The 110,709-nt window shown below is 63.9% G+C and carries 116 protein-coding genes and 2 riboswitches (1 of these 118 only partly in view); of the genes, 69 read left to right on the top strand and 47 right to left on the bottom strand.

Features of this window, described 5'->3' with window-relative positions; translation table 11 throughout:
* The 4 genes from ACP15R_RS21075 to ACP15R_RS21060 all read right to left on the bottom strand — a co-directional run.
* On the bottom strand, nt 1-681 hold the 5' portion of the coding sequence (locus ACP15R_RS21075; protein WP_424988043.1) for an FAS1-like dehydratase domain-containing protein. It extends 132 nt beyond the left edge of the window; the window shows 681 of its 813 coding nt (coding positions 1-681); the start codon lies at nt 679-681; its stop codon lies beyond the left edge, outside the window.
* Nucleotides 682-728: 47 nt separating this feature from the next.
* A complete protein-coding gene (locus ACP15R_RS21070) occupies nt 729-1,271 on the bottom strand; it encodes an NADPH-dependent FMN reductase (RefSeq protein ID WP_424988042.1) in 543 nt (180 codons plus the stop codon).
* Nucleotides 1,272-1,413: 142 nt separating this feature from the next.
* The gene (locus tag ACP15R_RS21065) at nt 1,414-2,073 is read right to left on the bottom strand and encodes an OmpA family protein (protein ID WP_424988040.1); all 660 of its coding nucleotides are present in this window, start codon (nt 2,071-2,073) and stop codon (nt 1,414-1,416) included.
* 126 nt (nt 2,074-2,199) lie between these two features.
* Nucleotides 2,200-3,048, bottom strand: coding sequence for a methylated-DNA--[protein]-cysteine S-methyltransferase (locus tag ACP15R_RS21060; RefSeq protein WP_424988038.1), 849 nt, complete (start codon nt 3,046-3,048; stop codon nt 2,200-2,202).
* A 200-nt stretch (nt 3,049-3,248) separates the two neighbouring features.
* Between ACP15R_RS21060 and panB the strand changes: the two genes are divergently transcribed.
* Both panB and panC read left to right on the top strand, forming a co-directional pair.
* Entirely contained in the window at nt 3,249-4,076 is an 828-nt protein-coding gene (panB, locus tag ACP15R_RS21055) for a 3-methyl-2-oxobutanoate hydroxymethyltransferase (protein WP_424988037.1), read from the top strand.
* Nucleotides 4,073-4,912 (top strand): pantoate--beta-alanine ligase, encoded by an 840-nt coding sequence (gene panC / locus ACP15R_RS21050; protein ID WP_424988036.1) that lies wholly within the window; start codon nt 4,073-4,075, stop codon nt 4,910-4,912. Before panB ends, panC begins: the two co-directional genes overlap by 4 nt.
* 43 nt (nt 4,913-4,955) lie before the next feature.
* Here the strand turns inward: panC and yghU are convergent, their stop codons facing one another.
* From yghU to ACP15R_RS21000, 10 genes are all read right to left on the bottom strand, one after another.
* A complete protein-coding gene (gene yghU / locus ACP15R_RS21045) occupies nt 4,956-5,834 on the bottom strand; it encodes a glutathione-dependent disulfide-bond oxidoreductase (RefSeq protein ID WP_424988035.1) in 879 nt (292 codons plus the stop codon).
* Between the two features lie 105 nt (nt 5,835-5,939).
* Nucleotides 5,940-6,686, bottom strand: a complete 747-nt coding sequence (gene pssA / locus ACP15R_RS21040) for a CDP-diacylglycerol--serine O-phosphatidyltransferase (RefSeq protein WP_424988034.1) — start codon at nt 6,684-6,686, stop codon at nt 5,940-5,942.
* A gap of 2 nt (nt 6,687-6,688) precedes the next feature.
* Nucleotides 6,689-7,381, bottom strand: coding sequence for a phosphatidylserine decarboxylase (locus ACP15R_RS21035; protein WP_424988033.1), 693 nt, complete (start codon nt 7,379-7,381; stop codon nt 6,689-6,691).
* A gap of 81 nt (nt 7,382-7,462) precedes the next feature.
* Nucleotides 7,463-8,239: an ABC transporter ATP-binding protein gene (locus tag ACP15R_RS21030; RefSeq protein ID WP_424988032.1), complete on the bottom strand. Its 777-nt coding sequence runs from the start codon at nt 8,237-8,239 to the stop codon at nt 7,463-7,465.
* A complete protein-coding gene (locus ACP15R_RS21025) occupies nt 8,236-9,318 on the bottom strand; it encodes a FecCD family ABC transporter permease (protein WP_424988031.1) in 1,083 nt (360 codons plus the stop codon). Before ACP15R_RS21025 ends, ACP15R_RS21030 begins: the two co-directional genes overlap by 4 nt.
* Nucleotides 9,315-10,436, bottom strand: coding sequence for an ABC transporter substrate-binding protein (locus ACP15R_RS21020; protein WP_424988030.1), 1,122 nt, complete (start codon nt 10,434-10,436; stop codon nt 9,315-9,317). The genes ACP15R_RS21025 and ACP15R_RS21020 overlap by 4 nt, the downstream gene beginning before the upstream one ends.
* 77 nt (nt 10,437-10,513) lie before the next feature.
* Nucleotides 10,514-10,897, bottom strand: a complete 384-nt coding sequence (locus tag ACP15R_RS21015) for a hypothetical protein (RefSeq protein WP_424988029.1) — start codon at nt 10,895-10,897, stop codon at nt 10,514-10,516.
* 115 nt (nt 10,898-11,012) lie between these two features.
* Nucleotides 11,013-13,409 carry a phenylalanine--tRNA ligase subunit beta gene (gene pheT / locus ACP15R_RS21010; protein WP_424988028.1) on the bottom strand — a complete coding sequence of 799 codons (2,397 nt, stop codon included), beginning with the start codon at nt 13,407-13,409 and terminating at the stop codon, nt 11,013-11,015.
* Nucleotides 13,410-13,575: 166 nt separating this feature from the next.
* Nucleotides 13,576-14,082, bottom strand: coding sequence for a hypothetical protein (locus ACP15R_RS21005; protein WP_424988027.1), 507 nt, complete (start codon nt 14,080-14,082; stop codon nt 13,576-13,578).
* 103 nt (nt 14,083-14,185) lie between these two features.
* The gene (locus ACP15R_RS21000; protein ID WP_424988026.1) at nt 14,186-16,126 is read right to left on the bottom strand and encodes an ATP-binding protein; all 1,941 of its coding nucleotides are present in this window, start codon (nt 16,124-16,126) and stop codon (nt 14,186-14,188) included.
* Between the two features lie 662 nt (nt 16,127-16,788).
* Between ACP15R_RS21000 and ribA the strand changes: the two genes are divergently transcribed.
* A complete protein-coding gene (gene ribA / locus ACP15R_RS20995) occupies nt 16,789-17,388 on the top strand; it encodes a GTP cyclohydrolase II (protein WP_424988066.1) in 600 nt (199 codons plus the stop codon).
* The gene (locus ACP15R_RS20990) at nt 17,385-17,882 is read left to right on the top strand and encodes a L,D-transpeptidase family protein (protein WP_424988025.1); all 498 of its coding nucleotides are present in this window, start codon (nt 17,385-17,387) and stop codon (nt 17,880-17,882) included. Before ribA ends, ACP15R_RS20990 begins: the two co-directional genes overlap by 4 nt.
* Here ACP15R_RS20990 and ACP15R_RS20985 read toward each other — a convergent pair.
* Both ACP15R_RS20985 and ACP15R_RS20980 read right to left on the bottom strand, forming a co-directional pair.
* Nucleotides 17,879-18,538: a YggS family pyridoxal phosphate-dependent enzyme gene (locus ACP15R_RS20985; protein WP_424988023.1), complete on the bottom strand. Its 660-nt coding sequence runs from the start codon at nt 18,536-18,538 to the stop codon at nt 17,879-17,881. The genes ACP15R_RS20990 and ACP15R_RS20985 overlap by 4 nt on opposite strands.
* Before the next feature lie 105 nt (nt 18,539-18,643).
* Nucleotides 18,644-19,759: a porin gene (locus tag ACP15R_RS20980; protein WP_424988021.1), complete on the bottom strand. Its 1,116-nt coding sequence runs from the start codon at nt 19,757-19,759 to the stop codon at nt 18,644-18,646.
* 334 nt (nt 19,760-20,093) lie between these two features.
* Between ACP15R_RS20980 and ACP15R_RS20975 the strand changes: the two genes are divergently transcribed.
* From ACP15R_RS20975 to ACP15R_RS20955, 5 genes are all read left to right on the top strand, one after another.
* Nucleotides 20,094-20,603: a DUF3576 domain-containing protein gene (locus tag ACP15R_RS20975; protein ID WP_424988019.1), complete on the top strand. Its 510-nt coding sequence runs from the start codon at nt 20,094-20,096 to the stop codon at nt 20,601-20,603.
* A 69-nt stretch (nt 20,604-20,672) separates the two neighbouring features.
* Nucleotides 20,673-23,207, top strand: coding sequence for a leucine--tRNA ligase (gene leuS, locus ACP15R_RS20970; RefSeq protein WP_424988018.1), 2,535 nt, complete (start codon nt 20,673-20,675; stop codon nt 23,205-23,207).
* Nucleotides 23,194-23,679 carry an LPS assembly lipoprotein LptE gene (lptE, locus tag ACP15R_RS20965; RefSeq protein ID WP_424988017.1) on the top strand — a complete coding sequence of 162 codons (486 nt, stop codon included), beginning with the start codon at nt 23,194-23,196 and terminating at the stop codon, nt 23,677-23,679. Before leuS ends, lptE begins: the two co-directional genes overlap by 14 nt.
* A complete protein-coding gene (gene holA / locus ACP15R_RS20960; RefSeq protein WP_424988016.1) occupies nt 23,676-24,704 on the top strand; it encodes a DNA polymerase III subunit delta in 1,029 nt (342 codons plus the stop codon). The genes lptE and holA overlap by 4 nt, the downstream gene beginning before the upstream one ends.
* 63 nt (nt 24,705-24,767) lie before the next feature.
* The gene (locus ACP15R_RS20955) at nt 24,768-25,361 is read left to right on the top strand and encodes a glutathione S-transferase family protein (protein ID WP_424988015.1); all 594 of its coding nucleotides are present in this window, start codon (nt 24,768-24,770) and stop codon (nt 25,359-25,361) included.
* On the opposite strand, the gene ACP15R_RS20950 is transcribed toward ACP15R_RS20955, so the two are convergent.
* Together ACP15R_RS20950 and ACP15R_RS20945 are read right to left on the bottom strand one after the other, a co-directional pair.
* Complete coding sequence (locus ACP15R_RS20950) at nt 25,358-26,566, bottom strand: TIGR03862 family flavoprotein (RefSeq protein ID WP_424988014.1); 1,209 nt, start codon at nt 26,564-26,566, stop codon at nt 25,358-25,360. The two genes, ACP15R_RS20955 and ACP15R_RS20950, sit on opposite strands and share 4 nt — an antisense overlap.
* Nucleotides 26,563-27,897: a mechanosensitive ion channel family protein gene (locus ACP15R_RS20945; protein WP_424988013.1), complete on the bottom strand. Its 1,335-nt coding sequence runs from the start codon at nt 27,895-27,897 to the stop codon at nt 26,563-26,565. Before ACP15R_RS20945 ends, ACP15R_RS20950 begins: the two co-directional genes overlap by 4 nt.
* 72 nt (nt 27,898-27,969) lie before the next feature.
* On the opposite strand from ACP15R_RS20945, the gene ACP15R_RS20940 reads away from it, so the two are divergent.
* Nucleotides 27,970-28,275 (top strand): hypothetical protein, encoded by a 306-nt coding sequence (locus ACP15R_RS20940; RefSeq protein WP_424988012.1) that lies wholly within the window; start codon nt 27,970-27,972, stop codon nt 28,273-28,275.
* Here ACP15R_RS20940 and ACP15R_RS20935 read toward each other — a convergent pair.
* Together ACP15R_RS20935 and ACP15R_RS20930 are read right to left on the bottom strand one after the other, a co-directional pair.
* On the bottom strand, nt 28,272-28,892 hold the full coding sequence (locus ACP15R_RS20935) for an enoyl-CoA hydratase/isomerase family protein (protein WP_424988011.1): 621 nt from the start codon (nt 28,890-28,892) through the stop codon (nt 28,272-28,274). The genes ACP15R_RS20940 and ACP15R_RS20935 overlap by 4 nt on opposite strands.
* Nucleotides 28,889-29,638 carry an SDR family oxidoreductase gene (locus tag ACP15R_RS20930; RefSeq protein WP_424988010.1) on the bottom strand — a complete coding sequence of 250 codons (750 nt, stop codon included), beginning with the start codon at nt 29,636-29,638 and terminating at the stop codon, nt 28,889-28,891. The genes ACP15R_RS20935 and ACP15R_RS20930 overlap by 4 nt, the downstream gene beginning before the upstream one ends.
* 125 nt (nt 29,639-29,763) lie before the next feature.
* On the opposite strand from ACP15R_RS20930, the gene ACP15R_RS20925 reads away from it, so the two are divergent.
* The 8 genes from ACP15R_RS20925 to ACP15R_RS20890 all read left to right on the top strand — a co-directional run bounded on the left by ACP15R_RS20925 (nt 29,764) and on the right by ACP15R_RS20890 (nt 39,162).
* Nucleotides 29,764-31,290: a DUF2125 domain-containing protein gene (locus ACP15R_RS20925; RefSeq protein WP_424988009.1), complete on the top strand. Its 1,527-nt coding sequence runs from the start codon at nt 29,764-29,766 to the stop codon at nt 31,288-31,290.
* A 111-nt stretch (nt 31,291-31,401) separates the two neighbouring features.
* Nucleotides 31,402-32,748: a TldD/PmbA family protein gene (locus ACP15R_RS20920; RefSeq protein ID WP_424988008.1), complete on the top strand. Its 1,347-nt coding sequence runs from the start codon at nt 31,402-31,404 to the stop codon at nt 32,746-32,748.
* Nucleotides 32,735-33,517 (top strand): inositol monophosphatase family protein, encoded by a 783-nt coding sequence (locus tag ACP15R_RS20915; protein ID WP_424988007.1) that lies wholly within the window; start codon nt 32,735-32,737, stop codon nt 33,515-33,517. Before ACP15R_RS20920 ends, ACP15R_RS20915 begins: the two co-directional genes overlap by 14 nt.
* Before the next feature lie 136 nt (nt 33,518-33,653).
* Nucleotides 33,654-34,889 carry a 3-deoxy-D-manno-octulosonic acid transferase gene (locus ACP15R_RS20910; protein ID WP_424988006.1) on the top strand — a complete coding sequence of 412 codons (1,236 nt, stop codon included), beginning with the start codon at nt 33,654-33,656 and terminating at the stop codon, nt 34,887-34,889.
* Complete coding sequence (gene lpxK, locus ACP15R_RS20905; RefSeq protein WP_424988005.1) at nt 34,876-35,874, top strand: tetraacyldisaccharide 4'-kinase; 999 nt, start codon at nt 34,876-34,878, stop codon at nt 35,872-35,874. The genes ACP15R_RS20910 and lpxK overlap by 14 nt, the downstream gene beginning before the upstream one ends.
* A 104-nt stretch (nt 35,875-35,978) precedes the next feature.
* Nucleotides 35,979-37,163 (top strand): glycine C-acetyltransferase, encoded by a 1,185-nt coding sequence (locus tag ACP15R_RS20900; RefSeq protein ID WP_424988004.1) that lies wholly within the window; start codon nt 35,979-35,981, stop codon nt 37,161-37,163.
* Nucleotides 37,164-37,174: 11 nt separating this feature from the next.
* Entirely contained in the window at nt 37,175-38,200 is a 1,026-nt protein-coding gene (gene tdh, locus ACP15R_RS20895; RefSeq protein WP_424988065.1) for an L-threonine 3-dehydrogenase, read from the top strand.
* Nucleotides 38,197-39,162 carry a PLP-dependent cysteine synthase family protein gene (locus tag ACP15R_RS20890; RefSeq protein ID WP_424988003.1) on the top strand — a complete coding sequence of 322 codons (966 nt, stop codon included), beginning with the start codon at nt 38,197-38,199 and terminating at the stop codon, nt 39,160-39,162. Before tdh ends, ACP15R_RS20890 begins: the two co-directional genes overlap by 4 nt.
* On the opposite strand, the gene ACP15R_RS20885 is transcribed toward ACP15R_RS20890, so the two are convergent.
* The 3 genes from ACP15R_RS20885 to ACP15R_RS20875 form a co-directional block, all read right to left on the bottom strand.
* Nucleotides 39,159-39,887 carry a metallophosphoesterase family protein gene (locus ACP15R_RS20885; RefSeq protein ID WP_424988002.1) on the bottom strand — a complete coding sequence of 243 codons (729 nt, stop codon included), beginning with the start codon at nt 39,885-39,887 and terminating at the stop codon, nt 39,159-39,161. The two genes, ACP15R_RS20890 and ACP15R_RS20885, sit on opposite strands and share 4 nt — an antisense overlap.
* A gap of 127 nt (nt 39,888-40,014) precedes the next feature.
* Nucleotides 40,015-41,613, bottom strand: a complete 1,599-nt coding sequence (gene serA, locus ACP15R_RS20880) for a phosphoglycerate dehydrogenase (protein WP_424988001.1) — start codon at nt 41,611-41,613, stop codon at nt 40,015-40,017.
* A gap of 92 nt (nt 41,614-41,705) precedes the next feature.
* Nucleotides 41,706-42,860, bottom strand: a complete 1,155-nt coding sequence (locus tag ACP15R_RS20875) for a phosphoserine transaminase (protein WP_424988000.1) — start codon at nt 42,858-42,860, stop codon at nt 41,706-41,708.
* A gap of 41 nt (nt 42,861-42,901) precedes the next feature.
* On the opposite strand from ACP15R_RS20875, the gene ACP15R_RS20870 reads away from it, so the two are divergent.
* The 10 genes from ACP15R_RS20870 (at nt 42,902) to ACP15R_RS20825 (ending at nt 50,135) form a co-directional block, all read left to right on the top strand.
* Complete coding sequence (locus ACP15R_RS20870; protein WP_424987999.1) at nt 42,902-43,534, top strand: hypothetical protein; 633 nt, start codon at nt 42,902-42,904, stop codon at nt 43,532-43,534.
* Nucleotides 43,531-43,725: a hypothetical protein gene (locus ACP15R_RS20865; RefSeq protein WP_424987998.1), complete on the top strand. Its 195-nt coding sequence runs from the start codon at nt 43,531-43,533 to the stop codon at nt 43,723-43,725. Before ACP15R_RS20870 ends, ACP15R_RS20865 begins: the two co-directional genes overlap by 4 nt.
* On the top strand, nt 43,722-43,970 hold the full coding sequence (locus ACP15R_RS20860) for a hypothetical protein (protein ID WP_424987997.1): 249 nt from the start codon (nt 43,722-43,724) through the stop codon (nt 43,968-43,970). The genes ACP15R_RS20865 and ACP15R_RS20860 overlap by 4 nt, the downstream gene beginning before the upstream one ends.
* 466 nt (nt 43,971-44,436) lie before the next feature.
* Nucleotides 44,437-44,991, top strand: a complete 555-nt coding sequence (locus tag ACP15R_RS20855) for a head-tail connector protein (protein WP_424987996.1) — start codon at nt 44,437-44,439, stop codon at nt 44,989-44,991.
* Nucleotides 44,992-45,085: 94 nt separating this feature from the next.
* Nucleotides 45,086-46,612, top strand: coding sequence for a terminase large subunit domain-containing protein (locus ACP15R_RS20850; protein WP_424987995.1), 1,527 nt, complete (start codon nt 45,086-45,088; stop codon nt 46,610-46,612).
* Nucleotides 46,613-46,656: 44 nt separating this feature from the next.
* A complete protein-coding gene (locus ACP15R_RS20845) occupies nt 46,657-46,944 on the top strand; it encodes a head-tail adaptor protein (protein WP_424987994.1) in 288 nt (95 codons plus the stop codon).
* Complete coding sequence (locus tag ACP15R_RS20840; RefSeq protein ID WP_424987993.1) at nt 46,941-47,285, top strand: HNH endonuclease; 345 nt, start codon at nt 46,941-46,943, stop codon at nt 47,283-47,285. Before ACP15R_RS20845 ends, ACP15R_RS20840 begins: the two co-directional genes overlap by 4 nt.
* On the top strand, nt 47,270-48,529 hold the full coding sequence (locus tag ACP15R_RS20835) for a phage major capsid protein (protein ID WP_424987992.1): 1,260 nt from the start codon (nt 47,270-47,272) through the stop codon (nt 48,527-48,529). The genes ACP15R_RS20840 and ACP15R_RS20835 overlap by 16 nt, the downstream gene beginning before the upstream one ends.
* Nucleotides 48,529-49,077: an HK97 family phage prohead protease gene (locus tag ACP15R_RS20830; RefSeq protein WP_424987991.1), complete on the top strand. Its 549-nt coding sequence runs from the start codon at nt 48,529-48,531 to the stop codon at nt 49,075-49,077. Before ACP15R_RS20835 ends, ACP15R_RS20830 begins: the two co-directional genes overlap by 1 nt.
* An 11-nt stretch (nt 49,078-49,088) precedes the next feature.
* A complete protein-coding gene (locus ACP15R_RS20825) occupies nt 49,089-50,135 on the top strand; it encodes a phage portal protein (RefSeq protein ID WP_424987990.1) in 1,047 nt (348 codons plus the stop codon).
* Nucleotides 50,136-50,352: 217 nt separating this feature from the next.
* Here ACP15R_RS20825 and ACP15R_RS20820 read toward each other — a convergent pair whose 3' ends face one another.
* On the bottom strand, nt 50,353-50,706 hold the full coding sequence (locus ACP15R_RS20820; RefSeq protein WP_424987989.1) for a hypothetical protein: 354 nt from the start codon (nt 50,704-50,706) through the stop codon (nt 50,353-50,355).
* A gap of 185 nt (nt 50,707-50,891) precedes the next feature.
* Here ACP15R_RS20820 and ACP15R_RS20815 point away from each other — a divergent pair, with 185 nt between their 5' ends.
* From ACP15R_RS20815 to ACP15R_RS20785, 7 genes are all read left to right on the top strand, one after another.
* Entirely contained in the window at nt 50,892-51,461 is a 570-nt protein-coding gene (locus ACP15R_RS20815; RefSeq protein ID WP_424987988.1) for a hypothetical protein, read from the top strand.
* Nucleotides 51,458-51,811: a hypothetical protein gene (locus ACP15R_RS20810; RefSeq protein ID WP_424987987.1), complete on the top strand. Its 354-nt coding sequence runs from the start codon at nt 51,458-51,460 to the stop codon at nt 51,809-51,811. Before ACP15R_RS20815 ends, ACP15R_RS20810 begins: the two co-directional genes overlap by 4 nt.
* 2 nt (nt 51,812-51,813) lie before the next feature.
* Complete coding sequence (locus ACP15R_RS20805; protein ID WP_424987986.1) at nt 51,814-52,665, top strand: tyrosine-type recombinase/integrase; 852 nt, start codon at nt 51,814-51,816, stop codon at nt 52,663-52,665.
* 138 nt (nt 52,666-52,803) lie between these two features.
* Complete coding sequence (gene serB / locus ACP15R_RS20800; protein ID WP_424987985.1) at nt 52,804-53,682, top strand: phosphoserine phosphatase SerB; 879 nt, start codon at nt 52,804-52,806, stop codon at nt 53,680-53,682.
* Between the two features lie 54 nt (nt 53,683-53,736).
* Nucleotides 53,737-54,072: an ArsR/SmtB family transcription factor gene (locus ACP15R_RS20795; protein ID WP_424987984.1), complete on the top strand. Its 336-nt coding sequence runs from the start codon at nt 53,737-53,739 to the stop codon at nt 54,070-54,072.
* Nucleotides 54,069-54,524 carry an SRPBCC family protein gene (locus ACP15R_RS20790; protein ID WP_424987983.1) on the top strand — a complete coding sequence of 152 codons (456 nt, stop codon included), beginning with the start codon at nt 54,069-54,071 and terminating at the stop codon, nt 54,522-54,524. The genes ACP15R_RS20795 and ACP15R_RS20790 overlap by 4 nt, the downstream gene beginning before the upstream one ends.
* A gap of 42 nt (nt 54,525-54,566) precedes the next feature.
* Nucleotides 54,567-54,881, top strand: a complete 315-nt coding sequence (locus tag ACP15R_RS20785; RefSeq protein WP_424987982.1) for a hypothetical protein — start codon at nt 54,567-54,569, stop codon at nt 54,879-54,881.
* 17 nt (nt 54,882-54,898) lie between these two features.
* Here ACP15R_RS20785 and ACP15R_RS20780 read toward each other — a convergent pair whose 3' ends face one another.
* Nucleotides 54,899-55,876, bottom strand: coding sequence for an asparaginase (locus ACP15R_RS20780; protein ID WP_424987981.1), 978 nt, complete (start codon nt 55,874-55,876; stop codon nt 54,899-54,901).
* Nucleotides 55,877-56,065: 189 nt separating this feature from the next.
* Between ACP15R_RS20780 and ACP15R_RS20775 the strand changes: the two genes are divergently transcribed.
* The 3 genes from ACP15R_RS20775 (at nt 56,066) to ACP15R_RS20765 (ending at nt 58,676) form a co-directional block, all read left to right on the top strand.
* The gene (locus ACP15R_RS20775; RefSeq protein WP_424987980.1) at nt 56,066-56,596 is read left to right on the top strand and encodes an invasion associated locus B family protein; all 531 of its coding nucleotides are present in this window, start codon (nt 56,066-56,068) and stop codon (nt 56,594-56,596) included.
* 124 nt (nt 56,597-56,720) lie between these two features.
* Complete coding sequence (rlmN, locus tag ACP15R_RS20770; protein ID WP_424987979.1) at nt 56,721-57,902, top strand: 23S rRNA (adenine(2503)-C(2))-methyltransferase RlmN; 1,182 nt, start codon at nt 56,721-56,723, stop codon at nt 57,900-57,902.
* A 3-nt stretch (nt 57,903-57,905) separates the two neighbouring features.
* A complete protein-coding gene (locus ACP15R_RS20765; RefSeq protein WP_424987978.1) occupies nt 57,906-58,676 on the top strand; it encodes a DsbA family protein in 771 nt (256 codons plus the stop codon).
* Here the strand turns inward: ACP15R_RS20765 and ACP15R_RS20760 are convergent.
* Nucleotides 58,673-59,515 carry a TIGR00730 family Rossman fold protein gene (locus ACP15R_RS20760; RefSeq protein WP_424987977.1) on the bottom strand — a complete coding sequence of 281 codons (843 nt, stop codon included), beginning with the start codon at nt 59,513-59,515 and terminating at the stop codon, nt 58,673-58,675. The two genes, ACP15R_RS20765 and ACP15R_RS20760, sit on opposite strands and share 4 nt — an antisense overlap.
* Before the next feature lie 76 nt (nt 59,516-59,591).
* On the opposite strand from ACP15R_RS20760, the gene ACP15R_RS20755 reads away from it, so the two are divergent.
* The 4 genes from ACP15R_RS20755 to ACP15R_RS20740 all read left to right on the top strand — a co-directional run bounded on the left by ACP15R_RS20755 (nt 59,592) and on the right by ACP15R_RS20740 (nt 63,077).
* The gene (locus tag ACP15R_RS20755; protein WP_424987976.1) at nt 59,592-60,515 is read left to right on the top strand and encodes a threonine/serine dehydratase; all 924 of its coding nucleotides are present in this window, start codon (nt 59,592-59,594) and stop codon (nt 60,513-60,515) included.
* 87 nt (nt 60,516-60,602) lie between these two features.
* Nucleotides 60,603-61,430: a 2,3,4,5-tetrahydropyridine-2,6-dicarboxylate N-succinyltransferase gene (gene dapD, locus ACP15R_RS20750; protein WP_424987975.1), complete on the top strand. Its 828-nt coding sequence runs from the start codon at nt 60,603-60,605 to the stop codon at nt 61,428-61,430.
* Complete coding sequence (locus ACP15R_RS20745) at nt 61,423-61,767, top strand: hypothetical protein (protein WP_424987974.1); 345 nt, start codon at nt 61,423-61,425, stop codon at nt 61,765-61,767. The genes dapD and ACP15R_RS20745 overlap by 8 nt, the downstream gene beginning before the upstream one ends.
* Nucleotides 61,768-61,853: 86 nt before the next feature.
* Nucleotides 61,854-63,077: a CynX/NimT family MFS transporter gene (locus ACP15R_RS20740; RefSeq protein ID WP_424987973.1), complete on the top strand. Its 1,224-nt coding sequence runs from the start codon at nt 61,854-61,856 to the stop codon at nt 63,075-63,077.
* Nucleotides 63,078-63,088: 11 nt separating this feature from the next.
* Here the strand turns inward: ACP15R_RS20740 and ACP15R_RS20735 are convergent, their stop codons facing one another.
* On the bottom strand, nt 63,089-64,003 hold the full coding sequence (locus tag ACP15R_RS20735) for a rhodanese-related sulfurtransferase (protein ID WP_424987971.1): 915 nt from the start codon (nt 64,001-64,003) through the stop codon (nt 63,089-63,091).
* Between the two features lie 99 nt (nt 64,004-64,102).
* On the opposite strand from ACP15R_RS20735, the gene pncA reads away from it, so the two are divergent.
* Nucleotides 64,103-64,699, top strand: coding sequence for a bifunctional nicotinamidase/pyrazinamidase (pncA, locus tag ACP15R_RS20730; protein WP_424987970.1), 597 nt, complete (start codon nt 64,103-64,105; stop codon nt 64,697-64,699).
* A 5-nt stretch (nt 64,700-64,704) separates the two neighbouring features.
* On the opposite strand, the gene ACP15R_RS20725 is transcribed toward pncA, so the two are convergent.
* The 5 genes from ACP15R_RS20725 to ade all read right to left on the bottom strand — a co-directional run bounded on the left by ACP15R_RS20725 (nt 64,705) and on the right by ade (nt 69,728).
* The gene (locus ACP15R_RS20725; protein WP_424987969.1) at nt 64,705-65,592 is read right to left on the bottom strand and encodes a DMT family transporter; all 888 of its coding nucleotides are present in this window, start codon (nt 65,590-65,592) and stop codon (nt 64,705-64,707) included.
* Nucleotides 65,589-65,954 carry a VOC family protein gene (locus tag ACP15R_RS20720; protein WP_424987968.1) on the bottom strand — a complete coding sequence of 122 codons (366 nt, stop codon included), beginning with the start codon at nt 65,952-65,954 and terminating at the stop codon, nt 65,589-65,591. The genes ACP15R_RS20725 and ACP15R_RS20720 overlap by 4 nt, the downstream gene beginning before the upstream one ends.
* A gap of 80 nt (nt 65,955-66,034) precedes the next feature.
* A complete protein-coding gene (locus ACP15R_RS20715) occupies nt 66,035-66,322 on the bottom strand; it encodes an HU family DNA-binding protein (RefSeq protein WP_424987967.1) in 288 nt (95 codons plus the stop codon).
* 143 nt (nt 66,323-66,465) lie between these two features.
* The gene (locus ACP15R_RS20710; protein WP_424987966.1) at nt 66,466-67,929 is read right to left on the bottom strand and encodes an AMP nucleosidase; all 1,464 of its coding nucleotides are present in this window, start codon (nt 67,927-67,929) and stop codon (nt 66,466-66,468) included.
* Complete coding sequence (gene ade / locus ACP15R_RS20705) at nt 67,926-69,728, bottom strand: adenine deaminase (RefSeq protein WP_424987965.1); 1,803 nt, start codon at nt 69,726-69,728, stop codon at nt 67,926-67,928. Before ade ends, ACP15R_RS20710 begins: the two co-directional genes overlap by 4 nt.
* 103 nt (nt 69,729-69,831) lie before the next feature.
* Here ade and ACP15R_RS20700 point away from each other — a divergent pair, with 103 nt between their 5' ends.
* Entirely contained in the window at nt 69,832-70,251 is a 420-nt protein-coding gene (locus ACP15R_RS20700; protein WP_424987964.1) for a hypothetical protein, read from the top strand.
* On the opposite strand, the gene ACP15R_RS20695 is transcribed toward ACP15R_RS20700, so the two are convergent.
* Entirely contained in the window at nt 70,221-71,114 is an 894-nt protein-coding gene (locus tag ACP15R_RS20695; protein WP_424987963.1) for a LysR substrate-binding domain-containing protein, read from the bottom strand. The genes ACP15R_RS20700 and ACP15R_RS20695 overlap by 31 nt on opposite strands.
* A gap of 105 nt (nt 71,115-71,219) precedes the next feature.
* Between ACP15R_RS20695 and ACP15R_RS20690 the strand changes: the two genes are divergently transcribed.
* The 4 genes from ACP15R_RS20690 (at nt 71,220) to ACP15R_RS20675 (ending at nt 76,278) form a co-directional block, all read left to right on the top strand.
* Nucleotides 71,220-71,975, top strand: coding sequence for a class II aldolase and adducin N-terminal domain-containing protein (locus tag ACP15R_RS20690; protein ID WP_424987962.1), 756 nt, complete (start codon nt 71,220-71,222; stop codon nt 71,973-71,975).
* Between the two features lie 98 nt (nt 71,976-72,073).
* Nucleotides 72,074-73,234 carry an acyl-CoA dehydrogenase family protein gene (locus ACP15R_RS20685; RefSeq protein ID WP_424987961.1) on the top strand — a complete coding sequence of 387 codons (1,161 nt, stop codon included), beginning with the start codon at nt 72,074-72,076 and terminating at the stop codon, nt 73,232-73,234.
* 240 nt (nt 73,235-73,474) lie between these two features.
* Nucleotides 73,475-75,496 carry an acetate--CoA ligase family protein gene (locus ACP15R_RS20680; protein WP_424987960.1) on the top strand — a complete coding sequence of 674 codons (2,022 nt, stop codon included), beginning with the start codon at nt 73,475-73,477 and terminating at the stop codon, nt 75,494-75,496.
* On the top strand, nt 75,493-76,278 hold the full coding sequence (locus ACP15R_RS20675) for a carnitinyl-CoA dehydratase (RefSeq protein WP_424987959.1): 786 nt from the start codon (nt 75,493-75,495) through the stop codon (nt 76,276-76,278). The genes ACP15R_RS20680 and ACP15R_RS20675 overlap by 4 nt, the downstream gene beginning before the upstream one ends.
* 5 nt (nt 76,279-76,283) lie before the next feature.
* Here the strand turns inward: ACP15R_RS20675 and ACP15R_RS20670 are convergent, their stop codons facing one another.
* Entirely contained in the window at nt 76,284-76,916 is a 633-nt protein-coding gene (locus ACP15R_RS20670; protein ID WP_424987958.1) for a class I SAM-dependent DNA methyltransferase, read from the bottom strand.
* Nucleotides 76,917-77,003: 87 nt separating this feature from the next.
* Here ACP15R_RS20670 and ACP15R_RS20665 point away from each other — a divergent pair, with 87 nt between their 5' ends.
* The gene (locus ACP15R_RS20665; RefSeq protein WP_424987957.1) at nt 77,004-77,846 is read left to right on the top strand and encodes an SDR family oxidoreductase; all 843 of its coding nucleotides are present in this window, start codon (nt 77,004-77,006) and stop codon (nt 77,844-77,846) included.
* Here the strand turns inward: ACP15R_RS20665 and dxs are convergent, their stop codons facing one another.
* From dxs to ACP15R_RS20635, 6 genes are read right to left on the bottom strand one after another with little or no spacing between them, the layout of a single operon-like run.
* The gene (dxs, locus tag ACP15R_RS20660; protein WP_424987956.1) at nt 77,847-79,775 is read right to left on the bottom strand and encodes a 1-deoxy-D-xylulose-5-phosphate synthase; all 1,929 of its coding nucleotides are present in this window, start codon (nt 79,773-79,775) and stop codon (nt 77,847-77,849) included.
* 24 nt (nt 79,776-79,799) lie between these two features.
* A complete protein-coding gene (locus ACP15R_RS20655; RefSeq protein ID WP_424987955.1) occupies nt 79,800-80,666 on the bottom strand; it encodes a polyprenyl synthetase family protein in 867 nt (288 codons plus the stop codon).
* Nucleotides 80,667-80,909 carry an exodeoxyribonuclease VII small subunit gene (locus ACP15R_RS20650; protein WP_424987954.1) on the bottom strand — a complete coding sequence of 81 codons (243 nt, stop codon included), beginning with the start codon at nt 80,907-80,909 and terminating at the stop codon, nt 80,667-80,669. It lies immediately after the preceding gene.
* Entirely contained in the window at nt 80,906-81,832 is a 927-nt protein-coding gene (locus ACP15R_RS20645; RefSeq protein WP_424987953.1) for a histone deacetylase family protein, read from the bottom strand. The genes ACP15R_RS20650 and ACP15R_RS20645 overlap by 4 nt, the downstream gene beginning before the upstream one ends.
* A gap of 45 nt (nt 81,833-81,877) precedes the next feature.
* Entirely contained in the window at nt 81,878-82,579 is a 702-nt protein-coding gene (locus ACP15R_RS20640) for a response regulator (RefSeq protein WP_424987952.1), read from the bottom strand.
* A complete protein-coding gene (locus tag ACP15R_RS20635; RefSeq protein ID WP_424987951.1) occupies nt 82,579-83,088 on the bottom strand; it encodes a MarR family winged helix-turn-helix transcriptional regulator in 510 nt (169 codons plus the stop codon). The genes ACP15R_RS20640 and ACP15R_RS20635 overlap by 1 nt, the downstream gene beginning before the upstream one ends.
* A gap of 157 nt (nt 83,089-83,245) precedes the next feature.
* Here ACP15R_RS20635 and ACP15R_RS20630 point away from each other — a divergent pair, with 157 nt between their 5' ends.
* Nucleotides 83,246-84,112: a branched-chain amino acid aminotransferase gene (locus ACP15R_RS20630; protein WP_424987950.1), complete on the top strand. Its 867-nt coding sequence runs from the start codon at nt 83,246-83,248 to the stop codon at nt 84,110-84,112.
* A gap of 112 nt (nt 84,113-84,224) precedes the next feature.
* Nucleotides 84,225-85,784 (top strand): alkaline phosphatase D family protein, encoded by a 1,560-nt coding sequence (locus tag ACP15R_RS20625; RefSeq protein ID WP_424987949.1) that lies wholly within the window; start codon nt 84,225-84,227, stop codon nt 85,782-85,784.
* A 123-nt stretch (nt 85,785-85,907) separates the two neighbouring features.
* Here the strand turns inward: ACP15R_RS20625 and ACP15R_RS20620 are convergent, their stop codons facing one another.
* The gene (locus tag ACP15R_RS20620) at nt 85,908-86,846 is read right to left on the bottom strand and encodes a DMT family transporter (RefSeq protein WP_424987948.1); all 939 of its coding nucleotides are present in this window, start codon (nt 86,844-86,846) and stop codon (nt 85,908-85,910) included.
* 65 nt (nt 86,847-86,911) lie between these two features.
* Entirely contained in the window at nt 86,912-88,012 is a 1,101-nt protein-coding gene (aroC, locus tag ACP15R_RS20615) for a chorismate synthase (protein WP_424987947.1), read from the bottom strand.
* A gap of 168 nt (nt 88,013-88,180) precedes the next feature.
* A riboswitch (TPP riboswitch) is annotated at nt 88,181-88,280 on the top strand.
* Between the two features lie 33 nt (nt 88,281-88,313).
* Between aroC and thiB the strand changes: the two genes are divergently transcribed.
* From thiB to ACP15R_RS20600, 3 genes are read left to right on the top strand one after another with little or no spacing between them, the layout of a single operon-like run.
* Nucleotides 88,314-89,291, top strand: coding sequence for a thiamine ABC transporter substrate binding subunit (gene thiB, locus ACP15R_RS20610; RefSeq protein WP_424987946.1), 978 nt, complete (start codon nt 88,314-88,316; stop codon nt 89,289-89,291).
* Nucleotides 89,267-90,823, top strand: a complete 1,557-nt coding sequence (locus ACP15R_RS20605; protein ID WP_424987945.1) for a thiamine/thiamine pyrophosphate ABC transporter permease ThiP — start codon at nt 89,267-89,269, stop codon at nt 90,821-90,823. Before thiB ends, ACP15R_RS20605 begins: the two co-directional genes overlap by 25 nt.
* Nucleotides 90,810-91,502, top strand: coding sequence for an ATP-binding cassette domain-containing protein (locus ACP15R_RS20600; RefSeq protein ID WP_424987944.1), 693 nt, complete (start codon nt 90,810-90,812; stop codon nt 91,500-91,502). The genes ACP15R_RS20605 and ACP15R_RS20600 overlap by 14 nt, the downstream gene beginning before the upstream one ends.
* Nucleotides 91,503-91,517: 15 nt before the next feature.
* Here ACP15R_RS20600 and ACP15R_RS20595 read toward each other — a convergent pair whose 3' ends face one another.
* The gene (locus ACP15R_RS20595; RefSeq protein ID WP_424987943.1) at nt 91,518-91,952 is read right to left on the bottom strand and encodes a 6,7-dimethyl-8-ribityllumazine synthase; all 435 of its coding nucleotides are present in this window, start codon (nt 91,950-91,952) and stop codon (nt 91,518-91,520) included.
* 74 nt (nt 91,953-92,026) lie between these two features.
* Nucleotides 92,027-92,173, bottom strand: a riboswitch (FMN riboswitch).
* Nucleotides 92,174-92,232: 59 nt separating this feature from the next.
* Here ACP15R_RS20595 and ACP15R_RS20590 point away from each other — a divergent pair.
* The 7 genes from ACP15R_RS20590 (at nt 92,233) to tal (ending at nt 98,527) form a co-directional block, all read left to right on the top strand.
* Nucleotides 92,233-92,862, top strand: coding sequence for an FMN-binding negative transcriptional regulator (locus tag ACP15R_RS20590; RefSeq protein ID WP_424987941.1), 630 nt, complete (start codon nt 92,233-92,235; stop codon nt 92,860-92,862).
* A gap of 36 nt (nt 92,863-92,898) precedes the next feature.
* A complete protein-coding gene (locus ACP15R_RS20585) occupies nt 92,899-93,516 on the top strand; it encodes a glutathione S-transferase (protein WP_424987940.1) in 618 nt (205 codons plus the stop codon).
* A 207-nt stretch (nt 93,517-93,723) separates the two neighbouring features.
* A complete protein-coding gene (petA, locus tag ACP15R_RS20580) occupies nt 93,724-94,308 on the top strand; it encodes a ubiquinol-cytochrome c reductase iron-sulfur subunit (RefSeq protein ID WP_424987939.1) in 585 nt (194 codons plus the stop codon).
* 11 nt (nt 94,309-94,319) lie between these two features.
* Nucleotides 94,320-95,666, top strand: coding sequence for a cytochrome b (gene petB, locus ACP15R_RS20575; RefSeq protein ID WP_424987938.1), 1,347 nt, complete (start codon nt 94,320-94,322; stop codon nt 95,664-95,666).
* Nucleotides 95,667-95,682: 16 nt separating this feature from the next.
* Entirely contained in the window at nt 95,683-96,471 is a 789-nt protein-coding gene (locus tag ACP15R_RS20570) for a cytochrome c1 (protein WP_424987937.1), read from the top strand.
* 183 nt (nt 96,472-96,654) lie between these two features.
* Nucleotides 96,655-97,401 (top strand): triose-phosphate isomerase, encoded by a 747-nt coding sequence (gene tpiA, locus ACP15R_RS20565; RefSeq protein ID WP_424987936.1) that lies wholly within the window; start codon nt 96,655-96,657, stop codon nt 97,399-97,401.
* A gap of 181 nt (nt 97,402-97,582) precedes the next feature.
* Complete coding sequence (tal, locus tag ACP15R_RS20560) at nt 97,583-98,527, top strand: transaldolase (protein ID WP_424987935.1); 945 nt, start codon at nt 97,583-97,585, stop codon at nt 98,525-98,527.
* 13 nt (nt 98,528-98,540) lie between these two features.
* On the opposite strand, the gene ACP15R_RS20555 is transcribed toward tal, so the two are convergent.
* Together ACP15R_RS20555 and ACP15R_RS20550 are read right to left on the bottom strand one after the other, a co-directional pair.
* Nucleotides 98,541-99,530: an NADPH:quinone reductase gene (locus tag ACP15R_RS20555; RefSeq protein ID WP_424987934.1), complete on the bottom strand. Its 990-nt coding sequence runs from the start codon at nt 99,528-99,530 to the stop codon at nt 98,541-98,543.
* A 103-nt stretch (nt 99,531-99,633) separates the two neighbouring features.
* Nucleotides 99,634-100,155, bottom strand: coding sequence for an SH3 domain-containing protein (locus ACP15R_RS20550; protein ID WP_424987933.1), 522 nt, complete (start codon nt 100,153-100,155; stop codon nt 99,634-99,636).
* Nucleotides 100,156-100,279: 124 nt separating this feature from the next.
* On the opposite strand from ACP15R_RS20550, the gene ACP15R_RS20545 reads away from it, so the two are divergent.
* From ACP15R_RS20545 to ACP15R_RS20530, 4 genes are all read left to right on the top strand, one after another.
* Nucleotides 100,280-101,266, top strand: coding sequence for a 2-hydroxyacid dehydrogenase (locus ACP15R_RS20545; RefSeq protein ID WP_424987932.1), 987 nt, complete (start codon nt 100,280-100,282; stop codon nt 101,264-101,266).
* A 3-nt stretch (nt 101,267-101,269) separates the two neighbouring features.
* Entirely contained in the window at nt 101,270-101,806 is a 537-nt protein-coding gene (gene thpR / locus ACP15R_RS20540; protein ID WP_424987931.1) for an RNA 2',3'-cyclic phosphodiesterase, read from the top strand.
* 52 nt (nt 101,807-101,858) lie between these two features.
* Nucleotides 101,859-103,649 (top strand): gamma-glutamyltransferase, encoded by a 1,791-nt coding sequence (gene ggt / locus ACP15R_RS20535; protein WP_424987930.1) that lies wholly within the window; start codon nt 101,859-101,861, stop codon nt 103,647-103,649.
* A gap of 64 nt (nt 103,650-103,713) precedes the next feature.
* Nucleotides 103,714-105,117 (top strand): FAD-binding oxidoreductase, encoded by a 1,404-nt coding sequence (locus ACP15R_RS20530; RefSeq protein ID WP_424987929.1) that lies wholly within the window; start codon nt 103,714-103,716, stop codon nt 105,115-105,117.
* Here ACP15R_RS20530 and ACP15R_RS20525 read toward each other — a convergent pair whose 3' ends face one another.
* Together ACP15R_RS20525 and ACP15R_RS20520 are read right to left on the bottom strand one after the other, a co-directional pair.
* Nucleotides 105,118-106,749, bottom strand: coding sequence for an FAD-dependent oxidoreductase (locus ACP15R_RS20525; RefSeq protein WP_424987928.1), 1,632 nt, complete (start codon nt 106,747-106,749; stop codon nt 105,118-105,120). It lies immediately after the preceding gene.
* Nucleotides 106,750-106,866: 117 nt separating this feature from the next.
* Nucleotides 106,867-107,853, bottom strand: coding sequence for a zinc-dependent alcohol dehydrogenase family protein (locus tag ACP15R_RS20520; protein ID WP_424987927.1), 987 nt, complete (start codon nt 107,851-107,853; stop codon nt 106,867-106,869).
* 299 nt (nt 107,854-108,152) lie between these two features.
* Between ACP15R_RS20520 and ACP15R_RS20515 the strand changes: the two genes are divergently transcribed.
* The 4 genes from ACP15R_RS20515 to ACP15R_RS20500 form a co-directional block, all read left to right on the top strand.
* Nucleotides 108,153-109,142, top strand: coding sequence for a thiamine pyrophosphate-dependent dehydrogenase E1 component subunit alpha (locus tag ACP15R_RS20515; RefSeq protein ID WP_424987926.1), 990 nt, complete (start codon nt 108,153-108,155; stop codon nt 109,140-109,142).
* 20 nt (nt 109,143-109,162) lie between these two features.
* Nucleotides 109,163-110,182: an alpha-ketoacid dehydrogenase subunit beta gene (locus tag ACP15R_RS20510; protein ID WP_424987925.1), complete on the top strand. Its 1,020-nt coding sequence runs from the start codon at nt 109,163-109,165 to the stop codon at nt 110,180-110,182.
* A gap of 76 nt (nt 110,183-110,258) precedes the next feature.
* On the top strand, nt 110,259-110,492 hold the full coding sequence (locus tag ACP15R_RS20505; protein WP_424987924.1) for a biotin/lipoyl-containing protein: 234 nt from the start codon (nt 110,259-110,261) through the stop codon (nt 110,490-110,492).
* Nucleotides 110,489-110,709, top strand: a 221-nt coding sequence (locus tag ACP15R_RS20500) for a 2-oxo acid dehydrogenase subunit E2 (RefSeq protein WP_424987923.1), incomplete at its 3' end; no start/stop codon positions are given. The genes ACP15R_RS20505 and ACP15R_RS20500, both read left to right, overlap by 4 nt.

Raw genomic sequence — 110,709 nt, 5'->3', positions numbered from 1 at the left:
CTGCGCCAGCGGCCCGATCAGGTCGCGCGCCATCAGCATCAGATGCTGCGCCAATAGCGGCCCATGCACCACCAGCCCGCCATAGCCTTCGACATCCCGCGCATAGTCGCGGTCATAGTGGATGCGGTGCCCGTTGAAGGTGAGCGCCGAATACCGGAACAGCTGGATGGCATCAAAGCCGACCTCGCGCAGATCGCTCTCATCCGTGCGGGCGACAGGTGCAACCGGGCGCGGTGCGTCGTGGCCCGGATCCTGCCGATAGACGAGATCCTGCCATTCGCTCAGACAGACCCGATCCCGTTGCCGGTATTCGTGGCGCAGGGTCACAAAGGCCAGCGGCCCGGTGCGCCCGTGCTTGTGCCCGGCGGATTCAACGGTGCTGTGCCGTTCCGACGGTTCACCGGCAATCAGCGCATGGGCAAATCCCAGCCGCCCGCCGGCCCACATGCGACGCGGCAGACCCAGATCAGGGATCAGCCCGGAGCCCAGACGCGGGTGGCCATCGCGCCCCAGCCCAGAGGCCGCTTGCGGAGCCCAGAAATACAACTGCTGAAAAAACGGCGGCAGCGGGCTGCCGGCGTCGATATCGGGGGCATGGCCAAGCGCGACCTGAAAGGCCCGCGCCCGCGCCGGGTCAAGCTGGTCACCTTGGATTTCCGAGGCCGGAGACGCGTGTTTCATATGCCGAGCCTACACCATCCGGGGCCAACGCCAAATGGCGCAATGCCCTATCGGTCGATCTCGGCCCGCAGCTTGTCCATCAGGGCCTGCAATGTCTTGAGGTAGAGTTCGCTCGTGAGCTGGCCAGTCTCGTCAAACTGGTTGCGGGTGTCGGCAAGATGGAATTCGGGGCCTTGCAGGATGCGCGGCTGAAACGCCACCATCATCGCCCGCAGGATGGTCTGCGAACGTTCGCCCCCCGCGCGCCCGGCGGCGGCGGACATTACGGCGACGGGTTTGTCCTGCCAGGGCCGACCGCTGGTACGGCTGACCCAGTCCAGCGCGTTCTTGAGTACGCCCGACGGGGCCTTGTTGTATTCCGGGGTCGAGATCACCACGGCATCTGCCGCCGCAATCTGGTCGGCAAGCGCCTGAACCTCGCGCGGAATGCCCGGCCCGTCCTCGATATCGCCATCATAGAGCGGCAGGTGCAGATCGGCCTGGACAAAGGTGCAGGGGCCAAACAGCCGCGCGGCTTCGTGGATCAGCTTGGTGTTGGTCGACCCTGCCCGCAAGGCACCGGAAAGGCCGAGAAGTGTTGGTTGTGTCATGGTTGGTGGTCCTGTCCTGTCTGCAAGGTCACGCCGCCTGCGCGGTTCCCGTGCCAGACATCGCATATCGCCCGCCGGGTGGAAACGTCTGTTTCACGGCGCCGGCGGGCGCACAGGCTGCACGCCCCGCCGGAGACCGGTGTCAGGAGTTGCGCGGGATCACGACGATTTCGACACGCCGGTTCTGCGCCCGGCCCTCTGGCGTCAGGTTCGAGGCAAGCGGTTTTTCCTCGCCCTCGCCAAAGGTGTTGATCCGCGCACCGCTGACCCCGCCATTTTGCAGGATGCTGGCCACCGAATTCGCCCGGCGCAGCGACAGGCCCAGGTTATAGGTGGCGTCGCCGGTGCTGTCGGTATGGCCGATCACCTGCACGGTGCTGTCGGGATAGCGCAACAGGTGCTGCGCAACACGGCCGATATCGGCACGCAGCGACGGGGTGACATCGGCGCTGTCGGTGGCAAAGGTGATGTCCTGCGGCAGGGTCACGATCAGACGGTCGCCCGCGTTGGTGATGGTGATGCCGTCATTGGCCAGCTGCGCCCGCAGCTCGGCGGCCTGTTTGTCCAGCTCGTTGCCGACGATCCCGCCCGCGGCGGCCCCCGCCGCCGCACCGAGCAACAGGTTGCCGCCCTCGCCACCGGTCAGCGCCGAGACTCCGACACCCACCGCCGCACCCAAAAGCGCACCCTGCTTGGCCTTGGCATGCGGGTCGGGTTCACCGCCCAGCGTGGCCGGATCGTTACAAGCGCTCAGGGCAAGGGAAGCGGCCAGCGCCGCACCGATCATCGACTTGGAGAACATTTCATGTACCTTCTGCTCGCGCCCTGCTCTGCCAGGGCTGGTTGCGCGCAATATAGCATGATCCGCCCATCACGCCTCAAGGCACATTATCGAGAGTTCCGGCAGAATGTCGCCGGTTGCGGCTCCTCACGCCTCGGCGCGGGCGGATTCATAGGCCAGCAATGCACGCTTGACGGGAAGCCCCCAGTGATACCCGCCCAGACCCCCGGATTTGCGCAGGGCGCGGTGACAGGGGATCAGCCAGCTGACCGGGTTACGGCCAACCGCCGTGCCGACCGCGCGCACCGCCTTGGGATGGCCGATTGACTCGGCGATCTCGGAATAGGTGGTGACATGGCCCGACGGGATCGCCAGCAAGGCTTCCCAGACCTTGATCTGAAACGGCGCGCCGATCAGGTACAGCGGCGCCTTCTGGTCGGTGGGCTGTACCCCGAAGGCGGCTCGCACCCAGGGGCGCAGGGCCTCGGGATCCTCGACATAATCGGCGAGCGGCCAGCGCCCGGTGAGGTCCTCCATCGCCGCCGTCTCGCCGGTTTCCGATGCAAAGCCCAGCCCGCAAATGCCCTTTTTCGTACCCATCACCAGCGCCGGACCGAACGGGCTGTCGAACCAGCCCCAACAAATCGTCAGGCCGGCCCCCTTGGCCGCGAATTCGCCGGGGCTCATCGCCTCCCATCGCAGGAACAGGTCATGCAGGCGTCCCGACCCCGACAGGCCGATGCTGTGACTGGCATCCAGCGTAGTGAACCGCTCGCGCAACAGGGTCTTGGCATGGCCCAGGGTCAGATATTGCTGATACCGCTTGGGCGACACGCCGACCCAGCGGGAAAACAGCCGCTGAAAATGCGCCGGGCTCATGTCCATCCGCGCCGCCAGCTGATCGAGGGTCTGGGCCTCGCCGCCATTGTCGATCAATTCGATCGCCCGCCGCATGACGTTGAAATGATAACCGTCTTCCTGGGTTTGCACGTTCATGGCCTGTCATCCTGTCTGTGTCGTCCCAAGCTAGGCCATGGCCAACCGCGAAGCGACCCGGAACTTGCGGTTTTGCCCGGCGGGGTATCGCGAGGGAAACGCTTGCCGCGCGGTCGACCTGCCCCCTATGGTGGGGCTTCTGTTGCAACCGCACGCCGCGCGACGTATCAAGTTGACGCTAGGTAAGATGGAGGCGGAAAATGAGCCACACACCACCGGTCAAGGCCCTGGGGGCCAGCGACATTCGCGCAAGAAAGGGTGGCGAGCCGCTGGTCTGCCTGACCGCCTATACGACACCCATTGCCCAGATCGCGGACACCGAATGCGATCTTGTCCTGGTCGGAGACAGTGTCGGGATGGTGCTGCATGGGCTGCCATCGACCCTGTCGGTGACCATGGAAATGATGATCCTGCATGGCCAGGCGGTGGCGCGCGGTCTGAAACGGGCGCTGATGGTGGTGGACATGCCCTTTGGCAGCTATGAGGAAAGCCCCGAACAGGCGCTGCGCAACGCGGTGCGGCTGATGGCGGAAACCGGGGCCGGCGCGGTCAAGCTCGAAGGGGGCCGGCACATGGCGGGCACGATCCGTTTTCTTGTCGACCGGGGCATTCCGGTCATGGCGCATATCGGCCTGACCCCGCAATCGGTCAACGCGCTCGGCGGATACACGGTACAGGGCAAGGGCGACGACCGGCAGCGGGTGCTTGACGACGCGGCGGCAATTGCCGGGGCGGGGGCGTTCTCGGTGGTGCTCGAAAAAGTGCCCGCCGCGCTGGCCGACGAGATCACCGCCGCCATCGACATTCCCACGGTCGGCATCGGCGCATCGGCGGGCTGTGACGGCCAGATCCTGGTGATCGACGACATGCTCGGGCTGTTTGACGCCTTCAAGCCGAAATTCGTCAAGCGTTATGCCCACCTTGCCGCCGACGCCACCCAGGCGGTGCAACACTATGCCAGCGAGGTTCGCGCGCGCAGCTTTCCCGCACCGGAACATGTCTTTGTCGACAAGGGCAAGGACGCATGAAGATCATCCGCAGCAAGTCTGAACTGCGCGAGCTGACCCGTGGCTGGCGGGTCTCGGGCGAGAGCATCGGGGTGGTGCCGACAATGGGGGCCTTGCATGACGGACATCTGAGCCTTGTCTCTGCCGCCTGCGCGCGCTGCGACCGGGTGATCGTCACGCTGTTCGTGAACCCCAAGCAGTTCAACAACCCCGAGGATCTTGAAAAATACCCGCGCACCGAAGACTCGGACGCCGTCAAACTCGCGCCCTACGATGTCGATGTGCTCTATGTTCCCGATGGTGCCCAGATGTACCCGGACGGCTTTGCCACCACGATCTCGGTCGATGGTGTCAGCGACGGCTTGTGCGGCGCAACGCGGCCGGGGCATTTCGATGGCGTGGCGACCGTGGTGGCCAAGCTGCTGCGCCAGAGCGACGCGGATTTCGCGTTTTTCGGTGAAAAGGACTATCAGCAAGTGCAGGTGGTGCGGCGGGTGTCCGAAGATCTCGACCTGAATTGTGAAATCGTGCCCTGCCCCACGGTACGCGAAGACTCCGGCCTCGCGCTGTCCTCGCGCAACCTGCGCCTTGACGACGCGGCGCGGCAACGGGCCAGCATCATCCATGCCACGCTAAGCGAGACCGCCCGCGCCATCGCCAGCGGGCAGGAGGCGGGCAGCGCGCTTGACAAGGCCCGGGGCAGCCTGCTGGCGCACGGGCTGGGCCCCATCGACTATCTCGAGATGCGACGCGAGCGCGACCTGGCCGTTGTTCAGGACAACACTGCCCCTGCGCGGCTGTTCGTGGCGGTGTGGCTGGACGGTGTGCGGCTGATCGACAATCTCGCCATCGGGTGAGCGATGCGCCGGGCGACCCGTACGGGCAACCCGGCACCCCGCGTCATTCGGCAGCTTCGCCGATCTTGTCCTGGGTGCGGGTTTCGAAATCTGACGCGTCGTGGCGTTCATGCAGTTGCGTCTCGGGCTCGCCAAAGGCGCGGTTGACCATGCGGCCACGCTGTACTGCGGGGCGGGCATCGATGGCCTTGGCCCATCGCTGGACATTGGCATAGCTTTCCACGTCGAGGAACTCGGCCGCATCATAGAGACGCCCCAGGACCAGCTGCCCGTACCACGCCCAGTTGGCGATATCGGCAATCGTGTAGGCCTCACCCGCGAGATAGGGGCTCTCGGCCAGGCGCCGGTCCAGAACATCGAGCTGACGCTTGGTTTCCATCGCAAAACGGTTGATCGGGTATTCCATCTTGGTCGGCGCATAGGCGTAGAAATGCCCAAAACCGCCACCCAGATAGGGTGCGCTGCCCATCTGCCAGAACAGCCACGACAACATCTCGGGGCGATGGGCCGGATCGGCGGGCAGGAAGGCTCCGAACTTCTCGGCCAGATGCAGCAGGATCGAACCGCTCTCGAACACGCGGGTCGGCGGGGTCGTCGTATGATCCATCAGCGCCGGGATCTTTGAGTTCGGGTTGACCGAAACAAAGCCGCTGCCAAACTGGTCGCCCTCGCCGATATTGATCAGCCATGCGTCATATTCGGCATCCGCGTGCCCGGCGGCCAGCAGTTCCTCGAACATCACCGTCACCTTGACACCGTTCGGCGTGGCCAGCGAGTAGAGCTGGAACGGGTGTTTGCCAACCTGTAGCTCCTTGTCATGGGTCGGGCCGGCGATGGGCCGGTTGATGCTGGCGAACCGGCCGCCGCTTTCCGCATCCCAGGTCCAGACGCGGGGGGGTGTGTATTCGCTGCTGTCGGTCATGTGAAACATGTCTCCTGAGTGGTGTTTGCCAAGCAATGTGTGAACGATCCCCGCAATGTCCACCTGCACACATGCACAATCGCTGCGCGGTGCTGTGCGCGGTCGCTAGTCCGGCTGGCCATTGTCCGGGCTGTACCATGACCAGACGATGCTGACCGCATAGGCCAGCTCAAGCGCGATCAGCGTCAGCCATGTCTGCGTCAGCAGCGCGGCGGCCAGGAAAACAAAGCCGATCAGCAGGAATTTCACGCTCTTGCGGGCAACACGGGTTTTCTTGAAGGAATACGTGGGGATCCGGCTGATCATCAACATGCCGACCCCGATCATGTAACAGCCCACCACAACCGGCGAGACAAATTCGGGATCATTGGCCTGAAAGGACAGGAACAGCGGCAGCAGCACCAGGAACGCCCCGGCGGGGGCCGGCACCCCGACGAAACGGCTGCCTGAAGGGGTCGCGGTTTCCGACTTGCTGTCAAGGTTGAACCGCGCCAGCCGCATCACGCAGGTCACCGCATAGACCAGCGCCGCGATCCAGCCCGCGCCGGTGGTGTCCTGCATCGCGAAGGCATAGACCACAAGTGCCGGGGCAACCCCGAAATTCACCGCGTCGGCCAGCGAATCCAACTCTGCCCCCATCGGCGATTCCGAACGCAGCAGCCGCGCCAGCTTGCCATCCATGCCGTCCAGCACACAGGCGATCAGGATCATGATGACGGCGCCCTTGAACTGGCCGTGAAACCCCATCCGGATCGCGGTCAGCCCGGCACAGAGCGCGGTGATCGTCACCACATTGGGCAGCAACATGGCCAGCGGCATGTCCGAGCGTTGGGGATGCCGGTTCTCTTTCATGCCTAGGCGGTCCGGCCGGTGCGCGGAGACTCGTCCGAGGTCAGATCGGCGAGCACGGTTTCCCCCGCGACCATCGATTGCCCGACACTGACCAGCGGCGCCACGCCATCCGGCAGATAGACATCGACACGCGATCCGAACCGGATCAGGCCAAACCGCTCGCCTGTCATCATCTGCTGGTCTTCGTCGACGAAACAGACGATGCGGCGCGCCACCAGCCCGGCAATCTGCACCACGGCAACCTGCCGGCCATCGGCCATTTCGATACACAGGCTGTTGCGTTCGTTATCGACGCTGGCCTTGTCGAGCGACGCGTTCAGGAACTTGCCCGGCCGATAGGCCACCGCCGCGATGCGTCCGGCGATCGGGGCCCGGTTCACATGGCAATTGAACACGTTCATGAACACGCTGACGCGGGTCAGCGGCGCATCCGCCATGCCCAGTTCGGCCGGCGGCACCGCCGGTTCGATCAGCGACACGATCCCGTCGGCCGGGCTCACGAACAGCCCGTCGCGGATCGGGGTGGTGCGTTTGGGATCGCGGAAGAAATAATAGCACCAGACCGTCAGCCCCGCGCCGATCCAGCCCAGCGGCGCAAGGATCAGAAACAACAGGAAGGATATGACGGCAAACCCGGCGACAAAGGGGATGCCTTCGCGGTGCATGGGCTTGATGAAGGTGCCAAGCATGGTCATGGGTGATCAATCGCCTTTTCGATACTGATTGTTCCTAGCCCAGCTGTCCGGCGACAATCAACGCGATTATCAGGGCCGCGCCTATTTCGCGCCCGCCCGCGCCGCCGCGCGCAGCGGCATGACCTGCAACCGGGTTTCGGCAACCCGTACCACATCCGCCTCGATCCCGTACATGACCCTGAGATTGTCACAGGTCAGCACCGCCCCGGCGGATCCCGACGCGCGGATGGTTCCATCATGCAACCCGACCAGCCGGTCGGCGAACTGCGCCGCGAGGTTGAGATCATGCAGCGCCATGGCCACGACCGTGCCGGTGGTCGCGGTGAGATGGCGCAGCTTTTCCAGCACCAGAAGCTGATGGCGCAGATCCAGCGCGGCGGTCGGTTCGTCCAAAAGCAGCACCCGCGGTTCCCGGAACAGCGCCTGGGTAAGGAACACCAGCTGCCGCTGCCCGCCGCTGATCTCGTCCAGCCGCCGGGCCTGCAACCCCGCCAGGCCAAACCCGTCCAGCGCCTCGATGGCCGCGCGCACGACGCCGGTTGGCAACCGCATCCCCAGCGAGCGCAAACGCCCCAGCAAGACCACCTCGAGCACGGTCAGCGACGATGCCGCGCCGGTATCCTGCGGCATGTAGGCGATGTGCCGGCACCGGTCCGCAGACCGCATTGTCGCGCCATCGAGCCGCACCATTCCGGTAGAGGGCAACAGCCCGGCCAACGCCTTGAGCATGGTCGATTTTCCGGCCCCGTTACAGCCGATCAGGGCGGTCAGCTCACCGCTCTGCCAGGTATCGCGCAGCTCGCGCAAAACCGGAGCATCGCCATATCGGACGCAGAGCCCGTCAATTCCGAGGGTCACCAGTGTCTCCTTTGGCCGCGCAGGATCAGGAAGAACAGGAACGGCACGCCGATCACCGCGGTGACGATCCCGATGGGGATGACGGCACCGGGCGATACGATTTTCGAAAGGACCGAGGCCGACAGCATGATATTCGCCCCCGCCAGCGCCGCCATCGGCAGGAGCAGGCGCTGATCCTCGCCCACGGCCATGCGCGCGATATGGGGCGCGACCAGGCCGACAAACCCGATGGTGCCGACAAAGGCCACCGCTCCTGTTGTCAACAGCGCCACAACCGCGAAAATCTTGATCCGCAACGCCTGGACGTTGACGCCGATTGCCGCCGCCCGCCCGCCGCCAAGGCGCAAGGCCGTCAATTGCCACAGATTGGGCAGCACCGCGATGGTCGCCAGGACGATCACCGCCGCGACGATGGGCACGTTGCTCCAGCTGGCCCGCAACAGCGATCCGAACAGCCAGAACACGATGGCCTGCAACACTTCGGGCGAGGCAATGTATTGCACAAAGGACTGCGCCGCCTGGAACATGAACAGGGTGGCAATCCCGGCCAGCACCATGACTTCGGGGCTCATCCCCTGCATCCGCGCAAAGAAATAGACGATCCCCCCGGCCACGAGGCACATCGCAAAGGCCGACAGCGGAATGGTCAGCCAGGGCACCAGCGGCAGGGTCGCACCGGTCAGGATGACAATCGCCGCACCAAACCCGGCGGCAGCGGAAAAACCCAGTGTGTAGGGGCTGGCCAGCGGGTTGCCCAGGATGGTCTGCATATGCACCCCGGCCATGCCGAGCGCCACCCCGACCAGCACCGCCATGCAGGTCACCGGCAGGCGGATGTCATAGACGATCACCCGTGTCATCGAACTTGTTCCCGACGGGTTCAGCAGGGCGCGGGCCACCTCGCCAATGCCCAGCGTCGACGGCCCGGTCACGATATCGGCCACCATCAGCACTAGGAACAGCGCCACGCCACCGGCAAGCCACTTCAGCCGCTTGTGGACCAGGGCGCGATAGGCATCCGCCGAAGGCAGGTCGGAAGCGGCGATCCCCGCCGCCTCCGGTGTCTTGGCCTGGCTCATCCGTCCTGACCGGAGGGCAGTCTTGTCATGTAGGTGCCCTGGAACTGGACCGGCATGTAGGTTTCGAAGAACCGGTCAAGCGCGGCCTGCGGATCGACATCGGCAAAGCTCTGGGGATAGAGCGCCTTGGCCAGAAATTGCAGGAAGGCATAGTCATAGAGCGTGCGATTGCCGCCATGATAGACCGCATAGACTTGCCCGTTTTCCACCGCGTCCAACTCGTCCCAGCCCGGACGGTCCAGATAGGGCCGCATCCGCGCATGGGTCAGGGCGCTGTCGACATTGGGGCCCATGACGATCGCCTCGTCCTGACCGGACCAGCCCGACCCGGCCAGCAGGATCATTTCGGGATTCTGTGCCAGCACGTATTCCGCGCTGAGCGGTCCCCAGCTTTCGATCTGGCCATTGGCGATGTTCTGCGCGCCCAGCTGATCCAGAACCGCGCCCCATTGGGTGCCCGAATAGGAATTGTCATAGACATCCTTGCCCTTGCGACCCAGCTCGACATAGACCCGTGGGCCGGCCTCCTGGTCGATCTCGTCCAGGCGCGCCTGAACGGCGGCGACCGCGTCGGCATATTCGCTCGCAAGCTTTTCGGCGCGCTCTTCCTGGCCAAGGATCTGGCCCAGAAGACGGGTCGATTCCACGTGTTTTTCGACATTCTGCGCGTTGTAGTCGAGCACGACGATGGGAATGCCCGCATCTTCGATCCGGTCGGCCACCTCGCCCAGGGCATCATATTGCCAGCTGGCAAGCAGCACGAGATCGGGTTGTGCGGCAATCACCGTTTCGAGCGAAAAGGTGCCATCGCTGGTATGTCCCACATCGGCCAGCTCGGCAATCTGCGGCAGTGCCTCGACATAGGTCTGCCATTGCAGATTGCGCCAGCCTTCCCACGGCGCGCGCGAGATGGCGACAACGCGGTCAAACGCGTCGGGGCCGGCAACGGCCATGAAGTCTTCGAAGTAAAAGCCGAGCACGATGCGCTTGGCATCATGCGGCACTTCGACGGTGCGATCCGCCGTATCGGTCAGCGAAAGGTGATGCGCCCAGACGGGCATGGATGTGGTCGCCACGAAGGCAGCCGCGGCAAAACCGCGAAGAAGCGTGTTGAACATGATAAGGTCCTGAGTTCATACATGTGTCCGTCCACCCGCGCGGGTGGAACGGCAAAGACGGGTGGTATGCGGTGAACTCAGCCGACCGGCGGTGCCCGCGTCAGCGCATCCCCCACCAGCCGCAGGACAACATGCGACGGCGGCGACGGGACCATCCGGCCAGCGGCGTAAAATGCGACCGCCCGCCAATCGAAGCCCAGCCCGCGCGGCACGACAACCGCCTTGCCGAAACTGTGGCACCAGTCGCAGCCATGCGCGGGTTGCGACTGTTCGACGGGCTCTCCGGTCTCCAGGTCGATCAATACACGCGCGTTTTCATAGGCGGTGCAAAGCTCGATCAATACACCCGAGGCGGGCGCGGCCTGCAGGCCGCTCGCCATGGCAAACTGCACCACGAGCCAGGTCAGGGCCGGAAATACCAGCCCGAACCGCCGCCAGATGGAATTGTGCCGTTTAACCATTTGCGAAAAATCGCTGCCCCGAGGATCGCCACCGCCTAAGTCGCAGCTTGCCCCGGTCAAGTCAATCGCGGCGGTTGGCGTGAATTCGCCACCGCCGCGCCGGTCAGGTTGCGCATCAACCGCGCAGCACGCCGCCCGTCGCCTTGGTCACCTTTTCGACGATCTTGGCGCTCACGGCCTCGATATCGGCTTCTTTCAGCGTCGTCCTGGAGGGCTGCATCCGCACGGTCACGGCCAGCGATTTCTTGCCCTCGCCAAGGTTGCCGCCGATGAATTCGTCGAACACCCGCACGTCTTCGATCAGCGCCTTGTCGGCACCGGCCGCCGCATTCACCAGATCAAGCGCGTTGACATCGGCATCGACCACGAACGCGAAATCGCGTTCCACCGCCTGCAAGTCGCGCAGTTCCAGCGCCGCGCGGGTCGCGCCGCTCTTGCGGGGTTGCGGCACTTCGTCGGGCCAGATGGCAAAGCCCATCGCCGGCCCCTTGACGTCCATCGCCGACAGCACCTTGGGATGCAGCTCGCCGAACACGCCGAGCACCTTTTTCGGTCCAAGGCAAATCTGGCCATGCCGACCCGGGTGCCACCATTCGCGGGCACCGCGACGGATTTGCACCTTGGCCGGGGCACCGATTGCCGCCAGCACCGCCTCGACATCGGCCTTGACGTCATAGAGATCAACCGGGCGCGTCGCACCATGCACGTCCTTGGGGCCGGTGCGTCCGATCAGAAGGCCGGTCACCAGGTTGTGCTGTTCGCCCGGCTCGCCACCGTGAAAGGCAGGTCCGACCTCGAACAGGGCGAGATCCATGAAACCGCGTGCCTGGTTGCGCGCCGCCGCCTGAAGCAGCCCCGGCAACAGGGCCGGGCGCATATGGCTCATCTCAGTGCTGATCGGGTTTTCCAGCCGGGTCGCATCGTCACCACCGCCAAACAGCGCCGCGCTGGCCTTGTCGATGAAGGAATAGCTGACGCATTCGTTATAGCCCAGCGATGCACAGGTCCGGCGCGCCGCCTGGGCCCGCCGTTGCGCGACGGTCATCACCGGCCGGGGCACGCCGTCGGTCAGGCGCGGCAAGGGGCGCCCCTCAAGCCCGGTCAGCGATGCAATCCGGGCGACTTCCTCGACCAGGTCGGCCTCGCCCTGCACATCGGGTCGCCAGCTCGGAACCCGCGCCATGTCGCCGTCCAGCACAAAGCCCAGCCTGGCCAGTGTTTCACGCTGTGTATCGGCGGCAATTTCCATGCCAACAAGGCTCTGAACTCGGTCGGTATCGAGCCGGTAGGCACGGGAATGATCGGGCACCGCGCCGGCGACGACAACCTCGGACGGCTCGCCCCCGCACAGATCGAGGATCATCTGCGTTGCCAGTTCCAGACCCGGCAGGGTGAATTCCGGATCGACGCCGCGCTCGAACCGATAACGCGCGTCGGAATTGACCTTGAGCGCGCGCCCCGCCAGCGCGATCTGGATGTGATCCCAAAAGGCGCTCTCGACAAACACGTCCACGGTTTCCCCGGTCACGCCGGTCGCCGCGCCGCCCATGATGCCGGCGATACTTTCGGCTCCGGTGTCGTCGGAAATCACCATCATGCCCGGTTCAAAGGTGTAATCCTTGTCATCGAGCGCTGTCAGGGTCTCGCCTCCCGCCGCACGATGAATCCGCAACCCGCCGTTCATCCTGGCCACGTCAAACACGTGCAGCGGCCGGTTGCGGTCAAAGGTGAAATAGTTGGTGATGTCCACCAGCGTCGAGATCGGCCGCAAACCGATGGCCCGCAGACGATCCTGAAGCCATTGCGGGCTGGGCCCGTTCTTGACCCCCCGGATCACCCGCCCGGTGAACAGCGGGCAGCCATCCAGCGTATCTTCGTCGATGCCGACCGATACAGGGCACGGGAAATCGCCGGGCACCGGGGTCACGTCGTGCTGTTTCAGCGTGCCAAGGCCACGTGCCGCCAGATCGCGGGCAATCCCTTCGACCCCAAGCGCATCCGGCCGGTTCGGCGTGATCGCGATCTCGATGACCGGGTCCACCTTGGCCGGGTCGTTCTCGGCCAGCCAGTCGATGAACCGGTCGCCGACTTCGCCGCTGGGCAGTTCGATGATACCGTCATGCTCCTCGGACAGTTCCATCTCGCGCTCGGACGCCATCATGCCGAAACTCTCGATGCCGCGGATCTTGCCAACCGCAATGGTCGTGTCGATGCCGGGCACATAGACGCCGGGCTTGGCCACGACCACCGTGATCCCCTCGCGCGCGTTGGGGGCGCCACAGATGATCTGCAATTCGCCCTCATCCGTCGCGACCTTGCATACCCGCAACCGGTCGGCATCGGGGTGCTGCTCGGCATGGACGACCTTGCCCAGGGTAAAATCCGCCAGCCGCGCCGCAGGGTTCGTCACCTCTTCGACCTCAAGGCCCAGATCGGTCAGGGCATAGAGGATCTCGTCAAGGCTGGCATCGGTATCCAGATGGTCTTTCAACCAGGAAAGCGTGAATTTCATGGCTCGGGCCCTTGCGGTCAGTTCGCGTTGCCGCAGGCAATGGCAAAGAATGGGCCGGTGTGCAAGTCGCAGCACGCCCGGCGGCGCCGCAATCGCCCGGCCCCATCGCATTCCAACACGACCCCGGCGGGGCCGGTCGGGGCCAGACGGGCAGATCACGCGCCCTTTACGTCCGGGCCAGCGGTGCCCCCCGTTCACCCAAGGTAATGACCCGCAGCGCCCGCCCGGTAAAGCTGCCGGAACCTGCGCCTATTATCGATGCAAAAACAACGGTATACATGACCGCACCCAGAAATTGCGGACCAACGGCCTCGACAATTCCGTTCACGAAATTGGAGAAGAAGATCAACATCAGGATCGCAAGCGTGATCCGGTCACCCTTGAGCTGCATGCGCCGCCCGGTTTTTTGCAGGATCAACCCGTCCTGCCAACGATAGGCCAGCCCCATGCCAAGCAGATAGCAAAGGGCAAAGGCCACCCAGTTTAGCGGCACGTGAACCAATCCGCCGACAGAGCCGGCCGCGCTCAACCCGAAAAGCGGGTAAAAGAAATAGGGAATCGTGGAACTCCTGCGCGATTTCATCGACAGCAGGCCAACCGCCAACAGCACAAGAAACAATGGCCACACCCATCCGGGTGCATTTTGCCAGATACCGAGAATGATCCTGTCCACAATACCGCCTGTCGTTCTGAAGTGACCTGAAGCTCTATGTGCGATGCCTTGTCACATGACCAGCGAAAAAACCGCCACCTGCTGTCGATGGAGCGGGGTTGGGCTAGTGTTCGGCCTTCCCCTCCAGGAACCGCCGCTTGGCCTCTTCCGCCCGGCCATAATCGCGCACCATGGCGTCGATTGCCGCCTCGTCCGACTTGTCCGCATAGCGGAACTCGCTGTCTGCATAGCGGTTGATCTCTTGCAGCACCATGTCGGTGGTGATCGGCACCCGCAGATCGGCGATCATCGCCTTCTTGGTGTCGTAATCCCTGAACAGGAACAGTTCGGGGTTCTCCATCCATTCATCTGGCAGCTCGAAATCCATTGCCCGCACCTTGACCGCGTCGGTGATGTTCTTGATTGCCCGCCCGGTGAACCGCGCATCAGCCTGCTGGATCGCCTTGAGATAGGTCCCCATCCCCGCGAGCGTGTCAAATTCGCCAACCTCGCCGCGCACCCGGTCAAACACCGCGCGCAAACCGTCCTCATGCGGTCGGTTGTGGCCCTCAAAGCTGGCCGTCACCGCGGTCTTGATCTCTTGCGCCGCAAACAGCGCGTGATCGCCCAGCGGGATGTCGTGGTTTCCGCCCATCAACAGGGCAAGGATGTCGATGTAATCCTCGCGCGACTGCGGCCCGTCGACAAGAAACCGCGCCCCGGCGCGCTGGCGCAGGGCGTCGTCGACATTCTCGGGATAGTTCGAGAACATGCCAAACGTACAATTGCCGCGCACAACCGTGTTGGCCCCGGCAAAGCTCTCCATCAACACGGCGGTGATCTCGAGCTGCCCGGCGCTGGATTGCCGGTCGCCACGTTTTCCGGCCAGCTGGTCGATGTCGTCGATGGTGCCGAACCCGATCACCGCCGGATCAAGGATCGTGTTAATGAACGCCTTGGCATTCTGCCCCGATTTGCCTTGATAGCTATCGATATTGTCGGTGCTCAGGTTCTGGTACCGGAACGGATAGCCTGCGTTCTGGCAGTAGTCGTTGATCATCCCCGCCATCATCTGGATCAGCGTGGTCTTGCCGGTGCCCGGCTTGCCATCGCCCATGAAGGTAAAGATGAATCCGCCCAGTTCCGCAAACGGGTTCAGGCGGCGGTCAAAATCATAGGCCATCAGCATCTTGGCCAGCTTCATCGCCTGGTACTTGGCGATATGGTTGCCCACCACCTCGTTCGGTTTCTTGAACGTCATGGTCAGCGTGGACGATTTTGCCTTGCTCGCCGGTGAAAAGCCCCGGAGCGTCAGATCATCGGCCTCGACCCGCCACACCGCCTCGTCAAACGGGGCGAGATGCGCGGCGTTCTGCGCCCGCAACGCCACCTTGTCCATCAACTGCTCGGCATGGGCGCTGGCCGTGGCGATCAGGCGCGCATCATCGGTTGCATGTGCAGCCAGACTCTGATCCAGCTCCCACAGCGCTCCGTGCAGGGCGAGCTGCCCGTTATCCGTCAGAACCTCCTGCACCTCGCCCGGTTCGACCGAGGTTTCCGACATGTGCGACGACAGCAGATAGGCCAGCGCATTGGCAAAGACATGCAGCGTGATCAATGCCTCGGCGGTCAATAACTCGGAAAACTCGGTCTTGCGCGCGGGCGGCAGATCTCCGGCCAGGTTGGCGCGCTTCAGTTCGGCCAGCGGGGTCACCGCGCCATAGGTTTCAACCACTGCCAGCGCAATCGCCAGCGCCCGCCGCAGGGATTGCATCGCGACGGCCTGCCTTGGCGAAGTCAGCACGTCGCCCCCGTCCGCCGCCTCGACCCGCTCGATCAACCGCACACCGTCGGGCCGCGTGCTGCGCTGTGTGGCCAGCCCCGGCGTGGTCGAACGAAACCGCCGCCGCGTGCCGATCCCGGCGGATCGCTCGGGCGCGGCCACCGCGCGCGCCGAGGCAATGCGCGGCGCATGATCGAACCCGACAAGCAGGGCTTCGGCCGCGGGATAATGTTTGCGAATGTCATCCTCGCGCAGTTCCATCTGGTCGGTGGTCAGGCTCATCCGATGTAACTCTCCGTCGCATATCCCGCCCCAGATTGCGCGTATTCCCGAGGCGCATCAAGGGCGCGTGAGCGGATCGCGGCGTCGCGGGCCAGCTGTCGGGCAATGGGCCTTTGCCGTTTCAAACATCCGGCGGCTGGGTTAGGAACGACAAAAACGGATGTGATCAGATGAGTCTCAAGCCCGATTTCTTCGAATTGCTGGCCCGTGCACGCGCCGACCTGCGCATGGGGGTGCCGGTGGTTCTTGCCGATCAGGACAGCGCGATTCTCGCCCTGTCGGCGGAAACCCTGAACGGGGCGCGTCTGGCCGATCTGCGCGCGGTTGCCGATACCCCCGTGGTGGCAATTACCGCGCGCCGCACCGAAACGCTCAAGGCGCGGGCCTATGATGGCGATCTGGCACGGATCATCATGCCGGCGGATGCCGATGCGGGCTGGGTGCGGTCGGTGGCAGATCCCGCCGATGATCTGAACGCGCCGATGAAGGGGCCGCTGATGTCGGAACGTGGCGGCAAGGCCGATCTGCATCGCGCCGCGCTCAGGCTGGCCAAGGCCGCGCGCCTGCTGCCTGCGGTGGTGGCGGTGCCGGTCGCGGACCCGGCGATGTTCGCGGCACAGAACGGGCTGACGCTGATCGACGGAGAACAGGCCGCCCGCCACCTGAATGACCGCAGCCCGCTGGACGACATTGTCAGCGCCCGCCTGCCAATGCAGGTTTCGGAGGCCGGTCGCCTTCATATCTTTCGCCCGGAAGATGGCGGCGAAGAGCATTACGCGGTGGAAATCGGCAAGCCGATGCGCGACCAACCGGTGCTGGCGCGGCTGCATTCGGCCTGCTTTACCGGCGACCTGCTGGGCAGCCTGAAATGCGATTGCGGCCCGCAATTGCGCGCCGCGATGGCGCAGATGGGGGCCGAGGGCGCAGGCGTTCTGCTGTATCTCAACCAGGAGGGCCGCGGCATCGGCCTTGCCAACAAGATGCGCGCCTATAGTTTGCAGGATCAGGGCTTTGACACGGTCGAGGCTAATCACCGTCTTGGTTTCGAGGATGACGAGCGTGACTTCCGCCTTGGCTCGGATATCCTGAAATCTCTGGGTTTCTCATCTGTCCGGCTGCTCACCAACAACCCGGCCAAGATCGCGATGATGGAGAATACCGGCATCAAGGTCGTGGAACGTGTGCCGTTGAAAGTGGGCGAAACCGCGTTCAACACCGGCTATCTGGCAACCAAGGCGGCAAAATCCGGCCACCTGCTATGAGCGCGGGCGACATGGTGCTGACCCGCCTGGGGCTGCGCTTTGGCGGGCGGCGGTTTCCCTGTGCCATCGGCAAGGGCGGCATCACCAACGACAAGCACGAGGGCGATGGCGCGACGCCGGCGGGTATCCATCGCATCGCCGGGCTGCTGTATCGTCCCGACCGCATGGCCCGCCCAACGGCCTGGGCGCGCCCGATCGGACCGGTTGACCTGTGGTCGGACGACATTCGCGACCCCGAATACAACCTGCATGTGTGCAAACCGCACGACTTTGGCCACGAATCACTGCGCCGCGCCGATCCGCTTTACGATCTGATACTGCTCACAGACTGGAACTGGCCGCGCGCGGTGCCGGGGCGGGGGTCGGCGATTTTCCTGCATCAATGGCGCAGACCCGGTTATCCGACCGAGGGCTGTATCGCCTTTCGGCGCGATCACCTGCGCTGGATTGCGCGGCGGGCGGCTCCGGGCACGCGGCTGATCGTATCGCTTTAGGTCCGGCCGAGCGTCCGTTCGCCAAAGATCGCCGATCCAACGCGCACATGGGTCGCCCCAAGCGCGATGGCGGTTTCAAAATCGGCACTCATCCCCATCGACAGCCCGCTCAGCCCGTTGCGCGCGGCCATCTTGGCCAGCAGGGCAAAATGCAGCGCCGGCTCTTCGTGCACGGGCGGGATGCACATCAGCCCGCGAACCGGCAAATCAAGCGCGCGGCATTCGGCGATGAACCCGTCTGCCTCGGTTGGCAGGATGCCGGCCTTCTGGTCTTCTTCGCCGGTATTCACCTGGATGAACAGGTCGGGACACGCGCCCAGCTCCTGCGCCAGCCGCGCCAGCGTCTTGGCGAGCTTGGGGCGATCGACCGAATGAATGGCGTCGCACAGTTCCATCGCCTGCCGCGCCTTGTTGCTCTGCAAGGGTCCGATCAGGTGCAGGTCGATTCCGTCAAACTGCTCGCGGAACATGGGCCATTTGCCCGCCGCTTCCTGAACCCGGTTTTCTCCGAAACAGCGGTGCCCCTGGCTCAGAACACCCTCGACCCGTTCATTCGGCTGCACCTTGGACACCGCGATCAGGGTCGTGGATCCGGGCACCCGCCCGGCGGCGGTCTCGGCGGCGGTCATACGTGTGGTGATGTCGGAAAGGGGCATCTGGTCCTCGCGGGCGGTTTTCCCGACAGAAACACCAGACGGCCGCAAAAGAAAAGGGCGAGCCACGAGGGCCCGCCCAAAATTCAGGTCAAACCTGAGTTCAGCTTAGAAGCTGAAGTAAACGCCAGCCTGGAATTGGCTGTTGTCGTCGTCAGCTGCGGACTGAGCGTAACCTGCAACGAAGGTTGCGCCGCCACCCAGGTCGTACTGGTAGTTGATACCAAACGCGGTGCCGTCCAGGTCTTCTGCAACTGCGGCAACGCCGGCAGCGCTTTCGTTGGCGACGTTCAGCAGGGCATCGTCAACGCTGGTGTTGTTGACCCAGACCAGGATGTTGCTGGCTGCGCCGATGTCCATGTTGCCTTCCAGCGTGACGGAGTCAGCGATGTCGTTGGAACCGTAGGCGAGCTTGGCACCGAAGTTGCCCCATTCACCACCGATTGCCAGGAAGTACTGACCGTCTTCCTGATCGTACACACGACCGTTGACGTCGGTGTAGGTCACAGCGTTGTCAGCCGACTGGTATGCACCGGTGACATAGTAGTCGCCGAAGCTGTAGGTCAGCATGATCGCGCCGCGGGACAGGCCGTCGGAAACGAAGTTGCCAGCCGCGTCAACATTGTCGTTGTCGTCGCTGTAGGAGATGTGACCGGTGAAGCCACCAACGGTGTAGATCGCTTCGATACCGTTCGCACCGGTGCCGCCCGAGCTGTATGCGTCCCAGGCAAAGTTGGTGCCAGCGGTCAGGTAGTTCGCGGAGGTCGGGTCAACGTTGATGCCTTTGAGCGGCAGCGACATGAAGCCCATGCCGTCGATGCCGGTGCCAGCCGAACGGGTGCCGGTGGTGTACAGGCCAGGAGCGTTTTCCATCGCACCGATGATGTTGCCGACGTTAACGATCAGGCCACCATAGGTCACGCCGAAACGTGCGCCGTTGAACATTGCGCCGTTCGGGTTGTTGTCACGGCTTTCGGCCTGAGCGCGGAAGCGGGCGTTAAAGCCAACGCCGCCGTCGGTCTCGGTCGACATGTCCACCTGCAGACGCAGACGCGAGGTGATGGTCGTGTCGCTGATGCCGTTGTAGTTGGCGTCGTTCGGGTTGTCGGAGTTGGCTTCGTTGTAGTCCAAGCCGAAACGGCCGTAACCGCTCAGGCGAACGTCTGCTGCTGCCATGCTGCCAAGAGCGATCAGCGCAGTCGTTGCGAAGAGAACCTTTTTCATCGTATTTCCCTCGGTTTTCAAATCATACGCCCAAACCGGGGAATCCGGCGTGGGTATGGAGAGGGGTTTCGCTCTTTCGGGGCGGTTTTGGCAAGTGCTCGCAGCAGGTGCGCGGCAAAGCGGTCGCGGATGGTGCAGCTTTGCCACAGTCGCGCCGCCCTGCCCCACCGCGTCCGGGGTTGCACGGCACAGGCCCGCAACGGGCATAATATCCACGCCCCCGGCGCAACAGGACCGCGATTTGCCGCCCCGAGCCACGCCTGTATACTGTAAAGCCTTGCTCCACCTTGCCCGCTTGGGTAGGAACCTTGCCAACACTGTTCGGGATTTGACGATGAACCTCACTGGATTCTTCAAGGCAACGCTGATCATTCTGGTCTGCCTGGGCCTGACCGCCTGCGGCAACCGGCGCTCGGGCGAACGGGCAGTACCACAGGCCGTCGCTCCATCGGACTATGAATCCACCAACCGCGAAACCGCGGGGCTGACCGATTCCGACGGCTCGACGATCTGGGACATTTTCGGACCCAGCAAGACCGACCAGACCGTCAACGTGAATAAATATCTCTGGGCGGCCTCGCTTGACGTGCTCGGGTTCCTGCCGGTTACAGATGTCGATCCATTCACCGGCGTCATCGTGACCGGGTATGGCACACCGCCCGGCGGCGGCCGGTCGTATCGGGCGACGGTGCTGATTGACGATCCGGCGCTGGATGCGCGCTCGCTCAAGGTATCGCTGCATACCTCGGGCGGAGGCACGGTCAGCGCCGCAACCACCCGCGCGGTCGAGGATGCGATCCTGTCCCGCGCCCGCCAGCTTCGCGTTCAGGACAGCCGTATCTGACCTAATCGCATAGACAACCATCAGGGCGCCGGGTTCATGCCCGGCGTTTTCAGTCAAAGGACCGCTTTCATGTCGCGCTACTCCGCCGCGGAAATCGAATCAAAGTGGCAAGAGGCCTGGAACAAGTCCGGTGTCTTTACCGCCAGCCACAAGACCGACCGCCCCAAATACTACGTGCTCGAGATGTTTCCCTACCCGTCCGGGCGCATCCATATGGGCCATGTGCGCAACTACACGATGGGCGACGTGATCGCGCGTTACAAGATTTCGACCGGCCATAACGTGCTGCACCCGATGGGGTGGGATGCCTTTGGGATGCCTGCGGAAAACGCCGCCATGGCGATCGGCGGCCACCCCAAGACATGGACCTATGACAACATCGCCGACATGCGCGGCCAGATGAAGCCCCTGGGCCTGTCCATCGACTGGTCGCGTGAATTCGCCACCTGCGACCCAGAATATTACGGCCAGCAACAGGCGTTGTTCCTCGACATGCTCGAATCCGGGCTGGTCTATCGCAAGAACGCGGTGGTCAACTGGGATCCGGTCGACATGACGGTTCTGGCGAATGAACAGGTGATCGACGGCAAGGGCTGGCGCTCGGGTGCCGACGTGGAGCGGCGCGAGCTGACGCAATGGTTCTTCAAGATCTCGGACATGGCCGAGGAGTTGCTCGACGCGCTGGACGGGCTGGAAAACTGGCCCGCCAAGGTGCGGCTGATGCAGGAAAACTGGATCGGCAAATCCCGCGGTCTCGAATTCTCGTTTGACCGCACCGATGGCGGCGATCCGATCACCGTCTACACGACCCGGCCCGACACGCTCATGGGGGCCTCGTTCGTCGGCATATCGCCCGATCACCCCATCGCCCGCCAGCTCGAGGCGGAAAACCCCGAAGTTGCGGAATTCGTTGCCAAATGCCGCAAGGGCGGCACCACCGAAGAGGCGCTGGAAAAGGCCGAGAAGCTGGGCTTTGACACTGGCCTGACGGTGAAACACCCGCTGGACCCCAACTGGGAACTGCCGGTCTGGATCGCCAATTTCATCCTCATGGATTACGGCACCGGCGCGATCTTTGCCTGCCCGGCCCATGACCAGCGCGACCTTGATTTCTGCCGCAAATACGACCTGCCCGTGCGCGATACCTTCCTGTCGCTTGACGATCCCAAACCGGTTGAATCCGAGGCTTTTGTGCCGCCCAAGACCGAAAAGGTGAAATGGCTCGACCATTTTGCCGGGCTGGATGTCGCCACCGGTCAGGAAGCCGTCGACACCACCATCGACCTTGCGGAACAGCAGGGCTGGGGCAAGGGCGTGACCAATTTCCGCCTGCGCGACTGGGGCCTGTCGCGGCAACGCTATTGGGGCTGCCCGATTCCGGTTGTGCATTGCGATGCCTGCGGCGTGGTGCCCGAGAAAAAAGAAAACCTGCCGGTTCGCCTGCCCGATGACGTGAGCTTTGACATCCCCGGCAACCCGCTCGACCGGCACCCGACCTGGCGCGACTGTGCCTGCCCGTCCTGCGGCGCTCCGGCGAAACGCGAAACCGACACGATGGATACCTTTGTCGATTCGTCGTGGTATTTCGCCCGTTTCACCGCGCCCCGTGCCGACACCCCCACCGATCTGGCCGAGGCAGAGTACTGGATGAATGTCGATCAGTATATCGGCGGCATCGAACACGCGATCCTGCACCTGCTCTATTCCCGCTTTTTCGCGCGCGCCATGCATATCACCGGCCACCTGCCGCAAAAGGCGATCGAACCGTTTGACGCGCTGTTCACGCAGGGCATGGTCACGCACGAAATCTACCAGACCCGCGACGCCAATGGCCGCCCGGTCTATCACCTGCCCGAAGACGTGACCGACGGCAAATTGCCCGACGGTTCCGAGGTCGAGATCATCCCCTCGGCCAAGATGTCGAAATCCAAGAAGAACGTGGTCGATCCGGTCAGCATCATCTCGGCCTATGGCGCCGATACCGCGCGCTGGTTCGTGCTGTCGGACAGCCCGCCGGAACGCGACGTGGAATGGACCGCCGCCGGGGCCGAGGCCGCGCACAAGCATCTGGGCCGGGTTTATCGCATCGCCAATGACATTGCCGGTTCCGACACCGCGCCGCAGGCCGATGACGAGACCCTCTTGCGCGACATGCACAAGGCGATCAACGACGTGACGCTGGGTATCGAATCCTTTGGCTTCAATGCTGCAATCGCCCGGCTCTATGCCTTTACCAACACGCTGGCCAAGTCCAAGGCCGGCAAGGCAGCCAAACTGCAAGCGGCCAGGACCCTGGCCCAGCTCATGTCCCCCATGACCCCGCATCTGAGCGAGGAACTCTGGGCCCGTCTGGGCGGCGAGGGGCTGATCACCACCGCGCCATGGCCAGTCGCGGATCCGGCCATGCTGATCGATGACACGGTGACATTGCCGATCCAGATCAATGGCAAGCGCCGCGCGGAAATCAGCGTGCCCAAGGATATGCCCAAGGACGAGGTTGAAAAAACCGCGCTGGCAATAGACGCTGTGCAAAAGGCGTTGGACGGGGCGGCGCCGAAAAAGATCATCGTGGTCCCCGGCCGGATCGTGAATGTCGTTGTTTGACCGCCGTTCCCTGCTGTTGATGCCGCTGGCGTTTGCCGCCTGCGGCTTTGAGCCGGTCTATGGGCCGGGTGGCGGCGGCGAGGCGCTGTATGGCAAGGTCCGCGTCGACGCGCCCGAGGGGGTGAATACCTATTACCTCGTGCGCCGCCTTGAAGAACAGCTTGGCCGGTCGACCGCCCCGGTCTATCGGCTGTCCATGGTGCTGGAAATCGGCATCCAGGGCCAGGCGATCACCCCATCGGGTTCGATCACCAATTACAGCGTCACCGGCACCATCACCTATGATCTCAGAGAGATCGACGGCGGGCGCAGCGTCGAAACCGGCAACGTGACCAATTTCACCGGGTATTCGGCAACCGGCAACACGGCGGAAACGCTGGCCGCCCAGCGGGACGCGCGGGAACGGCTGATGGTGATTCTCGCCGATCAGGTGGTGCGCCGGCTCAACGCGACCGTGGACCTGTCATCGTGAAACTCTCCGGGCGGGATGCGGATAGCTATTTTGCCAAGCCCGACCCGGACCGGACCGGTTTGCTGATCTATGGCGCGGATGCCATGCGGGTCGCGCTCAAGCGGCAACAGGTGATCGCCGCGCTGCTCGGGGACGGGGCCGAGGAAGAAATGCGGCTGACCCGGATGCCAGGCGCGGATCTGCGGGGCGATCCGGCATTGCTTTTGGACGCGGTCAAGGCTGTCGGGTTCTTTCCCGGCCCCCGCGCCGTATTTGTCGACGCCGCCACCGACGCCGCCACCCCGGCGATCCAGTCCGCCGTTCAGGACTGGCAGGCCGGCGACGCCCAGATCATCGTCACCGCAAGCCAGCTCAAGGCCAGTTCGAAACTGCGCAAGCTGTTTGAAACTCACCGGAATACGCTGGCCGTCGGACTCTACGACGAACCGCCCAGCCGCGCCGAGGTCGAGCGTATCCTGGCCGCAGCGGGCCTGCGCAAGGTGCCCGCAGACAGTATGGCGGCGCTCTCGGATCTGGCGGCGGCACTTGGCCCCGGTGACTTTGCCCGCACCGTCGACAAGCTCTCGCTGTACAAACATGGCGATGACACCGGGCTCGGCCTTGACGACATCGCCGCCTGTGCGCCGCAATCGACCGAGGCGGCGCTGGATGACATCCTGAACGTGGTGGCCGAGCAACGGGACGCCGAGATCGGGCCCTTGCTCAATCGGTTGCAGGCACAGGGAACCAACGCGGTCACGCTCTGCATCGGGGCAACGCGGCATTTCCGCATGCTGTATACCGCCGCCGCGGATCCCGGCGGCCCGGCAAACGGTGTCGGACGGCTGCGCCCGCCGGTCTATGGCCGGCGCCGCGACCGCATCATCCGGCAGGCCAAGGCCTGGGGCCCGATCGAATTGCAAAAGGCGCTGACCCGGCTGACCGATACCGATCTGCAACTGCGTTCCGCCGGTCAGACCGCGCCGGCAATGGCCATCATGGAGCGCACGCTGATCTGGCTGGCCATGCGCATCCGCCCGCGATAAGCGCCCTTGACGCGGCCCGGGATGCAGCCCCTTATGCGGCCCGAACCGCATCAGGAGAAAGACATGTACAAGGTCCTTGGCAGTATCAACACCCGCACATTTCGCGTTCTCTGGATGCTGGAAGAGCTTGGCCAGCCTTACGAGCTGATCCAATCCCCGCCCCGCAGCGCGGCGGTGATGGCGCTCAGCCCGCTGGGCAAGATACCGGTATTGCAGGACGGCGACGACATCATCACCGATTCGACCGCGATCATGACCTATCTCGGCGACAGGCATGGCGCGCTGACCCATCCGGCGGGCAGCATCGACCGCGCTCGGCAGGACGCGCTGAGCAACAGGGTCCTCGATGAGCTGGACGCAGTCATCTGGACCGCCGCGCGCCACAGCTTTGTGTTGCCCGAAGACAAGCGTGTGCCCGAGGTCAAACCCAGCCTCGCCTGGGAATTCGGCAACAACGTCAACCGGTTGGCCGAGCAGTTCGAGGGGCCGTTCCTGATGGGCGATACCATGACGATTGCCGATATCATCGCCGTGCATTGCCTGAACTGGGCCTACGCGGCCAAGTTCCCGGTCGAGAACGACACCATCCTTGCCTATGCCAAATCGATGCGCGCCCGCGCCGCGTTCCAGCGCGTCAAGGCATTGGCCGAGGGCTAGGTACCGGGCCGGGCTGCGGCCTTGAGCGCCATGTGCGCCGCCGCCTGCCCTGCCCATCGCCCGGTCGCCAGGCAGGCGGTCAACAGATAGCCGCCGGTGGGCGCATCCCAATCGAGCATCTCGCCAGCACAGAACACGCCGGGCAGCGCGCGCAGCATCAACTGCTCGTCCACCGCCGATCGCCTGACCCCGCCCGCCGTCGAGATCGCCTCGTCGATCGGGCGCAGGCCGGTCAGGCGCACGGGCAGGGATTTCAGCGTGGCGACCCATGTGTCGCGCGGCAAAGCGGCACCCTGCGTCATTTCAAAGTACAGCGCCACCTTGGCCGGGGGCAGGCGCAGCCCGTTGCGCAGCCAATGTGACAGCCGGACCTTGCCCCCCCTGGACGCCAGCCGCCGGTTCAGCGCATGGTGGGTCACGTCGGGCAGAAGGTCAACCCGCAGCCCTGCCCCCTCGCGCAGCGCAGGCGTCAGCGTGTAAACGCCGCCGCCCTCGAGCCCGCGCGCGGAAATCGTCGCTTCGCCACGCGATGTCAGCGCCCCGGCCTGCCAGCGCACCGATTTCACCGCCGAGCCGAAATGCGGGGCCATGTGGGCGCTCCACGCCACATCCAGCGCGGTGTTCGATGGCGCAAAACCGGCGAGATCCACGCCACGGTCTGCGAGCATCCGCGTCCAGGTGCCGTCCGATCCCAGCCGTGCCCAGCTGGCGCCGCCCACGGCCAGAACCGTGACATCGGCCGTTCGCTCCTGTGGCCCATCCGGGGTCTCGAACCGCGCCGCGCCCTGTGCGGTCCACCCGGCCCAACGCCACCGCATGTGCCGGGTGACACCCAACGCGTCCAGCCGCGCCAGCCACGCCCGCAACAGCGGGCTGGCCTTCATCGCCACGGGGAAAACCCGCCCGCTGCTGCCAGTGAACACCTCTTGATCCAGCCCCCGCGCCCAGTTCTGCACCGCTTGCGGCCCGAACCCGGCGAGCATCGGCGCCAGCCAGCCAGCCGATGCGCCATAGGCCGCGAGGAACGCCGCGTCGGGTTCATCTTTGGTCAGGTTCAGACCCGATTTCCCCGCCATCAGGAATTTGCGCCCGGCCGACGGCTTGGCCTCGGCCAGCGTCACACGGCACCCGGCCTGCGCCAGTTCCTGCGCCGCCATCAGCCCCGCGGGACCGGCACCAATGACCAGGGCGTGCCGGTGGTTCATTCCGACGGGGCAGGCAGGCCGCCCTTGATTTCGACCACCCGATGCGGATACGGGATCTGGATGTTGTTGTCGCGCAGCGCGTTCCACACCGCAAAGAGCACCTGTGGCGTGAACTTGTTGCTGCCGTCATCGATGCCGTTGACCCAGAATTCCACCGCGAAATCGATGCCGCTGTCGCCAAATCCGCGCAGCTCGCAATCCGGCCCCTCGGGGTCATCCAGCACGAAGGGCAGCTTGGCCACGGCGGTTTCGATGATCTCGGGAACCGTGTTGATATCGGTATCATAGCTGACGGAAAACGGCGCTTCGTAGCGGTTGGCCGATCCGCTGTCGGAGTAGTTCACCACGCGCGTGGTGATGAAATCCTCGTTGGGCACCACGATCCAGCGCCCGTCAAAGGTCTCAAGGATGGCCGCCCGCGCCGTCATCTTGACGATGGTGCCCGCCTCGCCCCCGTCGAGCTCGACGTAGTCGCCCACGGTGGCCTGTCCTTCCAGCAACAGGATAACGCCCGAGATGAAGTTCGACGCGATTTTTTGCAGGCCAAACCCAAGACCCACGCCAATGGCACCACCCAGAACCGCGAGGGTCGACAGGTTTACCCCCATGATGTTCATCAACAGGATGAAGGCGAGGCCGAAAATCGCGATTTCCGCCGCCTTGATCGCCAATTCGCGTGTGGCGGGGCGCATCTGGTCCTGTTTCTTGAGAAACGCCGCCGATTGATCGTTGGACCAGCGCCCGAACCAGAACAGCAGGCTACCCGCGATCAGGCCCCGCGCCAGCGCCATCAGCGAGAACCGGATATTGCCAAGCCCTACAGTGGTTTCCGTCAGCCACAGGTTCACATCGTCCAGCAGGCCCAGCGCATAGAGCCCCGCAATCGGCAGCAACACAAACCGCCCAAGCATGTTGAGGAACGGCTCGTCGATGATTTCCCTGACCAGAATACGGGCGGCGAGGAACAGGAACACCCGCTTGCCAAAGGCGATGACCTCACCACTGTCAAAGATCGAGCGCACGACGCCTTCGCCGATGCCGGTCAAGAGATAGGCCATGAGCGGCAGGATCAGCGGCAGAAAGGCCAGAACCGTGCGCCGGGCTGTGGCGATCATGCCCTCCTGCCCATCGGCCGGGGTCAACAGCCGGGTCAGCACCGGCCGCACCTTGCGGGTCACCAGAAGCGCCACGACAAACGCGCCCACCAACAGGGCGAATTGCGTCCACGCCGCCGGGCTGAGCAGCCAGCCCTTGGCCAGGTCCCAGCCCTGCAACCCGAGATCAACCGCTTGCCGGACGATCTCCGGCTGGTTCTCCAGATCGAAATCCATCACACTTGCCCATACTCGTTTCACGTATTACCCAAAGACCCTTGCCCGTCTGGCGCCAAAGGATCAAGCACGATGTCCGATGAGACGCCTCCGACCTGCGCCCTGTGCTGCCGCCCGGTTCCGGCGGAGGTGCCGCAGAGCCTGCATCACCTTGTCCCGCGGTTGCGGGGTGGCAAGGGCGGGCCGACGGTATTGCTGCATGACATTTGTCATCGCGAGATACATGCGACCCTGAGCGAAACCGAACTGGCCCGCGCCTATTGCACCATCGAGGCCTTGCAGGCCCATCCCCGGCTGGCAAAGTTCATTGCATGGGTGCGCAAGCGCCCGCCCGGTTTCCGATCACGGGTGCCGGGCAAACGACGCGGCAGGCGCTAGCCCACCGGCTTGCCGCAGAGCCGCGCGATCCCCGCGGCAATCTCGGGGGCGGCGGCGCGGGAATCGGCTGCGAGGTCATGAGCCGCGGTCTGCAGGTCTTCCGGCGCCACGATCCTGTCCACCAGACCGAATTGCAGCGCCTCGTCCGCCATGATCCGCTGGCCCGCCATCAGGATCAATCTGGCCCGCGCCGGCCCGACCAGCGCGGCAAGCCGAGCGGGATCGGACGGTTGCGGCAGAAAGCCCAGCTTCATCACCGGGTAAAAGAACTTGGCCCCCGGCACCGCGATGCGCAGATCACAGGCCAGCGCCATGCCCATGGCACCGCCCGCAAGGGTTCCGTTCAGCGCCGCGATGGTCAGGCAAGGCAGGCGCGCGATGGCTCCGGAGAGACGCTCCCAGACATCCGACGTGGCCAGCCCGGCCCGCGCCTCGTCCAGATCGGCCCCGGCGCTGAACACCTTGCCCGCCCCGGTCAGGATCAGGGCCCGTGCATCGGTCGCCGCCTCGGCAATGCCCGTCAGTTCATCAAGCATCGCCGCCGTCAGCGAATTGGCCTTGTCCGGCCGGTTCAACGTCACCGTCCACAACCCGTCCTCCTGCCGCAGGTCGATCATGTCAGGCCAACCCGTTCGCGGATGGCCTGGTCGCGCAGGGAAATCTCGGTGCCGATGAATTCATCCGCATCCGGGGAACACATCCATAGCAGGGTACGTGCGGGCCAATCCGGGGGAATGTGGTCTTCCCAGTCCAGCTGGCTCACCGGGTTGATGCCGCTGGCCTTGATTTCGCGTTGCATCTGGGTGGCGACGGTGCCCGGCGACAGGCCCATGGCGCGGATGCCGGCCTCGCGGTTTTCCTTGTCGGCGCAGCGGGTCAGCATCGCGGCCCCGGCCTTGGAGGCGCAATAGTGGCTCCATGCCTCGACCGGCCCATGCGCGGCCCCCGAGCTGATGGTCAGGATGCTGCCGCCGCCTGCCGCTGTCATCACCGGCAACGCCGCACGCAAGCCATAGAACACGCCTTTCAGGTTGATGTCGATGACATCGCCCCATTCGGCGGGGTCGGCGCTTGCAAGATGTGAAATCGGCTCGACCACACCGGCATTGTTGATCAGGACGTCCAGCCCGCCGAACCGCTCGACACAGGCCTGCACCGCGGCCTCGACCTGCGTGAAATCGCCGACGTCGCAGGCCATGCCAAAGGCGCGTTCGCCCAAATCGTCCGCCAGACTTGCCACGCGTGCCTCGCTGCGCGCCAGCAGGCCCACATTGGCCCCGGCAAGCGCAAAGACCCGCCCCGCCTCGGCACCGATCCCGCGACTGGCCCCGGTGATCAATACTGTCTTACCCGTCATGTCCATCTGCACGTTCCTTCACAATGCCGCCTGCGTCAGGGGTAATGCGGCGAATTGATCGGGTCCACCCCTTGACGCCCGATTGCCAAGCGCAGACGATGCGCCGAAATCTGTTTTGGAAGGGTTAGCCCATGACCGCTCGTTTCGCACGGGGCTTTGGTGCCGCGTTTGTCTATGTCCTCGCTACACAGGCGGCCCATGCCGATCTGACCGCTGCCGATGTCTGGGCGGATTGGCAGGATTACTTGGCATCCACCGGCTATGCGGTGTCGGGCAACGAAGCCGCCTCTGGCGGAACCCTGACCATCAGCAACCTGACCATCGACATGCCGCTCGCCGATGCGCAGGGGCGGTTCGCGATCACCATGGACAGGCTGGCATTTGCCGAGAACGGCGATGGCACCGTCGACATTGCCATGCCCGACAGCATCCCGATGACGTTCACCACCGTGGACGAGACCGGCGATCCGGTCGATGGCGTGCTGACACTCGCGCAGAACGACAGCGCGATGACCGCGTCGGGGGAACCGGGCGACGTGACCTATGCCTATAGTTCGGCGCTGGCCGCGATGGAGCTGACGTCGCTGGAGATCGACAACGAACCGATGCCGCAGGACATGCTGAGCGTGCTTGTGTCGCTGGAAAACATCAACACCAACACCCGCATGCTCACCGGCGAGATGCGCAGCTACAGCCAACGGATGACCGCCGACGCGCTGCGCTATGACATCAATTTCGACGACCCCGACACCGATGACATGGGCCGCTTCAAGGGCGCGATGCAGGATGTTCAGGCCGAGGGCACCGGCACGGTCCCGCTCGAGATGGACCCCAACGATTTCAACGCCTCGCTGGAAAACGGCTTTGCCGCGGATGTCACCCTGGCCTACGGCGCAGGCATGTCCGATATCCAGGGCGTAGGCGACGGTGAATCCTTTGCCTTTGCCAGCACCTCGCAAGGCGGCAGCTTTGGTTTCAAGATGGACGCCGACCGGCTTGCCTATGACGTGGAACAAAAACAAAGCGCGATCTCGTTGCAGGGTGGCGACCTGCCGGTTCCCGTCGAGATCTCGGCCGCCGTTTCCGGCTTTAATCTGAGCATGCCGGTGCGCAAGTCGGACGAGGATCAGGATTTTGCCATCGGCCTGAACCTGGGCGATTTCACCATGTCCGAGATGCTGTGGTCGATGATCGACCCGGCGGCGCAATTGCCGCGCGATCCGGCCACGGTGGTGCTCGACGCTGTGGGCAAGGGCAAGATGCTGTTCAACCTGCTTGATCCGGAAGAGGCCGCGATGATGGAACGCGCCACCACGCCGCCCGCCGAAATCAGCGCCCTGACCATCAACAAGCTGCTGGTCTCGCTGGTCGGTGCCAGCCTGTCGGGCACGGGGGATTTCACCTTTGACAATTCCGATACCAGCACGATGGACGGTTTCCCGCGCCCGACCGGCTATGTCGATCTCACGCTGGTGGGGGCCAATGCCCTGCTCGACAAGCTCAGCGGCATGGGGCTGGTTGCCGACGAAGAGGCGATGGGCGCACGCATGATGATGGGGCTGCTGGCGGTCCCCGGCGATACGCCCGACACGCTGAACTCGAAGATCGAGATCAACCAGCAGGGCCATATCCTGGCCAACGGTCAACGCATCCAGTAACGCGCAACCGGCCGGGCGGCTGAGCCAGACCGCCCGGCGCGCCCCTTGCAGGCCGTCATCGTCTGGCATAGCTGCATGCAACACCTGCGGCCAAACCCGGAGTAACAGCGCATGTCCGTTTCATTGCCAGATCTCGCCGACGCCCTGTTGCGCGCGGCCCGCGACGCCGGGGCCGATGCCGCCGAGGCGCTCACCATTCAGGGCACGGCGCTATCGATCGACGTGCGCAACGGCACGCTGGAAATGGCGGAACGGTCAGAGGCGACCGATCTGGGCCTGCGGGTGTTTGTCGGGCACCGCTCGGCCATCACCTCGGCGTCCGACCGCAGCGCAACAACCATCGCGGCCATGGCCGAACGCGCGGTTGCCATGGCCCGCGAGGCACCGGAAGACCCCCATGCCGGCCTCGCCGATCCACAACAGCTGGCCAGCGGCTGGGACGTGGCGACGCTCGAGCTTGCGGATGCGGCCGCGGAACCGGACCCTGCCGCGCTCGAGCGTGCCGCGCTCGAGGCCGAAGCCGCCGGGCTGGCGGTGCCCGGCGTCTCACAGGTGCAGTCGGCCAATGCCTCTTATGGCGCGCAAAGCCTGTACATCGCGGCCAGCAACGGGTTTTCCGGCGGTTATGACCGCACCAGCCGCTCGGTCAGCTGCGTCGCCATCGCCGGCACCGGCACGGAAATGGAGCGGGACTATGACGGCGACGCGCGAGTGTTCCAGTCGGACCTGCGCAGCGCCGCGGAAATCGGCCGGCTCGCCGGCGAGCGCTCGGTCGAACGGCTGAGCCCGCGCAAACCGGCCACCGGCACCTATCCGGTGTTGTTTGACGAACGGATTTCCTCGTCGCTGATCGGGCATCTGCTGTCGGCGGCCAACGGATCCGCGATTGCGCGCGGCTCATCCTGGCTCGAGGGATGCCTCGGGGAACAGGTGCTGCCCGACCATCTGTCGATCATCGAAGACCCGCATCGCGCGCGGGTCTCGGGCTCGCGCCCGTTTGACGCAGAGGGGCTGCCCACCGCCCGCCGGGCCATCGTTGAAAACGGGGTGCTGACCGGCTGGACGCTGGATCTCGCCAGCGCGCGCAAGCTTGGCATGGACTCGACCGGGAATGCGGCGCGCGGCGTGTCGGGCCCTCCCTCTCCGGCCACCTGGAACACCGCCCTGACGCAGGGCTCCCAAGGCAAGGCCGAGCTGATCGCGGCGATGGGCACCGGTTTGCTCGTCACCTCGATGATCGGCAGCACCATCAACCCCAATACCGGCGACTATTCGCGCGGCGCTTCGGGGTTCTGGGTGGAAAACGGAGAAATTACCCATCCGGTCAATGAATGCACCATCGCGGGCAACCTTCGCGACATGTTGCGCCGGATCATCCCCGCCAATGATGCGCGGCCCTGGCTGTCGCGCGTGGTGCCCTCGCTGCTGATCGAAGGGATGACCCTTGCCGGCGACTGATCTTGACCTGCTGATCGATGCCGCGCGGGCGGCGGGCAAAATCGCCACAAGCTTTGCCGGGCCCGATGCGCGCCGCTGGGACAAGCCCGATGGCGCGGGGCCTGTCACCGAAGCCGACCTGGCGGTGAACGACCTGTTGCATGACCGGCTGCGCGGGGCGCGGCCCGATTACGGCTGGCTGTCGGAAGAAACCGAGGACAGCGCCGAGCGGTTGTCGCGTGACCGGGTGTTCATCGTCGATCCGATCGACGGCACCCGCAGCTTTGCCGAGGGCAGCTCGACCTGGGCGCATTCCATCGCGGTCGCGGAACGGGGCGTCGTGACGGCGGGGGTGATCTATCTGCCGCTGCGCAACCTGATGTATGTCGCCGCCAAAGGCGGGGGCGCACAGGTCAATGGCGAACCGCTTTCACCATCCGGCACCGCGGCGCTGAGCGGTGCGCAGGTGCTGGCCAACCGGCCCAGCATGGCAGGGAGCAACTGGCACGGCGGCACCGTGCCACCATTCACCCGCGCCTATCGCCCGTCGCTGGCCTATCGCATGGCAACGGTGGCCCAAGGTCGGTTCGACGCGATGATCACGCTGCACCCGTGCTGGGAATGGGACGTTGCCGCGGGCGAGCTGATCCTGCGCGAGGCCGGGGCAATCTGTACCGACAAGACCGGCGCACCCCCGCGTTTCAACAACCCGCAGCCCAAGATCAACGGGCTGATCGCCGGGGGCGCGGACATGCACCGCCTGCTGCAAGCCGCGCTGCGTTCGACTTGACGCCAAGCGCGCATTGCGTAGGCTGGGAAACTTCCTGATCCCGCCTTTGCGCAAAGGACATCGAGCATGGCCCCACCACGTTGCCGCCCGCGATACCGCCCGGCGATGGCATCGTCCAGGCGCGGAGGCTGAGCGCGTGAACCGGTCGCTTGGCCTCGCCGCCTATCGCGCCTTTGCGCGGCGCCAGCCCAATGGCGGCGACATGGCCCAGCCGCCACGGCCGCGCGGCGAATTGATCTGGGCCCATGCCACCACCGAACACCGCTATTCCGCGCTCTGCGATCTGAGCCTGCGGTTGCGGATCATGCGGCCCGACCTGCATCTGCTGATCACCATCGAAACCGCGCGCTTTGAGCCGCCGCCAACACCGCAGAACGGCTGCGATCACATCGTGACACTCGGGTCCGATCACCCGGACGGGGCGCGGGCGTTTCTAGATCACTGGTTGCCCGATCTCTGTCTCTGGACCGGTGGGCATCTGATGCCCAACCTGGTCGCCGCCGCCGCCGAGGCCGAGGTGCCGATGATCCTGCTCGATGTTGGCGAAACCGACTTCCCGGCGCGGCGCTACAGCTGGTTTCCCGACCTGACCGGACCCAGCCTGGCCTGTTTCACCACCATCCTCGCCAATACCGATGCCGCCGCCCAGATGATCCGCAATGTCGGGGTGCCCAATGCACAGATCCGCGTCGCCGCCCGGTTGCGCAGCTGTGCCACGCCACCACCCTGTTCCGATGACGAACTGGCCGATGTGACGCGAGAGTTCTCCGGCAGGCCGGTCTGGCTCGCGGCGCATGTCACCGAGGCCGAATTCGACACGGTGCTGGACGCCCACAGGGGCGCGCTGCGGCTGTTGCACCGGCTCGTGCTGGTGCTGGTGACCCATGCGGATGCGGATGTCGAAACGCTCAAACGGGGAATTGCCGCCCGCAACCTGCGCAGTGTCGATTGGGATACCGGCGACATGATCGACGACTATACCCAGATCATCCTGTCGCGCGATGCCGACAATCTGGGCCTCTGGTATCGCCTCGCGCCACTGACCTTCATGGCAAACTCGCTGTCGCCCGATGCGCAGGGCTGCGCGCCGCTGGACGCGGCCTCGCTCGGGTCGGCGATCCTGTACGGCAGCCATGTGGGCGGACATGTGGAAACCTATGCCCGGCTGGCGGCGGCGGGGGCGGCGCGCGCGGTACATGACGGCGAATCGCTGGGCAGCGCGGTGGTGCAATTGTCGGCCCCTGACTACGCGGCGACCATGGCATTGGCCGGGTGGAAAATCGTCACCGAGGGCGCACATATGACCGACGAACTGGTCGACATGATCCTGGATCAACTGGACGGCGGAGGCCCCGACCATGCGCCAGCCTGACTTCTGGTTCACCGGCCCCGGCACCCCCGATTGGCGGGCGCGGCTGCTGTCTCCGCTCGGACAGATTTACGCCGCCGTCACCGCCCGCCGGGTTGCGCGCGATCCGGTAGCGCGCCCGGGTGTGCCGGTGATCTGCGTGGGCAACCTGAATGCCGGGGGCACCGGCAAGACCCCGACCGTGATCTGGGTGGTCGAACAGCTGCGCAATGCCGGGCACGAACCTGTCGTGGTGACACGCGGCTATGGCGGGCGGTTGACCGGGCCGGTATCCGTCGATCCCGCGACCCACACCGCCGCCGATACGGGGGACGAGCCGCTGCTGCTCGCCGCTTTTGCGCAGGTCTGGGTGGCGAATGACCGCGCGGCGGGGGTTCAGGCCGCGACCTTGGCCGGTGCAACGGTCATCGTGCTGGATGACGGGTTCCAGAATCCGACCGTGACCAAGGACCTGTCGATCATTGTGGTCGATGCCGAACAGGGGTTCGGCAATGGCCGCTGTCTGCCGGCGGGACCACTGCGCGAACCGGTTGACATTGGCTTGCGGCGCGCCGATCTGCTGCTGTCGCTGGGCAAGCCCGCCGCGCAGGACAAGTTCACCGATGACTGGGGCGCGGCGCTCACCGTACCACGGTTCAAGGGCGCGGTCGCGCCCTTGCAGACCGGCATGGACTGGGCGGATACGCCGGTTCTGGCCTTTGCGGGCATCGGAACGCCGGACAAGTTCTTTGCCACGCTGCGCGAATTGGGGGCCGACCTGCGCCGCTGCGAACCGCTGGACGATCATCAGCCGCTGACAAGCACCCTGATGGCACGCATGGAAACCGAGGCGCGGGCGCTTGGGGCGCAGATGGTCACCACCGAAAAAGACGCCGTTCGCCTGCCCCCAGCCTTTCGCAGCAAGGTCATTACGCTACCCGTGCGGCTGGGCATCGAAGGCGCGGATCGGCTGGTTTCAGAGCTCTTGCGGGTGGCGCCGCCGCCCTGACATCAACAAATTCCGGTTTGGCGGATTTTTTTCCAGTATAGCAAATTCCCCTATTTCGGAATTGCATCCGCTATGATAGAAGCCGACTCGAACGGAGGTCCATCATGTCCCAAGCATTCCTGTCACATATTTCCGAAACACTTGCCCAGATCGATGCCGAAGGCATGACCAAGCGCGAGCGCATGATAACGTCGCCGCAGGGCGGCGAGATCGATGTCGGAGACCGGCACGTCATCAACCTGTGCGCCAACAACTATCTTGGTCTCGCGGACCATCCCAACCTGATTTCCGCGGCGCGCGCCGCCATGGATCCGCGCGGGTTCGGCATGGCCAGCGTGCGCTTCATCTGTGGCACGCAGGATCTGCACCGCGACCTTGAAAAACGCCTGGCCGGGTTCCTGGAAACCGATGACTCGATCCTGTTCGCGGCGTGTTTCGATGCCAATGGCGGGGTGTTCGAACCGCTGCTCGGCCCCGAAGACGCGGTGATTTCCGACGCGCTGAACCATGCTTCGATCATCGACGGCATCCGGCTGTGCAAGGCCCGGCGCTATCGTTACGCCAACTCGGACATGGCCGATCTCGAAGCCAAGCTGAAGGCGGCCCGCGAGGACGGTGCCCGGCATGTGATGATCGCCACCGACGGCGTGTTCAGCATGGATGGCTACCTTGCCAAACTGCCCGAAATCCGCGCGCTGGCCGATCGGTATGATGCGATCCTGATGGTCGATGATTGTCACGCCACCGGGTTCATGGGGCCGAACGGTGCCGGCACGCCGGACCATTTTGGAGTGCGCGCCGACATCCTGACCGGCACGCTCGGCAAGGCGCTTGGCGGGGCGATCGGCGGTTATGTGGCCGGCCCGCAGCCGGTGATCGACCTGTTGCGCCAGCGCGCCCGGCCCTACCTGTTCTCGAACTCGCTGCCCCCGGCCATCGTGGCCGCCGGGATCGAGGCGATCCGGCTGGTGGAAAACGGCGGCGATCTGCGGGCGCGGCTGTTTGAAAACGCGCGTTACTGGCGGGCCGGGCTTGAAAAACTGGGCTTTGACCTGTTGCCGGGCGAACATCCCATCGTTCCGGTGATGCTGGGCGAGGCACAGCTGGCGCAGAACATGGCCGCGCGCCTGTTCGACGAAGGCGTCTATGTCTCGGGCTTTTTCTTTCCGGTGGTGCCGCGCGGACAGGCCCGCATCCGCACCCAGATGAACGCCGCACTGACGCGCGATGAACTCGACCGGGCGCTGGCCGCCTTTGGCACCGTTGGCAAGGAACTCGGGGTGATCTGATGAAAAACACGATGAAAGCGCTGGAAAAGTCCCAGGCCGCCCAGGGGTTGTGGCTGGTCGATGCGCCGGTTCCTGAAATCGGCCCGGATGATGTGCTGATCAAGATCAACAAGACCGGCATCTGCGGCACCGATGTGCATATCTGGAACTGGGACGAATGGGCGGAAAGGACCGTTCCCGTTCCGCTGATCACCGGTCATGAATTTGCCGGAGAGATCGTCGAGATTGGCCGCGATGTCGAAGACCTCGAAATCGGCCAGCGATGCAGCGGCGAAGGCCACCTGATCGGGCATCATTCGCGGCAGGTGCGCGCGGGCAAGTTCCACCTTGATCCCGAAACCCGAGGCATCGGCGTCAACGAACAGGGGGCGTTCGCGCAATACCTGCGGCTGCCGGCATTCAATGTCGTGCCGCTGCCCGATGAGATCAGCGACGATATCGGGGCCATTCTGGACCCCCTGGGCAATGCCGTTCACACCGCGCTGAGTTTCGATCTGGTGGGCGAGGACGTGTTGATCACCGGGGCCGGCCCGATCGGCATCATGGCCGCCGCCGTGGCCCGCCACGTGGGCGCGCGCCACGTGGCGATCACCGACATCAACCAGGCGCGGCTTGACCTGGCGGCCAAGGTCGCCGACGTGGTGCCGGTCAATGTTGCAAACGAGGATCTCGACGCCGTGATCAAGCGGCTGGGCATGAAACAGGGGTTCGATGTCGGCATGGAAATGTCGGGCAACCAGCGGGCTCTGGATCAGATGGTCGAGGCGATGACCATGGGCGGGCGCATCGCGATGCTGGGCATTCCGCCGGGGAAATCGCCGGTCGACTGGTCGCGTATCGTGTTCAAGGCGATCACCATCAAGGGCGTCTATGGCCGCGAGATCTTTGAAACCTGGTACAAGATGATCGCCATGTTGCAGAACGGGCTGGATGTAAGCGGGGTGATCACCCATCGCTTTGCCGCCAGCGACTTTGCCGACGGGTTCGCCGCGATGAAGTCCGGGCAGAGCGGCAAGGTGGTGCTCGACTGGACATGAGCGCAAGCGATTCGATCATCGGGGCCATCGGGCGCACGCCCTCGGTCTGGCTGGACCGGATGGTTGCATCGCGCGGGCTTGAGGGGCGAATCCTCGCCAAGCTGGACTATCTCAACCCCGGTTTTTCCAAGAAGGACCGCGCCGCCCGCGGAATCATCGACGCGGCGCGGGCGGACGGATCCCTTGCCCCTGGACAAACCGTGGTGGAGCTGACCAGCGGCAACATGGGCACCGGGCTGGCGATTGTCTGTTCGGTGCTGGGCCATCCCTTTGTCGCGGTGATGAGCCGGGGCAATTCCCCCGAACGGGCCCGGATGATGACCGCGCTTGGCGCCGAGGTCGTGCTGGTCGATCAGGCCGCGCACAGCGTACCGGGCGAGGTATCGGGCGCCGATCTGGCGCTGGTCGAAGACGCGGCGCGGCGGATCACCGCCGAGCGCGGGGCGTTTCGCGCCAACCAGTTCGCCCATCCCGGCAACGCGATGGCGCATTTCGACACCACCGGACCAGAGCTTTGGGCCGACAGCGATTGCAGCCTGACCGCCTTTGTCGATTTCGCGGGATCCGGCGGCACCTTTGGCGGCACGATGCGGGCCCTGCGGCAACGCAACCGGGCGCTGCGCGGCTATGTGGTGGAACCCGAGGGCGCGGCGGCGCTCGCCGGGCAAGCGGTGACCCATCCCGGCCACCCGATCCAGGGCGGCGGTTACGCCATGGCAGAGCTATCGCTGCTTGAGCGCGGGCTGGCGCATGATTTTCTGACCATCAGCGGCGACACCGCGCGACAGACCACGCGGGCGCTGGCGCGGCAAGAAGGCATTTTCGCGGGGTTTTCCGCCGGGGCAAACGTGGCGGCGGCGCTTGACCTGCTGGCCGGGCCAGAGGCCGGCGGCCGGATCGGCGTGATCATCTGCGACAGCGGTCTGAAATACCTGTCAACCGATCTTTGGTCCGACGGCTAAGGCGTCAGCCGCATCCGCCCGCCCTTGGTCAGCAGCCAGCAGTCGCGCCCCTCAAAAACCGCTGGGACAAGCGGGCGGCCATATCCGGCACCGCCATCCAGGTCGATCCGGTTGCCAAAATGAAACGGGATATCCAGCGCCGTATGCCCATGCACCACCAGCCACGGATGCGGGTCGGCATGGGACAGGAACGGCTCTCTGATCCAGACGAGATCATCCTCGATCTGGTCCTGCAATGCCACACCCGGCGCGACGCCCGCATGCACAAAGAGCAGTTCTTCGTGTTCGATATAGAGTGGCAGGTTGTTCACATAGTCCAGATGCGCCCGTGGCACCGCCTGCTGCGCCTCGGCAAAAAGCCGTTGGGGCGACTGGTCGGTTTCGACATCGACCCCGTAGGAGGCAAGCGTGGCAAGACCGCCCAGCCGGGGATGCAACCAGCCCAGCCCGGACAGGATGCGCGCGTCATGTTCGATCGCCCCGGTCACGAAACGATGGAACATGCGGTCGTGATTGCCCTTGACGATCCGCCAGTTGCGCCCCGCGGCCTGCCCGTCGAACAGCCGCTGGATCACGGCGCGGCTGTCAGGGCCGCGATCCACGAGGTCGCCAAGGAACACGATTTGTGCATCCTCGCCCCCATCCGCAGCGATCAGGTCGAGCGCCGTTTCGAGAAAGCCGATCTGGCCGTGAATGTCGCCGATGGCGTAAACGGGTTGGGTCATGGGCGTGGGCTAGCGCAGCTTGGGTCCGATGAAAAGCAGAGAGTCCGGCACCGTGGCCGCGAAATCATGATGCCGCCCACCCGGACAGGCAGACGGCATCATGTCATGTCATATGCGTCGGGCGCACTCAGGCCACGTCGAATTCCAGCGGCTTGATCTGACGGAACATGCCGGTGCTGGCCAGCTTTTCACGCACCGGTGCGGGCACTTCGGCATCCACGTAGAGCAGCGCGATCGCCTCGCCGCCCTTGTCCGCCCGGCCCAGCGTAAAGTTGGCGATGTTCACGCCGTTCTCGCCCATGGTCTGACCCAATGTGCCGATGATGCCCGGCACGTCGGCATTGGTGGTATAGAGCATATGCGCGCCGACCTCGGCATCGATATTGATACCCTTGATCTGGATAAAGCGGGGCTTGCCATCCGAGAACACGGTGCCCGCGATCGACCGCTCGCGCTTTTCGGTCACCACGGTCACCTTGACATAGCCGTCAAAGGCGCCGGATTTATCCTGGTTGGTGGTGCTGATCTTGACACCGCGCTCCTTGGCGATGACCTGTGCGCTGACCATGTTCACCTCGGGATTGGCGCGTTTCATGATCCCGGCCACCACGGCACAGTTCAGCGCCTCGAGGTTCATTTCCGACACGACACCGTCATACAGGATGTTGATCGCCTTCATCGGCTCGTCGGTCATCTGGCCGATGAACGCCCCGAGATGCCCGGCCAACTTGACCCACGGGCCCATGACCTTGGCCTCTTCGGCGGTGACGCTGGGCATGTTCAGCGCGTTTTCAACCGCGCCGGTCAGCAGGTAGTTCGACATCTGCTCGGCAACCTGCAGGGCGACGTTTTCCTGCGCCTCGGTGGTGGCCGCGCCCAGGTGCGGGGTGCAGACCACGTTGGGCAGGTTGAACAGCGGGTTTTCCTTGGCGGGTTCCTCGGCAAACACGTCGAACGCGGCCCCGGCAACATGGCCGGATTTCAGCAACTCGGCCAGCGCCGCCTCGTCGACCAGACCGCCGCGCGCACAGTTGATGATGCGCACGCCCTTCTTGGTCTTGGCCAGGTTCTCGGCGGACAGGATGTTACGGGTCTGATCGGTCAGCGGCACGTGCAGCGTGATGAAATCGGCGCGGGTCAGAAGCTCTTCCAGCTCGACTTTCTCGACGCCCATCTTCTGCGCCTTTTCCTCGCCCAGGAACGGGTCATAGGCGACAACCTTCATCTTGAGACCACGCGCGCGGTCACAGACGATGCCGCCGATATTGCCGGCACCGATCACGCCCAGGGTCTTGCCGGTCAGCTCGACGCCCATGAACTTGGATTTTTCCCACTTGCCCGCATGGGTGCTGGCCGAGGCTTCGGGGATCTGGCGCGCCACGGCGAACATCATGGCGATGGCGTGCTCGGCGGTGGTGATCATGTTGCCAAACGGCGTGTTCATCACGATCACGCCCTTCTTGGACGCGGCTTCCTTGTCGACATTGTCGGTGCCGATCCCGGCCCGGCCAACCACGCGCAGCTTGTCGGCATTGCGCAGGATGGTCTCGGTCACCTTGGTGGCGCTGCGAATGGCAAGGCCGTCATACTGGCCGATCACCTCGGCCAGCTTGTCCTTGTCCTTGCCAAGATCGGGTTCGAAATCCACGTCGATACCGCGATCGCGGAAAATCTGCACGGCGGTCGGGGACAGCTTGTCGGAAACGAGTACTTTGGGCTTGGTCATTGTTCGATTGATCCGGAACGGCTCCAGATTCTCCTGCTTGGGAAATTGGGGAAAACGGCCCCGGTTCGTGCCCGGGGCCGGAACATCATGGTTCAGGCGGCTTCGCTCAGCGCCGCGATCTCGGCCTCGAAAGCCCATGCCAGCCAGGGCAGCATCGCCTCGATATCGGCGGCTTCCACCGTGCTGCCGCACCAGATGCGCAGACCCGCGGGCGCGTCGCGATAGGCCACGATATCCAGCGCGATATTCTCGGTCTCCAGCCGCTTGGCCACGGCCTTTGCAAAGCTCGCGCCATCGGTGATGCGGGTATCGGTGAACTTGAGGCAAACCGACGTGTTCGACCGCGTCGCCGGGTCGGTCGCCAGGAAATCGATCCAGTCATGCGCCTCGACAAACGCGGTCACGGCCGCGGTATTGGCATCCGCGCGGGCGATCATGCCCCGCAGGCCACCCTCGGCGCGGGCCCAGTCAAGCGCCAGAAGGTAATCTTCGACACAGAGCATCGACGGGGTGTTGATCGTCGCACCGGTAAAGATGCCGTCGATCAGCTTGCCCCCTTTGGTCAAGCGGAAAATCTTGGGCAGCGGCCATGCGGGCGTATAGCTCTCAAGGCGTTCGACCGCGCGCGGGCTCAAGATCAGCATGCCATGCGCCGCTTCGCCGCCCAGCACCTTTTGCCAGGAGAAGGTTGCAACATCGAGCTTGTCCCAGGGCAGGTCCATCGCAAACGCCGCCGAGGTGGCATCGCACAGGGTCAGCCCGGCGCGATCCGCCGGGATCACATCGCCATTGGGAACCCGCACGCCCGAGGTGGTGCCGTTCCAGGTAAAGCACACGTCCTTGTCGAAATCGACGCCGGCCAGATCAACGATCTCGCCATAGTCGGCGGTCTTGACCACGGCATCGAGCTTGAGTTGCTTGACAACATCGGTGACCCAGCCCGAGCCAAAGCTCTCCCAGGCCAGCATCTCGACCGGGCGCTCGCCCAGCAGGTTCCACATCGCCATTTCAAAGGCGCCGGTATCCGAGGCCGGCACGATGCCGATCTTGTAATCGGCGGGAATACCCAGCACTTCGCGGGTTTCCTCGATCGCCGCCTTCAGCTTGGCCTTGCCAACGGCGGCACGGTGCGAGCGGCCCAGGGGCGCATCAGCAAGCTTAGACAGTTCAAAAACGGGGGGTTTGGCGCAGGGGCCAGAAGAAAAACGCGGATTCGCCGGCCGCGTCGCCGGTTGTGCAATAGCCATCATGCTACCCTTCCAGATATATCGCCCCTCGTTGGGGAGGGGTGTCCCAAGAGCGCGGATACTCAAACCCAGTAAAAACAGCAATAGAGAAAGCGTATCACCTTGCACATTTGTGCAGCACATCGCAGAACGTTGCGGGAACACGCAACCAGAAGTGGCACAAATCTGACACAAGCCGTCCGGGCGAAGATCCCGAACCTGCAAAAGAAAACGCCGCGACCTCGGCAAAGGTCAGCGGCGCTCAATTTACATATGAAGCGGCAAAACTTCCCGACAACAATACCCTGAATAAGTGGGATATTGCAACGGCTGATAGGGCCGCTGCCGTTCGGATGTTGGGCTATGTCCTGACACTCGGCACCCAAGACGCGTGGTTCGGGCTTGTCCCGGTTCTCGTGGCGCGTCTGACGGTAGCCGAGCGCGTATCGCTGGCGTTCATGGCATTGAAGGCGCTGGATGCTGACGACGCCACGTTGACGGCAAAGGCGGCGCTGGATCGTGGCGCTGGAATGCCGATTGTTCCGCTGTTCAGCCATATGGATGGGGCGACGCATTGGGCTGACATGGCCGAGCCTGACGAACTGGACGCCTATGTGCTGGCCAGTTTCAACCGCATGGCCCCGCCAAGGCAGGCCGCTTTCCTTGACTACGTGCAGGGGAGGGCAGCGGCATGAGTAAACCATACATCCGAGTAGCGATCTGGATCTGCGATGACGGATCTTTTGCTGTTACAGGGTATCGCCGCGCTGCGTTCCACCCTGAAGGCTCCTTCGCGACGATAGCCGACGCTCTGGAATGCGCTCTGAAATTGCCGGTCAAAGACGCAAGACACCCGGTCAACATTGTTCGGGGAGATGCACAATGACGTATCAACCCCGCACCATTGCCAAATCCGACGAAATCGAACGTCTGTTGCACTACATGCCGACTGTTGCGCGATTGGCTGAGAATGATTGGGCGGCAAATTTCGCCCGGTCAATCCTGTGTCAATGCAACCGGCGCGGCTGGCGACCATCACCGAAACAACTGTCCGTCATGCGTTCGCTGGTCTCTGACCTGTTTGCGCACGGCGGCGATGAAGGAGGTGATTTTGACCTGATCGAAAGCTGAGCACCCGCCGCGCCTCTGTTGAGTGGCTTTGGCGTGGCGGGTGAAGCAGCGGCCTGCGTTCATAGTGAGCAAACCCACCCCAGGGGCAAATCACAGAATGCAGGCCACACTCTAGCTTTTGACCGTTGGGCGAAATCAACGGGTTGATGATCTGGGAACTACCCCACTCCGTGCCGGACCCGGTGCCTACTAGGCCAGCACAGAAACGCGACACAGAACCCACCGATGCAATTCGGGGACCGTACCGGCGCAAGGCTGCAAAGGACGGGGCTGGCGAAAACCCAGCGGGACAGCGGTTGGCCGCCGATACAGGGCATCGCGTGGATACAGATCAGGAAGGTAGGACTGTCACCGAGCAAGGGATTACCCCTTGTGTAGTTGGGGGACAGTAGCGGGGGCCGGATGCGCCCAATCAATATAGGTCAATATTGCTTACCTATATGGAATGTGTTACAACATAACAATAATGCAAGGCGAATTGATGCAAGTAGAACGCACACCCATAGCAACCGGCGACCCCGTGACACTGGCCGAGCTTCAAGAACATATGCGCTTGGATGCTGACCTTGTGATCGGGGCGCAGGCATATGCGCAAACGGCGGCGTTGGAGATCGAGGCATATACCAACATTGCCCTGATGCGTCAGGCCATCACCTGCACAACCAACACTTGGCCAGGGCAGCACGTGGCTTTGCCCATTGGCCCTGTCGCTGCTGATGCAACGGTAACGGTTCACCTGATCGAGCTGGACGGTACGACAACGCTTGTACCCGATGGATATTGGCTTGAGGGCGGGCGCTATCCTGTCCTGCACTTCACCGATGGCGAACCCGGCGGGCGTCTGCGCATCACCTATCCGGCAGGCTATGGCAGCACGTACCACGACATTCCCGCTGATCTGCGCATGGCTATCTGTGACCTGGCAGCGCGGCTCTATGACCATCGAGCAAGCGACAAAGCCCCGGCCATGCCAGCCGCAACCGCGCGTATCTGCGCACGTTACAGACGTGTGAGGGCATAAGCATGGTATTTGGTCCCAATACCCCAACATCAAATGACCACGGCACCGGCGGGGGGACTGTTCTTTTCTTTCTCCAAAAAAACCGGGGGAAAGCATGAGGGCATCAAAAGAGGCATCGGCGGCGCTGCGGTTCCTGCCACGGCTGACAATTCCCGAGGGCCGCTTGGCAGGGAAAAAGCTACGGCTTGGACAATTCCAAAAGGACTTTGTTCGCGGCGCGTTTGCAAAAGGAACGTCTGTTGCCTGTTTGAGCATTGGACGCGGTAACGCCAAGACGGCGCTATCTGCTGGTCTGGCCCTGGGGCATCTGATGGGCGAGATCGAATGCCAGCCCAAGCGCGAAATCATCTTTGCAGCTCGTAACCGGGACCAGGCGCGGACGGCGTTTGCGTTCCTGGTCGGATTCATCGAGGGATTGCCCGACGAAGAACAAGAGCAATTCACCATCCGGCGCGGTTCCAAGCTGGAAGTTGAAACGGACATGAACGGCGGCGGGCTTGCCCGTGTCATTGCTGCTGACGGCAAGTCTATTCTCGGCGGCGCACCAACGCTTGCAATCATGGATGAGCGGGCAGCGTGGGAGCGGGAAAAGGGCGACAACCTGGAAAACGCTATCTTGTCGGGACTCGGCAAGCGGGATGGCAGAGCGCTGATTATCTCGACAAGCGCACCAGATGATGCAAACACGTTTAGCCGTTGGTTGGATGAGCCACCGGGCGGCACCTATGTGCAGGAGCATCGACCACCGTTCGGCTTGCCTGCTGACGATCTGGAAAGCCTGCTAATCGCCAACCCCGGTTCCAAACAGGGCATCGGGCCAACGCCTGAATGGCTGGTATCGCAGGCGCAACGGGCCATAGCGCGGGGCGGTTCGGCCCTGTCCAGTTTCCGCAACCTCAACAGAAACGAGCGGGTTTCGTCTGATGATCGTTCGGTCCTGATTACCCTGGACGAATGGATGAGCTGCGAAGTTGCGCCCGATGATATGCCCGACCGTGACGGGCCGTGCATTCTTGGCGTGGATCTCGGCGGTTCCCGTTCCATGTCAGCGGCGGCGCTGTTCTGGCCTGATACGGGGCGTCTGGAATGTCTCGGCACCTTCCCTGCCAAACCTTCACTAGCCGACCGTGGGGCGTCTGACGGCGTGTCAGGGCGCTATATCGAGATGCAGGAGCGGGGTGAACTGTCGGTTATGGGGGAAAACACTGTTCCGCCTGGACCGTGGCTTGCCGAGATCGTGGCGCGGCTGGACGGCATCACCCCGGCGTCAATCGTGGGCGACAGGTTCCGACATGCCGAGTTTTCCGAAGCCATGCAGGCGGCAAACCTGGACCGGGTTCCGTTCATCTGGCGCGGCTTTGGCTGGAAGGACGGGGCCGAGGATATCGAGCGGTTCCGGCGGGCATTGTTTGACGGCGAGGTGAAAACCACCCCGTCGCTGCTGCTGCGTTCGGCGTTCTCTGATGCAATCACGTTGGTTGACCCGGCAGGCAATCACAAACTTGCCAAGGCGCGTTCCCTGGGCCGCATCGACGCGGCGGCGGCGGCTGTTCTGGCGATTGCCGAGGGCATGAGGCGCAAGGCGACCCCCAACAAAAAGGCGCGTCTTGAATGGGCATGAATGCAAGCAAACTGGACCGGCGAATAACGATCATGCGCGGGACTATGACCGACGATGGATTCGGCGGCGTTCTCACAAGCTATGGGCCGATCGGCACCATCTGGGCGCACCGGGCAGACGTCAAGGACGCTGAAAAGTTCCAATACGGCGGGATCAACGCGACTCTGACAAGCCGGTTCACGGTTCGCAGCTCCGACTTTTCGCGGGGCATCAAGGCCACCGACCGGCTGGCCCATGATGGGCTTGATTGGAACATCACCGGCTTGAAGGAAAGTGCAGACGGGCGCTTGCGGTTCATCGAGATCAGCGCAACGGCGGAGAACAACGGATGAAGGATTACAAGCGGTATTCCAAGCGCGTCACCCGCACCAAACGCTGGCAGGCAATCCGCCATGCCGTCCTGGAGCGTGACGGCTGGGCTTGCGTCGAATGTGGATCTCGGCGGCGGCTGGAATGTGACCACATCAAACCCGTGCGCACACACCCTGAATTGAGCTTCAACCCGGCCAACGTGCAAGTGCTTTGCGCATCCTGTCACACCAGGAAAACCAGAATTGAGTGCGGACACAAACCGACACCACCTGACCGCCAGGAATGGCGCGATTCAATCCGCGCGATGATGCGCAACAAACCTACCGAGCATAAGGAAAACAAAACATGCTTGATTCTGTGAAGATCACCCGGCGGCAATCCGAGATCCGCCAGGAGCTGGCCGTGCTTGTCGGCAAAGACGCGGCGACCGAAGATGAAACCCGCGCGATGGAAACGCTCGACAAAGAGTATCGCAGCAACGAAACCCGTTACCGCGCGGCGCTGATTGCCGAGGATGAGGAACGCCAGGAAGCCAAGGGCGAGCTGGAAACCCGTAGCGGCACCGAATGGGCCGAGATGATGGCGGGCTTTGAGCTGCGGCAGGTGGCGCTGGCCCTGGACGAAGGGCGGCAACTGCAAGGTCAGACGGCGGAAATCGTCAGCGAGCTGCGCAACGCGGGCGGCTATCGCGGAATGCCGGTTCCCCTTGAGGCGCTGGAAACCCGCAACACCGTTGCAAGCGGTACACCTGACCCGATCCGCACCGCTCCGATCATTGATCGGTTGTTCCCGGCATCGGCGGCGGCGCGTATGGGGGCGCAAATGGTCAATGTCGGCGTTGGTGAGCTGGAATACCCGGTGACGACTTCGAGCGTGTCGGCAGGTTGGGCCGATGGTGAAAACGCCAACGTGGCGGGACCGACCGCCTATGCAACAACCGACCGACCGCTGGCACCCGACAACACCCTGGGCATTCAAATGCGGATTTCGCGCAAGAGCCTGAAACAATCCGGCGCGGCGTTGGAACAGGCTGTGCGGCGCGATATGAACGGTTGCATGGGCGAGGCGCTGGACGCGGCTGTTTTCCTTGGTTCCGGTTCCAATGGCGAGCCAACCGGCGTGTTTGCCGGGGCGTCCAGTTGGGGCATCACGGAAACGGCAGTCAATGCGGCGGCGTCCTGGGCAGCGTTCCGCGCGGCGGTTGTCCGGTTCATGACGGCAAATGCAGCGGGTTCGCCTGATGCGGTCAAGCTGATGATCCGTCCTGAGGTCTGGGCGGCGTTGGATGATACCTATATCGACACCGGCACCGGCGTGACCGAATGGGACCGTCTGATCCGCAACATTCCGGCGCAAAACGTGGTTATGACCACCAACGGGCTTGCAGCCCCGACCGGTTCGCCAACGGCATCGGATGCACTGTTGACCACCAATGCAGGCGGCACGGCTCCGATCTTCGTTGGCATGTGGGGCGCGGTTGACCTGATCCGAGATCCGTTCACCGATGCACAATCGGGCGGTCTGCGGCTTACAGCACTTGCGACAATGGACGTCACCATTTCCCGCACGGCGCAACTGGAAGTGCTGACCGGGGTACAAGACTAATGCTCTGGGGCGGTAACAAAGGCACCCTGGAAGTCAGGGCCGAAGGCGGTTCAACCCGTCTGACTGCCCGTTTTCCCTATGGCTCTGAAACCGAGCTGGCACCGGGGCGGCTGGAAGTTATCGCCCCGCGGGCTTTTGCCGACCGTATCAACGGCGGCGATGAAATCCACCTGCTGGCAGGGCATAGCTATGACAAGCCCCTTGCCAGTAGATCGGCAGGCACCTTGACGCTGACCGACACCGACGAAGCGTTAGAGATTAGCGCCACGTTGGACGATGGCACCACCTGGGCGCGGGACTTTCTGGCGGCGCATGGTTCAGGGCTTATCAAAGGGCTTTCACCGGGCTTTCGCGTTCCCCAGGGCGGCGAGCGCATCGAGCGGCGCGGCGCTTCCATGCTGCGAACCATCCACAAGGCCGATCTGTTCGAGCTTTCGGCAGTCACAAAGCCTGCATATCCGGCGGCGCAAATCGAGGCACGGGCATGGGGCATGAGTGACAACATCACCACCGGCCTGCACCGGACCCTTAACCGTTGGAGGGCTTGAGCATGGGCTTTATGGACCTATTTCGGCGTAAATCGGTTGAAACCCGTTCGGGCGGCACCGGCTACACGGCGGCAATCATGGCAGCACGGGAAAGCTGGATCTCCGGGCAATCGGGCCTGGCCGAGCTGACAAGCACCGTGCAAAGCTGTGTGAGCCTCTGGGAGGGCGCTTTGGCGGCGTCTGACGTGACCGGCACCGACATGCTGGACCGGCGCACTATGGCGCTCTGCGCGCGTTCTCTGGCCTTGCGTGGCGAGGTTGTGGCGCTGATTACTGCTGACGGCATCGTTCCGGCGGCCGATTGGGACGTATCCACCCGCAACGGCATCCCCAGGGCCTACCGTTTCAGCATATCCGAAGCAGGCGGCGGGCGCACCGAAACGGCACTGGCGGGCGAGGTTCTGCACTTTCGCATTGGCTCTGATGCTGCGACCCCTTGGACCGGGCAAGCACCGCTTGCACGTTCCGGCCTGTCCGCATCATTGCTGCATGAGGTTGAAACCGCATTGCGCGACGTGTTTCGGGATGCACCACTTGGCAGTCAGATCGTTCACCTGCCCGATTCATCGGCGGACGACATGGAACAACTGAGATCCGCATTCCGGGGCAGACGCGGTTCAACCCTGGTGATCGAGGGCGTGGCGCAAAGCACGGCAGCGGGCATGAATCCGCAGATCGGGCAAAAGCCTGACCAACTGTCACCCGACCTGCAAAAGGCAACGCATGTGGAAGCTCTGGCGGCAGCACAAGACGGCGTGGCGCTGGCCTATGGGGTTCTGCCTTCCATGCTGACCCGTTCGGCCCAGGGCAACGCGATCCGCGAGGGGCAGCGGCATCTGGCAACCTGGACCGTCCAACCGATGGCGGACCTGATGGCCGAAGAAGCAACCCGCAAACTTGGCGAACCTGTCACCATCGACGTTATGCGCAATCTGCAAGCCTTTGACACGGGCGGCAGGGCGCGGGCGCTGAAAACCATCATCGACGCAATGGCAGCGGCAAAGGCGGCGGGCGTAGACCCGGCACCGGCCCTGAATATGGTGGATTGGAGCGAATGAGATAAGGCGGGTTGCGCCTGGCGTCCTTCAGTTTTCATTCGCCAAAGCAACCCCGTTAGTCGGGAGTGGGTAAACTCCGACAGGGCGCGGCTGTAACCAGCAGCGTGGCGCAGGACCGGCACGGTATTGTGAACCGGGGCCGGTCTAACCGCTTCTGTGACACGAGATCAGCGTTGAACGTTGAAATACATTCTTCGCGCCCCGTGCTGCTGCGGGCTTAGTCGTAGTGGGGACCGTTGACTTGCACACCGCTAAAATCGAGACTGCTCTTCATAAGAACCATCGAAAACCGCTTAAAGAACTTCAAGAACACGGCGATCTTCATTTCAATTTCGATAGCTCTAAATCTCTTCAGTTCATCGCCTCGATGAAGGTAAACTACTACTCCGATTATCGTGATTTCGTCCCCATGGTTTTCTCCCATAGTCACGCGGTAGCCAGCGACGTACTCCTCTTCAGTAGCCAAACCTTTGTCAAGCAGGTGCTGCCTAAAACCCTCTGTGTCGGATTTATCAGCTGCAACCGTTCCCCGGTAATCATCGTATTGTACGCCGGCGATAAATTCTGTCATTCTCTGCTCACTCCAATTTACTTCGACGGCGCATCAAAAGCGTGAATCTTGCGCCAACCAATATCCCTCTAGATATGATTGCGCCAGAAGCCAAGCTTGAGCGAACCATTCGCTGCTCTAAACGGTTCTGGGCTTGCATTTGGGTTTGGGTTTTGTTAAACCAAATCAAATGAAGCGAGGCCAGCATGGCAACAGTAGCAGAACTTGTCGAAGATATTGCAGAAATCCTTTCCGAAAAACCGGAGACCGTGAACGCCTACGCAAGGGCGCTCATCGACTCTGGGGATCTTCCAAAGAGCCGGGGCCGGTCTATCGCGCAGGTGGACTATAGGCACATCGTCAAACTGTTTATGGCAGTGATCTTGTCTCCGAAAATTAAAGAAACGGCGGAATCGGTTGAAGAATACTACAACATGAGAAGGCCGGGAGTAGGCCCAGATTTTCCATCTAGGCTCCAAGACCGAGCGGGCGGACAGTTGTGCGATTTTGTTCAGGTAATTCACGCGCCTGACGGAAAAAAAGAAGAAGCCCTCCGCCGTAAGCTTGTAGATTCAAAGATTGTTTTCACTATCAACTGGCCAGAGATCGAATTTGATTTTGGCCATGGAAAATTGATGCGGTTCAAGGAGGGCGGGAACTCTAGTTTCTGGGAAGGCTATCATCGTCGTTGCGTGATCTTGAGCGGACGTGCGTTCCTAATGCTCGGGGCTGGGAAAGGGCGTGATTACGTCGTTTGGGAGTCTGCTGAGGAATGATCAAGCGCCCCACCCTATTGCCCGAATACACAACGCCCGCTGATCTGGCTGGCCATTTCGGTGTGGCGGAGCGCACATTGCGGGAAAAGCTGCGCGAAATCGGAGCATTTGCAATTCTTGGCAAAAAGATGGTTCTGTTCCCGGAACACGTCGAAGACCTCAAGGAGGCCATGAAATGCCCCTCACACTCTACCGACGCGGCAAAATCTGGCACTATCGAGGGAGTGTTGCCGGTAGGCGACTTCGCGGGTCTACAGGCGCGACTGAAAAAGCCCATGCAGAAAGGTTCAAATCGGAAGTCGAACAGCAAGCCTGGCAGCGTCGTTTCGATGGGCCGGGGGCGGGCCTGACAATGGCGCAGGTTTTCACCGCTTATCTTGATGCTGACAAGTCGGAGCGTTTTTTGCTGCGGCTAGCAGAATACTGGAAAGACACTGCTGTTGACGGCATTCGGCCCGAAACAATCCGACAGGCCGCGAAGAAGATCTATCCTCACGCCAAAGAACCGACCTGGAACCGTCAGGTAATCAAACCGACGCAGGCGGCAATTAATCACGCGGCTGAGTTGGGATGGTGTCAGCGCATATCGGTAAAGAGATACCCCGAAAACCCGGTCGAAAAGACTCCCGCCACGTTGGAATGGGTGACGTCTTTCGCCGAACAAGCTGAAAATGACGGCCTACCCCACCTTGGTGCGCTCTGCCTGTTCATGTTCGGCACCGCAGCCAGGATCGGCGAGGCCTGCAAGCTGACTTGGCGTGATGTTGATCTGAATGATGAGACTGCGGAACTGCGGTTGTTCAAGCCGACACCTTGGACCCGCACCGCTCACCTGCCGCCTGATATTGTTGCTGCCATGGCCAGCATCCCGTCAAACCGAAACCCTGATGATAGTGTGTTCGGATATGCCGGACGGGGCAGCGTTCGCGGGCCGTGGAACAACGTTTGCAAGCGCGCTGACATCGAACATCTGACACCGCATTGCTGCCGCCATGGTTTCGCGACCTCGATGCTGCATTTGGGCTTCGACCCAAAAACAGTAGCCGAACGTGGCGGATGGAAAGACGCGACAACCGTACTGCGCACCTATGCTCACGCGATGAAAGACAGGTCTGTCACGAACGCCCTGTTTGACACAAAGCTGACACAGATCAATAATCACGAAACCTTAACTATCAGAAAGAAAAGGAATAATCTGGTATGATCACTACCCCTCGTTGGGAGGGGTGTCCCGCCGCCGGAAATACGGGGTGCGGCGGGCTTTCACAAGATGGAAAACGTCGGTATAGCGCCGCTTGAACCCTCTATTGCGACATTCCCGTCGCCTATCGGAAACTTGCCCATGTTCGTCGCCACCCTGCTCAGCGCCCCGGAAGCCCCAGGATTGGAAGCCTCGCTCGTCGAGTCCCTGCGCAATGCGTGGGGCGGTGGCGATGCGGTCTGGCTGGCCCCGGATGTCGCCGCCGAGTTTGCGCTGCCTACACGCCCCGATAACCAGTGGCAGGTCTGGGATGACCTGCAAGAGATGCAGATCGACCTGGTGATCCAACCCGCCGAGGGCCGCCGCAAAAAGATGCTGCTTGCCGATATGGACAGCACGATGATCCAGCAGGAATGCATCGACGAGCTGGCGGATGAGGCCGGTGTCGGCGCGCGGGTCAAGGACATCACCGCGCGGGCGATGAATGGCGAACTGGATTTCGAAGGCGCCCTGACCGAACGCGTGGGGCTGCTTGCCGGGCTGGATGAAAACGTCATCGCCAAGGTGCTGGCAGAGCGGATCACCCTGATGCCCGGCGGACCGGAATTGCTGGCGACAATGCGGGCAGACGGAGCCTATGCGGCGCTGGTTTCGGGCGGGTTTACGGCCTTCACCGGGGCCCTCGCATCCCGCCTGGGCTTTGACGAGAACCGCGCCAACACCCTGCTGGCGGCGGATGGCAAGCTGACCGGAGAGGTACAGCTCCCGATTTTGGGACGCGCCGCCAAGATCGAAGCGTTGGAACAAATCACCCGGCGGCTGGGCATTGCCGAGGCTGACGTCATCGCGGTGGGCGACGGGGCCAACGACCTTGGCATGCTGGGCCGGGCGGGCACCGGCGTGGCGCTGCACGCCAAACCATCGGTGGCGGCGCAATGCGATGTGCGGATCAACTTTGGCGATCTCACGGCGCTGCTGTACCTGCAAGGCTATTCCCGCGAAGAATTCGCCAGTGTTTGATGTTACCCATAATTAACGGTTGCGTTAAATAACGAATCGTTTAATCATCAGGTCATGAGCGACCTGACACGAACCTTTGCGGCCCTGTCCGACCCGACCCGCCTGACCATGGTCGAAAGGCTGATGGCGCAGGGCGAGCTGCCGGCGGGCGAGCTGGTGGCGGGGTTCCGGATTTCCGCCCCGGCGGTGTCACGTCACCTCAAGGTGCTGCGCGAGGCCGGGCTGATCCGCCAGCGCGCGGCGGGGACGCATCGCTATTACGCGGTGCGGCCCGAAGCGATGCAGAGCATCGCGCGCTGGACCATGGATCACCGCAGCTTCTGGGAGGGCAGCCTCGGACGGCTGGACAGCCTTCTGGCGCTGAACCCCGACACAGAGGACACGCCATGAAAGACACACATGATCTGGAACTGATCCGGGAGTATCCGGTCAAGGTCGCCCGGCTCTGGGCCGCGGTCACCCGACCCGAGGAGGTCGCGCAATGGTTCGGCACCGAAGGAATGCGGATGGAAATCTGCGAGATGGATCTGACCCGCACCGGCCCGTGGGTATGTGTCATGGTTGGCAAGGACAGCGGCGACCGGTTCAAGGTGTCAGGCCAGGTCACCCATGTGCGCCCGCCACAAGCCGACGACACCGGCTCGGTCGGCTTTACCTGGGGCTGGCATGACGACAACGACAATCGCGGCGCGGAGAGCCATGTCACCTTTGCCGTCGCCCCCACCGAGACCGGGGCACGGCTGACCCTGACCCATCGCCAGCTCGATACGCTCGAAGCCTCGCAGAGCCATGGCCGGGGCTGGCTGTCCACCCTCAACAAGCTCGACCGGATGCTGGCCTGAGCCCCGCGTTTCACAGCCGATTTTCAACCAAGGAGTACGACAATGCCCAATTTTCTGTTCGTGTATCACGGGGGCGGAATGCCCGAGACCCAGGAAGAGATCGACAAGACCATGGCCGCCTGGGGCAAATGGATGGAGGACAATGGCCCCAGCCTGGTCGAGCCCGGCAACCCCGTCGGCATGTCCAAGACCGTCAGCGCCTCGGGCGTGGCGGATAACGGTGGGGCCAACCCGGCGTCGGGCTATACCATCGTCTCGGCCGACGATATCGACGCGGCCTGTGCCATCGCGAAATCGAACCCTATGGTGATGGATGGCTCGGGCTCGGTCGAGATCGCGGAAATCGTCGCGATGTGAACCGCGTGTCGCGATGCTCAGGCGAGCGTCGCGACCGGCCGAATGATCCCGCATTCCGTGCCACGCCGATTCAGGATCGGGGCATTCATGAATTTGCGCGTCGCGGGATGCTCGGCATCAAGCACGCCAAGCCCCACAAGCAGCGCCGCAATCGTGCATTCCGCCGCCCGCGTGCCGCCATCAACGATCTTGAGCGCGATCCCCATGCGTTTTTCCGGAACAATCGCCACATAGACCGCCTCGGCCCCGGTCTTGATCGCCGCGCGCCCCCCCATGGCCCGCATCAGTTCGGTACAGGCCCGCCCCTCGCCCGCGACCAGCTCGGGATGCGCCATCATCGCCGATGTAAGGCTCGCGGCGGCCTCGCTCTGGCGATCCGACCGGTCCTGTGCCGACGCAAAAAACGCCATTGCGCGTGCAAGCCCATGCACGGTTGTGGCGAAATTCGGGGCCGAGCAACCGTCGATGCCATGGCCGGGGCTTTCCACCTGCGTGGTCTCTTCGATCGCCGCCAGGCTGGCCTGCTGCACCGGGTGATCGATCTCGACATATTCCGGGCCCGCGCCCATATGCGCCGCCAGGGTCAGGAAACCCGCGTGTTTTCCGGAACAATTGTTGTGAATCGGGCAAGGGCTCGCATCGTTGCGAATCAAGGCATTGCGCGCCGGGATGTCGTCTGGCTCTTGTGGGCCACACCGGAAATCATCCATGCCCAGCCCCAGCTGGTCGAGCCATGCCTGCACCCGGTCGGTATGGATTGCCGCCCCGTTATGCGAGGCACAGGCCAGCGCCAGCTGTTCGCTGTTCAGCCCGAACTTGTCGGCGGCCCCCGACGTGATCAGCGGCAGCGCCTGCACCATCTTGCAGGACGAGCGCGGATAGATCACCGCGTCGGGATTCCCCCAGGACCGCACGATCCGACCACTGTCATCACAGATCACGGCATGGCCCATATGCACGCTTTCAAGCAGCGAAGCGCGCCAAATTTCGGTCATTGGAACAGGATCAGTCACATCAGCCCTCACAACTTGGCGAAATCCTGCCAAATGGCCTTTCGCCGGTGGTGAAACTTACGATATTGTGTATGTGTCGGCAAGCAGCGGGGCGGACGTCAAGACGATTGCAAAGGTCGCTCGGACACCCCTTAAATCATTGAGGTCTAGGACAGTCTGGAGGCTGTACACATGAAATCCTATCTTGCCCGCGTTGCGGCGGGTCTGTGCCTGGCCAGCATGGCCACCATCGCGCCAGCGCAGGAACAAAGCACCAACCGGGTCGCGGCCAAGACCGACTGGAGCGTCTTTGTCGAATCCGATCCCAAGGAATGCTGGAGCGTTTCCGCACCCAAGGAAACCGTCAACACCCGCGACGGGCGGGTCGTGGCCGTGCGACGCAGCGATATCCTGCTGTTCGTGTTCTACCGGCCCGGCTCGGATGTCAAAGGGCAGGTCACATTCACCGGCGGCTATCCTTTTGCACCCGGTTCAACCGTGAACCTGAACATTTCCGGCAACGAATTCGAACTGTTCAGCGAAGGCGAATGGGCCTGGCCGGCAACCTCGGCGGATGATGCCAAGATCATCACCGCGATGAAGCGTGGGGCCGAGGCCACCATAACCGCGCGTTCGGCACGGGGCACGCAGACCAAGGATACCTTCTCGCTGCTGGGCTTCACCGCGGCGCTTGAAGACGCGGAAAAACGCTGCGGCAGCTGATCCGCGCCACGGCAAATGTACATGTTTGCGGCCTTACCGTATGATCGGTGGGGCCGAATTGTTTTGAAATGCGGCGGAAACCCTATATAGGGACGATCTTGCTCCGCGACTCGAAAGTATGCCCATGTCCGCCAACGCGCCGATCACCCAGGACGTGATGACCATTCCGCGTAAATTGCCCGACGGGCCGATCAACCTGGTCGGCCTGACCCGCGATGCCATGCGCGAGACGCTGATTGCCCATGGCACGCCGGAAAAACAGGCCAGGATGCGGGTGGGGCAGATCTGGCAATGGATTTACCAATGGGGCGTGCGTGACTTTGCCGCGATGACCAACCTCGCCAAGGCCTATCGCGCACAGCTGGCCGAGAATTTCGTCATAGAGATTCCCGAGATGGTCAGCAAGCAGGTCAGCAATGACGGCACCCGCAAATACCTGGCCCGTATCGCCGGTGGCCACGAGGTCGAGGTGGTCTATATCCCCGAGGACGATCGCGGCACGCTCTGCGTCAGCTCGCAGGTCGGCTGTACCCTGACCTGTTCCTTCTGCCACACCGGCACCCAGAAACTGGTGCGCAACCTGACAGCGGGCGAAATCATCGGACAGGTGATGATGGTGCGCGACGATCTGGGCGAATGGCCGGAAATCGGTGCGCCCAAGGATGAAACCCGCCTGCTGTCCAATATCGTGCTGATGGGCATGGGCGAGCCGCTCTACAATTTCGACAACGTGCGGGACGCGATGAAGATCGCGATGGATCCCGAAGGCATCCAGCTCAGCCGCCGGCGCATCACCCTGTCCACCTCGGGCGTGGTGCCCGAGATTGCCCGCACCGCCGAGGAAATCGGCTGCCAGCTGGCAATCAGCTTTCACGCCACCACCGACGAGACCCGCGACCTGCTGGTGCCGATCAACAAGCGCTGGAACATCGAGGAACTGCTCGCCGCGCTGGCGGCCTATCCCAAGGTTTCGAATTCCGAGCGGATCACCTTCGAATACGTGATGCTCAAGGACGTGAATGACAGCGACGACGACGCGCGCCGCCTGATCGACCATATCAAGCGCCACCAGATCCCGGCCAAGATCAACCTGATCCCGTTCAACGAATGGCCCGGCGCGCCCTATCAGCGTTCGTCCAACAACCGCATCCGTGCCTTTGCCGACATCATCTACAAGGCCGGCTATGCCAGCCCGATCCGCACCCCGCGCGGCGAAGACATCATGGCGGCCTGCGGCCAGTTGAAATCCGCCACCGAGCGTGCCCGCAAATCGCGCCGCCAGATCGAGGCCGAGGCCGGGCTCTGAGCGGTGCCTTTGCGCCGGCGCGACCTGCTGATCGCCGCCGGGCTGGTCGGGGCGACCATCGCCCTGCCCCGTCTGGCCAGGCTGATCGGACCCGAATTCAGCTTTGAACAGATCCCCGGCCTGCCCGGATTCCGGCGCCTGTCGGCAGGATCGCTCTCGGGTGTACAGGTGGCGCTTGCCGGGATCGAACCCGCTAACGAGCACAGCCTCCGACGCCAACAGAGCATCGCCAACGACCCCTGCGGCGCGGGATTTGGCGAGCAGCCCCCGGGCCTTGTTCCGGTTGCGGTGTTCACCGACTATAACTGCCCATATTGCCCGACGCTGAGCGGCATGGTGATCGACCTGATCGCAACGGGTGCGCCCATCGCGGTCACATGGCACGACCTGCCGGTACTGGGGCCACGCTCGGTTGCGGCGGCGCGGGCGGCGATTGCGGCGGGCAGGCAGGACCGCTATCTGCCGCTGCATGAACACCTGATGCACAGGGTCCTGCGCCCCGGCCCGCAGGCGCTGCGCGACCTGGCCCGGCGGTTTGGCATGGACCCCGAGCAATTCCTGCGTGACGAGGCCAGCCCCGAAACCCGCGAGCGCCTGGCTCACAGCAACGCCGTGGCCGCAGGTTTCGGTATCATCGGCACGCCATCCACATTGGTCGGGCGCACGCTTGTCATCGGCCGGATCGACCGCGGCCGGCTCGAAAGGCTGATCGCGCTGGAACAGCAGGCGGGTGCGATGCCATGCGGCGGCCACAACCCGGATGCGCCGGGTTAGCGCCCCGGAATGCTGTCACGCGGCGGGGTGGGCTGCCAATTGTCGATGATCCCGGCGGCCTCCTTTGCGGTCTCGACAAACGAGAACAGGTCGAGATCCTCGGCCGAAATGGTGCCCGCATCGGACAGGGCCTCCCAGTTGATCACCTTTTCCCAGAAGGCACGGCCAAACAGCAGGAAGGGCACCCGTTCCATCCGGCCGGTCTGGATCAGAGTCAGCGACTCGAACATCTCGTCCAACGTGCCGAACCCGCCCGGAAACACACAGATCGCCCGCGCGCGCATCAGGAAATGCATCTTGCGGATCGCGAAATAGTGGAAGTTGAAGCTCAGCTCGGGCGTCACATAGGGGTTGGGCGCCTGCTCATGCGGCAACACGATGTTCAGGCCGATGGAATGCCCGCCGGCCTCTTGTGCCCCGCGATTGCCCGCCTCCATCACGCCGGGTCCGCCACCGGTGACCACCACGTTCTCGCGCCCGCCCGTCCGGAGCGAGGTTTCGGTCATCACCCGCGCAAACTCCCGCGCCTCGTCATAGAAATGTGAAAGCTCGGCCAATGTCTGTGTGCGCGCGCCTGCCTTGTTTTCCGGGGCCGGGATCCGCGCGCCACCGAACATCACGATGGTGCTTTCGATGCCATGTTCATTCAGCATCAGCTCGGGTTTGAGCAGTTCAAGCTGCAACCGCACGGGGCGCAATTCGTCGCGGCACAGGAAATCGTCATCCGCAAAGGCCAGCCGATAAGCAGGCGAGCGGGTCTGGGGGGTATCCGGCACATGTTCGGCGGTGTCGCGGTCGAGATGGGCGTCGCGAAACGGGCTCTGGCGGTCGTCGTTCATCGAGATGTTCCATGCTTGCGTGTTCGTCCCAGCCCTATAGGGTTCCGCCCGGCAAGACCAGCAACAGGGCAAGGCAATGGATTGGAAATCGGACATCGACGCGGCGGCGGCCCGGATCGAAGGCCACGTGGTCAGAACACCGCTGCTGGATGTGAATGGCCCGGGGCTGCATTCCCCGGTGCAGCTCAAGCTGGAACAGATGCAACATACCGGCAGCTTCAAGGCGCGCGGAGCCTTTAACACCCTGCTTGGCGAGCCGGTTCCCGATGCCGGTCTGGTCGCGGCAAGCGGTGGCAACCACGGGGCCGCCGTTGCCCATGCGGCGCACCGGCTGGGCCACGCCGCGCATATCTTTGTGCCGGAAATGGCCGGGGCCTCCAAGATCGCCCTGATCCGCGCCACCGGGGCCGAGCTGACCGTGGTGCCGGGCGATTACGCCAACGCGCTGCACCTTGCGCAGGAATACGAGGCGCGGACCGGAGCCAAGCAGATCCACGCCTATGACGCCCCGGCCACGGTTGCGGGCCAGGGCACCTGCATGCGCGAATGGGAGGCGCAGGGCCTTGCGGCGGATACCGTCCTGATTGCCGTAGGCGGTGGCGGGCTGATCGCCGGGGCGCTGGCCTGGCTTGCCGGCCGGCGCAAGGTGGTCGCGGTCGAGCCCGAAACCTCCTGCGCGCTGCATGCCGCGCTCGCCGCCGGGGAACCGACCGATGTCGAGGTCTCGGGCGTTGCCGCAAATGCGCTCGGGGCGCGGCGGATCGGGTCTATTTGTCTTGACCTCGCACAGCGGCATCTGGGTGCGTCCGTCCTTGTCAGCGACGACGCCATCAGCTCTGCGCAACGTACCCTGTGGCGCAACAATCGCCAGCTTGTCGAACCCGCCGGTGCCACCGCGCTCGCGGCGCTGATGTCGGGTGCCTATCGCCCCGAAGCGGGCGAAACCGTCGCCGTTCTGGTCTGTGGCGGCAACATTGCCCCCGATCCGTTTCCCGAATAGCCGCCGATTATCGCACACGCTTCAGATTGTTTGTCGCCGCGCGCCCCGCTATAGGGCAGTCAACGATTGATCACAGGAGACTCGTCCATGTCCAACGCGCAGCTGGAAACCGCCATCGAAGCCGCATGGGAGGCACGCGACACGATCACCCCCGCCACTACGGGGGAACAGCGCGACGCCATCGAAGACACGCTGAACGCGCTGGACAGCGGCACCCTGCGGGTGGCCGAGAAACAGGCCGACAACAGCTGGCACGTGAACCAGTGGGCGAAAAAGGCCGTGCTGCTCGGGTTCCGCATCAAGGACATGGAGCAACATGCCGGCGGCCCGCAGAATGGCGGCTGGTGGGACAAGGTCGACAGCAAGTTCGCCGGATGGGGCGACAACCAGTGGAAGGCCGCGGGCTTTCGCGCCGTGCCCAACTGCGTCGTACGCAAATCGGCCTATGTGGCACCGGGCGTGGTCCTGATGCCCTCTTTTGTCAATCTCGGTGCCTATGTCGACGAGGGCACCATGGTCGATACCTGGGCCACGGTCGGCTCGTGCGCGCAGATCGGCAAGAACGTGCACCTGTCGGGCGGCGTTGGTATCGGCGGCGTTCTTGAACCCATGCAGGCCGGCCCCACCATCATCGAGGACAATTGCTTTATCGGCGCGCGCTCGGAAGTGGTCGAGGGCTGTATCGTGCGCGAAGGTTCGGTGCTGGGCATGGGCGTGTTCATCGGCCAATCCACCAAGATCGTCGACCGCGAAACCGGCGAAGTGATGTATGGCGAGGTGCCGCCCTATTCCGTCGTGGTCGCCGGGTCGATGCCGTCCAGGAACAACATCAACCTCTATTGCGCCGTGATCGTGAAACGGGTCGACGCCAAGACACGCTCGAAAACCGGCATCAACGAGCTGCTGCGTGACTGAGAAGCCCGCCAGGAAACCATCGCGCCAGCAGGTTTATACCCTGCTGGTGCAGATCGGTCGCAAATCCGGTGACGGCCTGCCAGAAGACGCCACCGGCGCGGCGCTGATGTGTTTTGCCAGCGGCATCGACGAAGCCGAGGCGGTGCGCGAAACCGTGGCGATCCTGAAACAGGCGGACACCGCGCCGCTGGACGTGACCGGCTATGGCACGCTGGCCGACCGCGAGGCGGCGGGCCACGACATCGACGATGAAGAACGCGCCTTGATGCAGCGGGCATTGGACGAAAACTCGGTTGTCGTGGCACAGATGACCCCGTTTTTCGGCGAGGACGGCTAGGCCCGCGGTTCCCGCCACCGCGAAAAACCGGGCACGGCACGACGATAGGTCTTTGCTTTGTTCACGACCGGGCCTAGCCTGTGCCCATGACCGGCCCCACCATTCACGACAGCACATATTCCTGGCTGCGCCTGCTGATCACGTTGCTGATCGGCATGGTGGCCAATGCGGGCATGTGGGCGGTGGTGGTGGTGATGCCGGGGATCGAGGCCGAATTCGGTGCCGGGCGCGCCGAGGCGTCGCTGCCCTACACGCTGACCATGGTGGGGTTCGCGCTTGGCAACCTGCTGATCGGGCGGCTGGTGGATCGGTTCGGCGTGACCCTTGCCCTGAACGGCGCGGCCCTTGGCATCGCGCTTGGCTATGGGCTTGCGGTGATCGCGCCCGGCATGGTCACGCTGTCGCTGGCGCATCTCGTGCTCGGGCTTGGAACGGCGGTGGGGTTTGGCCCGCTGATTGCCGACATTTCGCATTGGTTCCTCAAGCGGCGCGGCATCGCGGTGGCGCTGGCGGCGAGCGGCAATTACCTCTCCGGGGCGATCTGGCCGACAATGCTGGCCGATGTTCTCGCGGAAAGCGGCTGGCGGCAGGTCTATGTCACGCTGGCCATCGTCACCGTCGTGACGGTTGTCCCGCTCTCGATGCTGTTGCGCCGCCGCCTGCCACAAGAGGCCCATAACGCCGCCGAGGCCGCCTCGGCCCTGCGCGCCCGCAGCGCCGGGTTCAGCCCCCGCGCGCTGCAATACATTCTGGGGTTTGCCGGCATCGCCTGTTGCGTGGCAATGGCCATGCCACAGGTCCATATCGTCGCCTATTGTGTCGGGCTGGGCTATGGGCCGGCGGTCGGGGCCGAAATGCTGTCGCTGATGCTGCTGGGCGGTGTTGTCAGCCGGGTGATCTCCGGAGTCGTCGCCGACCGGCTGGGCGGGGTGAGAACCCTGTTGATCGGGTCCGTCCTGCAATGCATCGCGCTGTTTCTGTACCTGCCCTATGACGGCATGGTGTCGCTTTACATCGTCAGCACCGTGTTCGGGCTGTCGCAGGGCGGCATCGTCCCCAGCTATGCGCTGGTGGTTCGCGAATACATGCCCGCCAAAGAGGCCGGGGCGCGGGTTGGCTTTGTGATCATGATGACGATCTTCGGCATGGCACTGGGCGGCTGGATGTCGGGATGGCTCTACGACCTGACCGGCAGCTACCAGATCGCATTCGTGAACGGCATCCTCTGGAACGGGTTCAACATCGCGATCATGCTGATGCTGCTGTTGCGGTCGCGCCCGCGTTCACGGCGCACCGCGTTGGCCGGATAGACCGCGTAGGATCAGGAACCGGCCTGTCCTCCTGCACTTCCCCCGGCACGTTCACGCGCGAGGCGCATCTGTTTCTGACGCTCGCGAAAACGGGTCTTGTCATCCTCGGAGGTTTCGTCGACGCAATGGTGACAGGACACGCCCGCCTCGTATTCCGGGCGCGTCATGTCTTCGGGCAGGATCGGGCGGCGGCATCCATGGCACAGCGCGTGCGGCCCCTGTTCAAGCCCGTGCCCAACGCTGACGCGGTTGTCGAACACGAAACACTCGCCGTTCCAGGTGCTGTCATCCGCCGGCACCTCTTCGAGGTATTTCAGGATACCGCCCTTGAGGTGATAGACATCCTCGACCCCCTGCCCGAGCAGGTAGTTGGTCGATTTCTCGCACCGTATGCCGCCGGTACAGAACATCGCGATCCGCTTGTTGTGGAACCGGTGCCTGTTCTCTTCCCACCAGGCGGGAAATTCGCCGAATGACCGGGTCTTGGGGTCGACCGCGCCCTCGAATGTACCGATTGCCACCTCGTAATCGTTGCGGGTGTCGATGACCGCGACATCCGGGTTGCGGATCAGATCGTTCCACTCGGCGGGATCGACATAATGCCCCACCCGCGCCTTGGGATCGACATCGGGCTGCCCCATGGTGACGATCTCCTTCTTGAGCCGCACCTTCATGCGTCCAAAGGGCGGCTCAACGCTGCTGGCCTCTTTCCACTCCAGGCCGGCACATCCGGGCAAGGACCGCACATGCGCCAGCACCGCGTCGATCCCTGCGCGCGGCCCCGCGATCGTGCCGTTGATCCCCTCGGCCGCCAACAGCAATGTTCCCGTGACTCCCTGCTCCTGGCACAGCGCCAGCAACGCGGGTTTCAGCGCCGCGGGGTCGGCAAACCGGGTGAAATGATAGAGCGCGGCGATGGTATACATGCGCCGCCAATTAGCCCCGCTTGCCCCATGGCGCAAGGGCTCGGATTGACGCGGCCCGACCCGCCGCATACCCATGACGCAGGATCAAGGAGACATGACATGACCCGCGCCCTTATCGTGATCGACGTGCAAAACGATTTCTGCCCCGGCGGCGCGCTTGCCGTACCGGGCGGTGACGGGATCGTGGGCGGGGTCAACCGGTTGATGGCGGATTTCCCGGCGGTGATCCTGACACAGGACTGGCACCCGGCGGGGCATTCCTCGTTTGCCACGTCCCATGCGGGCAAATCCCCCTATGACACGACCGAAATGCCCTATGGCACCCAGGTTCTGTGGCCCGATCATTGCATCCAGGGCACCAAGGGCGCGCAGTTTCACGCCGACCTGAACACCAACCCCGCCGACATGATCATCCGCAAAGGATGTAATCCCGCGATCGACAGCTATTCCGCGTTCTTTGAAAACGACCGGACCACGCCCACTGGACTTGAGGGCTATCTTCGCACGCGCGGGATCAGCGATCTGACCCTTGTCGGCCTCGCCACCGATTTCTGCGTCAACTACTCGGCGCTGGACGCGGCGCGGCTTGGGTTTGTGGTGACGGTTCAGACCGGCCTCTGCCGCGCCATCGACCTTGACGGTTCGCTTGCGGCCGCGCGCGATGGCATGACCGCCGCAGGTGTCACGCTCACCTGAAGCGCCTAGCTGGCCGGCGGGCGGCGCGGTGGCTGGCGCGAGATCTGCACCGCGAAAATGGCCAGCGTCACGATCAGAACACCCACGATGTCCACCGGCCCCAGCGATTCGCCCAGCAGGATCGCGGCAATTGCCACGCCAAAGACCGGGTTGAGAAAATGAAAGGTCGCCGCCCGCACCGGGCCGACCCGGTCCAGCAACATGAACCAGATCAAGGTCGCCGCCAGCCCCGGCACCAGCGTGGTGTACAGAAAGGCCAGAACCAACGGCGTTGTCAGGTTGATCCGGATATCTTCGAACGCCACCGACGCCACCAGCAGACAGGCCGCGCCAACCAGCATCTGCAACCCGACAACCATCATGAAATTGCCGCCCGACGTCGCGCCGCGCACCGCCAGCGTGGCAAAAGTCAGCGCCAGAACGCCGATGATACACAGCGTCAGGCCATAGAGATCGACACCGGCGGTTATGCGCGAACCCATGATCAGCGCCACGCCCAGGATTCCGGCAATCAGGCCAAGAATGCCCAGCGGGCGCATCCGTTCGCCCAGCAACAGCCAACTGGCAATCGCCAGCAGCAATGGCATGGCCGAGGCGACAATCGCCGCAACGCTGGCCTGAACCGTCTGCATGGCGACAAAATTCAACCCGAGATAAAGCGCGTTCTGGCACACGCCGAACAGGATCGTGGCATACCATTGTTTCCGGCTGAGCCGAAACGGCTGCCCCATCATCCGGGCAATCGCGATCCCGATGACACCGGACAATAGGAACCGCATGGCCAGCGAAAACAGCGGCGACGCGTCCACGACGATAATCCGCGCCGAGGTAAAGGCCGAGGACCACATGAGGGCAAAGGCCAGGCCCATCAAGACCGAACGGAAATCCATCATCGGCCCGCCACCTCCCCCGCCGGTTCCCAGAGTTCGACAGGGTTGCCCTCGGGGTCATGGATACGGGCGAAACGGCCGATTTCGGAATCCCATTCGGTACGGGTTTCAACCGTGATACCCGCCGCCACGAGACTCGCGATCAGCCGCTCCAGGTCATCGACCCGGAAATTCAGCATGACCTGCCGGTCCCGTTCGAAGTAATCCGAGTCACGCGGAAACGGCGCGAACACCGTTGGGCCCGCCTGCTGCATCCACGCCCCGCGGGACAGGTCGACCCCCAGGTGATCGCGGTACCACGCGGCAAGCCTGTCGGGGTCGTCCGCGCGCAGAAAGACGCCGCCGATACCTGTTGCCTGTGCCATCGTGACCATCCCCCTGCCGCGGCCAATGAAAAAGGGCCGCCTCGGGGCGACCCTTTCGGAAATCCTGGCTTGATGCAAGATCAGCCGTTCACGCTGTCCTTGAGCGCCTTGGCGATGGTCATCTTGACGACCTTGTCCGCCTCTTTCTTGAACTGCTCGCCGGTCGCGGGGTTGCGCACCATGCGCTCGGGACGCTCGCGGCAGTAAATCTTGCCAACGCCCGGCAGGGTCACCGCACCGCCGTTCGAAACTTCGCGCGTGATCAGCCCGGTCAGCGCGTCCAGCGCGGCGCCAGCGGATTTCTTGTCAGTATCCATATCCTCGGCCAGCGCGGCGACGAGTTGGGTTTTGGTCATCGGTTTTGACATTGTTTTTGCTCTCCTTCGTCTGCCCGATTTCTTGGGCCTCATGCCGTTTGTTTAACGGTATATAGTGTATAAACACAACGAATAGTGGGACCTGACAAGCTAAAATATGCTGGTTTCAACTGATTTCGGTCGAATTTCCGGGGTCAGAGGAAGGCAGTTTCGTCAAACGAGCGCAATTTCCGGCTGTGCAATCTTTCAAGTGGCATGTTTCTCAGGGATTCCATCGCCCGGATTCCGATGCTCAGATGGCGCGAAACCTGTGTATTATAGAAATCCGACGCCATTCCCGGCAATTTCAATTCGCCGTGCAGCGGTTTGTCGGATACGCAAAGCAGCGTGCCATAGGGCACCCGGAAGCGATACCCGTTGGCGGCAATTGTCGCGCTTTCCATGTCCAGCGCGATGGACCTGCTCTGGCTCAGGCGCTGCACCGGGCCGGACTGATCGCGCAGCTCCCAGTTGCGGTTGTCGATGGTGGCAACGGTGCCCGTGCGCATGATCCGCTTGAGATCGAACCCATCCAGTTTCGTGACCTGCGCCACCGCCTGTTCCAGTGCGATCTGGATCTCGGCCAGCGCCGGGATCGGGGTCCAGACCGGCAGGTCATCGTCAAGCACGTGATCCTCGCGCAGATAGGCATGGGCCAGCACGAAATCACCAAGCGCCTGGCTATTGCGCAAACCGGCACAATGCCCGACCATCAGCCAGGCATGCGGGCGCAGCACGGCGATGTGGTCGGTCGCGGTCTTGGCGTTCGAGGGACCAACCCCGATATTCACCAGCGTGATCCCCGACCCGTCCTTGCGCTTGAGGTGATAGGTCGGCATCTGCGGCAGCTTCAGCGGCTGTTCGATCGGTGCGTCCGGATCGGTGATCTCGACATTATGCGTCGCGACAAAACTGTCGTAACCGCTGTCCGGATCGGCGAGTTGCCGGCGCGCATAGGCTTCGAATTCGGACACGTAGATCTGGTAGTTGGTGAACAGGACATGGTTCTGGAAATGCACCGGGTCCGTGGCCGTGTAATGCGACAGCCGGGCCAGCGAATAATCGACACGCTGCGCGGTAAACAGCGCAAGCGGTCCGGCCCCGTTCACCGCCACATGGGTGCCGTTGACGATGTCGTCATTGGTGGTCGCCAGATCGGGCACATCGAACACGTCGCGCAGGATGAAATCGGCGGCGCCCTGTTGCGGCACCGTCAGGCTGGCATCCTGTGCAACCGCGAAATGCACCGGGATCGGCGTTTCCGACAGGCCGATGGTCACCGGGAGGTCATGGTTGCGGATCAACAGGCCGATCTGCTGGGTCAGGTATTGGCTGAACAGGTCCGGGCGGGTGATCGTCGTGGCATAGGTTCCGGGGGCGGCAATATGCCCAAAGCTCAGCCTGGTGTCGACCTGTGCATAGCTCGTGGTGGTGATCCGCACCTCGGGATAATAGGCCCGTATGCGATGGCTTGGCGCGCCGTTGCGCATCGCGTCGCGGAACTGTGCCGTCAGGAACCCGGTGGCCTCGGCATAAAGCGTACAGAGGCGGGCAACGGCCTCGCCGGCATCGCCATAGTCGCGGGGCTCTGCGGGATCGGGAGTCAGGATGTCACTCACGCAGGGGCCTCCAGCACGTCGATCTTTTCGAACCTGCGCACATCCACCAGGCCAAGATCAGAGATCCGCAGCTCGGGGATCACCACCAGCGCCAGCAGCGAATGCTGCATGTAGGCGTTGTTCAGGGTGCAACCGCAATCGCGCATCGCCTGCATCATGCGTTCGGCGTCCTGTGCCACCTGCTGCGCGGGGCTGTCCGACATCAGGCCGGCAATGGGCAGCCGGACCATGGCCAGTTCGGCGTCGTCGCGAAACACGGTGATGCCACCGCCAACCTCGGCCAGCCGGTTCGCGGCCAGGGCCATCTGTGCCCGGTCGGTGCCGACAACGATCATGTGGTGGCTGTCATGCGCCACGGTCGACGCCATTGCCATGCGCCCGTGATAGCCAAAGCCCGAGACAAACCCGTTGACCACCCCGCCGGTGGCCCGGTGCCGCTCGACCAGGGCGATCTGGCACACATCGCCGTCGCCCTCGACCACGCCGTCGCGCACCGGCAAATCCTCTTGCAGCGCCTTGGTCGGAGCCTGGTTTTCAACAACACCGATCACATTCGCACGGGCGTGGTTGGCCCCCTCGGGTGCGGCGATCTCAAAATCCCCGGCACGCAGCGCATGCCCCAGATGCACCGTGTTGCGCGCCGTATCGGGCCAATCGTAATGCGGGCAATCCACCAGGCAAGTTCCATCGCGCGCCACCACCTGCCCGCGCGCCATGACCAGTTCGATGGGCAGTTCCGAGAGGTCGGAACTCAGGATCACATCCGCCCGCCGACCCGGCGTGATCGAACCGATCTCGCGCTCGAGCCCGAAATGTGTGGCGGTGTTCAGGGTCGCCATCTGAAGGGCAACCACCGGGTCACAGCCACAGGCAATCGCGTGCCGCACCACCCGGTTCATGTGCCCCTCATTCACCAGCGTGCCTGAATGGCAATCGTCGGTACAAAGAATAAAGCCGCGTGCATCCAGCCCCTTTTCGGTGATCGCGGTGATCTGTTTTTCAACGTCATACCACGCGCTGCCCAGCCGCATCATCGAGCGCATCCCCTGGCGCACGCGGGCGATCGCGTCGGCCTCGCAGGTGCCTTCGTGATCATCCGCCGGACCGCCCGCCACGTAGGCCGCGAAATCGGGGCCCAGATCGGGCGAGGCATAATGCCCGCCCACGGTCTTGCCGGCGCGTTGGGTCGCGGCGATCTCGGCCAGCATCTTGGGGTCCGCATTGGCAACCCCGGGGAAATTCATCATCTCGCCCAGCCCGATGATGCCCGGCCATTGCATCGCCTCGGCGACGTCCTCGGGGGAAATCTCGTGTCCGGTTGTCTCAAGCCCCGGAGCCGACGGCGCGCAGGATGGCATCTGGGTAAAGATGTTCACCGGCTGCATCAGCGCCTCGTCATGCATCATCCGCACCCCGGCAAGGCCCAGCACATTGGCGATCTCGTGGGGGTCGGTGAACATGCTGGTGGTGCCGTGGGGAATCACCGCCCGCGAAAACTCGGCCGGGGTCAGCATGCCGCTTTCGATATGCATATGGGCATCGCACAGGCCGGGAATCATGAACCGCCCCCGCGCCTCGATCACCTGTGTGTCGGTGCCGATGCAATAGCTGGCATCCGGCGTGACACAGGCAATGCGACCGTGTGAAATGGCGATGTCGTGATCGCCCAAAAGCTCGCGGCTGTGCACGTTGACCCAGGTACCACCGCGAATGACCGTGTCGGCCGGGGCACGGCACGCAGCAACGGCGATAAGGTCGGCGGCCACATCCGGCCAAGAGGGAAACATGGTCTGGGTCATGGCGCAATTGTCATGATTGCCTCGGCGGGTGCAACCCCCGAGGGTGCGTTTCAGGCACAGCGCGCGCTTGCCAGGCGGGCATTTTTGCGAAAGGTTCTTGCACATGGATTACGAAACCGTATCGGCAGAGGATTTCGGGCGCGGCCTGCGGGGCATCGGGCTGAACATTCTGGTGTGTGACGTGCCGGCCCAGTGCCGGTTTCTGGCCACCGTGTTTGACATGGCCGCGCACCGGGTCAGCGCCGATTTCGCCATTGTCACCTATGGCGCGCAGGTGTTTCAACTGCACAGCGACGGCACCTATCACGCCAACCCGCTGCTTGGCCTGTTGCCCGAAAACCCGCCACGCGGCGCGGGGGTCGAGATACGGCTATACGACACCGACCCGGACCACGCCGCCAAACGCGCCGCCGATGCCGGGCATGTCGTGCTGCAAGACCCCGCCGACAAACCGCACGGGCTGCGCGAAGCCTATATTCTCTGTGACAACGGTTACGCCTGGGTGCCCAGCAGACCGCTCTGATCGGCGGCCATCTCGGTGCGGAGCCAGGACGCAAAGGCCACCGTTCTGGGCGAGTGTTCGGCCTGTGGCGACAGGATCAGGTAATAGGCTTCCTGCATCGGCGCGCGATGTCCGAACGGCGCCACCAGCTGCCCCGCCCGGATCAGGTCGCCCGCGATCGCATCATGCGCCAGCGCCAGCCCGCCCCCGGCGCGGGCTATCGACAGGGTCAGCGTAAAGGTGTTTGCATAGGTCACCTGCGGGTCGGGCCAGGGCAGGTTCTGGTCCTCGGCCCAGGCGGTCCAGTTGCACAGCAGGTTGGAACAATCATAAAGCGGCTGCATCGCCAGGTCAGAGAGCGTCACCGGATAGCCCGGCGCGCAGACCGGGTAATAGTGATCGCTGCGCAGCAATTCCGCCCGGATCGAATCCGCCGGACGCAGGGAAAAGCGGATCTCCACGTCGACCCCTTCGGTCATCCCCGGCGGCTCCCACAACTCGGTCGACAGGTTCAGCTGCACCTCGGGATGCGCGGCGCGGAACCGGGCAAGCCGGGGGGCCAGCCAATGCACGGAAAAGGTCAGGTTGGCCTGTACCTGCACCACGTCCTGATCGGTGCCGGTGATTGCGCGCGTCCCCCGCACCAGGGTGCGAAACGCATCGCGCACCACCGGCAGATAGGTCATCCCGCTTTCGGTCAGTTCGAGCGCGCGGGGCCGGCGGTGAAACAGCGGGCGGCCCAGATAGGCCTCGAGCGACTTGATCTGCTGGCTGACCGCACTCTGGGTCATGTTCAGATCGCGCGCGGCACCGGTAAAGGACAGGTTGCGCGCCGCCGCCTCGAACGTACGCAGCCAGCCCAGGGGAGGGAGCGGAGCTTGCATGCTATAATCTTGCCATAAGCCATGCTAATGCGGAAGGGTCGATTTTTTCGTTCGATTTCCCGTGGCAACGCGGGCAAAATCCGACCTGACCGGAGGACCCCAATCATGACCGTCACCACATTGCGACCGAACATGGGTCATTGGCAGGAGCGCGTCGATCTCGCCGCCGCCTTTCGATGGACCGCCCGCCTGAACATGCATGAAGGCGTGTCCAACCACTTTTCCATGGCCATCAATGACGAAGGCACCCGGTTCCTGATGAATCGCAACCAGGTGCATTTCAGCCGCATCCGCGCCAGCGACCTGCTGGAACTGGACGCCAATGATCCCGACGCGCTCAGCGGGCCGGACGCGCCCGACGAAACCGCGTGGGGCCTGCATGGCGGTCTGCACCGGCTCTGCCCGCATGCGCGCTGTGCGATGCATGTGCATTCGATCCATGCCACCGTGCTGGCCAGTCTCGCGGACAGCCGGCTGCTGCCCATCGATCAGAACTGCGCCACGTTCTTCAACCGCTACGTGATCGACGACGGCTATGGCGGCTTGGCCTTTGGCGACGAGGGCGAACGCTGTGCCGCGCTGCTGACCGACCCGAAATGCAAGGTCATGATCATGGGCAACCACGGGATCATGATCATCGGAGATACCGTCGCGGACACGTTCAACCGGATGTATTTCTTTGAGCGCGCCGCCGAAACCTATATCCGCGCGCTTCAGACCGGACAGCCGCTGCGGGTGTTGCCCGACGACATCGCGGAAAAGACCGCGCGCGAGCTCGAGGAGTACCCGGAACAGGCGGAACGGCATCTTTCGGAACTCAAGGCGATCCTTGATTTCGAAGGTTCGGATTACGCCAGCTAACCCACCCCGCCCCGGAACCAGCAACAGGACCAGCCGCGCCATCGCCACGCGGGTGGTGTCGGCGGGTGCGCGGTCACATCCCAGAAAAGCGAGGCAAGATGCAATACGGTTTGACGCAGGAACAGGAGATGATCGTCTCGACGGTGCGGGCCTTTGTCGAGAAAGAGATCTATCCCCATGAAGAGCTGGTCGAGCGCACCGGCAACGTGCCCGACGAGATCGCCCAGGATATCAAGCGCAAGACCCGGGAATTGGGGTTCTATGCCTGCAATTTCCCCGAGAGCGTCGGCTGTGCCGGGCTGAACCACATGGAATTTGCCCTGGTGGAGCGGGAATTGGGGCGCGGGTCGATGGCGCTCAATCATTTTTTCGGGCGCCCGCAGAACATCCTTATGGCCTGTGAAGGCGAGCAGGTCGAACGCTACCTGATGCCGGCGGTGCGCGGCGACCGCATGGATGCGCTGGCGATGACCGAACCGGGCGCGGGGTCGGATGTGCGCGGCATGAAATGTGCCGCGATCCGCGAGGGTGGCGACTGGGTGGTCAATGGCACCAAGCATTTCATCTCGGGGGCGGAACACGCGGATTTCATCATCGTATTCATCGCCACAGGCGAGGATCAGACGCCAAAAGGGCCAAAAAAGCGTATCACCGCCTTTCTGGTCGATCGCGGCACGCCGGGGTTTACCATCCGGGATGGCTATAAATCGGTCTCTCATCGTGGCTACAAGAACATGATCCTGGAATTCGACGATTGCCGCCTGCCCGATGCGCAGGTGTTGGGCGAGGTCGATGGCGGGTTCGCGGTGATGAACACCTGGCTCTACGCCACGCGCATCACCGTGGCCGCGATGTCGGTCGGGCGGGCGCGGCGGGTGTTCGACTATGCGCTGGACTATGCGGCGACGCGGGAGCAGTTCGGCCAGAAGATCGGCAAGTTCCAGGGCGTGTCGTTCCAGATCGCCGACATGATCACCGAGATCGACGCCGCCGACCTGCTGACGCTGGCCGCCGCCGACCGGCTGGACAAGGGACTGCCCGCCAATCGCGAGATCGCCAGTGCCAAGCTTTATGCAAGCGAAATGCTGGCCCGTGTCACCGACGCGGCGATCCAGGTTCACGGGGGCATGGGGTTGATGGATGATTATCCGCTGGAACGGTTCTGGCGGGACGCGCGAGTCGAGCGGATCTGGGACGGAACCAGTGAGGTCCAGCGCCATATCATCAGCCGCGACCTGTTGCGGGCCCTGGGCGCGTGACGTTGTTTCGAATGGGCAAGGCCCATCCGACCGGTGCGAGGGGCCAGCCCCTCGCGCTCCCCGGGATATTTTCAGCAGGAAAAAGGGGGGACGACCGGATGATCGCCCCCCGGTTGGAAAGAGCATGCTCTTTTCCCTGCACGGTCATCGGCGTCCCCGCCTGTACCGTTTCGCCAGATTGGCGGCGATGGGTTAACAAAATGTGGCCACGGGCGTGGCCCGCGGGCGGGGGGTCTGTCGATGGCGCGTGATCTGGCGCGGATGCTGTCGCCGCGCGGGATTGCGGTGATCGGCGGCGGGAGCTGGTGCGATTCGATCATCGGCGCGGCACGGCGCATCGGGTTTGACGGGACAATCGTGCCGGTGCATCCAGACCGGCGCGAGATTGCCGGGTTGCGTGCAGTGCCCTCGGTGGCCGATTGCCCGGTGCCGGTTGACGCGGCCTTTGTCGGGGTGAATCGCCATGCCACCATCGACATCGTTTCGGAGTTGGCGCGGTTGGGAAGCGGTGGCGCGGTGTGTTTTGCGTCGGGCTTTACCGAAGCGGCGACCGAGGATGCCGATGGCGCGGACTTGCAGGCACGGTTGATTGCGGCGGCCGGTGACATGCCGGTGCTGGGGCCGAATTGTTACGGTTTTGTCAACGCGCTGGACCGTGCGGCGATCTGGCCGGATCAGCATGGCATGCAGCCGGTCGGGCGTGGCGTTGCGATCCTGACGCAATCGTCGAACATCGCGATCAACATGACCATGCAACAACGCGCGCTGCCGATTGCCTATATGGTGACCTGCGGGAACATGGCGCAAACCAGCCAGGCCGAGATCGCCGCCGCGTTGCTGGACGATGATCGGGTCACCGCGCTCGGGCTGCATATCGAGGGGTTCGGCGATCTGCGCGGTTGGGAGCTGCTGGCGCAGAAGGCCCGTCGGCGCGGGGTGCCGCTGGTGGCGCTCAAGGTGGGCAGGTCGGCACAGGCGCAACGGGCGGCGGTGTCGCACACGGCATCGCTTGCCGGGAGCGATGCGGGGGCGCAGGCGTTGCTGGACCGGTTGGGGATTGCCCGGGTCGACACGGTGCCAGAGTTCCTGGAGACGCTGAAGCTGTTGCATGGCGTGGGACCGCTAGCGTCAAGGCGGATCGCGTCGATCAGCTGTTCCGGCGGCGAGGCGAGTCTGATCGCGGATATGGCGCTCGGGCTTGACCTGGAATTTCCCCCGCTTGCAGACCGCCAGACCGCGGCCCTGAGAGCCGCTCTCGGACCGATGGTCGCACTGGCCAACCCGTTGGATTATCATACCTATATCTGGCGCGACACCGATGCGATGGCGCGGGCCTGGGCGGCGATGGCCGAGGGCGATGTCGGTCTGACCATGAGCATCGTCGACTATCCGCATACGGATGCCAGCGACTGGGCCTGTGCGACCGAGGCGGCAATAGCGGCCCGGGCCCGCACCGGCGCGCCCTTTGCCGTCGTGGCGAGCATGGCGGAACTGATGCCATTGGCGACGGCCGAGCGGCTGATGGCGCATGGGGTGGTGCCGTTCTCAGGCCTGGCGGAAGCGCTGGCGGCGGTGCAGGCGGCAGCGCGGGTGGGCGGACCGGATCCGCTCCCGTTGTTGTTGCCCGGGGGAGGTACGGTCGATACCTTGCTGAGCGAAGCGGAGGCCAAGGCGGCACTGCACCACCACGGTCTGTCGGTCCCGTCGTATCGCACGGTGGCCGGTCGTGACGCGGTGGCCGCGGCAAGCGGTGATCTGCGCCCGCCCTTTGTGCTCAAGGGAGTCGGGCTGGCGCATAAGTCGGAGCATGGGGCGGTGCGTCTTGGGCTGGCGCGCGAGCAGCTGGCACAGGCGGCGCAAGACATCGGCACCGACACGTTCCTGATCGAAGAGATGATCGCGGATGGTGTGGCCGAACTGCTGATTGGCGTGTTGCGCGACGAGGCGCATGGCTATGTGCTGACGCTTGGCGCCGGCGGCATCCTGACCGAATTGCTGCGCGACACGGTTTCGCTGCTGTTGCCGGTCTCCGAAATACAGGTCCGCCAGGCGCTTGACCGGCTTGCCATCGCGCCGTTGCTCGCCGGGTATCGGGGCAAGCCCGCCGCCGACATGGGCGCGATCCTGCGCGCGGTGATGGCGGTGCAGGACTATGTGGTTGCCAATGCCGACTGCGTTGGTGAAGTTGAAATCAACCCGCTGATCTGCACGCCTGACCGTGCGGTTGCGGTGGACGCGCTGATCCGAAAGGCCAAGACATGACGACATCCCCGATTTCCACCTCGCGCGAGGGCGCCGTGCTTATGGTGACGCTGGACCGGCCCAAGGCCAACGCCATTGACCTGGCGACCAGCCGCATCATGGGCGAGGTGTTTCGCGATTACCGCGACGACCCGGACCTGCGGGTGGCGGTCCTGACCGCGGCGGGGAACAAGTTCTTTTGCCCCGGATGGGACTTGAAGGCCGCCGCCGACGGGGACGCAGTGGATGGCGATTACGGCGTTGGCGGGTTCGGCGGGTTGCAGGAACTGCGTGGCATGAACAAGCCGGTGATCGCGGCGGTCAACGGCATTGCCTGTGGCGGCGGGCTGGAACTGGCGCTGAGCGCGGACATGATCCTGGCGGCGGATCATGCCACCTTTGCGCTGCCGGAAATCCGCTCGGGCACCGTCGCGGATGCGGCGAGTGTCAAGCTGCCCAAGCGCATTCCCTATCACATCGCGATGGAGCTGCTGCTGACCGGGCGCTGGTTCGATGCCGAAGAAGGGCACCGCTGGGGGCTGGTGAACGAGGTGGTGCCCGCGGGCAAGCTGGTGGAGCGGGCCATGGAACTGGCGCAGCTGATCGCGAGCGGGCCGCCGCTGGTCTATGCGGCGATCAAGGAAATCGTGCGCGATGCCGAGGATTCCAAATTCCAGGACGCGATGAACCGTATCACCCAGCGGCAATTGCCAAGCGTCGACGTGCTGTATTCATCTGAAGACCAGCTGGAGGGCGCGCGCGCCTTTGCCGAAAAGCGCGACCCGGTCTGGAAAGGACGGTAGGGCGCTCAGGTCTTTTCAAACACCGCGATCAACGCCAGGTCGTCGCGGTGTTCACCGGCTGCGAGATCGCCGTAAATCCGCGTTTCCTGCAACGACAACGCCTGGATCCGCGTATCTGCGAGCTGATCCAGCCTGGCGGCAAAGCCCGCGGAATCGTAATGTCTGGCGTTGATGGACAGCGCGAATTGCGCGCCATGCCGGGCCACCCGCAGCAGCCCGTCAATCGCGTCCGGCCCCACGTGACCGGTGGTGAATGTGCCCGATGACACGATACCGGAATAGCTCTCGCGCGGAACCGGAATGCCAAGGTTCAGATCGGCCTCGATGGCATCGCGATAGATGTCCTTGCGCATCGCCTGCTCCAGCATCTCGGCGCTGATGTCGGTGGCGTCGATCGGGCCGACGCCCAGATCGGCCAGGACCGCCCCACACAGCCCGGTGCCCGCGCCCACATCCAGAACCGGCCCCTGTCCGCCCGCCGCGACAAAGGCGCGCGCGGTATGGATGTGCAGCTGGTAATCCTCGCGTGCGGCAAAGGACTGATCATAGTTGCCGGCCCATTCCGCGTAGAGACGCCGGGAATCTTGTGGCGTGCTCAGCGCATAGGCAGCCTTCAGGTCGGGTGCGTCATCGTTCATCATTCCATGAAAGGCACAACCGGGATTCGAATCAAGTGCGGCCTTGCGGCCCTTGCATCCCAACAGGCGGCGTATCATCAAGGAGCAATGACCGGTACATTACTTTCCATGGGCCACGGCTATACCGCGCGCGCCCTGTCACGGCGGCTGGTTCCGATGGGCTGGCGCGTCATCGGCACCACGCGCGACCGGGACCAGCTTGACGATATCCGCCAATCGGGGGCCGAACCGGTGCTCTGGCCCGGTGACATGCCGCCGCTAGACGCGGCGACACATCTGTTGATTTCCACGGCACCGACCGATGACGGCGATCCGGTTCTGCACGCGTTCGGCCAGGAAATCGCCCGGCGGGCGCGGCAATTCCGCTGGGTTGGCTACCTGTCCACCACGGCGGTTTACGGCGATCATGACGGCGCATGGGTCGACGAGGCCACGCCCGCAACCCCGGCGTCAAAACGTGGCCGGCTCAGGGTGCGGGCCGAAGAGCAATGGTCCGCAATCCCCGGCCTGCCGCTGCATATCTTTCGCCTTGCGGGGATCTATGGCCCCGGACGCGGGCCGTTCTCCAAGCTGAAGCGCGGCGGGCTGCGCCGGATCATCAAACCGGGCCAGGTGTTTTCGCGCATCCATGTGGACGATATCGCCACGGTTCTTGCCGCATCGATGCAACGTCCCGACCCCGGCGCGACCTATAATGTCTGCGACGACGAGCCGGTGCCGCCACAGGATGTCATCGCCTATGCCGCCGAACTCCAGGGCCTGCCGCTGCCGCCGGCGGTGCCCTTCGAAGCCGCCGACCTGACCCCGATGGCGCGCAGTTTCTACAGTGAAAACAAGCGGGTGCGGAATGACCGGATCAAGCGGGACCTTGGCATAACGCTGCGCTATCCGAACTATCGCGCCGGGCTTGAGGCTCTGCACGACACCTGATCAGGCGCGTTGTTCGCCGATGCTGGCGACGCCCATGACCGCAAGCACCCTGGCTTCGATCTGGGCCGCGCCCATGCCGGCAACCCTGTACATGTCCGCCGGGCCGGCCTGGTCGATGAACGTGTCAGGCAGCACCATCGAGCGGAATTTCAACCCGTCGTCGAACACGGCCTCATCGGCGAGCAATTGCGCCACATGGCTGCCAAAGCCCCCCACGGCTCCCTCTTCGATGGTGATCAGCGCCTCGTGATCGCGCGCCAGCGAGAGGATCATGTCACGGTCCAACGGCTTGGCAAAACGGGCATCGGCCACGGTTGGCCGGATGCCCTTTGACGCCAGCGCCTCGGCGGCCTGCTGCACCTCGGCCAGACGCGCCCCAAAGGACAGGAGCGCGACGCGCTTGCCCTGCTGGATCATCCGGCCTTTGCCGATCACAAGCGGCTCACCCTGCTCAGGCAGTTCGACGCCCACACCCTCGCCGCGCGGGAAGCGAAAGGCGATGGGACCGTCATCATGGGCCGCCGCCGTCGCGACCATGTGTTTCAGTTCGGCCTCGTCCGCCGCCGCCATCACCGTGAACCCGGGCAGGTTCGCCAGGAACGCGATGTCAAAGCTGCCCGCATGGGTGGCGCCATCGGCACCGACCAGACCGGCCCTGTCGATGGCAAAGCGCACCGGCAGGCGTTGAATCGCCACGTCATGCACCACCTGATCATAGCCGCGTTGCAGGAAGGTCGAATAGATCGCACAGAAGGGTTTCATCCCTCCCGCCGCCAGCGCCGCGGAAAATGTGACCGCATGTTGCTCGGCGATCCCCACGTCGAAACAGCGGCTGGGAAAGCGTTCGGCAAACAGGTTCAGCCCGGTTCCATCCGGCATCGCGGCGGTGACGGCGACGATCTTGTCATCCGCCTTGGCCATGTCGGTCAGCGTCTTGCCGAACACGCTGGTATAGCTGGGCGCGTTGGACGGGGCCTTTTTCTGCTCGCCGGTCACGACATCGAACTTGGCGGTGGCGTGCCCCTTGTCCTGGGCCCGTTCGGCGGGCGCATAGCCCTTGCCCTTGCGGGTCAGAACATGGATCAGGATCGGCCCCCGCGCCCGCGCCTTGACCGTGCGCAGCACCGGCAAGAGCTGGTCCATGTCATGCCCGTCAATCGGCCCGACATAGGAAAATCCGAGCTGTTCGAACAGGGTGCCGCCCACCGCCATGCCCTTGAGTACATCCTTGGCGCGCTTGGCCCCTTCGCGGAACGGTTCCGGCAACAGCGACACCGCCCCCTTGGCCGCCGCCTTGAGTTCCTGAAAAGGTTCCTCGGCATAGAGCCGCGACAGGTATGACGACAGCGCCCCCACCGGCGGCGCGATGCTCATCTCGTTGTCGTTCAGGATCACGATCAGGCGCTTGTTCAGGTGGCCCGCGTTGTTCATCGCCTCGAATGCCATGCCGGCGCTCATCGCGCCATCGCCGATCACCGCGATCGCATCGCCCAGACCTTCGGGCGTGACGCCGCCCAGATCGCGCGCCACGGCAAAGCCGAGCGCGGCGCTGATCGAGGTGCTGGAATGCGCGGCTCCAAAGGGGTCATAGGGCGACTCGCTGCGCTTGGTGAACCCGCTCAGCCCGTCTTTCATCCGCAGCGTGCGGATGCGGTCGCGCCGTTCCGTCAGGATCTTGTGCGGATAGCACTGATGCCCCACGTCCCAGATGATCTTGTCACGTGGCGTATCGAACACCGCGTGCAGCGCCACGGTCAGTTCGACAACCCCCAGCCCCGCGCCAAGATGCCCGCCGGTTACGGATACCGCCGAGATGGTTTCGGCGCGCAGTTCGTCGGCAACCTGACCCAGTTCCGCATCGCTGAACTGCTTCAGCTCTGCGGGACGGGTCACTCCGTCCAGCAAGGGCGTCTTTGGTCGGTCTGCCATATGCCGCCTCCCTGCGGGGCTGTTTCAACTGTCGCGCGCAATAACGAAACGGGCGGCTGCGCGCAATGTTTCGGCCTCGCTCCCGTAAGGGTCCAACGCCGCGCTGGCCTGTTCCACCAGGTCCAGGGCCCGCGCCCTAGCATCCGCAAGACCCAGCAGGGACACGAAAGTCGCCTTGTTGGCCTCGGCATCCTTTTGCAGTCGCTTGCCCGCCTTGTCGGCGTCGCCCTCGACATCAAGGATGTCATCGGCGATCTGGAATGCAAGCCCGAGCGCACTGGCATATTGCCGCAAGGGTTCGGGATCGGCCGCCGCCAACCGCGCGCCCGCACAGGCCGACCATTCGATCAGCGCCCCGGTCTTGCCCGCCTGCAACGTGGTGATCTGATCGAGGTTCAGCGGCGTGGTTGCCGCCTCCGCCGCCATGTCCAGCGCCTGGCCCAGAACCATGCCCCGCGCCCCGCTCGCCCGCGCCAGCGACAAGGCCAGTTCCGCACGGGTCTCTGCCGAACCGCATTCGGGGCGGCTCACCAGTTCGAAGGCAAGGCTTTGCAACGCATCCCCGGCAAGCACCGCCACCGCGTCATCCCATTTGACATGCACGGTCGGGCGGCCCCGCCGCAGGTCATCGTCATCCATGCAGGGCAGGTCATCATGCACCAGCGAATAGGCGTGCAGCGCCTCGATCGCAGTGGCCGGCCAGATTGCCCGGGCCGCGTCGATACCATGCAGCCGCGCCGATTCAAGCACGAGAAACCCCCGCAACCGCTTGCCGCCCTGTGTTGCATAGGCCATGGCCTGAACCACCGGTTCCGGGCTCAGATCGCGCAGCACCTCGTCAAAGTGGAGCTGGATCCGCTCGGCGGCCTGCGCCAATCGCTGGGGAAACATCTATTGCGCGTCGACCGGGGTGGTGCCGGTGGGGTTGCCGTCGCTGTCAAGCTTGATCGCCGCGACCTTTTCCTCGGCCCGCTTGAGCTCTTCCTCGCAGCGTTTCTTGAGCTGCGCCCCCCGTTCATAGAGCGAGATCGAATCGCCCAGCGGCACATCCCCGTGCTCGAGGCGGTCGACCACCGACTCGAGTTCCTTCATCGCTTGCTCAAAACTCATTTCTGCAACGGGGGTATCGGTCATTTCGCGGCCTTCATCAGTTCCTGTACATGCGCCAGCACCGACGCGGACAGCGCGTGCAAATCATATCCGCCCTCCAGTGTCGAGACCACCCGGCCCCCGCACAGCTCATCCGCCAGCTTGCAGAGTTCCGCGGTAAGCCACGCGAAATCCCCGGTCTGCCAGTCAAGATTGGCCAGCGGATCATCCGCATGGGCGTCAAACCCGGCAGATATGATGATCAGTTCCGGCTTGAACGCCCGCAGCCGGGGAAATGCCTTGTCCAGGTATTCGCGCCGCATATGCGCCCCGTCCGAACCGGGGGGCAGCGGGATGTTCAGGATGGTGTCATAGGCGCCGGTTTCATCGGCCCGCCCGGTGCCCGGAAACAGCGGGATTTGCTGGCTGGTGATCAGCAGGGCGCGCCGTTCATCCCACAACAGATCCTGCGTGCCATTGCCATGATGCACGTCGAAATCCACCACCGCGACCCGGCCCAGCCCGTGATGATCCAGCGCATGTTTGGCCGCCAGCGCCGCATTGCCGAACAGGCAGAACCCCATCGCGGTTTCGGTCTCGGCATGGTGGCCGGGCGGGCGCACCGCGGCAAAGGCATTGGGCGCTTCGCCCCCCAGCACCATATCCACCGCGCGCACCGCCGCACCGGCACCGCGATAGGCGGCGTTCAGCGTGCCGGGCGACATCCAGGTATCGCCATCCAGCGCCACCGCGCCCTGGGCGGGTGCCGCACGACGCAACCCTTCGAGATACCCGGCGGGATGGATGCGCAGAATATCGTCATCCGCCGCCATCGGTGCGGTGACCCGGTTCAGGTCCAGGGATTCAAGCGTGTGCAGAACATGTTGCAGCCGCGCCACCCGCTCGGGATGCCCGTCGGGCGTCACATGAGTCAGACAGTCGGCATGGGTGAGCATTGCCGTTTTCATCGCTGGTCCCCTCCCCTTGGTTTCGCGTGTTGGGTACTGCGCCGCTCAGTCGGGCGCCAGCATATAGCCCGCACCGCGCACCGTTTGCAGGTAACGCGGCTGTTTCGGGTCGGTTTCGATCTTGCGGCGCAGCCGGGTGATCTGAACATCGACGGCGCGTTCCTGCGCCTGCCCCCGGTCACGGCCCAGATCCTCGACCAGCTTGTTGCGGCTGACCGGCTCGCCAGGGCAGGCCGAGAAAATCTTCATCAACTGGCTCTCGGTCGCGGTAAGCCGCACGAGGTCGTCGCCCTGCCACATCTCGCCGCGTTCGATATCATAGCGGATCGGACCCAGATGCAGGATCTTGGGCACCGTGTCGCCCGCGGGCGTTTCAGGCATCCGGCGCAGGATGGCGTTGATCCGCAACAGCAATTCCTTGGGCTCGAACGGTTTCGCGAGGTAATCGTCGGCCCCGGCCTCAAGCCCGGAAATCCGGTTCTCGGTCTCGCCGCGCGCCGTCAGCAGCAGGATCGGCGTCGCCAGCGTTTCGCGCAGGCTGCGGGTCAGCGTCACGCCATCCTCTCCCGGCATCATCACGTCCATCACGATCAGATCGAAATCCAGCCCCGACAGGATCCGGCGGGCATGTGCCGCGTCGCGCGCCGCAGTAACCAGGAACCCGTGCCGGATCAGGAACTTGCGCAGCAGATCGCGGATCCGCTCGTCATCGTCCACGATCAACAGATGTGCGTCCAGTTCCGCCATCAGGCCCCATCCCTCAACTTGATATACGCACGGCGCATGTCGGCATCCATCATCGCCTCGAGCACCTGTTTGAACCCCGCCACCGCCTCGGGCCCGGCATCCCGAAACGCGGCGCGCATCCGGGCGCGTTGGGCATCGCTCAGCTCCTGTTCAAGCTTCAGCCCGCTTTCGGTCAGGTACAGGTGACGTTCGCGCTTGTCGCTGGTGCCAACACGGCTCTCGACCAGACCGTCGGAAATCAGCGTCCGCAACACCCGGTTCAGCGATTGCTTGGTCACGCCCAGAATCGCCAGCAGGTTGTTGACCGTCGTTCCCGGTGCCCGGTTGATAAAGTGAACCGCCCGGTGATGCGCGCGGCCATAGGCCATCTTGCCCAGAATGCGATCAGGATCGGCGGTAAAGCCGCGATAGGCGAAGAACATCGCCTCGATACCCTGTCTCAGCTGCTCATCCGTCAGGAACAGCAGGCTTTCGCCGCTGTAAACCTGCGCTGCACGCCCGTCAGACATGATGTGCCTCTTCCCCGATTTACGGCAGCATACGTCAGCCTTGTTGACATTCCAAGTGCGAAGAGGTATCGAATCGCGATTTTAGCGTAATATAATGTCCGATCCGGACATACTCACGCAATAAATGCAAAGCGCCCAATGCATAGGAGGATGCGCAATGTCAGGTTATGATGATCGTGATGGCCAGATCTGGATGGATGGCAAGCTCGTGGACTGGCGGGGTGCAAATGTACACATTCTGACCCATGCGCTGCATTATGCATCCTCGGTGTTCGAAGGCGAGCGTGCCTATAACGGCAAGATCTTCAAATCACGGGAACATTCCGAACGGCTGATCAAATCCGGCGAGCTGGTCGGGTTCGACATCCCCTACACGGTTGACGAGATCGAGGCCGCCAAGCAGGAGGTTCTGACCGCCAGCGGCCTCAAGGATGCCTATGTGCGTGCGGTTGCGTGGCGCGGGGCCGGCGAGGACATGGGCGTTGCTTCGGCGCGCAACCCGGTGCGCATGGCAATTGCCGTCTGGGAATGGGGTGCCTATTACGGCGACGCCAAGATGAAGGGTGCCAAGCTCGACATTTCCAAGTGGAAACGCCCGAGCCCGGAAACCATCCCGGTTCATGCCAAGGCGGCGGGTCTTTACATGATCTGCACCATGTCCAAGCACGAGGCCGAGGCCAAGGGCTGCTCGGACGCGCTGTTCATGGATTATCGCGGCTATGTCGCCGAGGCCACCGGTGCCAACATCTTTTTTGTCAAGGATGGCGAGGTGCACACGCCCAAGGCCGATTGTTTCCTGAACGGCCTGACCCGGCAAACGGTGATCGGCATGCTCGAGGATCGCCAGGTCAAGGTGCACGAGCGCCACATCATGCCCGAAGAGATGGAAGGCTTTGAGCAATGCTGGCTGACCGGCACCGCCGCCGAGGTCACACCGGTGGGCCAGATCGGCGACTATACGTTCGAGGTTGGCGCGCTGACCCGCGAGATCGCACAAGATTACGAAAAGCTGGTCCGCAGCTGATCGGCGGGGCATTGAACACGCGGCGATTGTCGCGAATTGTTCATGATACTGCCGGCTGACGTTTACATGGCTGCAATCCTATCCGCGCATCTAGCCAATCAGGATTGCAGCCATGACCAAACTCTACAGACCATCCCGCCGCGCCGTGCTGGCGGGCGGAACCGCCTTTGCCGCTTCGCTGGCCATGCCCGCCATCAGCCGGGCTTCGTCCCGCCCGGTGTTTACCCATGGCGTGCAATCCGGTGATGTCGACATGTCCAGCGGGATGATCTGGACCCGCACCGACCGCCCGTCGCGCGTATCGATGGAGGTTTCCACCACCGAGAGCTTTGCCGACGCGCGCCGCCTGGCGTCGCTGGATGCGGTGCCCGCCAGCGACATGGCAGTCAAACGGCTGATCGAGGGGCTACCCTCGGATCAGGACATCTTCTATCGCTTTGTCGCCGCCGACCTGAACGACGTGAACGCGGTCAGCGACCCGATCATCGGCCGTTTCCGCACCGCCCCCGCCGCCCGCCGCGACGTGCGGTTCGTCTGGTCCGGCGACACCGCCGGCCAGGGCTGGGGTATCGACGATGACGGCATGGCGACCTATGCCACCATGGCGCGCCACCAGCCGGATTTCTTTATCCATTCCGGCGATACCATCTATGCGGATGGCGCGATGCAGGACGAGGTCGAGCTTCGGGATGGCAGCATCTGGAAGAACACCGTCCTGATCGACGAGAAACGCAAGGTCGCGGAAACGCTCGACGAATTCCGGGGCCAGTGGAAATACAACATGATGGACGAGCATGTGCGCGACATGAACGCCATCGTGCCGACCTATTTCCAGTGGGACGACCACGAGGTTGTCAACAACTGGTCCGCGTCCAAGGACCTGACCGCGGATGATCGTTACACCGAGAAATCCGTCGCGCTGCTGCAATCGCGCGCCGCGCGGGCATTCCATGAAATGTCGCCTATCCGCTTTACCCCGCAAGAGCCGGGCCGCGTCTATCGCAAGATCGGTTATGGCCCGATGCTCGACGTGTTCTTTCTCGACCTGCGCAGCTATCGCGGACCCAACAGCGAGAACCTGCAGGAAACCGAGTCCGAAGCGACCCGTATCCTCGGCCAGGAACAGATGGCATGGCTCAAGCGCGAACTGGCCCAGTCGCAGGCGACCTGGAAGGTCATCGCCTCGGATATGCCCATCGGTCTGGTGGTGCGTGACGGTGACACCCGGTTCGAAGCCGTCGCCAATGCCGATGACGGTGCCGCCAAGGGGCGCGAGATCGAAATCGCCGAACTGCTGCGTTTCATCAAGACGGCCAAGATCACCAACACCGTCTGGTTCACCGCCGATGTGCATTACACGGCCGCGCATTACTATGACCCCAACAAGGCCCAGTTCCAGGATTTCGAACCGTTCTGGGAGTTCGTGTCGGGGCCGCTGCATGCCGGTACGTTCGGACCGAACGCGCTGGACGGGACATTCGGACCAGAGGTCAAATACGTCAAGGCCCCGACCGAAGAGCAGGGCGTCAACCTGCCGCCGAGCGCCGGGCTGCAATTCTTTGGCCTCGTCGACATCGATGGCGCAACGCAGCAGATGACCGTTCGCCTGATGGACCGGGCCGATACCGAGCTGTGGTCGGTCACGCTGGACCCGACGCAAGCCGCGATCTGATCGCGCCGCCCGCCCTGAAAACAGCGTTCCGGATCGGGTCCGGGACGCTGACACTCAAACACAGCGCGTCTGGTTCGGGGTGGCCCCGTGAGGCGTCACGCGACAGGTTGGCGCGATACAGGATCAGCTCTTGGGGTCCGAAACCGCCCGCGCCCGCGCCCGCTCCAGCCCAAGCTGGTGTTCGCGCCAGATCACCAGCACGTTGCCGGCAATCACCAGCGCCGCACCGATCAGCATGACCGCGGTGGGCAATTCACCGAACCAGAAATAACCCAGCAGGATGGCAAAGATCATCGAGGCATAATCATAGGGCGCAAGCATCGAGGCCGGGCCAAAGCGATAGGACGACGTAACCAGGATCTGTGCCACCCCGCCCACAAGCCCCGCAAGGATCAGCAAGCCCAGGGTTTCCGGCGCCGGCACCACCCAGCCAAAAGGCAGCGTCAACAGCGAGATCAGCGAGGCGGTCGCGGAAAAATAGAACACCACCGCCGCCGTATGCTCGGTCTGAACCAGCTTGCGGATGTGGATCTGAACAAATCCACGGGCAATTGTCGCGGTGAGGATGAACATCGCACCCAGTGTCGCGCCATCTTCAAGGCCAGACCCGCCCCCCAGGCGCGGCCAGACCATGATCAGCACGCCAACCAACCCGACAAGCACCGCCGTGATACGGATCATGCGGATCGTCTCGCCCAGCATGATCGCGGCCAGGATGACGGTAAAGATCGGCGTCGCATAGCCGATGGCGGTGACCTCGGGCAGGGGCAACAATCCAAGCCCGGCAAAGGTCAGCCCCATCGCCATCGTGCCCAGCAGCCCGCGCCAGAAATGGCCCATCGGCTGGCGTGTCACCAGCCCGTTGCGCAGTTCGCCCCGCATGGCGAGCCAGACCACGATCACCGGGATGGCAAAAAATGAGCGAAAGAACACCGCCTCGCCCGGCGGCACCGCATCCGAGGTCGCCTTGACCAGGGCCGCCATCACCGTGAACAGGCCGATCGCGCACAGTTTCAGTGTGACGGCCAGCCCAGGTCGATGCGATGTTAACAGTTTTGCCATGCCGCCTTCCTGCGCCCGAAACGCAAAAAGATCAATGGGCATCCGCGATGGGCGCGCCGGACGGATCAGCCGATCTTGCCGCGGTTTTCCCCCACCTGCCCGCGATGCAACAGCATGTGATCGAGGATCACGCAGGCCATCATCGCCTCGCCCACCGGCACCGCGCGAATGCCGACGCAGGGGTCGTGGCGGCCCTTGGTGATGATCTCGCTTTCCTCGCCGGTGCGGGTGATGGTCTTGCGCGTGGTCAGGATCGAACTGGTGGGCTTGACGGCAAAACGCACGACGATGTCCTGCCCGGTGCTGATGCCGCCGAGAATGCCGCCGGCGTGGTTCGAGCTGTATCTCGGGCCACCCTGGCCCATGAAGATCTCGTCGGCATTGGCCTCGCCGGTCAGCATCGCCGCCGACATGCCCTCGCCGATCTCGACGCCCTTGACCGCGTTGATGCTCATCATCGCGGCGGCCAGGTCGGTATCGAGCTTGCCATAGACCGGCGCCCCCAGCCCCGCGGGCACGCCCCGGGCGACAATCTCGATGATCGCGCCGACCGAATTGCCGGATTTGCGCAGGTCATCGAGATAGGCGGCCCAGGTCTCGGCCGCCTGTGCGTCGGGGGTCCAGAACGGATTCGACTCGATCTGGGACCAGTCAAACCGTGCGCGGTCGATGGCGTGTTCGCCCATCTGCACCATGTAGCCGGTGATCTGGACATCCGGCACCAGCGCCCGGATCGCCTCGCGGGCAAGGCCCCCCGCCGCAACTCGCGACGCGGTTTCGCGCGCCGAAGAGCGCCCGCCGCCACGATAGTCGCGGATGCCGTATTTCTGCCAATAGGTGATGTCGGCATGGCCCGGGCGGAACTTGTCCTTGATGTCGCCATAATCCTTGCTGCGCTGGTCGGTGTTCTCGATCATCAGCTGCACCGGAGTGCCGGTGGTCTGACCCTCGAACACGCCGGAGAGGATGCGCACCTGGTCCGGTTCGCGCCGCTGGGTGGTGTATTTGTTCTGTCCCGGTTTGCGACGGTCGAGCCAATGCTGGATCATCGTTTCGTCGATCGGCACGCCCGGCGGGCAACCGTCAACAGTCGCCCCGAGCGCGGGGCCGTGGCTTTCGCCCCAGGTGGTGACGCGGAACAGGTGGCCAAAGCTGTTGATCGACATGGGCGGGCTCCTTTTGGCTCGTGCTTTAGCCGGGGGAAGGGGGCGTCGCAAGCGGTTGTCTGGCAAGGGGGCGCTGCCCCCGCCGCCCTGCGGGCGGCTCCCCCGGAGTATTTCGACAAAGATGAAGCGGCTGTGTGCTTGTCATTCGCCGGGGCGCGAACTAGGGTTCCGGACACCTCGGGGTGCCCTGGACGGCTGAGACGCGCGACGCGGACCCGTTGAACCTGAACCGGCTCGTACCGGCGTAGGAAAGGTCTGGACATCCTTCCAACCCTGCCCATCGCCGCAAAGGGAGGATGCCATGAAGTATCTCGCGATCGCTGCGGGAGTTTGCTGTGCCACGGCGGCGAGCGCCGGGACACCGGAACTGACCGTGTACACCTATGACAGTTTCGTTTCGGAATGGGGCCCAGGCCCGGCCATCGAGGCGGCATTTGAAGAGACCTGCGGGTGTGATCTGAAGCTGGTGGGGGCTGGAGATGGTGCGGCGCTGCTGGCGCGTCTGAAGCTGGAAGGGGCGCGCAGCGACGCGGATGTGGTTCTGGGGCTGGACACCAACCTCACCGCGGCGGCGGCGGAAACCGGGTTGTTCGCGGAACATGCGGTGAGCGCGGAATATGCGCTGCCCGTGCCATGGGCCGATCCGGTATTTGTACCCTATGACTGGGGATATTTTGCCTTTGTGCACCAGGCGGATGCCGCCGCCCCGTCGGATTTCCGCGCGCTCGGAGAGAGTGAAGCCCGGATCGTCATCCAGGACCCGCGATCATCGACGCCGGGGCTGGGTCTGCTGATGTGGGTCAAGGCCGCCTATGGCGACGAGGCCCCGGCAATCTGGCAGGGGCTGGCGGACAATATCGTGACGGTGACCAAGGGGTGGAGCGAGGCCTATGGGCTGTTCCTGGACGGTGAAGCGGACATGGTGCTGTCCTATACCACCTCGCCGGCCTATCATCTGATCGCGGAAGAGGATGCCGGCAAGGCCGCAGCCGTATTCGAAGAAGGCCATTACATGCAGATCGAAGTGGCCGCCAAGCTGGCCAATTCGGACCAGCCGGACCTGGCCGAGGCGTTTCTGCAATTCATGGTGACGGACGCCTTTCAGTCGGTGATACCGACCACCAACTGGATGTACCCGTCGGTGATGCCGGCAGAGGGGCTGCCGCAGGGGTTCGAGACGCTGGCGCAGCCGGGCAAGGCGCTGATCGTGCCCGCGCAGGACGCGGCGGCGCTGCGGGATGAAGCATTGGCGGAATGGCTGGGCGCGCTCAGCCAATAGGGCATCGCGGCGGGCTTGGCGCGGCGGCGATTGTCGCGGCGCTGATCCTGGGGGCGTTGATCGCGGTGGCCCTGCGTGCCGAGGCCGGGCGTGGCATGGGACCATCGGATTGGGCCGCCGTGCGGTTTACGATATTGCAGGCCGCGCTATCGGCCGGGTGCAGCGTTGCGCTTGCCATCCCGGTGGCGCGGGCGCTTGCCCGACGGCGGTTTGCGGGGCGGCGGGTGTTGATCGCGCTGTTGGGCGCACCCTTCATCCTGCCGGTGATCGTCGCGGTGCTGGGCCTGCTGGCGGTGTTCGGGCGCAATGGCTGGATCAGCATCCTGCTTGGCTGGGCCGGCTTGCCGCCGTTGCAGATCTATGGGCTGCACGGGGTGGTGCTGGCGCATGTGTTTTTCAACCTGCCCTTGGCGACGCGGCTGATCCTGCAAGGCTGGCAGGAAATCCCGGCGGAACGGTTTCGCCTGGCCGCGCAGCTGGGGGCCGGGCCGCGTGCCATGTGGCGGCTGCTGGAACGACCGATGCTGCGGCAGATCGCGCCCAGTGTTCTCGCCGTGGTGTTCGCGATCTGCTTGACCAGCTTTGCCGTGGCCCTGACACTGGGCGGCGGGCCAGGGGCCACGACGATCGAGCTTGCCATCTACCAGGCGTTCCGGTTCGATTTCGATCTCGGACGGGCGGCGCTGCTGTCCTGCATTCAGATCCTGTTGACCGGTATTGCCGCGATGGTTGCGTTGCGAAGCTCTCGGGGCGACGGGTTTGGTGGCGGGCTGGACCGGCCGGTGCAACGCTGGGACGCGCAGGGCGTGCTCGCCCGCATCGGGGATGGCGCGATCATCCTGTTTGCCGCCGGGTTCCTGTTGATGCCGCTGGCCGCCATCGTCCTGTCGGGGCTGGCCGGGTTGTTCGGCCTGCCTGCCAGCGTGTTTGCCGCCACCCTGAACTCGGTCTTGGTGGCGGCGATCAGCACGCTGGTGACGCTGGCGCTGGCGCTGCCCATGGCGGTGACGGTGGCGCTTGGGCGGGGGGCCTTTGTCGAGTTTTCCGGGCTGCTCGGGCTGGCCGCGTCGCCATTGGTGATCGGCACCGGGTTTTTCGTGGTGGTTTATCCGTTTGTCGATCCGTCCCTGTTGTCGCTGCCGGTGACGGCCCTGGTCAACGGGGTGATGGCGCTGCCCTTTGCCCTGCGCATCCTTGTGCCTCGCGCGCGGCAGGTAATCGACCGCAACGGGCGTCTGGCGCTGACGCTGGGCATGGCGGGCTGGCCGTTTCTGTACCGGGTCCTGCTGCCCCGGATGCGACCGCAGATCGGTTTTGCCGCCGGGCTGGCGGCAGCCTTGTCGATGGGAGATCTCGGGGTGATCACGTTATTTGCCGATGCCGAACAGGCGACCCTGCCCTTGCAGGTCTTTCGCCTGATGGGGGCCTACCAGATGGAGGCGGCGGCGGCGGCGGCGCTGGTGTTGCTGTCGATGTCGATGGCCCTGTTCTGGCTTCTGGATCGCGGGGGGCGGTGGCATGCTGAGGCTTGAAGGGGTGGTGATCGACAATGGCGGGTTCAGGCTCGGGGCGGATCTTGCCATCGAAACCGGTCACAAGGTGGCGATCATCGGGCCGTCCGGCGCGGGGAAATCGACGCTGATCGGGGGACTCGCCGGGTTTCATCCGGTCGCGGCGGGGCGCATGACCTGGAAGGGAACAGACCTGACCGGCACGGCCCCCGGCGCGCGCCCGCTTGCGATGCTGTTCCAGGATGGCAACCTGTTTCCACACCTGACCGTTGCGCAGAATGTCGGCCTTGGTCTGAACCCGAACCTGCGGCTGGACGGTGGGCAGTGGGCACGGGTCGACACCGCCCTCGCCCATGTCGGGCTGCAAGGCATGGGCACGCGCAAGCCCGCGGCGCTTTCGGGGGGCCAGCAAAGCCGCGCGGCGCTGGCGCGGGTGTTGATCCAGGGCCGGCCCGTGCTGCTGCTTGACGAGCCCTTTGCCGCCCTGGGTCCGGCGCTGAAGGCCGAGATGCTGGACCTGGTCGACCAGTTGGTTGCCGAAACCGGCGCGACCCTCCTGATGGTCAGCCACGATCCTCAGGATGCCCGCCGGATCGCCGATCAGGTCATTCTGGTCGCCGAGGGAATGGCGCACCCGCCGCAGGAAACGGCGCGCCTTCTGGATAACCCGCCCCCGGCCCTGCGCGCCTATCTGGGATAGACCCGTCCCGGGGTTCTACGCCGCGAGATTGCCACGCATATGCGTCAGTGCCAGCGCGGCTCTTGCGGCCTCGCGGCCCTTTTCCACGAAATGTGCGCGAAATATCGCATTGTGATGATCGGTTTCCTGATAATGGTGCGGGGTCAGCGACACCGACAAGACCGGGACACCGCTGTCCAGCCCTGCGCGCATCAAGCCGTCAACGACGGCCTGCGCGACAAAGTCGTGGCGATAGATGCCACCATCGACCACAAACGCCGCGCCAATCACCGCGTCATAGCGCCCGGTCCGCGCAAGATCGCGCGCCATAAGAGGCAGCTCGAACGCGCCGGGAACATCGAACACGTCAACCTGTGCGGCAGGAACAAGCTCGCAAAACCCATCAAGCGCACGATCAACGATATCGGCGTGCCAGTTGGCTTTGACAAAAGCATATCGGGTGAGTGTCATCGGTAATCTCCTTTGGTTCAGACACGTCCACCCAAGGCGATCACGGACAGGCACGCCGCGGATGCGGCGCACATGCACGTCCTCTTTCATCCGGACTTTGACCGTCGGCTCTGGCCTCTCACCAGATCTGCTGACCAAGGGCTCTCCCTTGCGCTCGCGGGCTCGCAGAATTGAACCTGCATACCGCCGGTGGGGAATTTCGCCCCGCCCTGAGAACGGAAGTACACTTGCCAAACGCCGGCTCACTCTGCAAGAGGAATGCTGCACAGGAGGCCGCCGCATGCATCCCAACCCGGTTTTTCACACCGCCGATGCGCGGATGAATATCGATTTTGCCCGCGAACGGGGGTTCGGGGTGTTGGCGGTCGCTGGCCGGGACGGTGCGCCGCACCTGTCGCATGTGCCGTTTCTGCTGGATCGCGACGGGGCCAGTGCCGATCTGCACCTTGTTCGCTCGAACCCGGTCGCACGCATGGCGGTGCCTTGCCCCGCCAGGATCGCGGTTTCGGGGCCTGACAGCTATGTTTCGCCCGATTGGTATGGCCTGGTGGACCAGGTGCCCACCTGGAATTACATCGCGGTCCACCTGACCGGGATGCTGGAGCGGCGGCCACAGGACGAGCTGCGCGCGCTGCTTGACCGGGAATCGGCCTTTTTCGAAACGCGCCTGCTGCCCAAGCCGCCGTGGCGCGCCGACAAGATGGACGGCGAGGCGCTTGACCGGATGATGCGCATGATCGTGCCCTTTCGCCTGCGGGTCGAGACGGTGGACGGCACGTGGAAGCTGAACCAGAACAAGCCCGACGCCGCACGGCTTGACGCGGCAGATCATGTCGAGGCGCATGGGATCGGCACGGAAACCGCCTTGCTCGCCGCCCTGATGCGCGGCGCGGATGGACAGGGCCGATAGGTGCGCTAGTCTGGCGCAAACAACACGGGATCCATCATGATGAAGCTCTTTCACTCCCCCGCGTCGCCCTATGTCCGCAAGGTTTGTGTTCTGCTGCACGAGCTGGACCGGAGCGATGCGGTCGAACCTGCGACGGTCGCGACGACGGCGCTGGCCTCGGACGAGGCGCTCAAGGCGGCCAACCCGCTGGCCCGCCTGCCGGCGTTGGAACGGCCCGAGGGCACAACCCTCTATGACAGCCGGGTGATCACCGCCTATCTGAACGATCTGTTTGGCGGTGACCTTTATCCGCAAACCGGGGCGCGGTGGGATACGCTGACGCTTGAGGCAACGGGTGACGGCATCATGGATTCGGCGGTCTCGATGGCCTACGAAGTGCGGCTGCGCCCGCAAGAGCGGCAATCGCAGGAATGGATCGAGGCACAATGGGCCAAGGTCGCGCGGGCGCTCGCGGTTCTGAACGCCCGCTGGATGAGCCACCTGTCGGGGCCGGTCACGATGGGGCATGTCTCGGTGGCCTGTGCGCTCGGATACCTCGATTTCCGGCACGGTGCGCGCAACTGGCGGCAGGGCAATGACGCGTTGGCCGGCTGGTTCGCCACCTTCGAATCGCGCCCGTCGATGCAGCAAACCCGCCCGCCAGCCGACGCATGAGCCCGGTTCACGGCCCGAAACAGCACCGCGCAGAGTGTGTTCAACCGACGCAGTTGCGACACAGGAGCCCGATTGCGGCATCCTGCGCGCCTATGACCGCTGGACGAACCAAGACCACAACGATAATACGCCCGTGAGAAGCTGCATGAAAATGCGGCCCTTATGCATATTTGCCCGGACCCGGGCGCAGGAATTGGAGTAAACCTCGTGTCCCACGCAGAAGACCACGAAGGCACCCGGAGAGATTTCCTCTACTATGCCACTGCTGGCGCCGGAGCCGTAACCGCAGGGGCCGCCATCTGGCCGCTGATCAACCAGATGAACCCCTCGGCCGATGTTCAGGCGCTGTCGTCGATCCGTGTCGATGTCGCCGATGTCGAGGTCGGCACCCAGATCAGCGTCAAATTCCTGGGCAAACCGGTCTTTATCCGCCGCCGCACGCAGGAAGAGATCGAAGAGGCGAACGCCGTGAACCTGTCGGACCTGCCCGATCCGGATGCGCGCAACGCGAACCTCGCGGCCGGATCGCCGGCAACCGACACCAACCGGGGCCTGCTGCCGCCGAGCGCCGAGCCGGGATCGGACAGCGAATGGCTGGTGATGATGGGCGTCTGCACCCACCTGGGCTGTGTTCCGCTGGGTGATGGGGCCGGGGATTTCCACGGCTGGTTCTGCCCCTGCCACGGGTCGCACTATGATACCGCCGGACGTATCCGCAAGGGACCCGCGCCCGAGAACCTGCCGGTTCCGGTGGCCGAGTTCGTCGACGACACAACGATCCAACTGGGATAAGGGAGCGCAACATGTCCGGTATTCCGCACGATCATTACGAGCCGAAAACGGGTGGCGAAAAGTGGCTGCACAGCCGCCTGCCCATCATCGGCCTGCTATATGACACCATCATGATCCCCACGCCCAAGAACCTGAACTGGATGTGGATCTGGGGCATCATCCTGACCTTCTGCCTGGCGTTGCAGATCGTCACCGGCATCATCCTGGTGATGCATTATACCCCGCATGTGGACCTGGCCTTTGCCAGCGTCGAACACATCATGCGCAACGTCAATGGCGGCTACATGCTGCGTTATCTGCACATGAACGGCGCGTCGCTGTTCTTTATCGCGGTCTATGCGCATATCTTCCGTGGCCTGTATTACGGCAGCTACAAGGCGCCGCGCGAAATCACATGGATCATCGGCATGCTGATCTTCCTTGCGATGATGGGCACCGGCTTCATGGGCTATGTTCTGCCCTGGGGTCAGATGTCGTTCTGGGGCGCAACGGTGATCACCGGCCTGTTCGGCGCGATCCCGTTCATCGGCGAGAGCATCCAGACCTGGTTGCTGGGCGGACCGGCGGTCGACAACGCCACGCTGAACCGGTTCTTCAGCCTGCACTACCTGCTGCCCTTCGTTATCGTCGGGCTGGTCGCGGTGCATATCTGGGCCTTCCACACCACCGGCAACAACAACCCCACCGGGGTCGAGGTGCGCCGTGGGTCCAAGGCCGAGGCCGAGAAAGACACGGTTCCGTTCTGGCCATATTTCGTCATCAAGGACCTGTTTGCCCTCGCGGTGATCATGGTGGTGTTCTGGGCCATCGTCGGCTTCATGCCGAACTATCTCGGCCACCCGGACAACTATATCGAAGCCAACCCGCTTGTGACGCCTGCGCATATCGTGCCGGAATGGTACTTCCTGCCCTTCTACGCCATCCTGCGGGCCTTTACCTCCGAAGTCTGGGTTGTTCAGATCGCGTCCTTCGTGACCGGCGGCATCATCGACGCCAAGTTCTTTGGCGTGCTGGCGATGTTCGGTGCCATCGCGGTCATGGCGATCGTGCCGTGGCTTGATACCTCCTCGGTGCGTTCGGGCCGCTATCGCCCGATGTTCAAATGGTGGTTCTGGCTTCTGGTCATCGACTTCTTCGCGCTGATGTGGCTGGGTGCCATGCCCGCGGAAGAGCCTTATGCGACCTTCTCGCTGATCGCATCGGCCTACTGGTTCGCCTATTTCCTGGTGATCCTGCCGATCATGGGCGTGATCGAGAAACCCGACCCGCAGCCGGCGACCATCGAAGAGGATTTCGAGGCGCATTATGGCAAGAAAGCTGATGCCGGCAAAGACGCCGCAACAGCCCCAGCCGAATAAGAGAGGACCGGGACAGATGATCAAACAACTCGCACTCGGTGCCGCCCTCGCCCTTGCGCCGGTCGCCAGCTTTGCCGCCGGTGGTGGCGAGCAGCATATCGAGGACTTTGCGTTCTCGTTCGAAGGCCCCTTCGGCACCTATGACCAGCACCAGCTGCAACGCGGCCTGCAGGTCTATACCGAAGTCTGCGCCGCCTGCCACGGCATGCGCTATGTGCCGCTGCGCACCCTCGCGGATTCGGACGGTGTCGGCTTTTCCGACGACGAGGTACGCGCCTATGCCGAGCAGAACTTCGAAGTGTTCGACGCCGAGCTGGACGATTTCCGTCCGGCCACGCCGACCGATCACTTTCCGGCAAACGACGCCGTTGGCGCGCCGGATCTCAGCCTGATGGCCAAGGCACGCGCCGGGTTCCACGGCCCCTACGGGCTGGGCCTGAACCAGCTCTTCAAGGGCATGGGCGGTGCGGAATACATCGCCTCGCTGCTGTCCGGCTATACCGGCGAGCAAAAGGAAGAGGCCGGCTCGATCCTGTATGAGAACACCGCCTTCCCCGGTGGCTGGATCTCGATGGCGCCGCCGCTCTCGGACGAACAGGTCGAATATGCCGATGGCCACTCCAACACCGTGCACCACATGGCGGAAGACGTATCCGCCTTTCTGATGTGGGCCGCCGAGCCCAAGATGATGGCGCGCAAACAGGCCGGTTTTGTCGGCGTGCTGTTCCTGACCATGCTGTCGGTGCTGCTCTACCTGACCAACAAGCGTATCTGGGCCCCGATCAAGGGCAAGAAATCCGCCTGATCCGGGACAACCGGTTCAAACAATCAACTCCCGCATCCCGGTGCGGGAGTTTTTTTATGCCCATCCACGCCCGTTGCCCGGCACGTACGAGGGCCAGCGGATTTGCCTAGCCCGCCCCACCCCGGTCTTGCGGATGACGGGGTTGCGGCTATCATCCGCACCTGCCGCAAATAAGGAACCACCATGCCCAAGAAACTCGCTGCCGGAAACTGGAAGATGAACGGGACAAGCGCCTCTCAAACCGAAGTCACCGCGTTGTGCGGCGGTATCGAACAGGTCAGTTGCGACGTGCTGCTCTGCCCCCCGGCAACGCTGGTTGCGCCGATGGCGTCCTGGGCGGCGGGATCGACCCTGTCCGTTGGCGGGCAGGATTGCCATGCCAATGCCACGGGGGCGCATACCGGCGACATTTCCGCGCCGATGCTGGCGGATGCCGGGGCCAGCCATGTCATCCTGGGCCATTCCGAGCGGCGCGCGGATCATGGCGAAACCGACGACCTGGTGCGGGCCAAGACCCAAGCCGCTCATGCCGCCGGGCTGATCGCGGTGGTCTGTGTCGGTGAAACCGAAGAGGAACGCGATGCCGGTCGTGCCCTTGATGTTGTCGGCGCGCAGATCGCCGGTTCGCTGCCCGGTGGCGTCACCGGTGCCAATACGGTCATCGCCTATGAACCAGTCTGGGCCATCGGCACGGGGCGGACACCGACGCTGGACCAGATCGGCGAAATGCACGATTTCATGCGCGATGTACTGGCCCGCCAGCTTGGCGATCAGGGCAGGGAGCTGCGCCTGCTTTACGGCGGATCGGTCAAGCCCGGCAACGCCGCCGAGATTTTCGCGGTGCCGAACGTGGATGGCGCGCTGGTCGGGGGCGCGTCGCTCAGGGCGGCGGATTTCCTGGGCATCATCCGGGCGCTTGACGCGGCCTGATGCCTGCCGCCCGCCGCGCATCAACGCGGTGGTCAAATTCGGCGGAACCCGGTATGTGGGCAACAAATCCGACGGTGCCATCCGATTGGCATCGCACGGTCCGACTCCGCTGTGCGCAGCGCGTCGGACCGGATCATCGGCACCGCCAACCGCACCGGCCCCGGGCACAGGAGAACAGCAAATGACACCCATTCTTGATCAACTCAGGGACATGACCGTCGTGGTCGCCGATACCGGCGAAGTCGAGGCGGTCAAGGCCCACGCACCGGTTGATTGCACCACCAACCCCTCGCTGGTTCTGGGCGCGCTCAAGGACCCGGCCTCCGAAGCACTGGTCGCGCGCGAGATCGAAGCGGGGCAAAAGGCCGGGCTTAGCCCCGAAGCGGTGTGCGACGCGCTGACCGTGGCGGTCGGGACCGAATTGGCCGCCCTGGTCCCCGGCCGTGTTTCGACCGAGGTCGACGCCTGCCTGTCCTTTGACACCGACGGTTCGGTGGCGCGTGCGCGCAACATCATCGCCGACTATGCCGCGCGCGGCGTAAACAAGGACCGCATCCTGATCAAGCTTGCCTCGACCTGGGAAGGCATCCGCGCCGCCGAGGTGCTTCAGGACGAAGGTATCGACTGTAACCTGACGCTGCTGTTCAGCCTTGCACAGGCGGTTGCCTGCGCCGATGCCGGTGCCTTTCTGATCTCGCCCTTCGTTGGCCGGATCACCGACTGGTACAAAAAGGCCGAGGGCGTCGAAACCTATGCGCCCGACCAGGACCCCGGCGTCAAATCGGTGCGCCGGATCTATGCCTATTACAAGGCCAATGACATCGACACGGTGGTGATGGGCGCGTCGTTCCGCAGCACCGAACAGATCAAGGCATTGGCCGGTTGCGACCGCCTGACCATCGCGCCCAAGCTGCTGGATCAGCTCGGCAGCGAAACGGGCAGCTTGCCTCGGGCCCTGTCACCGGACAGTGCCGGCGAGGTGGCCAAGATCGCGATGGACGAGAAAACCTTCCGCTGGGAGATGAACAGCGACGCGATGGCGACCGAAAAGCTCGCCGAGGGGATCCGCAATTTCGACGCCGACCACAAGAAGCTGATCGCCCTCATCGGCGACCGCATGGGCTGAGGCCCGCTGCCAGTCAGCCGGTGCCCAGCAGGATGGCACCGGCCCGGTTGCCCGCCTCGACCGCTTCATGCGCCGCCGCGCAATCGGCAAGCGGAAAGACCCGCTCGACAGGACAGCGAAGCGCGCCCTCGCTCAGGGCGCGGTTCAGCCGGTCGATAGTTGACCTGCGCTCGGCGTCGCCGAGCAGGTAGATCAGCGCGATCTCGATGGTCACCGCCTTGAACAACAGCGGGTAAAACGGCAGCACCGGCTCCATTTCAAGCGCCGATCCATAGGCGCAGATCGTGCCGTTCTCGGCGATCACCTCGGTATCCGCCGCGATGTTCCGGCCAAATTCCACCTCGACGATGCGATCTATGGGCTGCCCGGAATTGGCGGCGAGGATCCGCGCGCCCAGATCGGGTTCCGCGTAGTCGATGACCACATCGGCCCCGGCTTCGCGCGCGCGCTCGGCACCGGATCCGCGTGCGGTGGCAATGACGCGCGCGCCCCCCCATTTGGCCAGTTGCACCGCCAGCAATCCGACCGTGCCCGCCCCGCCCTGAACCAGCAGGGTCTTGCTCGCAACGTCGCCACCGCTGAACACGGTAAAGGCCGCGGTCAATCCGGGAATGCCCAGAACCGCGCCGGTCTCAAAGTCCACATTGTCCGGCAGCTTCACCGCCTGATCCTGTGGCAGGGTGATCTGGCTGGCCGCCGTGCCAAAGGCCCGCCGCCATTGCCCGTTCCAGATCCAGACCCGCTCGCCGACGCGGGCGGGATCGACACCGTCGCCCGCCGCGCTGATCACGCCGGAACCGTCGCTATGCGGGATCACCAGCGGAAAGGGCGGCCTGGTCACGCCCGGGCGGGTTCCGGCGCGCGCCTTGACGTCGGACGGGTTGACGCCAGAGAACATCAGATCGACCGTCACCTCGCCAGCGTCTGGGCGCGGGGTATCGACATCATCCAGCCGGAGCACATTGCGCGCCGAGCCGAACCGCTCATATGTAATGGCTTTCATGTGGCGATCCTTTCGGCTTGCTTCACAGGGGATGACGGGATGCACCATAGCGCCCCCGCCCGCCGCGTCGAGCGCGGAATGCCACACCTGTCAGATGATGGGCTCAGTCGCGGATCTCGTCCGGGGCCACGCCCCACAGGTCTTCCTTGGCGGCCCAGCCGCGATAGCCCCCCGCGCTGATCTGGCACCAGTCGGGCCCGCAGGTTCCCAACCGCGCCACCACGCCCAGTTCGAACGCCGCCTTGATCGGTGAACCCGGATCCGGGCGCGCATGGACGGCAAGCATGTCCTTTTCAACCAGCACCGTGCGCACCCCGGACAGCAGCGCGTAATGCACCCAGCCGCCCGCGCCATCGCGGTCCTGAACCCGACGCCAGTGACCATGCTCGGCGGTGATCTGAACCGGCATGTCGCGCCGCTTGAAAACCCAGTCGATCCGGTGGGTCAGGGATGGGCCGCGCCGCACATTGCCTTCGTTTGCCTTCATCGAAACATAGCGCGGGATCGGCAGGTTGGTGACCGCTCCCCGCTCGGGCCCGCCCTGGGCCATGCCGGCCCCGGCGGTCATCACGAATGCCAGACACACCGCCCCGCAAAGACGTCGCATCGAATCCTGAAATGTCACGTTTCGTCTGCCTGCTCTCAAGAAAACTGCCGAGTGTTTTTCGCGTGGGGTTCTTGTGCCCCGATGCTTACTGCGCCACCATGACACGGCGCAAAGCGATTTGGAAAGCGGCGGGAGAGACAGAGTGCCAAGAGAACGTCTGAGTGTTGTTGTAACGCGACGGTTGCCCGAGCAGGTCGAAACCCGGCTCAGCGAATTGTTCAATGTCAGGCTGCGCGACGACGACACCCCCATGTCCCGTTCGGATCTGGCCGAGGCGATGCGCGATGCGGATGTGCTGGTGCCGACCGTGACCGACGACATCGACGCGCGGCTGATCGGACAGGCGGGCGAGCGGCTCAAGCTGATTGCCAATTACGGCGCGGGCGTCGACCATATCGACGTGGCCACCGCCCGCCAGCGCGGCATCCTGGTCAGCAACACCCCCGGCGTGCTGACCGATGACACCGCCGACATGACCATGTCGCTGTTGCTCGCCGTGACCCGCCGTATCCCCGAGGGGCTGGCTATCATGCAAAAGGGCGAATGGCAGGGCTGGGCCCCCACCGCGTTGCTTGGCGGGCGCGTGGGCGGACGGCGGTTGGGTATTCTTGGCATGGGCCGGATCGGACAGGCGGTGGCCCGCCGCGCCGCGGCCTTTGGCATGCAGGTGCATTACCACAACCGCAAACGCCTGCGCCCCGAGATCGAGGAAAAATACGAAGCGACCTATTGGGAGAGCCTTGACCAGATGGTCGCGCGGATGGACGTGATCTCGGTCAATTGCCCATCCACGCCCAGCACCTTTCACCTGATGAATGCGCGGCGGCTCAAGCTGATGAAACCCGATGCGGTGATCGTCAACACCAGCCGGGGCGAGGTCATCGACGAAAACGCGATGACCCGGATGCTGACCGCCGGAGAACTGGCGGGGGCGGGGCTGGATGTCTATGAACACGGCACCGATGTGAACCCCAGGCTGCGCGATCTGCCCAATGTGGTGATGCTGCCGCATATGGGCTCGGCCACGCTGGAAGGGCGGATCGAGATGGGCGAAAAGGTCATCATCAATATCAAGACCTTCGAAGACGGTCACCGCCCGCCCGACCAGGTGGTGCCCTCCATGCTCTGATAGGTGCGGAGCTTTGTCGCCCTTGCCGTTCCCGACCCGCTGCGCGATGCGCTTATTTCGGTTCAGGCGCTTTTGCCGCTGGGCCGACCCGTGGCGCGCGAGAACCTGCACCTGACGCTGGCCTTTCTGGATGACCAGCCTGAGGAAAGGCTCCGGGACCTGCACGGCGAGCTGCAAGCCTTGCAGGTGGCGGAATTCGAAACCAACCTTGCGGGCCTGGGCTGTTTCGGCGGTGACAAGCCCCGGCTGATCTTTGCGGATGTGGTGGACAACCCCGCGCTGGACGCGTTGCATCGCAAGGTTCTGGGCGCAGCACGGCGCGCCGGGATCACCATTGCCCGCCGACGGTTTCACCCGCATGTCACCCTGGCCCGTTTGCGTCCCGGCGCCGGTGGAGCCGACCGCATCGCCGCCGCGATCGCCGGTCTCGGCGATGTGCAATTCCCCATGATGACGGTCAGGTCCATGTCGCTGTTCCACTCTGACCTGCGGCCCGCCGGACCGATCTATCACGAACTCGCCCGATATGATCTGAGCTAGGGGTATTGCAGCCAGAGGTTGCGCGCGTAAGGTGGACCAAGGAGGATCCATCATGAGACGCACCCTTATCTGCCTGGCCCTGGGCACGGTTCTTGGCCTGCCCGCCATTGCCCAGGAAACCGCCGACAGCGTTGCACCCGAGGGCGCGTCCAGCGCCGGTTTCGCAGGCGGTTCCGCCACAGTGCAGGCCGCGCTTGCCGCCAGGAACGGCAACCAGCCGGTCAAGGCCGACACCTGGATGGTCGCCGCCGCGAATCCGCTCGCGGTTGAGGCCGGGGCCGAAACCCTGCGCGCCGGTGGCAGCGCGGCGGATGCGATGGTCGCGGTTCAGACCGTACTGGGGCTTGTCGAGCCGCAATCCTCGGGGATCGGCGGCGGGGCGTTCCTTGTCTGGTATGACGCGGCCAGCGATACGCTGACCACGCTGGACGGGCGCGAAACCGCGCCGCTCGCTGCGACGCCAAGGCTGTTTCAGGATGAGAACGGCGAACCGCTCAAGTTCTTTGACGCTGTCGTCGGCGGCCGTTCGGTCGGCACACCGGGCACGCCCGCCTTGTTGGCAGAGGCCCATCGCCGCTGGGGCCGTACACCGTGGCCATCGCTGTTCGGGGCGGCCATCGGCCATGCCGAGGACGGGTTCGCCGTGTCACCGCGCCTTGCGGAGTTGATTGCCGGTGATGCCGAGCGCCTTGGCCGTTTCCCGACCACTGCCGCCTATTTCCTGCCAGAGGGCGCGCCGTTGCAGGCGGGGCAGATGCTGCGCAATCCCGACTATGCCGACACGTTGCGGGCGCTGGCCTCGGGCGGTGCCGATGCGTTCTATACCGGGCCGATTGCCGCCGACATTGTCGCCACCGTGGGCAACGCGCCGGGCAATCCCGGTGTCCTGTCCCAGCTGGACCTGTCGATCTACCAGGTGCGCGAACGTGCGCCGGTCTGTGCCGAGTACCGCGCGCATGACATCTGTGGCATGGGCCCGCCATCATCCGGTGCGCTGACCGTCGGGCAAATCCTTGGCATGCTGGAACCCTATGATCTTGGCGCACTCGGGGCGGACAATGCCGAGAGCTGGCGCCTGATCGGCGATGCCAGCCGCCTCGCCTTTGCGGATCGGGGCCGGTACATGGCCGATAGCGACTATGTTCCCGTGCCGGCACAGGGGCTGGTCGATCCCGATTACCTGAAACAGCGCGCCGCGTTGCTGGGCGGGGATGATGCCCTGCCGGAAACCGCGCCGGGCACACCGGAATTCGATCACGCGCTCTGGCTGGCGGATGACGAGTCGATCGAACTGCCCTCGACCTCGCATATCTCGATTGTCGATCAGTATGGCAATGTGCTGTCGATGACGACGACCATCGAAAACGGATTTGGGTCGCGGCTGATGGTGCGGGGCTTCCTGCTGAACAACGAATTGACCGATTTTTCCTTCCGCAGCCATCGCGATGGCGTCCCCATTGCCAACCGTATCGAGCCGGGCAAACGGCCGCGCTCTTCCATGGCGCCGACCATCGTGATGAAAGACGGCAAACCGGTGCTGGCCATCGGCTCGCCGGGCGGCAGCCGGATCATCGGATATGTCGCAAGCGGCATCATCGGCTGGCTCGATTGGGGGCTGAACATTCAAGAGGCACTGTCGCTGCCCCATGCGGTCAACCGGTTCGGCACCTATGATCTGGAAGACGGCACAGACGCCACCGCGCTGAAGGAACCGCTCGAAGCGATGGGTTACGAGGTCAACCTGCGCGATCTGAACTCGGGTCTGCACGCCATCGAGATCACCGCCGACGGGCTGCTGGGCGCGGCTGACCCCCGGCGCGAGGGCATTGCCATCGGTGAATAGCCCGGCACTTGTGGGCCGCCGCAAACTGCGCCAGATGTTCGGATGAACAGCAAGAGGTGACATCATGGTTCAGGCCACCGACCTGCCCCGCAACGAAGACGGCATTGCCGCCGCGTTGGGCATTCTCAAGCAGCGCTTTGGCGACCGGGTGCAGACCGGCGCTTCGATCCGCGAACAACACGGGCATACGACGACCTGGATCAGGAACCAGCCGCCCGACGGGGTGGTGTTCCCCCGATCCACCCAGGAGGTTGCCGAGATCGTCAGGATTTGCGCCACCCACAAGGTGCCGCTGATCCCGTTTGGCGTGGGCACGTCGCTTGAGGGGCATGTGAACGCGCCGGCGGGTGGCATTTCGATGGATATGGGCCAGATGGCCGAGATCCTCGCGGTCTATCCCGAGGACCTGAACTGTGTCGTGCAACCTGGCGTCACCCGTGAACAGCTGAATACCCATCTGCGCGATCAGGGGCTGTTCTTTCCCATCGATCCCGGTGCCAACGCCACCATTGGCGGCATGGCCGCAACCCGCGCCTCGGGCACCAACGCGGTGCGCTACGGCACGATGAAGGACAATGTGCTGGCGCTGGAAGCGGTGATGGCAAATGGCGACATCATCATGACCGCGCAACGGGCCAAGAAATCCTCGGCCGGCTATGATCTGACCCGGCTTCTGGTCGGCTCGGAAGGAACGCTGGGCGTGATCACCAAGATCACCCTGCGGCTTCAGGGCATACCCGAGGCAATGTCTTCGGCGCGTTGTTCGTTCGAGACGGTCGATGCCGCCTGCCGGGCGGTGATGGCGACGATCCAATACGGTGTGCCGGTAGCGCGGATGGAGCTGCTCGATACCAGGTCGGTCGAGGCGGTGAACGCCTATTCCAAGCTTGATTTGCCGGTGTCACCGCTGCTGCTGCTCGAATTTCACGGATCGGAAAACAGCGTTGCCGAACAGGCGGCGACCTTTGGGGACATTGCCGAAGAGGTGGGCGGCACCGGCTTTGAATGGACATCCAATACCGAAGAGCGCAACCGGCTCTGGCAGGCGCGGCATGACTATTACTGGGCGACACTCCAGGTCAGCCAGGGCAAGAGCGCCATTGCCACCGATGTCTGTGTCCCGATCTCGCGGCTTGCGGAATGCGTGGCCCGCAACAACGAGATGATTGCGGAATTCGGCCTGATCGGGATGGTGGTTGGCCATGTGGGTGACGGGAATTTTCACACCACGTTGCTGATCGACATGGACGATCCCGAGGAAGTCGCCCGCGCCGATCGGTTTGTCGGCAAGCTGAACGAACTGGCGATCTCCATGGATGGCACCTGTACCGGAGAGCATGGGATCGGACAGGGCAAGCGCCCCTACCTGACACGGGAACTGGGCCAGAGCACGGTTTACATGGCCGCGATCAAGACGGCGTTCGACCCTGACAACATCCTGAACCCCGGCAAGGTTCTGCCGGGTTAATCACGGCACCCGCGGCCTCGGCTCTGCGTGGACATGCTCCCAGACGGCGCTCATCACCACCGAGCCTTCGCCGACCGAAGAGGCAACCCGCTTGACCGACCCGGCCCGCACATCGCCCACCGCGAATATGCCGTGGGTCGAGGTCTCGAATTGCGAGCCCCCGCCATTGCCGGGACCGGTCAGCACGAAACCGCGATTGTCGAGCGCCACATGCGGTTCAAGCCAATCGGTATTCGGAGCCGCCCCCGCCATGATGAACACAGCGCGGCAATCGATGTCGCGCGACTGCTCCGCCGATTTGTCACGCACGGTGACGCCATCCAGACGGTTCGCCCCGCCCAGCCGTTCGATTTCGGTATTGTAATGCACCGACACGCGCGGATCGGCATCCAGACGGTTTCGCAGATAGCTCGACATCGACGCCGCGAGGCTGTCGGACCGCACGAGCAAATGCACATGGCGCGCGCGCCTGCTGAGATACATCGCGGCCTGACCGGCGGAATTGCCGCCACCGACGACAATGGCATCGGTCCGGCTGCAAAACCGCGCCTCCATCTCGGTGGCGGCATAGAACACCCCGGCCCCTTCGAATTCCACAAGCCGGTCGAGCGGCAGTTTCCGGTACTGCACCCCGGTCGCCACGATCACCGCGCGCGCGCAGATTTCGCGCCCCGTGGACAGCCGCGCACAAAACAGCCCGCCCTGCCGCTCCAGCGCCTCGACCCGTACCGGCATGGCAAACCGGGTGCCGAATTTCATTGCCTGCACTTCGCCGCGCCAGACCAGGTCGCCGCCGGAAATGCCGGTGGGAAACCCCATGTAATTCTCGATCCGGCTTGAGGTGCCGGCCTGCCCGCCAATGGCGATATCCTCGACCACCACCGCCGAGAGCCCCTCGGCCCCGGCATAGACTCCGGCCGCAACCCCCGCCGGGCCGCCACCGACAATCAACACGTCAATCACCTCGTCCGCGCCAAGCGTCAGTTCGAGCCCCAGCACACGGGCGAGTTTCTCCGGGCTGGCCTCCTCGATCACCTCGCCGGCAAAAACCACGGCGGGTTGCTGACCCGCCACATGGCAACTGGCGCGTTCGGCATCGGCATCCGGGCTCTCAAGGTCGATCAGCTGCGCGGCAATCCGGTTGCGCGAAGCAAACTGGGCAATCCGCTGGATCTCGGGGTCCACGTCGGCCCCGATCAGCTTGAGCACCGTGTGGCCATGCTCGACATTGCCCCGGCGACGGGCGGCGAACACCGTCAGGATCACGTCGCTCATCTCGGGGATGCGCGCCATCAGCTTCACCAATTCGGTGTTGCTGACCACGATCACCCGGGTCTCGGCACAGGCCTGCATCTGGAACATCGACGCAGCCCCGGACAGCATCCCGATTTCGCCGGTGAACTGCGATGGCCCCATGGTGGCGGCGATCATGCGCCCGCCGGACAGCGGATGCACCACCTCGATCTCGCCGCTTTCGATATAGTGGAACTCATTGATCGGCTCGCCGGGGCGGATGACGATTTCCCCCGCCGCATAGGTTCGCTCCTCGCCGATCCGGCGCAGGGCCGCAACGTGGTCGTCATGCAGCGGGGTACGCTGCATCTGAGCAAGGTCCTGGGCAAAGCTCTCCATGATGCGCCTCTCGTGTCGGTAAATCCGGGATCGGTTTCCGACCCCATGCCCCGGCAAATTCATCACGCCGGGGCAATCGGCGCAACGGCCATGGACCGGTTGCGCCGATATGTCCGATCAGACGTCGACGACCACCTTGCCAATCGCCTTGCCGCTGCCCAGCCTGGCATAGGCGTCACCCACCGCGTCCAGCGCAAAGGTCTGATCATCAAGCAGCGGCGTCAGCGCCCCGCCATCGACAATCGCGGCCAGCTTGGCAAGAATATCGCCATGCACCTGACGGTTGTGATCGTGCAGCATCGGCAGCAACATGAACACCACATGCAGCGTCAGCCCCCGAAAATGCGCAGGGGTCAGGTCGAGCTCAAGCAGCGACACCGTGGTAGACACATGCGCATTCAGCGCCGCGGCGGCAAAGGAATTGGTCAGATTGGCACCGCCAACCGTGTCGAACACCACGTCAAAACCGGCGCCACCGGTATGCTCGGCCACGAATTCATCGGTTTTCTGCTGCATGAAATCGATCGCCGTGGCGCCATGGCCCCGGATCACCGAGAGCTGTTCCTCGCCGGTTCCGGTGGCATAGACCTCGGCCCCGAAATGCCTGGCCAATTGCACGGCGACATGGCCGACACCGCCCGCGCCTCCCTGCACCAGGACTTTCTGACCGGCACCGACGCCCGCGCGGGTCAGCCCCTCATAGGCAGTGATCCCGACCAGCGGCAACGCAGCGGCCTCGCGCATCGACAAAGAGGTCGGCTTGTGGGCAATCAACCGCGCATCGGCCAGCATGTATTCGGCAAGCGCGCCCTGCAAATCGGCAAGACCGCCGGCACAGCCATATACTTCGTCGCCGACGGCAAAGCCTGTGACACCCGCGCCAACCTCTTCGATAACGCCGGCAAAATCCATGCCCAGAACCGCAGGCAGGGCCGGCGACAGCGGCAGGTCGGTGCCCATGGCCTTGATCATCGTGTCGATGGTGTTGACGCTGGTCGCCTTGATCCGGACAACCACATGCCCATCTCTGGCGACGGGGCGGGGCAGGTCGGCCTGGATGAAGGCGGCGTCGGGTCCGTATTCGGCAAGTGTCATGGTTTTCATCGGGTGATCCTTTCAACGATAAAGCTGCATTCTGAATACCCTGATTTGTTTTCCGTAAAATCAGGACAAATATGAGTTCAGTTTTCCGTTTTCCGATAAAATGACTGCGGCGAACCAATGCTGCGCGGACGTGATCCCAGGCTGCTCAACCTTCAACATCCCCGAATGTATCGATTTGTCTCGGATTGAGACGGTTTTTTGTTTGTTTGGTTTTGGCTTTGGATGGTGCGTTGTGTGGGTCTGTTTGTGGGGGGCATCGTTGGGTGGATGAGATTGCATTGCAGCAGGGAGGAGATTGCATGTCACCGACGCGGGATGAGCAGCATTGGATGTATCGCAACATGGTCACGAGCCGGCGGTTCGAAGAGGCCATTGCCAGGATTTACTTTGAGGGAAAGACACCGGTTTTCAACATGGCGAACGGCCCGATCCCCGGCGAGATGCACCTGTCTGACGGGCAGGAGCCGGTGGCGGTGGGGGTCTGCGCGCACCTGACTCCCGAGGACGTGGTCACGGCCACCCACCGCCCGCATCACCAGGCCATCGCCAAGGGCGTCGACCTTGACCGGATGGCGGCCGAGATCTTTGGCAAGGCCACCGGCCTGTCCGGCGGGCGCGGCGGCCATATGCATATCTTTGACGCCGACGTGAACTTTGCCTGTTCGGGGATCATCGCCCAGGGCATGGGCCCCGCCGTGGGGGCGGCATTGTCGCGCAAGATGCGGGGCCTGCCCGGCGTCGCCGTGGCCTTTGTCGGCGAGGGCGCGGTGAACCAGGGCGGCTGGCACGAGGCGATGAACCTGGCCGCGGTGTGGAACCTGCCCTTTGTCTGCGTCATCGAGGACAACGCCTGGGGCATCTCGGTGGCCAAGGAGACCTCGAGCGCGGTGGCCAACAACGCGGAGCGCGCGGCGGCCTATGGCATCCCCGGCAGGCGGATCGAGGGCAATGATCCCTACGCGATCCACCAGGCGGCGGGCGAGGCGATTGCCCGTGCCCGCGCCGGCGAAGGGCCAACGCTGCTGGAGGTCGAGACCTACCGGCTGGCCGGGCATTTCATGGGCGACGCCGAGGGCTATCGGCCCGAGGGGGAAAAGGACGCGCTGTTTGAAAAGGACCCGATCCCGGCGATGCGGGCGCGGATGCTCGCGGATGGTGCCGCCAGCGCCGACGAGCTCGACGGGATCGAGGCGGCAGCGGCGGCGCGGGTCGAGGCGGCCATCGCCTTTGCCCGCAACAGCGCCGACCCCGCGCCCGAGGATGCGCTCACCCGTGTCTTTGCCGCGTAACTGTCTGGGAGGAAACCACAATGACCAAGTCGAATGAAAGAAAACTGACCATCGCGCGCGCCATGGCCGAGGCCGTGGCCCAGGAGATGCGCATCGACCCGGACGTGTTTGTCATGGGCGAGGATATCGGCCCGCTGGGCGGGGTTTACGGCAACACGCGGGGGCTGATCGAAGAGTTCGGCGCCGAGCGCATCCGCGACACGCCGATCTCGGAAACCGCGTTCATCGGCGCCGCCGTGGGTGCGGCGCAGGACGGGATGCGCCCGGTTGTCGAGCTGATGTTCGTGGATTTCTTTGGCGTGTGTTTTGACGCGATCTATAACCTGATGGCCAAGAACACCTATTTTTCCGGCGGCAAGTTCAAGGTGCCGATGGTGCTGATGACCTCGACGGGGGGCGGCTATTCGGATGCGGGACAGCATTCGCAATGTGTCTATGGCACCTTTGCGCACCTGCCCGGCATGAAGGTGGTCGCGCCGTCCAACGCCTATGACGCCAAGGGCCTGATGACCGCGGCGATGCGCGACGACAGCCCGGTGGTCTACATGTATCACAAGGGGCTGCAGGGCATGGGCTGGCTGGGCACCGAGGCCGGGGCCACCGTGCATGTTCCCGAAGAGAGCTATACCGTCGAGATCGGCAAGGCCAAGGTCGTGCGCGAGGGCAAGGACGTGACCATCGTCAGCCTGGGCATGGGGGTTCACAATGCCCTCAAGGCGGCCAGGACGCTGGAGGCCCAGGGCGTCAGCGCCGAGGTCGTGGACCTGGTCAGCCTGGTGCCGCTGGACCGCGAGACCATCCGCGCATCGGTGGCCAAAACCGGGCGGCTGATCGTGGTGGACGAGGATTACATGTCCTACGGTGTCTCGGGCGAGATCATCGCATCCGTCACCGAGCATGACATCTCGGTCCTCAAGGCCGCGCCCAAACGGGTGGCCTTCCCCGATGTGCCGATCCCCTTTGCGCGGGTGATGGAGCAGTTCTGCCTGCCCGATCCCGACAAGATCGTCGCCGCCTGGGACGCGATGAAAGCCGCCTGAACCTCCCGCCACTCACACCGGCAAAGCAAGCAACGGGGCCGCCCCTGGCGTCCCCCGAACAGAAAAGGAATGTCAAATGGCCACCGATATCGTCATCCCCTCGGATCTATGGGAAGAAGATGAAGAATGTGTTATCACCGCATGGCTTGCCGATGACGGCGCCAGCGTCCAGGAGGGCGCGCTGATCGCCGAGATCATGACCGCCAAGGTGCAATACGAGATCCTCGCCCCCGCCTCGGGCACGCTGAAGATCACCGAAGAGGCCGATGCCGTCGTCGCCAAGGGCGCGGTCATCGGGGCGGTGGAATGACCAGGGTGGTGCCCCTCAAGGGCATGCGCGGCATGATCGCCGACGCCATGGTCAAGAGCCTGGCAACGGCGGCGCAGCTCACCCATCACGCCAGCGCCGATGCCTCGGCCCTGCTGGCGCACAAGGCGCGGCTGGCGGATGACGGGGTCAAGGTCTCGGTCGAAGACCTGCTGATGCTGGCGGTGGTGCGGGCGCTGAAAAAACACCCGGACGCCAA

This window comes from Microbulbifer sp. S227A (assembly GCF_049800935.1).
The sequence above is the reverse complement of the archived record's forward strand: the minus strand, read 5'-3'. Positions and strand labels throughout refer to the sequence as shown.

What these genes read in the sequence shown, in the direction of transcription:
- ACP15R_RS20955 (WP_424988015.1), top strand. Translation starts at nt 24,768, where the DNA reads ATGTACAAGGTCCTTGGCAGTATCAACACCCGCACATTTCGCGTTCTC.
- ACP15R_RS20520 (WP_424987927.1), bottom strand. Translation starts at nt 107,853, where the DNA reads ATGAAAACCATGACACTTGCCGAATACGGACCCGACGCCGCCTTCATC.
- ACP15R_RS20890 (WP_424988003.1), top strand. Translation starts at nt 38,197, where the DNA reads ATGAGCGCAAGCGATTCGATCATCGGGGCCATCGGGCGCACGCCCTCG.
- pheT (WP_424988028.1), bottom strand. Translation starts at nt 13,409, where the DNA reads ATGAAATTCACGCTTTCCTGGTTGAAAGACCATCTGGATACCGATGCC.
- ACP15R_RS20735 (WP_424987971.1), bottom strand. Translation starts at nt 64,003, where the DNA reads ATGTATACCATCGCCGCGCTCTATCATTTCACCCGGTTTGCCGACCCC.
- ACP15R_RS20850 (WP_424987995.1), top strand. Translation starts at nt 45,086, where the DNA reads ATGAGGGCATCAAAAGAGGCATCGGCGGCGCTGCGGTTCCTGCCACGG.
- pncA (WP_424987970.1), top strand. Translation starts at nt 64,103, where the DNA reads ATGACCCGCGCCCTTATCGTGATCGACGTGCAAAACGATTTCTGCCCC.
- ACP15R_RS20820 (WP_424987989.1), bottom strand. Translation starts at nt 50,706, where the DNA reads ATGACAGAATTTATCGCCGGCGTACAATACGATGATTACCGGGGAACG.
- leuS (WP_424988018.1), top strand. Translation starts at nt 20,673, where the DNA reads ATGTCGCGCTACTCCGCCGCGGAAATCGAATCAAAGTGGCAAGAGGCC.
- panB (WP_424988037.1), top strand. Translation starts at nt 3,249, where the DNA reads ATGAGCCACACACCACCGGTCAAGGCCCTGGGGGCCAGCGACATTCGC.
- ACP15R_RS20640 (WP_424987952.1), bottom strand. Translation starts at nt 82,579, where the DNA reads ATGGCGGAACTGGACGCACATCTGTTGATCGTGGACGATGACGAGCGG.
- ACP15R_RS20885 (WP_424988002.1), bottom strand. Translation starts at nt 39,887, where the DNA reads ATGACCCAACCCGTTTACGCCATCGGCGACATTCACGGCCAGATCGGC.
- ACP15R_RS20645 (WP_424987953.1), bottom strand. Translation starts at nt 81,832, where the DNA reads ATGAAAACGGCAATGCTCACCCATGCCGACTGTCTGACTCATGTGACG.
- ACP15R_RS20950 (WP_424988014.1), bottom strand. Translation starts at nt 26,566, where the DNA reads ATGAACCACCGGCACGCCCTGGTCATTGGTGCCGGTCCCGCGGGGCTG.
- ACP15R_RS20845 (WP_424987994.1), top strand. Translation starts at nt 46,657, where the DNA reads ATGACCGACGATGGATTCGGCGGCGTTCTCACAAGCTATGGGCCGATC.
- ACP15R_RS20940 (WP_424988012.1), top strand. Translation starts at nt 27,970, where the DNA reads ATGTCCGATGAGACGCCTCCGACCTGCGCCCTGTGCTGCCGCCCGGTT.
- ACP15R_RS20665 (WP_424987957.1), top strand. Translation starts at nt 77,004, where the DNA reads ATGACCGGTACATTACTTTCCATGGGCCACGGCTATACCGCGCGCGCC.
- ACP15R_RS20785 (WP_424987982.1), top strand. Translation starts at nt 54,567, where the DNA reads ATGCCCAATTTTCTGTTCGTGTATCACGGGGGCGGAATGCCCGAGACC.
- ACP15R_RS20715 (WP_424987967.1), bottom strand. Translation starts at nt 66,322, where the DNA reads ATGTCAAAACCGATGACCAAAACCCAACTCGTCGCCGCGCTGGCCGAG.
- ACP15R_RS20875 (WP_424988000.1), bottom strand. Translation starts at nt 42,860, where the DNA reads ATGGCTATTGCACAACCGGCGACGCGGCCGGCGAATCCGCGTTTTTCT.
- ACP15R_RS20600 (WP_424987944.1), top strand. Translation starts at nt 90,810, where the DNA reads ATGCTGAGGCTTGAAGGGGTGGTGATCGACAATGGCGGGTTCAGGCTC.
- ACP15R_RS20835 (WP_424987992.1), top strand. Translation starts at nt 47,270, where the DNA reads ATGCTTGATTCTGTGAAGATCACCCGGCGGCAATCCGAGATCCGCCAG.
- ACP15R_RS21035 (WP_424988033.1), bottom strand. Translation starts at nt 7,381, where the DNA reads ATGACCATGCTTGGCACCTTCATCAAGCCCATGCACCGCGAAGGCATC.
- panC (WP_424988036.1), top strand. Translation starts at nt 4,073, where the DNA reads ATGAAGATCATCCGCAGCAAGTCTGAACTGCGCGAGCTGACCCGTGGC.
- ACP15R_RS20530 (WP_424987929.1), top strand. Translation starts at nt 103,714, where the DNA reads ATGGTTCAGGCCACCGACCTGCCCCGCAACGAAGACGGCATTGCCGCC.
- ACP15R_RS20930 (WP_424988010.1), bottom strand. Translation starts at nt 29,638, where the DNA reads ATGGACATGACGGGTAAGACAGTATTGATCACCGGGGCCAGTCGCGGG.
- ACP15R_RS20810 (WP_424987987.1), top strand. Translation starts at nt 51,458, where the DNA reads ATGATCAAGCGCCCCACCCTATTGCCCGAATACACAACGCCCGCTGAT.
- ACP15R_RS20630 (WP_424987950.1), top strand. Translation starts at nt 83,246, where the DNA reads ATGTCAGGTTATGATGATCGTGATGGCCAGATCTGGATGGATGGCAAG.
- ACP15R_RS20570 (WP_424987937.1), top strand. Translation starts at nt 95,683, where the DNA reads ATGATCAAACAACTCGCACTCGGTGCCGCCCTCGCCCTTGCGCCGGTC.
- ACP15R_RS20670 (WP_424987958.1), bottom strand. Translation starts at nt 76,916, where the DNA reads ATGAACGATGACGCACCCGACCTGAAGGCTGCCTATGCGCTGAGCACG.
- ACP15R_RS20860 (WP_424987997.1), top strand. Translation starts at nt 43,722, where the DNA reads ATGACGTATCAACCCCGCACCATTGCCAAATCCGACGAAATCGAACGT.
- ACP15R_RS20740 (WP_424987973.1), top strand. Translation starts at nt 61,854, where the DNA reads ATGACCGGCCCCACCATTCACGACAGCACATATTCCTGGCTGCGCCTG.
- ACP15R_RS20595 (WP_424987943.1), bottom strand. Translation starts at nt 91,952, where the DNA reads ATGACACTCACCCGATATGCTTTTGTCAAAGCCAACTGGCACGCCGAT.
- ACP15R_RS20675 (WP_424987959.1), top strand. Translation starts at nt 75,493, where the DNA reads ATGACGACATCCCCGATTTCCACCTCGCGCGAGGGCGCCGTGCTTATG.
- ACP15R_RS20830 (WP_424987991.1), top strand. Translation starts at nt 48,529, where the DNA reads ATGCTCTGGGGCGGTAACAAAGGCACCCTGGAAGTCAGGGCCGAAGGC.
- ACP15R_RS20525 (WP_424987928.1), bottom strand. Translation starts at nt 106,749, where the DNA reads ATGGAGAGCTTTGCCCAGGACCTTGCTCAGATGCAGCGTACCCCGCTG.
- dxs (WP_424987956.1), bottom strand. Translation starts at nt 79,775, where the DNA reads ATGGCAGACCGACCAAAGACGCCCTTGCTGGACGGAGTGACCCGTCCC.
- ACP15R_RS20510 (WP_424987925.1), top strand. Translation starts at nt 109,163, where the DNA reads ATGACCAAGTCGAATGAAAGAAAACTGACCATCGCGCGCGCCATGGCC.
- ggt (WP_424987930.1), top strand. Translation starts at nt 101,859, where the DNA reads ATGAGACGCACCCTTATCTGCCTGGCCCTGGGCACGGTTCTTGGCCTG.
- ACP15R_RS20695 (WP_424987963.1), bottom strand. Translation starts at nt 71,114, where the DNA reads ATGCAAGCTCCGCTCCCTCCCCTGGGCTGGCTGCGTACGTTCGAGGCG.
- ACP15R_RS20805 (WP_424987986.1), top strand. Translation starts at nt 51,814, where the DNA reads ATGGCGCAGGTTTTCACCGCTTATCTTGATGCTGACAAGTCGGAGCGT.
- tal (WP_424987935.1), top strand. Translation starts at nt 97,583, where the DNA reads ATGACACCCATTCTTGATCAACTCAGGGACATGACCGTCGTGGTCGCC.
- serB (WP_424987985.1), top strand. Translation starts at nt 52,804, where the DNA reads ATGTTCGTCGCCACCCTGCTCAGCGCCCCGGAAGCCCCAGGATTGGAA.
- ACP15R_RS21060 (WP_424988038.1), bottom strand. Translation starts at nt 3,048, where the DNA reads ATGAACGTGCAAACCCAGGAAGACGGTTATCATTTCAACGTCATGCGG.
- ACP15R_RS20920 (WP_424988008.1), top strand. Translation starts at nt 31,402, where the DNA reads ATGTCCGTTTCATTGCCAGATCTCGCCGACGCCCTGTTGCGCGCGGCC.
- tdh (WP_424988065.1), top strand. Translation starts at nt 37,175, where the DNA reads ATGAAAGCGCTGGAAAAGTCCCAGGCCGCCCAGGGGTTGTGGCTGGTC.
- ACP15R_RS20505 (WP_424987924.1), top strand. Translation starts at nt 110,259, where the DNA reads ATGGCCACCGATATCGTCATCCCCTCGGATCTATGGGAAGAAGATGAA.
- ACP15R_RS21025 (WP_424988031.1), bottom strand. Translation starts at nt 9,318, where the DNA reads ATGAGCCAGGCCAAGACACCGGAGGCGGCGGGGATCGCCGCTTCCGAC.
- lptE (WP_424988017.1), top strand. Translation starts at nt 23,194, where the DNA reads ATGTCGTTGTTTGACCGCCGTTCCCTGCTGTTGATGCCGCTGGCGTTT.
- ade (WP_424987965.1), bottom strand. Translation starts at nt 69,728, where the DNA reads ATGACCCAGACCATGTTTCCCTCTTGGCCGGATGTGGCCGCCGACCTT.
- ACP15R_RS21020 (WP_424988030.1), bottom strand. Translation starts at nt 10,436, where the DNA reads ATGTTCAACACGCTTCTTCGCGGTTTTGCCGCGGCTGCCTTCGTGGCG.
- ACP15R_RS20760 (WP_424987977.1), bottom strand. Translation starts at nt 59,515, where the DNA reads ATGAACGACGACCGCCAGAGCCCGTTTCGCGACGCCCATCTCGACCGC.
- ACP15R_RS21015 (WP_424988029.1), bottom strand. Translation starts at nt 10,897, where the DNA reads ATGGTTAAACGGCACAATTCCATCTGGCGGCGGTTCGGGCTGGTATTT.
- ACP15R_RS20680 (WP_424987960.1), top strand. Translation starts at nt 73,475, where the DNA reads ATGGCGCGTGATCTGGCGCGGATGCTGTCGCCGCGCGGGATTGCGGTG.
- ACP15R_RS20585 (WP_424987940.1), top strand. Translation starts at nt 92,899, where the DNA reads ATGATGAAGCTCTTTCACTCCCCCGCGTCGCCCTATGTCCGCAAGGTT.
- ACP15R_RS20815 (WP_424987988.1), top strand. Translation starts at nt 50,892, where the DNA reads ATGGCAACAGTAGCAGAACTTGTCGAAGATATTGCAGAAATCCTTTCC.
- aroC (WP_424987947.1), bottom strand. Translation starts at nt 88,012, where the DNA reads ATGTCGATCAACAGCTTTGGCCACCTGTTCCGCGTCACCACCTGGGGC.
- ACP15R_RS21000 (WP_424988026.1), bottom strand. Translation starts at nt 16,126, where the DNA reads ATGAGCCTGACCACCGACCAGATGGAACTGCGCGAGGATGACATTCGC.
- ACP15R_RS20515 (WP_424987926.1), top strand. Translation starts at nt 108,153, where the DNA reads ATGTCACCGACGCGGGATGAGCAGCATTGGATGTATCGCAACATGGTC.
- ACP15R_RS20855 (WP_424987996.1), top strand. Translation starts at nt 44,437, where the DNA reads ATGCAAGGCGAATTGATGCAAGTAGAACGCACACCCATAGCAACCGGC.
- ACP15R_RS20775 (WP_424987980.1), top strand. Translation starts at nt 56,066, where the DNA reads ATGAAATCCTATCTTGCCCGCGTTGCGGCGGGTCTGTGCCTGGCCAGC.
- ACP15R_RS20555 (WP_424987934.1), bottom strand. Translation starts at nt 99,530, where the DNA reads ATGAAAGCCATTACATATGAGCGGTTCGGCTCGGCGCGCAATGTGCTC.
- lpxK (WP_424988005.1), top strand. Translation starts at nt 34,876, where the DNA reads ATGCGCCAGCCTGACTTCTGGTTCACCGGCCCCGGCACCCCCGATTGG.
- ACP15R_RS20945 (WP_424988013.1), bottom strand. Translation starts at nt 27,897, where the DNA reads ATGGATTTCGATCTGGAGAACCAGCCGGAGATCGTCCGGCAAGCGGTT.
- ACP15R_RS20725 (WP_424987969.1), bottom strand. Translation starts at nt 65,592, where the DNA reads ATGATGGATTTCCGTTCGGTCTTGATGGGCCTGGCCTTTGCCCTCATG.
- ACP15R_RS20935 (WP_424988011.1), bottom strand. Translation starts at nt 28,892, where the DNA reads ATGATCGACCTGCGGCAGGAGGACGGGTTGTGGACGGTGACGTTGAAC.
- thiB (WP_424987946.1), top strand. Translation starts at nt 88,314, where the DNA reads ATGAAGTATCTCGCGATCGCTGCGGGAGTTTGCTGTGCCACGGCGGCG.
- ACP15R_RS20780 (WP_424987981.1), bottom strand. Translation starts at nt 55,876, where the DNA reads ATGACCGAAATTTGGCGCGCTTCGCTGCTTGAAAGCGTGCATATGGGC.
- ACP15R_RS20975 (WP_424988019.1), top strand. Translation starts at nt 20,094, where the DNA reads ATGAACCTCACTGGATTCTTCAAGGCAACGCTGATCATTCTGGTCTGC.
- ACP15R_RS20720 (WP_424987968.1), bottom strand. Translation starts at nt 65,954, where the DNA reads ATGGCACAGGCAACAGGTATCGGCGGCGTCTTTCTGCGCGCGGACGAC.
- ACP15R_RS20685 (WP_424987961.1), top strand. Translation starts at nt 72,074, where the DNA reads ATGCAATACGGTTTGACGCAGGAACAGGAGATGATCGTCTCGACGGTG.
- petB (WP_424987938.1), top strand. Translation starts at nt 94,320, where the DNA reads ATGTCCGGTATTCCGCACGATCATTACGAGCCGAAAACGGGTGGCGAA.
- ACP15R_RS20790 (WP_424987983.1), top strand. Translation starts at nt 54,069, where the DNA reads ATGAAAGACACACATGATCTGGAACTGATCCGGGAGTATCCGGTCAAG.
- ACP15R_RS20755 (WP_424987976.1), top strand. Translation starts at nt 59,592, where the DNA reads ATGGATTGGAAATCGGACATCGACGCGGCGGCGGCCCGGATCGAAGGC.
- ACP15R_RS20590 (WP_424987941.1), top strand. Translation starts at nt 92,233, where the DNA reads ATGCATCCCAACCCGGTTTTTCACACCGCCGATGCGCGGATGAATATC.
- ACP15R_RS20690 (WP_424987962.1), top strand. Translation starts at nt 71,220, where the DNA reads ATGACCGTCACCACATTGCGACCGAACATGGGTCATTGGCAGGAGCGC.
- ACP15R_RS20620 (WP_424987948.1), bottom strand. Translation starts at nt 86,846, where the DNA reads ATGGCAAAACTGTTAACATCGCATCGACCTGGGCTGGCCGTCACACTG.
- ACP15R_RS21070 (WP_424988042.1), bottom strand. Translation starts at nt 1,271, where the DNA reads ATGACACAACCAACACTTCTCGGCCTTTCCGGTGCCTTGCGGGCAGGG.
- ACP15R_RS21065 (WP_424988040.1), bottom strand. Translation starts at nt 2,073, where the DNA reads ATGTTCTCCAAGTCGATGATCGGTGCGGCGCTGGCCGCTTCCCTTGCC.
- ACP15R_RS20795 (WP_424987984.1), top strand. Translation starts at nt 53,737, where the DNA reads ATGAGCGACCTGACACGAACCTTTGCGGCCCTGTCCGACCCGACCCGC.
- ACP15R_RS20900 (WP_424988004.1), top strand. Translation starts at nt 35,979, where the DNA reads ATGTCCCAAGCATTCCTGTCACATATTTCCGAAACACTTGCCCAGATC.
- pssA (WP_424988034.1), bottom strand. Translation starts at nt 6,686, where the DNA reads ATGAAAGAGAACCGGCATCCCCAACGCTCGGACATGCCGCTGGCCATG.
- ACP15R_RS20650 (WP_424987954.1), bottom strand. Translation starts at nt 80,909, where the DNA reads ATGACCGATACCCCCGTTGCAGAAATGAGTTTTGAGCAAGCGATGAAG.
- tpiA (WP_424987936.1), top strand. Translation starts at nt 96,655, where the DNA reads ATGCCCAAGAAACTCGCTGCCGGAAACTGGAAGATGAACGGGACAAGC.
- ACP15R_RS20925 (WP_424988009.1), top strand. Translation starts at nt 29,764, where the DNA reads ATGACCGCTCGTTTCGCACGGGGCTTTGGTGCCGCGTTTGTCTATGTC.
- ACP15R_RS20635 (WP_424987951.1), bottom strand. Translation starts at nt 83,088, where the DNA reads ATGTCTGACGGGCGTGCAGCGCAGGTTTACAGCGGCGAAAGCCTGCTG.
- ACP15R_RS20605 (WP_424987945.1), top strand. Translation starts at nt 89,267, where the DNA reads ATGGCTGGGCGCGCTCAGCCAATAGGGCATCGCGGCGGGCTTGGCGCG.
- ACP15R_RS20985 (WP_424988023.1), bottom strand. Translation starts at nt 18,538, where the DNA reads ATGCCCCTTTCCGACATCACCACACGTATGACCGCCGCCGAGACCGCC.
- ACP15R_RS20825 (WP_424987990.1), top strand. Translation starts at nt 49,089, where the DNA reads ATGGACCTATTTCGGCGTAAATCGGTTGAAACCCGTTCGGGCGGCACC.
- serA (WP_424988001.1), bottom strand. Translation starts at nt 41,613, where the DNA reads ATGACCAAGCCCAAAGTACTCGTTTCCGACAAGCTGTCCCCGACCGCC.
- ACP15R_RS20700 (WP_424987964.1), top strand. Translation starts at nt 69,832, where the DNA reads ATGGATTACGAAACCGTATCGGCAGAGGATTTCGGGCGCGGCCTGCGG.
- ACP15R_RS20865 (WP_424987998.1), top strand. Translation starts at nt 43,531, where the DNA reads ATGAGTAAACCATACATCCGAGTAGCGATCTGGATCTGCGATGACGGA.
- ACP15R_RS20625 (WP_424987949.1), top strand. Translation starts at nt 84,225, where the DNA reads ATGACCAAACTCTACAGACCATCCCGCCGCGCCGTGCTGGCGGGCGGA.
- rlmN (WP_424987979.1), top strand. Translation starts at nt 56,721, where the DNA reads ATGTCCGCCAACGCGCCGATCACCCAGGACGTGATGACCATTCCGCGT.
- ACP15R_RS20990 (WP_424988025.1), top strand. Translation starts at nt 17,385, where the DNA reads ATGAGCGCGGGCGACATGGTGCTGACCCGCCTGGGGCTGCGCTTTGGC.
- dapD (WP_424987975.1), top strand. Translation starts at nt 60,603, where the DNA reads ATGTCCAACGCGCAGCTGGAAACCGCCATCGAAGCCGCATGGGAGGCA.
- ACP15R_RS20655 (WP_424987955.1), bottom strand. Translation starts at nt 80,666, where the DNA reads ATGTTTCCCCAGCGATTGGCGCAGGCCGCCGAGCGGATCCAGCTCCAC.
- ACP15R_RS20980 (WP_424988021.1), bottom strand. Translation starts at nt 19,759, where the DNA reads ATGAAAAAGGTTCTCTTCGCAACGACTGCGCTGATCGCTCTTGGCAGC.
- ACP15R_RS20840 (WP_424987993.1), top strand. Translation starts at nt 46,941, where the DNA reads ATGAAGGATTACAAGCGGTATTCCAAGCGCGTCACCCGCACCAAACGC.
- yghU (WP_424988035.1), bottom strand. Translation starts at nt 5,834, where the DNA reads ATGACCGACAGCAGCGAATACACACCCCCCCGCGTCTGGACCTGGGAT.